The 115,343-nt window shown below is 59.9% G+C and carries 103 protein-coding genes and 1 pseudogene (2 of these 104 running past the window's edge); 44 read left to right on the top strand and 60 right to left on the bottom strand.

Going from position 1 to position 115,343, the window contains the following annotated elements; genetic code table 11:
- On the bottom strand, nucleotides 1-257 hold the 5' end (the start) of the coding sequence (gene zigA / locus CAG02_RS07460) for a zinc metallochaperone GTPase ZigA (protein WP_085708782.1). It extends 949 nt beyond the left edge of the window; 257 of the gene's 1,206 nt are visible here — the first part of the coding sequence; its start codon is at nucleotides 255-257; the stop codon falls past the left edge of the window.
- Between the two features lie 224 nt (nucleotides 258-481).
- Between zigA and CAG02_RS07465 the strand changes: the two genes are divergently transcribed.
- Nucleotides 482-856, top strand: coding sequence for a glutamine synthetase (locus CAG02_RS07465; RefSeq protein ID WP_085708781.1), 375 nt, complete (start codon nucleotides 482-484; stop codon nucleotides 854-856).
- On the opposite strand, the gene CAG02_RS07470 is transcribed toward CAG02_RS07465, so the two are convergent.
- Complete coding sequence (locus tag CAG02_RS07470) at nucleotides 853-2,052, bottom strand: N-acetylmuramoyl-L-alanine amidase (RefSeq protein WP_085708780.1); 1,200 nt, start codon at nucleotides 2,050-2,052, stop codon at nucleotides 853-855. The two genes, CAG02_RS07465 and CAG02_RS07470, sit on opposite strands and share 4 nt — an antisense overlap.
- A gap of 84 nt (nucleotides 2,053-2,136) precedes the next feature.
- Between CAG02_RS07470 and folE2 the strand changes: the two genes are divergently transcribed.
- Genes folE2 through CAG02_RS07500 form a run of 6 tightly spaced genes read left to right on the top strand, consistent with a single transcriptional unit; the run spans nucleotide 2,137 to nucleotide 7,349 of the window.
- Entirely contained in the window at nucleotides 2,137-3,033 is an 897-nt protein-coding gene (gene folE2 / locus CAG02_RS07475; RefSeq protein ID WP_085708779.1) for a GTP cyclohydrolase FolE2, read from the top strand.
- A complete protein-coding gene (locus CAG02_RS07480) occupies nucleotides 3,030-3,698 on the top strand; it encodes a metal ABC transporter ATP-binding protein (protein WP_085708778.1) in 669 nt (222 codons plus the stop codon). The genes folE2 and CAG02_RS07480 overlap by 4 nt, the downstream gene beginning before the upstream one ends.
- Nucleotides 3,698-4,564: a metal ABC transporter permease gene (locus CAG02_RS07485; RefSeq protein ID WP_085708777.1), complete on the top strand. Its 867-nt coding sequence runs from the start codon at nucleotides 3,698-3,700 to the stop codon at nucleotides 4,562-4,564. The genes CAG02_RS07480 and CAG02_RS07485 overlap by 1 nt, the downstream gene beginning before the upstream one ends.
- Nucleotides 4,565-4,575: 11 nt before the next feature.
- Complete coding sequence (locus tag CAG02_RS07490; protein ID WP_085708776.1) at nucleotides 4,576-5,451, top strand: metal ABC transporter substrate-binding protein; 876 nt, start codon at nucleotides 4,576-4,578, stop codon at nucleotides 5,449-5,451.
- Nucleotides 5,448-6,008, top strand: coding sequence for a DapH/DapD/GlmU-related protein (locus tag CAG02_RS07495; RefSeq protein WP_085708775.1), 561 nt, complete (start codon nucleotides 5,448-5,450; stop codon nucleotides 6,006-6,008). The genes CAG02_RS07490 and CAG02_RS07495 overlap by 4 nt, the downstream gene beginning before the upstream one ends.
- 3 nt (nucleotides 6,009-6,011) lie before the next feature.
- Complete coding sequence (locus tag CAG02_RS07500) at nucleotides 6,012-7,349, top strand: dihydroorotase (protein ID WP_085708774.1); 1,338 nt, start codon at nucleotides 6,012-6,014, stop codon at nucleotides 7,347-7,349.
- A gap of 40 nt (nucleotides 7,350-7,389) precedes the next feature.
- Here CAG02_RS07500 and CAG02_RS07505 read toward each other — a convergent pair whose 3' ends face one another.
- A complete protein-coding gene (locus tag CAG02_RS07505; RefSeq protein WP_085708773.1) occupies nucleotides 7,390-7,908 on the bottom strand; it encodes a DUF3617 domain-containing protein in 519 nt (172 codons plus the stop codon).
- Nucleotides 7,909-8,054: 146 nt separating this feature from the next.
- On the opposite strand from CAG02_RS07505, the gene cls reads away from it, so the two are divergent.
- The gene (gene cls, locus CAG02_RS07510; protein WP_085708772.1) at nucleotides 8,055-9,494 is read left to right on the top strand and encodes a cardiolipin synthase; all 1,440 of its coding nucleotides are present in this window, start codon (nucleotides 8,055-8,057) and stop codon (nucleotides 9,492-9,494) included.
- A 1-nt stretch (nucleotide 9,495) separates the two neighbouring features.
- On the opposite strand, the gene cfaB is transcribed toward cls, so the two are convergent.
- The 5 genes from cfaB to hflK (CAG02_RS07535) form a co-directional block, all read right to left on the bottom strand.
- Complete coding sequence (cfaB, locus tag CAG02_RS07515; protein ID WP_085708771.1) at nucleotides 9,496-10,683, bottom strand: C17 cyclopropane fatty acid synthase CfaB; 1,188 nt, start codon at nucleotides 10,681-10,683, stop codon at nucleotides 9,496-9,498.
- Nucleotides 10,684-10,860: 177 nt separating this feature from the next.
- A complete protein-coding gene (locus CAG02_RS07520) occupies nucleotides 10,861-12,768 on the bottom strand; it encodes a heavy metal translocating P-type ATPase (RefSeq protein ID WP_085708770.1) in 1,908 nt (635 codons plus the stop codon).
- Nucleotides 12,765-13,823, bottom strand: coding sequence for a protease modulator HflK (gene hflK / locus CAG02_RS07525; RefSeq protein ID WP_085708769.1), 1,059 nt, complete (start codon nucleotides 13,821-13,823; stop codon nucleotides 12,765-12,767). Before hflK (CAG02_RS07525) ends, CAG02_RS07520 begins: the two co-directional genes overlap by 4 nt.
- Complete coding sequence (hflC, locus tag CAG02_RS07530; RefSeq protein WP_085708768.1) at nucleotides 13,820-14,863, bottom strand: protease modulator HflC; 1,044 nt, start codon at nucleotides 14,861-14,863, stop codon at nucleotides 13,820-13,822. The genes hflK (CAG02_RS07525) and hflC overlap by 4 nt, the downstream gene beginning before the upstream one ends.
- A complete protein-coding gene (gene hflK, locus CAG02_RS07535; RefSeq protein WP_085708767.1) occupies nucleotides 14,860-16,818 on the bottom strand; it encodes a protease modulator HflK in 1,959 nt (652 codons plus the stop codon). Before hflK (CAG02_RS07535) ends, hflC begins: the two co-directional genes overlap by 4 nt.
- Before the next feature lie 193 nt (nucleotides 16,819-17,011).
- Here hflK (CAG02_RS07535) and lpdA point away from each other — a divergent pair, with 193 nt between their 5' ends.
- Nucleotides 17,012-18,412, top strand: coding sequence for a dihydrolipoyl dehydrogenase (gene lpdA, locus CAG02_RS07540; RefSeq protein WP_085708766.1), 1,401 nt, complete (start codon nucleotides 17,012-17,014; stop codon nucleotides 18,410-18,412).
- Between the two features lie 37 nt (nucleotides 18,413-18,449).
- Here the strand turns inward: lpdA and CAG02_RS07545 are convergent, their stop codons facing one another.
- Nucleotides 18,450-18,923, bottom strand: a complete 474-nt coding sequence (locus CAG02_RS07545) for an Lrp/AsnC family transcriptional regulator (protein ID WP_007954205.1) — start codon at nucleotides 18,921-18,923, stop codon at nucleotides 18,450-18,452.
- Between the two features lie 144 nt (nucleotides 18,924-19,067).
- Here CAG02_RS07545 and CAG02_RS07550 point away from each other — a divergent pair, with 144 nt between their 5' ends.
- A complete protein-coding gene (locus CAG02_RS07550) occupies nucleotides 19,068-19,697 on the top strand; it encodes a LysE family translocator (RefSeq protein ID WP_085708765.1) in 630 nt (209 codons plus the stop codon).
- On the opposite strand, the gene CAG02_RS07555 is transcribed toward CAG02_RS07550, so the two are convergent.
- The 6 genes from CAG02_RS07555 to CAG02_RS07580 are packed head-to-tail and all read right to left on the bottom strand — an operon-like array spanning nucleotide 19,694 to nucleotide 27,881.
- The gene (locus tag CAG02_RS07555; protein WP_085708764.1) at nucleotides 19,694-21,829 is read right to left on the bottom strand and encodes a hypothetical protein; all 2,136 of its coding nucleotides are present in this window, start codon (nucleotides 21,827-21,829) and stop codon (nucleotides 19,694-19,696) included. The two genes, CAG02_RS07550 and CAG02_RS07555, sit on opposite strands and share 4 nt — an antisense overlap.
- A complete protein-coding gene (locus CAG02_RS07560) occupies nucleotides 21,816-23,009 on the bottom strand; it encodes a DUF3142 domain-containing protein (protein WP_085708763.1) in 1,194 nt (397 codons plus the stop codon). The genes CAG02_RS07555 and CAG02_RS07560 overlap by 14 nt, the downstream gene beginning before the upstream one ends.
- 48 nt (nucleotides 23,010-23,057) lie before the next feature.
- A complete protein-coding gene (locus tag CAG02_RS07565; protein ID WP_085708762.1) occupies nucleotides 23,058-23,876 on the bottom strand; it encodes a class I SAM-dependent methyltransferase in 819 nt (272 codons plus the stop codon).
- Nucleotides 23,870-25,024 carry an acyltransferase gene (locus CAG02_RS07570; RefSeq protein WP_085708761.1) on the bottom strand — a complete coding sequence of 385 codons (1,155 nt, stop codon included), beginning with the start codon at nucleotides 25,022-25,024 and terminating at the stop codon, nucleotides 23,870-23,872. Before CAG02_RS07570 ends, CAG02_RS07565 begins: the two co-directional genes overlap by 7 nt.
- Complete coding sequence (locus CAG02_RS07575; RefSeq protein ID WP_085708760.1) at nucleotides 25,021-26,325, bottom strand: glycosyltransferase; 1,305 nt, start codon at nucleotides 26,323-26,325, stop codon at nucleotides 25,021-25,023. Before CAG02_RS07575 ends, CAG02_RS07570 begins: the two co-directional genes overlap by 4 nt.
- Complete coding sequence (locus CAG02_RS07580) at nucleotides 26,319-27,881, bottom strand: glycosyltransferase (protein WP_256576829.1); 1,563 nt, start codon at nucleotides 27,879-27,881, stop codon at nucleotides 26,319-26,321. The genes CAG02_RS07575 and CAG02_RS07580 overlap by 7 nt, the downstream gene beginning before the upstream one ends.
- 426 nt (nucleotides 27,882-28,307) lie before the next feature.
- On the opposite strand from CAG02_RS07580, the gene CAG02_RS07585 reads away from it, so the two are divergent.
- Genes CAG02_RS07585 through CAG02_RS07620 form a run of 8 tightly spaced genes read left to right on the top strand, consistent with a single transcriptional unit; the run spans nucleotide 28,308 to nucleotide 37,296 of the window.
- Nucleotides 28,308-29,222, top strand: coding sequence for a GDP-mannose 4,6-dehydratase (locus tag CAG02_RS07585; protein ID WP_085708758.1), 915 nt, complete (start codon nucleotides 28,308-28,310; stop codon nucleotides 29,220-29,222).
- Entirely contained in the window at nucleotides 29,219-30,190 is a 972-nt protein-coding gene (gene gmd / locus CAG02_RS07590; RefSeq protein WP_085708757.1) for a GDP-mannose 4,6-dehydratase, read from the top strand. Before CAG02_RS07585 ends, gmd begins: the two co-directional genes overlap by 4 nt.
- A 3-nt stretch (nucleotides 30,191-30,193) precedes the next feature.
- Nucleotides 30,194-31,636, top strand: coding sequence for a mannose-1-phosphate guanylyltransferase/mannose-6-phosphate isomerase (locus CAG02_RS07595; RefSeq protein WP_085708756.1), 1,443 nt, complete (start codon nucleotides 30,194-30,196; stop codon nucleotides 31,634-31,636).
- Nucleotides 31,637-32,434 carry an ABC transporter permease gene (locus CAG02_RS07600; RefSeq protein ID WP_085708755.1) on the top strand — a complete coding sequence of 266 codons (798 nt, stop codon included), beginning with the start codon at nucleotides 31,637-31,639 and terminating at the stop codon, nucleotides 32,432-32,434.
- A complete protein-coding gene (locus CAG02_RS07605; RefSeq protein ID WP_085708754.1) occupies nucleotides 32,434-33,687 on the top strand; it encodes an ABC transporter ATP-binding protein in 1,254 nt (417 codons plus the stop codon). The genes CAG02_RS07600 and CAG02_RS07605 overlap by 1 nt, the downstream gene beginning before the upstream one ends.
- A complete protein-coding gene (locus CAG02_RS07610; RefSeq protein ID WP_085708753.1) occupies nucleotides 33,684-35,051 on the top strand; it encodes a glycosyltransferase family 1 protein in 1,368 nt (455 codons plus the stop codon). The genes CAG02_RS07605 and CAG02_RS07610 overlap by 4 nt, the downstream gene beginning before the upstream one ends.
- Nucleotides 35,035-36,165: a glycosyltransferase family 1 protein gene (locus CAG02_RS07615; protein WP_085708752.1), complete on the top strand. Its 1,131-nt coding sequence runs from the start codon at nucleotides 35,035-35,037 to the stop codon at nucleotides 36,163-36,165. The genes CAG02_RS07610 and CAG02_RS07615 overlap by 17 nt, the downstream gene beginning before the upstream one ends.
- Nucleotides 36,166-37,296, top strand: coding sequence for a glycosyltransferase family 4 protein (locus CAG02_RS07620; protein ID WP_085708751.1), 1,131 nt, complete (start codon nucleotides 36,166-36,168; stop codon nucleotides 37,294-37,296). It begins immediately after the preceding gene.
- Nucleotides 37,297-37,382: 86 nt separating this feature from the next.
- On the opposite strand, the gene CAG02_RS29485 is transcribed toward CAG02_RS07620, so the two are convergent.
- From CAG02_RS29485 to rpmH, 29 genes are all read right to left on the bottom strand, one after another.
- Nucleotides 37,383-37,763: a hypothetical protein gene (locus tag CAG02_RS29485; RefSeq protein ID WP_139831830.1), complete on the bottom strand. Its 381-nt coding sequence runs from the start codon at nucleotides 37,761-37,763 to the stop codon at nucleotides 37,383-37,385.
- Nucleotides 37,764-37,908: 145 nt separating this feature from the next.
- Entirely contained in the window at nucleotides 37,909-40,200 is a 2,292-nt protein-coding gene (locus tag CAG02_RS07625) for an ATP-binding protein (protein ID WP_085708750.1), read from the bottom strand.
- A gap of 141 nt (nucleotides 40,201-40,341) precedes the next feature.
- A complete protein-coding gene (locus CAG02_RS07630; protein ID WP_085708749.1) occupies nucleotides 40,342-42,366 on the bottom strand; it encodes a pyridoxamine 5'-phosphate oxidase family protein in 2,025 nt (674 codons plus the stop codon).
- Nucleotides 42,367-42,411: 45 nt separating this feature from the next.
- On the bottom strand, nucleotides 42,412-43,038 hold the full coding sequence (locus CAG02_RS07635; RefSeq protein ID WP_085708748.1) for a glutathione S-transferase family protein: 627 nt from the start codon (nucleotides 43,036-43,038) through the stop codon (nucleotides 42,412-42,414).
- A 104-nt stretch (nucleotides 43,039-43,142) separates the two neighbouring features.
- On the bottom strand, nucleotides 43,143-44,069 hold the full coding sequence (locus CAG02_RS07640; protein ID WP_085709246.1) for a LysR family transcriptional regulator: 927 nt from the start codon (nucleotides 44,067-44,069) through the stop codon (nucleotides 43,143-43,145).
- A gap of 115 nt (nucleotides 44,070-44,184) precedes the next feature.
- Entirely contained in the window at nucleotides 44,185-45,591 is a 1,407-nt protein-coding gene (locus CAG02_RS07645; protein WP_085708747.1) for an amino acid permease, read from the bottom strand.
- A gap of 97 nt (nucleotides 45,592-45,688) precedes the next feature.
- Nucleotides 45,689-47,221, bottom strand: a complete 1,533-nt coding sequence (gene hutH, locus CAG02_RS07650; protein WP_085708746.1) for a histidine ammonia-lyase — start codon at nucleotides 47,219-47,221, stop codon at nucleotides 45,689-45,691.
- A gap of 2 nt (nucleotides 47,222-47,223) precedes the next feature.
- On the bottom strand, nucleotides 47,224-48,915 hold the full coding sequence (hutU, locus tag CAG02_RS07655) for a urocanate hydratase (protein WP_085741051.1): 1,692 nt from the start codon (nucleotides 48,913-48,915) through the stop codon (nucleotides 47,224-47,226).
- Nucleotides 48,916-49,318: 403 nt separating this feature from the next.
- Nucleotides 49,319-51,151 carry a glutamine--fructose-6-phosphate transaminase (isomerizing) gene (glmS, locus tag CAG02_RS07660; RefSeq protein WP_085713103.1) on the bottom strand — a complete coding sequence of 611 codons (1,833 nt, stop codon included), beginning with the start codon at nucleotides 51,149-51,151 and terminating at the stop codon, nucleotides 49,319-49,321.
- A 2-nt stretch (nucleotides 51,152-51,153) separates the two neighbouring features.
- Nucleotides 51,154-51,930 (bottom strand): DeoR/GlpR family DNA-binding transcription regulator, encoded by a 777-nt coding sequence (locus CAG02_RS07665; RefSeq protein WP_085713102.1) that lies wholly within the window; start codon nucleotides 51,928-51,930, stop codon nucleotides 51,154-51,156.
- Nucleotides 51,931-52,062: 132 nt separating this feature from the next.
- Nucleotides 52,063-53,430 (bottom strand): bifunctional UDP-N-acetylglucosamine diphosphorylase/glucosamine-1-phosphate N-acetyltransferase GlmU, encoded by a 1,368-nt coding sequence (glmU, locus tag CAG02_RS07670; protein ID WP_085713101.1) that lies wholly within the window; start codon nucleotides 53,428-53,430, stop codon nucleotides 52,063-52,065.
- Nucleotides 53,431-53,548: 118 nt separating this feature from the next.
- Complete coding sequence (locus CAG02_RS07675) at nucleotides 53,549-53,974, bottom strand: F0F1 ATP synthase subunit epsilon (protein ID WP_007954164.1); 426 nt, start codon at nucleotides 53,972-53,974, stop codon at nucleotides 53,549-53,551.
- Between the two features lie 45 nt (nucleotides 53,975-54,019).
- Entirely contained in the window at nucleotides 54,020-55,396 is a 1,377-nt protein-coding gene (gene atpD, locus CAG02_RS07680) for a F0F1 ATP synthase subunit beta (RefSeq protein WP_007954162.1), read from the bottom strand.
- 27 nt (nucleotides 55,397-55,423) lie between these two features.
- Nucleotides 55,424-56,284 carry a F0F1 ATP synthase subunit gamma gene (gene atpG / locus CAG02_RS07685; protein ID WP_008084419.1) on the bottom strand — a complete coding sequence of 287 codons (861 nt, stop codon included), beginning with the start codon at nucleotides 56,282-56,284 and terminating at the stop codon, nucleotides 55,424-55,426.
- 50 nt (nucleotides 56,285-56,334) lie between these two features.
- Entirely contained in the window at nucleotides 56,335-57,879 is a 1,545-nt protein-coding gene (gene atpA / locus CAG02_RS07690) for a F0F1 ATP synthase subunit alpha (protein ID WP_085606310.1), read from the bottom strand.
- A 21-nt stretch (nucleotides 57,880-57,900) separates the two neighbouring features.
- Nucleotides 57,901-58,437 carry a F0F1 ATP synthase subunit delta gene (locus CAG02_RS07695; protein ID WP_007911956.1) on the bottom strand — a complete coding sequence of 179 codons (537 nt, stop codon included), beginning with the start codon at nucleotides 58,435-58,437 and terminating at the stop codon, nucleotides 57,901-57,903.
- 12 nt (nucleotides 58,438-58,449) lie between these two features.
- On the bottom strand, nucleotides 58,450-58,920 hold the full coding sequence (locus CAG02_RS07700) for a F0F1 ATP synthase subunit B (protein ID WP_007954149.1): 471 nt from the start codon (nucleotides 58,918-58,920) through the stop codon (nucleotides 58,450-58,452).
- Between the two features lie 58 nt (nucleotides 58,921-58,978).
- Nucleotides 58,979-59,236 (bottom strand): F0F1 ATP synthase subunit C, encoded by a 258-nt coding sequence (atpE, locus tag CAG02_RS07705; protein WP_003097235.1) that lies wholly within the window; start codon nucleotides 59,234-59,236, stop codon nucleotides 58,979-58,981.
- A 134-nt stretch (nucleotides 59,237-59,370) separates the two neighbouring features.
- On the bottom strand, nucleotides 59,371-60,240 hold the full coding sequence (gene atpB / locus CAG02_RS07710; protein WP_085686128.1) for a F0F1 ATP synthase subunit A: 870 nt from the start codon (nucleotides 60,238-60,240) through the stop codon (nucleotides 59,371-59,373).
- 16 nt (nucleotides 60,241-60,256) lie between these two features.
- Nucleotides 60,257-60,664, bottom strand: coding sequence for a F0F1 ATP synthase subunit I (locus CAG02_RS07715; protein ID WP_003229783.1), 408 nt, complete (start codon nucleotides 60,662-60,664; stop codon nucleotides 60,257-60,259).
- A 148-nt stretch (nucleotides 60,665-60,812) separates the two neighbouring features.
- On the bottom strand, nucleotides 60,813-61,685 hold the full coding sequence (locus CAG02_RS07720; RefSeq protein ID WP_085713100.1) for a ParB/RepB/Spo0J family partition protein: 873 nt from the start codon (nucleotides 61,683-61,685) through the stop codon (nucleotides 60,813-60,815).
- Nucleotides 61,686-61,694: 9 nt separating this feature from the next.
- On the bottom strand, nucleotides 61,695-62,492 hold the full coding sequence (locus CAG02_RS07725; protein WP_085713099.1) for a ParA family protein: 798 nt from the start codon (nucleotides 62,490-62,492) through the stop codon (nucleotides 61,695-61,697).
- An 18-nt stretch (nucleotides 62,493-62,510) separates the two neighbouring features.
- Entirely contained in the window at nucleotides 62,511-63,155 is a 645-nt protein-coding gene (gene rsmG, locus CAG02_RS07730; RefSeq protein WP_007911906.1) for a 16S rRNA (guanine(527)-N(7))-methyltransferase RsmG, read from the bottom strand.
- Nucleotides 63,152-65,050: a tRNA uridine-5-carboxymethylaminomethyl(34) synthesis enzyme MnmG gene (mnmG, locus tag CAG02_RS07735; protein ID WP_085702244.1), complete on the bottom strand. Its 1,899-nt coding sequence runs from the start codon at nucleotides 65,048-65,050 to the stop codon at nucleotides 63,152-63,154. The genes rsmG and mnmG overlap by 4 nt, the downstream gene beginning before the upstream one ends.
- 553 nt (nucleotides 65,051-65,603) lie before the next feature.
- Nucleotides 65,604-66,974, bottom strand: a complete 1,371-nt coding sequence (gene mnmE, locus CAG02_RS07745) for a tRNA uridine-5-carboxymethylaminomethyl(34) synthesis GTPase MnmE (RefSeq protein WP_085713098.1) — start codon at nucleotides 66,972-66,974, stop codon at nucleotides 65,604-65,606.
- Nucleotides 66,975-67,055: 81 nt separating this feature from the next.
- Entirely contained in the window at nucleotides 67,056-68,738 is a 1,683-nt protein-coding gene (yidC, locus tag CAG02_RS07750; RefSeq protein ID WP_085713097.1) for a membrane protein insertase YidC, read from the bottom strand.
- Nucleotides 68,739-68,740: 2 nt separating this feature from the next.
- A complete protein-coding gene (gene yidD / locus CAG02_RS07755; RefSeq protein ID WP_010465488.1) occupies nucleotides 68,741-68,986 on the bottom strand; it encodes a membrane protein insertion efficiency factor YidD in 246 nt (81 codons plus the stop codon).
- Nucleotides 68,979-69,380, bottom strand: a complete 402-nt coding sequence (gene rnpA / locus CAG02_RS07760) for a ribonuclease P protein component (protein WP_011336726.1) — start codon at nucleotides 69,378-69,380, stop codon at nucleotides 68,979-68,981. The genes yidD and rnpA overlap by 8 nt, the downstream gene beginning before the upstream one ends.
- 16 nt (nucleotides 69,381-69,396) lie before the next feature.
- A complete protein-coding gene (gene rpmH, locus CAG02_RS07765) occupies nucleotides 69,397-69,531 on the bottom strand; it encodes a 50S ribosomal protein L34 (RefSeq protein WP_003213577.1) in 135 nt (44 codons plus the stop codon).
- 566 nt (nucleotides 69,532-70,097) lie between these two features.
- Here rpmH and dnaA point away from each other — a divergent pair.
- From dnaA to gyrB, 4 genes are read left to right on the top strand one after another with little or no spacing between them, the layout of a single operon-like run.
- Nucleotides 70,098-71,621 carry a chromosomal replication initiator protein DnaA gene (gene dnaA, locus CAG02_RS07770; RefSeq protein WP_085713096.1) on the top strand — a complete coding sequence of 508 codons (1,524 nt, stop codon included), beginning with the start codon at nucleotides 70,098-70,100 and terminating at the stop codon, nucleotides 71,619-71,621.
- Between the two features lie 39 nt (nucleotides 71,622-71,660).
- On the top strand, nucleotides 71,661-72,764 hold the full coding sequence (gene dnaN, locus CAG02_RS07775; RefSeq protein ID WP_085713095.1) for a DNA polymerase III subunit beta: 1,104 nt from the start codon (nucleotides 71,661-71,663) through the stop codon (nucleotides 72,762-72,764).
- Between the two features lie 14 nt (nucleotides 72,765-72,778).
- A complete protein-coding gene (gene recF / locus CAG02_RS07780; protein ID WP_007911886.1) occupies nucleotides 72,779-73,882 on the top strand; it encodes a DNA replication/repair protein RecF in 1,104 nt (367 codons plus the stop codon).
- Between the two features lie 5 nt (nucleotides 73,883-73,887).
- Nucleotides 73,888-76,305 (top strand): DNA topoisomerase (ATP-hydrolyzing) subunit B, encoded by a 2,418-nt coding sequence (gene gyrB, locus CAG02_RS07785; protein WP_085686140.1) that lies wholly within the window; start codon nucleotides 73,888-73,890, stop codon nucleotides 76,303-76,305.
- A 62-nt stretch (nucleotides 76,306-76,367) separates the two neighbouring features.
- Here the strand turns inward: gyrB and CAG02_RS07790 are convergent, their stop codons facing one another.
- Nucleotides 76,368-77,084 (bottom strand): response regulator transcription factor, encoded by a 717-nt coding sequence (locus tag CAG02_RS07790; RefSeq protein ID WP_085713094.1) that lies wholly within the window; start codon nucleotides 77,082-77,084, stop codon nucleotides 76,368-76,370.
- A gap of 166 nt (nucleotides 77,085-77,250) precedes the next feature.
- On the opposite strand from CAG02_RS07790, the gene CAG02_RS07795 reads away from it, so the two are divergent.
- Entirely contained in the window at nucleotides 77,251-78,792 is a 1,542-nt protein-coding gene (locus CAG02_RS07795; RefSeq protein WP_085713093.1) for a PAS domain-containing sensor histidine kinase, read from the top strand.
- 157 nt (nucleotides 78,793-78,949) lie between these two features.
- Here the strand turns inward: CAG02_RS07795 and CAG02_RS07800 are convergent, their stop codons facing one another.
- The 4 genes from CAG02_RS07800 to glyQ all read right to left on the bottom strand — a co-directional run bounded on the left by CAG02_RS07800 (nucleotide 78,950) and on the right by glyQ (nucleotide 83,360).
- Nucleotides 78,950-79,729: a 1-acyl-sn-glycerol-3-phosphate acyltransferase gene (locus CAG02_RS07800; RefSeq protein WP_085713092.1), complete on the bottom strand. Its 780-nt coding sequence runs from the start codon at nucleotides 79,727-79,729 to the stop codon at nucleotides 78,950-78,952.
- An 82-nt stretch (nucleotides 79,730-79,811) separates the two neighbouring features.
- Nucleotides 79,812-80,351 (bottom strand): D-glycero-beta-D-manno-heptose 1,7-bisphosphate 7-phosphatase, encoded by a 540-nt coding sequence (gmhB, locus tag CAG02_RS07805; protein ID WP_167443754.1) that lies wholly within the window; start codon nucleotides 80,349-80,351, stop codon nucleotides 79,812-79,814.
- A 4-nt stretch (nucleotides 80,352-80,355) separates the two neighbouring features.
- Nucleotides 80,356-82,410: a glycine--tRNA ligase subunit beta gene (gene glyS, locus CAG02_RS07810; protein WP_085713090.1), complete on the bottom strand. Its 2,055-nt coding sequence runs from the start codon at nucleotides 82,408-82,410 to the stop codon at nucleotides 80,356-80,358.
- Nucleotides 82,407-83,360: a glycine--tRNA ligase subunit alpha gene (glyQ, locus tag CAG02_RS07815; RefSeq protein WP_003187265.1), complete on the bottom strand. Its 954-nt coding sequence runs from the start codon at nucleotides 83,358-83,360 to the stop codon at nucleotides 82,407-82,409. The genes glyS and glyQ overlap by 4 nt, the downstream gene beginning before the upstream one ends.
- A gap of 81 nt (nucleotides 83,361-83,441) precedes the next feature.
- On the opposite strand from glyQ, the gene tag reads away from it, so the two are divergent.
- Together tag and CAG02_RS07825 are read left to right on the top strand one after the other, a co-directional pair.
- Nucleotides 83,442-83,999 carry a DNA-3-methyladenine glycosylase I gene (gene tag, locus CAG02_RS07820; RefSeq protein ID WP_085713089.1) on the top strand — a complete coding sequence of 186 codons (558 nt, stop codon included), beginning with the start codon at nucleotides 83,442-83,444 and terminating at the stop codon, nucleotides 83,997-83,999.
- A 40-nt stretch (nucleotides 84,000-84,039) separates the two neighbouring features.
- Nucleotides 84,040-84,927, top strand: a complete 888-nt coding sequence (locus tag CAG02_RS07825; protein ID WP_085713088.1) for a lysophospholipid acyltransferase — start codon at nucleotides 84,040-84,042, stop codon at nucleotides 84,925-84,927.
- 52 nt (nucleotides 84,928-84,979) lie between these two features.
- Here the strand turns inward: CAG02_RS07825 and CAG02_RS07830 are convergent, their stop codons facing one another.
- Genes CAG02_RS07830 through def form a run of 5 tightly spaced genes read right to left on the bottom strand, consistent with a single transcriptional unit; the run spans nucleotide 84,980 to nucleotide 89,544 of the window.
- Nucleotides 84,980-85,294 carry a tetratricopeptide repeat protein gene (locus CAG02_RS07830; RefSeq protein ID WP_085713087.1) on the bottom strand — a complete coding sequence of 105 codons (315 nt, stop codon included), beginning with the start codon at nucleotides 85,292-85,294 and terminating at the stop codon, nucleotides 84,980-84,982.
- A 20-nt stretch (nucleotides 85,295-85,314) separates the two neighbouring features.
- Nucleotides 85,315-86,691 carry a Trk system potassium transporter TrkA gene (gene trkA / locus CAG02_RS07835; protein WP_085713086.1) on the bottom strand — a complete coding sequence of 459 codons (1,377 nt, stop codon included), beginning with the start codon at nucleotides 86,689-86,691 and terminating at the stop codon, nucleotides 85,315-85,317.
- A 22-nt stretch (nucleotides 86,692-86,713) separates the two neighbouring features.
- Entirely contained in the window at nucleotides 86,714-88,024 is a 1,311-nt protein-coding gene (gene rsmB, locus CAG02_RS07840; protein WP_085713085.1) for a 16S rRNA (cytosine(967)-C(5))-methyltransferase RsmB, read from the bottom strand.
- A complete protein-coding gene (gene fmt / locus CAG02_RS07845) occupies nucleotides 88,021-88,980 on the bottom strand; it encodes a methionyl-tRNA formyltransferase (RefSeq protein ID WP_085713084.1) in 960 nt (319 codons plus the stop codon). The genes rsmB and fmt overlap by 4 nt, the downstream gene beginning before the upstream one ends.
- A gap of 57 nt (nucleotides 88,981-89,037) precedes the next feature.
- Nucleotides 89,038-89,544 (bottom strand): peptide deformylase, encoded by a 507-nt coding sequence (def, locus tag CAG02_RS07850; protein WP_085713083.1) that lies wholly within the window; start codon nucleotides 89,542-89,544, stop codon nucleotides 89,038-89,040.
- Between the two features lie 169 nt (nucleotides 89,545-89,713).
- Between def and CAG02_RS07855 the strand changes: the two genes are divergently transcribed.
- From CAG02_RS07855 to CAG02_RS07890, 8 genes are all read left to right on the top strand, one after another.
- The gene (locus tag CAG02_RS07855) at nucleotides 89,714-90,739 is read left to right on the top strand and encodes a LysM peptidoglycan-binding domain-containing protein (RefSeq protein ID WP_085713082.1); all 1,026 of its coding nucleotides are present in this window, start codon (nucleotides 89,714-89,716) and stop codon (nucleotides 90,737-90,739) included.
- A gap of 79 nt (nucleotides 90,740-90,818) precedes the next feature.
- Entirely contained in the window at nucleotides 90,819-91,919 is a 1,101-nt protein-coding gene (gene dprA / locus CAG02_RS07860) for a DNA-processing protein DprA (RefSeq protein ID WP_085713081.1), read from the top strand.
- 54 nt (nucleotides 91,920-91,973) lie between these two features.
- The gene (locus CAG02_RS07865; RefSeq protein ID WP_085713080.1) at nucleotides 91,974-92,531 is read left to right on the top strand and encodes an L-threonylcarbamoyladenylate synthase; all 558 of its coding nucleotides are present in this window, start codon (nucleotides 91,974-91,976) and stop codon (nucleotides 92,529-92,531) included.
- A 272-nt stretch (nucleotides 92,532-92,803) separates the two neighbouring features.
- On the top strand, nucleotides 92,804-93,466 hold the full coding sequence (locus CAG02_RS07870; protein ID WP_085713079.1) for a hypothetical protein: 663 nt from the start codon (nucleotides 92,804-92,806) through the stop codon (nucleotides 93,464-93,466).
- Nucleotides 93,444-94,178: an iron-containing redox enzyme family protein gene (locus CAG02_RS07875; protein WP_085713078.1), complete on the top strand. Its 735-nt coding sequence runs from the start codon at nucleotides 93,444-93,446 to the stop codon at nucleotides 94,176-94,178. The genes CAG02_RS07870 and CAG02_RS07875 overlap by 23 nt, the downstream gene beginning before the upstream one ends.
- Before the next feature lie 42 nt (nucleotides 94,179-94,220).
- Nucleotides 94,221-95,315 (top strand): DUF3419 family protein, encoded by a 1,095-nt coding sequence (locus CAG02_RS07880; RefSeq protein ID WP_085713077.1) that lies wholly within the window; start codon nucleotides 94,221-94,223, stop codon nucleotides 95,313-95,315.
- On the top strand, nucleotides 95,312-96,580 hold the full coding sequence (locus CAG02_RS07885) for an aminotransferase class I/II-fold pyridoxal phosphate-dependent enzyme (RefSeq protein WP_085713076.1): 1,269 nt from the start codon (nucleotides 95,312-95,314) through the stop codon (nucleotides 96,578-96,580). Before CAG02_RS07880 ends, CAG02_RS07885 begins: the two co-directional genes overlap by 4 nt.
- Nucleotides 96,570-97,868 carry a phenylacetate--CoA ligase family protein gene (locus CAG02_RS07890; RefSeq protein WP_085713075.1) on the top strand — a complete coding sequence of 433 codons (1,299 nt, stop codon included), beginning with the start codon at nucleotides 96,570-96,572 and terminating at the stop codon, nucleotides 97,866-97,868. The genes CAG02_RS07885 and CAG02_RS07890 overlap by 11 nt, the downstream gene beginning before the upstream one ends.
- Before the next feature lie 23 nt (nucleotides 97,869-97,891).
- Here the strand turns inward: CAG02_RS07890 and CAG02_RS07895 are convergent, their stop codons facing one another.
- The gene (locus CAG02_RS07895; RefSeq protein WP_085713074.1) at nucleotides 97,892-98,869 is read right to left on the bottom strand and encodes an NADPH:quinone reductase; all 978 of its coding nucleotides are present in this window, start codon (nucleotides 98,867-98,869) and stop codon (nucleotides 97,892-97,894) included.
- A gap of 152 nt (nucleotides 98,870-99,021) precedes the next feature.
- Here CAG02_RS07895 and hemF point away from each other — a divergent pair, with 152 nt between their 5' ends.
- On the top strand, nucleotides 99,022-99,936 hold the full coding sequence (gene hemF, locus CAG02_RS07900; protein ID WP_085713073.1) for an oxygen-dependent coproporphyrinogen oxidase: 915 nt from the start codon (nucleotides 99,022-99,024) through the stop codon (nucleotides 99,934-99,936).
- A 9-nt stretch (nucleotides 99,937-99,945) separates the two neighbouring features.
- Complete coding sequence (gene aroE, locus CAG02_RS07905; protein WP_085713072.1) at nucleotides 99,946-100,767, top strand: shikimate dehydrogenase; 822 nt, start codon at nucleotides 99,946-99,948, stop codon at nucleotides 100,765-100,767.
- Between the two features lie 153 nt (nucleotides 100,768-100,920).
- On the opposite strand, the gene CAG02_RS07915 is transcribed toward aroE, so the two are convergent.
- The 3 genes from CAG02_RS07915 to betC form a co-directional block, all read right to left on the bottom strand.
- Nucleotides 100,921-102,489, bottom strand: a complete 1,569-nt coding sequence (locus tag CAG02_RS07915) for a SulP family inorganic anion transporter (protein WP_085713071.1) — start codon at nucleotides 102,487-102,489, stop codon at nucleotides 100,921-100,923.
- 102 nt (nucleotides 102,490-102,591) lie between these two features.
- On the bottom strand, nucleotides 102,592-103,509 hold the full coding sequence (gene choX, locus CAG02_RS07920; protein WP_085713070.1) for a choline ABC transporter substrate-binding protein: 918 nt from the start codon (nucleotides 103,507-103,509) through the stop codon (nucleotides 102,592-102,594).
- Between the two features lie 16 nt (nucleotides 103,510-103,525).
- Nucleotides 103,526-105,040, bottom strand: coding sequence for a choline-sulfatase (gene betC, locus CAG02_RS07925; protein WP_085713069.1), 1,515 nt, complete (start codon nucleotides 105,038-105,040; stop codon nucleotides 103,526-103,528).
- A 114-nt stretch (nucleotides 105,041-105,154) separates the two neighbouring features.
- Here betC and CAG02_RS07930 point away from each other — a divergent pair, with 114 nt between their 5' ends.
- The gene (locus CAG02_RS07930) at nucleotides 105,155-106,105 is read left to right on the top strand and encodes a LysR family transcriptional regulator (protein WP_085713068.1); all 951 of its coding nucleotides are present in this window, start codon (nucleotides 105,155-105,157) and stop codon (nucleotides 106,103-106,105) included.
- Here CAG02_RS07930 and CAG02_RS07935 read toward each other — a convergent pair whose 3' ends face one another.
- Entirely contained in the window at nucleotides 106,106-106,771 is a 666-nt protein-coding gene (locus CAG02_RS07935; protein ID WP_085713067.1) for an NAD(P)-dependent oxidoreductase, read from the bottom strand.
- A gap of 84 nt (nucleotides 106,772-106,855) precedes the next feature.
- Between CAG02_RS07935 and CAG02_RS07940 the strand changes: the two genes are divergently transcribed.
- A complete protein-coding gene (locus CAG02_RS07940; protein WP_085713066.1) occupies nucleotides 106,856-107,182 on the top strand; it encodes a DOPA 4,5-dioxygenase family protein in 327 nt (108 codons plus the stop codon).
- Between the two features lie 21 nt (nucleotides 107,183-107,203).
- Here CAG02_RS07940 and CAG02_RS07945 read toward each other — a convergent pair.
- Nucleotides 107,204-107,296, bottom strand: a pseudogene (locus tag CAG02_RS07945) (GFA family protein); the annotation flags it as partial.
- Between the two features lie 324 nt (nucleotides 107,297-107,620).
- Between CAG02_RS07945 and CAG02_RS07950 the strand changes: the two are divergent.
- The 7 genes from CAG02_RS07950 to CAG02_RS07980 form a co-directional block, all read left to right on the top strand.
- Nucleotides 107,621-108,928, top strand: a complete 1,308-nt coding sequence (locus CAG02_RS07950) for a CitMHS family transporter (protein ID WP_085713065.1) — start codon at nucleotides 107,621-107,623, stop codon at nucleotides 108,926-108,928.
- A gap of 70 nt (nucleotides 108,929-108,998) precedes the next feature.
- The gene (locus tag CAG02_RS07955; RefSeq protein WP_085713064.1) at nucleotides 108,999-109,766 is read left to right on the top strand and encodes a TerC family protein; all 768 of its coding nucleotides are present in this window, start codon (nucleotides 108,999-109,001) and stop codon (nucleotides 109,764-109,766) included.
- A gap of 142 nt (nucleotides 109,767-109,908) precedes the next feature.
- Nucleotides 109,909-110,406, top strand: a complete 498-nt coding sequence (locus CAG02_RS07960; protein WP_085713063.1) for a PAAR domain-containing protein — start codon at nucleotides 109,909-109,911, stop codon at nucleotides 110,404-110,406.
- Between the two features lie 17 nt (nucleotides 110,407-110,423).
- Nucleotides 110,424-111,581, top strand: coding sequence for a DUF2515 family protein (locus tag CAG02_RS07965; protein WP_085713062.1), 1,158 nt, complete (start codon nucleotides 110,424-110,426; stop codon nucleotides 111,579-111,581).
- On the top strand, nucleotides 111,581-112,210 hold the full coding sequence (locus tag CAG02_RS07970; protein WP_085713106.1) for a hypothetical protein: 630 nt from the start codon (nucleotides 111,581-111,583) through the stop codon (nucleotides 112,208-112,210). The genes CAG02_RS07965 and CAG02_RS07970 overlap by 1 nt, the downstream gene beginning before the upstream one ends.
- A 247-nt stretch (nucleotides 112,211-112,457) precedes the next feature.
- Nucleotides 112,458-114,116 (top strand): Na/Pi cotransporter family protein, encoded by a 1,659-nt coding sequence (locus tag CAG02_RS07975; protein ID WP_085713061.1) that lies wholly within the window; start codon nucleotides 112,458-112,460, stop codon nucleotides 114,114-114,116.
- 169 nt (nucleotides 114,117-114,285) lie between these two features.
- Nucleotides 114,286-115,343: the 5' portion of a pitrilysin family protein gene (locus CAG02_RS07980; protein WP_085713060.1), read on the top strand. The gene runs 334 nt beyond the window's last position; the window shows 1,058 of its 1,392 coding nt (coding positions 1-1,058); its start codon is at nucleotides 114,286-114,288; its stop codon lies beyond the right edge, outside the window.

Below are 115,343 nucleotides of genomic sequence, written 5' to 3' on the forward strand. Positions count from 1 at the left end.
TTGGCGACTTCTTCCAGAAGGTCTTCGCGTAACGTACAGCAGATACAGCCGTTGCTCATTTCCACGAGCTTTTCTTCTGCGCGGTTCAGGTCGACATTACGCTGAACTTCGCTGCCATCAATGTTGATCTCGCTCATATCATTGACGATCACCGCCACACGCAGATCGTCTCTGTTACGTAGTACGTAATTCAAAAGTGTACTTTTTCCGGCGCCGAGAAAGCCGGATAAAACGGTCACGGGAAGCGGGGAAGACATGGGGTAAACCTCATCAAACGGTAGCTAAACGCAAGAAACGCTCTCGGCGGCAGGCGTTCTTGGGCTTCTACGAGATAGTCAGAGAAGCAGACGCTTGAAAACAGGAGCCACGGAAAGCCCGATCGAATTTATGTTATAGTATAACAATACTGAAGATCCACTTTCTTCTTGCCGGAAACGACAAAGGGCCGGAAGCTGGAAACACTTCACCGTCGAGTGATCTCATGAAAACTGCGCTGAAATGCTCACTCTTTGGCCTGGCCCTGCTGACCTTCGATGCATGGGCACAAGTCCCGGGGCTCGCCAACTGCACGCGCAGCGCCAACCTGCTGGCGTGCGTGGATGCCAATGGCAACGCCTATAGCGTCAACACTGCAGGCAAGACGATTTACCTGCGGGGTTTCGAGAAGAACGGCCAACGTTATTGGGCGCAAACCAACAGCATTTACGGGCAGCTGACGTTCTTCACAGGAATCGCCTCCGACGGCGAAGCCTGGGTCGGCTACAACCGCCGGGTGGGCTGGACGACGATCAACCGCTTTTCCAGCTCCGGCGGAAGCACCGGGAAGTTCACTTGCAGCCGGCTCACCGGCTGCTAAACACGCGCCTGTTGCTGCTCCTGCTGCCAGGCGATGTAGCTGTCGGCCGGTGGATTTTTCTGGAAATAGCGCTGCAATCCTTCAAACAATCCGTCAGCAACCGCTTGCTGATGGCGTGCCGTGACCAGCCGCTGACTGTCCCGCGCGTTGGAGATGAACCCGGTTTCCACCAGAATCGACGGCACATCGGGTGACTTCAAAACCGCAAATCCGGCTTGTTCCACACGCTTTTGATGCAGCGTGGTGATGCTCGCCAGACTCCCCAACACGGTACTGCCCAGCTGCAAACTGGCGGCGATGGTGGCGTTCATCGACATATCGAGGATGACACCGGTGAGCATCGGGTCCTTGTCCTTCAGATTCAGCAGGCTGGTTGCACCGAGCAGATCCGCGCCGTTTTCCCGTTGCGCCATGAAGCGTGCAGTGGCTGAAGTCGCGCCACCTTCAGACAGGCAATACACCGAGGCGCCTGAAGCGGTCAGACGCGGCGCGGCATCCGCGTGCACCGAAATGAACATGTCGGCCTTGTGCTGGCGGGCAATATCGACCCGTTTGCGGAGCGGCACGAAGAAATCGTCATTGCGCACAAGCTTCACATCGAAGCCCTTTTCCCGCTTCAACCGGCGGGCAAGCAGCTGTGAAATGGAGAGCACAACGTCTTTTTCACGCTCACCTTTTGCACCCACTGCCCCCGGATCTTTGCCGCCATGACCAGGGTCGACCACGACAATAATGTCTCGTTTTGGATGATTGGTTTTCCCCGTTGTTTCACGTGGAACGCTCGGCGTTGCCACTTTTGAATCGCTCAAGAGATCCAGAACCAGGCGATGTCCTTGTCCATCCTGAGGCGCCAGCAGGAAGGTATTGAGCTGAACCGGGCGATTCAAATCCAGGACGATTCGGGTATCGCCCTTCCCAAAATGCCCGGAACGGATGCTGCGAATAACCGTTTCGCTGAGCGCCAACTGACTGAAATCGCCACTCAAGCTGGCACCACTCAGATCAATGATCAGACGATCCGGCGCACTCAACGTGAACGTCTTGTAGCTCACCGGCCCGCTCAAATCGAAGACCAACCGAAGTTTGTCATCCGACCGCCAGAGGCGTGCATTGCGAATTTGTGTGGCGCTGACACTGAAAGGAAAAGCCAGGGTGGCGCTGGCCAACATCAGGTTAAGCAAATGGCGTCTGTGCATATGAAAGCCCGTTCATGAAAAAGGCATCGTGATTTGAATTGTTATAATGTAACATCAAATTCAATCAACACGATGGTACTGAACATGAATGCGCTGACGCTGCCGGATATCGCCGCGCAAGCTGCCCGCCAAGCCTTGCCGCTTGATTGGGTGGGAATGCGTGGCATCGCTCTACCTGTCTTTATCGAGGGCCAACGCCTGGCAGCAAAAGCCGATGCGGGCGTGAGCCTGGATGACGGCGAAGCCCGTGGCATTCACATGTCACGGTTGTACCTGGCGCTGGAAATGCTGGAACAGCGAAACCTCACTCCCGCACTTTTGCAGCAGGTTTTGCAGCGTTTTCTCGACAGCCATGAAGGTTTGGCTAACTCCGCTTATCTGAATATCCATACCGATTTGCTGCTCAGAAGACCCGCATTGGTCAGCCCATTGGCAGGATGGAAAACCTATCCGGTGACCATTGCGGCCACTCTGAAAAACACAGTGTTCCACGTGGAACTGAAAATCGAGGTGGCTTACTCCTCGACTTGCCCCTGCTCTGCCGCTCTGGCGAGGCAATTGATCCAACAACAATTCGTCGACGATTTCGCCAACAAGCCGTTGCAACATGCAGAAGTTTTGGCCTGGCTGGGCTCGACTCAGGGGATCATCGCAACGCCCCACAGCCAGCGCAGCACCGCACAACTTCATCTTCACCTTGATGAATTCGTCGATGGCTTACCGCTGACCTCGACCATCAACGACGCCGAAGCAGCTCTCGGCACCGCGGTACAAACCGCCGTAAAACGCGCCGATGAACAAGCCTTCGCCCTCGCCAATGGACAGAACCTGATGTTCTGCGAAGACGCTGCGCGCCGCCTGAATCTGGCGCTGCGTCGCTCACCCGGCATCCGCGAGTTCCACCTGCGCGTGATCCATGCCGAAAGCCTCCACGCCCACGATGCAGTCGCTGAAAGTCACTGGCGCCGGGAGACCGCATGATTCGCTTCCAGTCCGTCAGTTGGGGCGCCCCCGGCCAACCGCTCACGCCACCGCTGAGTCTTCAATTGGAACGCGGCAGCCTGACCGCCATCATCGGCGTGAACGGCAGTGGCAAAAGCAGCCTGCTCAAAGTCATCGCCGGACTGCAGAGACCTCTGGCCGGTGCTGTCGCATTAGGCGTCCCTCGCCAAAGCGGTTTGTCATTCCTCCCCCAGCAACAGCACCTGGATCGCCAATTCCCGATCAGCCTTCAGGAACTGGTCGCCGCCGGTTTCTGGGGCCGCCGACTATCCACTCAACTGCGCGCACAGCGCCTCACCCAGGCACTTGAAGATTGGCACTTGAGTGGCCTCGAACAGCGCCCGTTGATGGCCCTCTCCGGCGGAGAACTGCAACGTGCCCTGCTCGCTCGACTGAGTCTGGCCGACACGCCTTTGCTGCTGCTCGACGAACCCCATGCCGCCCTTGATGAACTGGGTCAGGCATTACTCTGGCAACACCTGCACACCTGGCATGCGCAAGGACGGACGCTGGTGATGGTTTGCCACGACCTCGCCGCCGTCCGCCAACACATTCCACAAACGCTGCTGATCAAAAATAGCGGCTGCGTGTTCGGCACCAGTGTCGAACTGATCCAGCAGACACCCAACGTGCAGGTGGCCTGATGCTCAGCGCTACGCATTTCTGGCAACCGTTCCTGGAGTTCGTGTTCATGCGTCGGGCACTGCTCGGCGGTTTGCTGCTGGCATGCAGCACCGCTCCATTAGGCGTGTTCCTGATCCTGCGGCGCATGAGCCTGATCGGCGACGCCGTCGCCCACGGCATCCTTCCCGGCGCCGCACTCGGTTTCTGGTTTGCCGGTCTGAGTCTTCCCGCGCTGACCCTCGGCGGCCTCGGCGCCGGCCTGAGCATGGCCGGACTCGCCGCATGGATCACCCGCCGAACCGGCCTGCGCGAGGACGCCAGTCTCGCCGCGATCTACCCGATCTCCCTGGCCAGTGGCGTGCTGATTCTGGGCATCGCCGGTAAACGCCTCGACCTGCTGCACTTGTTGTTTGGCTCGGCGCTGGCCGTCGACGGACCGACCCTCAACGGCATGCTGGGCGTGTCGCTGCTGAGCCTGATGGCCATGGCATTGATCTACCGCCCGCTCCTGCTCGACACCCTCGATCCACTATTCCTGCGCACCGTCAGCCGACTCGGCCCGATCGCCCACGGTGTGTTCCTGACGCTGGTGGTGCTGAATCTGGTCATCGGATTCCAGGCCATCGGCGCACTGATGGTGGTCGGTCTGATGATGCTGCCCGCCGCCGCTTCTCGTTTCTGGAGCCGGTGCCTGCCGATCCTGATCGCCATCGCCGCCGTGATCGGTTGCCTGTCGGTGTGGCTCGGACTGTTGCTGTCGTTCTACTACTCGCTGCCCAGCGGTCCGGCCATCGTGCTGGTCGCAGGCATCGGTTACCTGTTGTCCGTCGTGCTCGGGCCGGTTCACGGCCTGCTGCGCCGCCCGCCTTTGCTCACATCCCAATGAGGTGTTTCCCGATGCGCGCTCTACTTGTGTTGTTCAGCCTGATGCTGTCGATGTCATTGTCGGCGGCGGAGAAACTGCCGGTGGTCACCAGTTTCAGCATCCTCGCCGACATGGTGCAACAGGTCGGCGGCGAGCATATCCAGATCACCAACATGGTCGGGCCAGACGCTGACGCCCACACCTACGAACCGACGCCCGACGATGCCAAGGCACTTCTGAAAGCAAAACTGATCGTGAAAAACGGGCTGGGGTTCGAGCCATGGCTGGACCGACTGGTGACCAGCACCGGTACCAAAGCCACCGTCATCAGTGCCAGCCACGGCGTGATCCCCCGCTCTCTAGATGAAGACGGCGAGACCGTTCCCGACCCTCACGCCTGGCACAACTTGGCCAACACCGAGCTGTATATCGCCAACATCACCAAGGCACTGATCGCCGCCGACCCGGCGAACAAAGACGACTACGAACGCAACAGCAAGGCCTACCTGAAACAGATCTACGCCCTCCTCGCCGAAGCCAAGGCCAAGCTCGGCTCCCTGCCGCCGGGCAATCGCAAGATCGTTACCAGCCACGACGCCTTTGGTTACCTCGGGCAAGCCTACGGAATCGACTTCATGGCTCCGCAAGGTCTGTCCACCGAGCGCGAACCTTCCGCCGCCGAAGTCGCCGCGCTGATCACCCAGATCCGTCAGGCCAAGGTCAAAGCGGTGTTCATGGAAAACATCAAGGACGCACGCCTGCTCAAACAGATTGCCGACGAAAGCGGCGCGCACATCGGCGGCACGCTGTACTCCGATGCCCTCGCCGCGTCGGGTCCGGCCAGCACCTTCACCGGCCTGTTCGAATACAACCTCAACACCCTTTACGACGCCCTGAGCCAACCATGATCCGCAAAAATCCTTCCGGCGATCTGCCGCAAATTGCCGAGTCAGCCTACGTCGATAAAACCGCGATCATCTGCGGCAAAGTAGTGATCGGTGAAAACGTGTTCGTCGGCCCCTATGCGGTCATTCGCGCCGATGAAGTGGACGCCTCGGGCGAGATGGAGCCGATCACCATCGGCGCCAATTCGAACATCCAGGATGGCGTGGTGATTCACTCCAAGTCCGGCGCAGCGGTGACCATCGGCGAGTTCAGCTCCATCGCCCATCGCTCGATCGTGCATGGCCCGTGCAAGGTTGGTGACCGAGTGTTCATCGGTTTCAACAGCGTGCTGTTCAACTGCGAGGTCGGTAACGGTTGCGTGGTGCGGCACAATTCGGTGGTCGATGGCCGGGATCTGCCGGACGCGTTCTACGTACCCTCCACCACCCGCATCGGGCCGAACACCGACCTCTCGCAATTTCCGCCGGTGAGCGTCAGCGCCTCGGAGTTTTCCGAAGACGTGGCGCGCACCAACGTCGATCTGGTGCGCGGCTACAAAGCCCTGCAGAACGAGTTCTGAACCATGAACAGTGTGCTGATTCGCAATGCGCGCCTGGTTGATGACGGGCATGAGTTCTACGCCGATCTGCTGGTCAGCCACGGCCGCATCGTCAAGATCGGCGGCAGCATTGAAGGTGAAAACGCAACGCTGGAAATCGATGCCAACGGCCAATGTCTGCTGCCGGGGATGATCGACGATCAGGTGCATTTCCGTGAACCGGGCTCGCCGGCCAAAGGCAGCATCTACACCGAATCCCGCGCGGCGGTGGCTGGTGGCATTACCAGTTTCATGGACATGCCCAACACCAACCCGGCCACCCTCACCCTCGAAGCGCTGGCCGACAAAAAACGTCGAGCGGCGATCAACTCGGTGGCCAACTACGGCTTTCACTTCGGAGTCAGTCACGACAACCTGGACACCGTCGCGGCACTCAACCCGAGTGAGGTGGCCGGGGTCAAAGTGTTCATGGGCGCGTCGACCGGCAACATGCTGGTGGATGACCCCAAGACGCTGGAGCGATTGTTCGCCGAGGTGCCAACGATACTGCTGGCCCATTGCGAACACACACCGAGCATCGAGGCCGCCACAGCCAGGTTGCGCGAGCAATTCGGCGAACATCTGCCGCCCAATGCTCATGCATTGATCCGCAATGCCGATGCCTGTTATCGCTCCTCTTCGCTGGCGGTGGAGCTCGCCAAACGCCACGGCACTCGCCTGCACGTGCTGCACCTGACCACGGCTCGAGAGCTGGAACTGTTCGAAGACAAACCGCTGACGCACAAACGCATCACGGCGGAAGTCTGCCTGCATCACCTGCTGTTCGATGATCGCGACTATCCGGACTTCGGAAACCAGATCAAATGCAACCCGGCGATCAAAACCCAGGCTGATCGCGATGCCCTGCGCCTGGCCTTGTTGAGCAATCGACTGGATGTGATAGGCAGCGACCACGCCCCGCATACCTGGGCGGAGAAACAGCTGTCGTATGCCCAGGCCCCCTCCGGTCTGCCGCTGGTGCAACATGCGTTGCCGGCGTTGTTGGAACTGGTAGCGGATGGCGTGCTGCCGATCACCACGCTGGTGGCGAAGACCAGCCACCGGGTGGCAGACCTGTTTGCCATTCCGGATCGCGGTTATCTGAGGGAAGGTTATTGGGCGGATCTGGTATTGATTCAGCCAGAACCCGAGGGCGTCGCGGTATCACGACAACCGGTCCTGTCGCAGTGCGGATGGACGCCGTTTGCTCGCCGCAGCTTCCGCCATCGGGTGAGTACGACGCTGGTGTCGGGACAGGTCGCGTGGCACGGCAATCGGCTGCATGACGGGTGTCAGGGATTGCCGTTGCGCTTCATGCGCTAGAAAAAAACCGCCCCACAATGTTGTGGGGCGGTTTCTATTTTCAGGCTCTTGGTTTGACGGTGCCGCAATCCTGACCCAGCCACACCGCGCGGGTTTCCAGACTGCCCTTCTGGTTGATCCCGATGGCATTGAACGTACCGTTGGCGATGGTGGTGAATTCACGATCACTGACGAACGTCGCCACACCGGTGCCCGAGGCTCGCGGGCAGCTGAAGCGGAATTTCCACTGGTTGCCGTTACGCTCGGTGATCTGCTGTTTGCAGCCCGACTGCGGGTCCGCCAGCGGAATATCGTTGGTCGCCACTTGCTGCGGTGTCAGGCAGGCACGAATGCCCTTGCCGCCAATATTGATCCCCTGCTTCTCCAGTTCCGCCCGCTGTTGCGGGGTGATCTGGCCCTGAATCTGGCCGAGGATCGATTGCACGTCCATGGCCTGATCATCGACCTTCACATTGCTCGATGTCATTTCCCACAACCCCGGCTGCAGCATTTGCGCCTGAGCCACCAACGGCAAGGCCAACCCCAGACCCAGCGCCAAACCCAGCAGACGAACGTTCATTGCAAAACTCCTGATCAGTAGTGGCCGTTAGACGCCGGCCGCTTGTTTCGGTTCATGGCCTGCTTTCATGGCTAAAAAGAAAATAGCGACAACTGCAGAGGAACATGGTCTGTTAAGCATTGAATCTTCAGGAGCAAGGTTGCCCCATGGATTATTTTGGACCGCACATCTTCGGTTATCTGATCGCGCTGATACATAGCCTGGGCACAATTGCCGCCATCCATGCGGTGCTGACCGTCCGCACGGCGCAAGGCGCGATCGCCTGGGCGCTGTCGCTGATCTTCATTCCCTATCTCACCCTCATCCCCTATCTGGTGTTCGGTCGCAGCACCTTCGACGGTTATATCAAGGCCCGACGTCAGGCCAACGAACAGATGCGTCAGGCCGTTTCCGAACTGAACTGGCGGCCCTGGGTAGAAGAAGCCCTGACCGCCCGCGCCTCGAATGCCTACGACTCGCTGCGGGCGATGCCGAAGCTGGGCCGCATGCCATGCCTGGCCAACAATGAAGTGCAATTGCTGATCAACGGCACCGCTACCTTCGAAGCGATTTTCCACGCAATCAGCCAGGCACGGGAAGCCGTGCTGATTCAGTTTTTCATCATTCACGACGATCACCTCGGCCAGCGCCTGCGCGAACTGCTGCTGAAGAAAGCCGCCGAAGGTGTCGCGATTCATCTGCTGTACGACCGCATCGGCAGCCACGCCCTGCCCCACAGCTACGTACAGGCACTTCGCGATGGCGGGATTGAGGTCAAGGCGTTCGCCACCCGCAGCGGCTGGCTCAATCGCTTCCAGGTGAATTTCCGTAACCACCGCAAGATCGTCGTGGTCGACGGGTTAATCGGCTTTGTTGGCGGGCACAATGTCGGCGACGAATACATGGGCGAAAAACCACCATTGGCGCCATGGCGCGACACCCACGTACAGGTGCGCGGGCCAGTGGTCGCCTGCATGCAGGAGTCATTTGCCGAAGACTGGTTCTGGGCCGCCCGTACGCTACCCCCGCTGATCCTGCCGGAGGTTTACCCGGAAGACGGCGTGCTCTGCCAACTGCTGGCCAGCGGCCCGGCGGATGCCTACGAGACCTGCTCGCTGTTCTTCGTCGAAGCCATCCATGCCGCCACCGAACGCGTATGGATCACCAGCCCCTACTTCATTCCCGACGAGGCGGTATTCGCCGCATTGCGTCTCGCAGTCCTGCGCGGTGTCGATGTCCGACTGCTGCTGCCGTCGCGCCCCGATCACCGTATCGTTTACGCAGCATCGAGCCTTTACGCGTTCGAAGCGGTGCGCGCCGGGGTGCGGGTGTTCCGCTACGAACCGGGTTTCCTGCATCAGAAAGTGGTGTTGGTCGACAGCGAAATCAGCGCCATCGGCAGCGCCAATCTGGACAACCGTTCGTTCCGGTTGAATTTCGAAGTGATGTTGCTGACGGTCGACAGCGAATTCGCCGGCCACGTGGAACAGATGCTCAACGACGACTTTGCCCAGGCCTACGAAATCGCCAAGGAAGAAGGCCGGGAGATCCACCGCCTGCAACAACTCGGCATGCGGATCGCCCGGCTGATTTCACCGATTCTCTAGCTCAAGGGTTGTAGATGTCATCGCGGGTCCACGGCAGTTCATGGCTGCCATCGGCGTGGGCCTTCACCGCAAGAATCTGATGCAGGTTGATCCAGCCCCGGGCAAACGCGTAGGCGCAACCGGCCAGGTACAGACGCCAGATACGCAGGGCCTGATCCGGCACCAGTTTGCCGGCGGCTTCGAGATTGTCCTCCAGACGTTCGCTCCAGTGGTCCAGGGTGCGCGCATAGTGCAGACGCAGGCTCTCGACATCGACGATCTCCAGACCGGCCTCGCTGATCTCGGCGGAGATCATCGCCAGGTGCGGCAGTTCGCCGTTGGGGAACACGTATTTTTCGATGAAGTCGCCGGCACCGCGTCCCACCGGGCGGCCATCGGTGTGCTTGGCGGTGATGCCGTGGTTCATCACCAGACCGCCCTCTTTCACCGCGCCGAACAGGGTTTTGCAGTACTCGGCCAGGTTGGCATGGCCAACGTGCTCGAACATGCCAACGCTCACCACTTTGTCGAACCGACCGTCCTGCGGCAGATCACGGTAATCGAGCAGTTGCAGTTCGACCTGGTCTTCCAGGCCTTCCGCCTTGACCCGTTCACGAGCCAGCGCCAGTTGTTCCTTGCTCAAGGTGATACCGAATACCTTTGCACCGAACTCACGGGCAGCGTAACGAGCCAGACCTCCCCAGCCGCAACCGACATCCAGAAGGTAATCGCCGGGCTGCAGACGCAGCTTGCGACACAAATGCCGAAACTTCGCCTGTTGCGCCTGCTCCAGGGTTTCGCTGCCGGTTTCGAAATAGGCGCAGGAATACGCCATGTCGCTGTCCAGCCACAGCTGATAAAACGCGTTGGACAGGTCGTAGTGGTAGGAAATGGCTTTGGCGTCGGTTTCCTTGTCGTGCACGGTTCGCACCGGCTGACTGTCTTCATCTTCATCGAGCAACGCCGTGCTCAATTCATCGCAAACCCGGATGACCTCGCTGATCGAGCCTTCGAGTTCGAGTTTGCCCTCGACGAACGCCGCCCCCAGCGCGTCGAGACTCGGATGGGTCAACTGGGACACCATCAACGGGTCCTTGACCACGATGGTGACGCTGGGCGTCGGGCCCAGATTGAATTCATGGCCGTCCCAGAGTCGCAGGCGAAGCGGAAGCTGCAGATTCTGTAAGGCCGGTGGAAGTTGCGCGAGCATGGAATATCCCCCTGGTTTCAGACGTCTGATCTGAGGGTAGACCATCCTTGAAAATTAGCAGGCTATCGATTCGATAGTCGCCACCTATCAGCCATATCGGCCGTAATGGCACCGATCTCCGTGCTTCAGTGCGCCTTCTCTGAAGACTTCAAGTCCGACGCACAGTTCGAAAAATGATCAGTTCTGCTCGTTCAGCTTCAGCAGCGGCTCCTGGAATCGCAACAAGCGACCGGCATTGCCCAACACCAGCAACGTACTGAGGTTGTGCAGCAACGCAGCAATCATCGCCCCGGCCGCGCCCAACCAGCCAAATGCGGCGAACACCACGATGGCCAGCGTCCAGCCCAGACCGATGATCACGTTCACTTGCAGCGTGCGCCGGCATTGGCGACTCAGACGCACACAGGTGCCGAGACGGCGCAGGTCGCTGCCGATCAGCACAATGTCGGCGGATGCCAATGCGATGTCCGCACCGCCCGCTCCCATCGCGATGCCCACCACACCCGCCTTGAGGGCCAGAGAATCGTTGATGCCGTCGCCGACCACCATTGGCCGGAAACCGTTGTCGATTTCCTTCAACACTCGATTGAGTTTGTCTTCGGGCAACGCCTGGGCTTCGACTTCGTGCAGGCCGACATCACGGGCCAGGGTTTGCGCCACGCTTTGACGGTCGCCGGTCAGCAACAATTGCCGACCGAGGCCCAACTCGCGCAGTTCGCTCAGGGCGAATTTCGCTTCCGGTTTGACGCTGTCGGCGAGCAACAGCCAGGCGAGGAATTCGCCGTTCAACGCCAGGCCGGCAATCGGGCCGTCGTGCTCGGGAATCGTTGTGGTCGGGATCCCCAGCTGTGCAAACAGCTCCGGACGACCGAGCGCCGCTTCACCCTGCTCGGTCCTGGCGACTACACCCAGACCCTGGCGTTCGTGAATGTCGGTCAGCACCAGCACGTTGTCCGCGTGAACCAGTCCGGCCAGTGCACGACTGACCGGGTGGCTGCTGGCAGCACCAAGACTGGCGGCCAGCGCCATCACCGATTCGTGATCCGCCTGCGCGCTGTTGATCGACTGCAAACGCAACGTGCCGTAAGTGAGCGTGCCGGTCTTGTCGACCACCAACGATGTGAGGTCAGCCAACTCTTCAAGGAACGCCGAACTGCGGATCAGAATCCCGTGCCGCGCCGCGACCGCCACACCGGCAATCGCCGTGGCCGGTGCGGACAACACCAGCGCACAAGGACAAGCCGCAACCAGCACCGCCAACATCGCCTGCGCATCGTTGGTGACAAACCAGGTCACCGCCGCCAGCAGCAACACCAGCACCATGTAGCTGCCGGCATAACGCTCCAGCAGCCGAGTGATCGGTGGTTTGGAGCGCTCGGCGTTCTGCATCAGCGCGATGACCTTACCCAGCGTCGATTCATCGCCGGTACGAGTGACTTCGATACGCAGCAAACCATCGAGGTTGATCGCCCCGCCGAACACGGTCATGCCGACGCCTGCCTCGACCGGCACCGACTCACCGGTGATCGACGCTGTGTCGAGGCTCGCCTGCCCGAACAGTACACGACCGTCCGCCGGCACCCGATCGCCGGCCCGCACTTCAACGGTGTCGCCGGCCTTGAGCGTACCGTTATCGACTTCGATGACTGTGCCGTCCGCCTGGATTTTCCGCGCATGGCTGCGAGTGAGCTGGCCCAACGCGTGAATCGCCTCTTGCGAGCCGATCACGCTGCGCTCCTCCAGCACATGGCCGAAGATCATGATGATCGGCAACAGTGCGGCGGTCAGCAGATCGCCAGTGGCCCAGGCACCGAGCATCGCCAGTGCGATCAACTGGTCGGTGATGCCGTGCAGGCTCGGATAACGCAGGCTGAACCACGCCGAACGCATCACCGGCACCGCGACCAATAAGGAAGCAAAACCGAGCAGCAACTGACTGACGCCGGTTTGTTCCGGCATCAACCAGCGCCAGATCAGACCGAGCCCGAGCAGGCCGAGGGCGAGCATCGCCAGGGTCAACTGGCGCGCAGCGCGGCGTTGCTCGGCCGAGGACAACAGGCTCGGGGCGGCGGTAGTGGCAGTCATTTACTGGCTCCCTGAATGATCAGGCGGGAATCGTCTTTCGGATCGACCGTGGTGACCGAACCGGCCTGGCCGAGAATCTTCGGTATCCGTTCGCGGTAGAGGCGCAGCAGCATTTGCGGGTCGGTGCCCTGCTGTCGGGCCTGAGCCAGACTCAGAACAGTGGCGGTATCCGCGGAGGCTTTCGCCAGACGCTCACCGGCCTGGGCGTGGGCCACCTGCAAAGTGCGGTCGGCCAGTTCGTTGGCAGTCTGGGTGATTTTTTCAGCATCGGTGCGAGCATTGGCCACCGCTTTGTCAGCCTGTTGACTGGCAGTCAGCACGGCATTGAATGCACCGACCGCAGGCTCGGGCAGACTCGATTGCACATCGACCCGGGCCACTTCAATACCGATGCCCTGCCCGCTCGCCTTCAATTCAGCCAAGCGACGATTGATGCCTTGCACCAGATCGCCACGTAGCCGTTCACGTCGTTCGGCGGCTTGATTGTCGGCGCCGATCAGTTCCGGTCGCGCTACCAGAATGGTGTCCAGATCCCGCGCCGCCGTCAGAGCCACCGCGCTGCGAGTCACCAGTCGATCCAGTGCCGGCAGCACATGGTCGCCTTGCAGTACGAAGTCATAGGGATCGGTGACCTTGTAGAACACCCGCACATCCAGTTGCACCACACCGGCATCACCGGTGAGCAAATAGCCAGAGCCGGCCAATGCATCACTTATTGGCGTGGCGAATGTCGCGACGCGATCCGCCTGTATTGCAGCTGGACTGCGCAGCAGGTTTTCCACTCGGCGCTCGATAACCCGATCCGCCGCCGGCAGCAAAACAACCTGTTCGAACGGCTGCGGCCAGGCCAATAACAACCCGGCATTCTGGATGCGATCCAGTGCACCGAAATGCATGACCACTGCGCGGTTCTGCGGATCAATCTGCCGCACATTGGAAAACGCCCAGGCCAACGCCGCCAATACCGTCACGGCGTACAGGGCAAAAAACGCCAGACGTCCCGCCTGAATCCACGGACTGTTCAACGAATTTGTTCCACGTGGAACTTCACTCATGGCTGCGTTCCGCTCTTGCTTTCCAGAGTCGGCGGGCCGTCCACCAACACGCGGAATGGCGCAGCGTCGGTGCGCAGGATCAATTTGGTGTCCGGCGTAACGATGGTGCCGAGGGTGTCCAGTGAGCGCAACAGGTTGTACAGCTGCGGCGATCCGGCGTAGGCACGGCCATAAATCTGCGCCGCCTCGACCCTCGATTGCGCCTCGATTTCGGCCGCTTTCACCGTGGCGTCAGCCTGGACGATTCGCGCATCTCGCTCGGCGCCAGAACGAATCTGCGCCGCTTCGCGCTTGCCAATTGCAGTGCGTTCGGTGGCGATGGTTTCACGCTCGGCACGCATCCGGTCAACCGTTGCGGTGAGTGTCACTGACGGCAAGGTCAGCCGCTCGATGCCCACTTGCACCACGCGCACGCCGTAAGTCGCGAGCAATTGCTGATCGATCTGCTGACGCAACTGCGCTTCGAAATCGGCGATGTGCACCTGACTGGCATCGGTGTTCACCAGATTGGCCAGGTCGAAGCTGCTGGCGGTGGTCTCCAGTGCCGAGCCGACAAAGGTGCGAATCTGCCGCGCCGCTTCGTCCGGCTGGTTCTGCACCGCGCGCATGAATCGTTGGACGTTGTCCGCATCGCCCTGCACCTGCCACGCGACATACGCTTGTACGATGATGCGCAAGCCATCGCGGGTGCCGACGTCCTGCAAACCGCTCGAGGTGGTGCGCAGGCGCAGATCCACCGGGATCGCCGCTTCGAAAGGCGCCGGCCAGCGCCAGCTCAGACCCGGATCCAGCAACACCCGGGACGGGTTGCCAAAACGGGTAATCACCGTGGCTTCACCGGAACGCACCTGCACCAGACTGGCCGCTGCGATGGCAAACGCCACCAGCAACACGGCCCAGCCCATGCGTCGCCACGGGAAAGGCCCCGCCTCTTCCGGCGCGCCGTGATGATGGTGGTGATGCCCATGATGGTGGTGGCCGCCATGAGCATGGTCATGACCGCCGTGGTCATGGTGATCGTGAGTATGCGACTGGCTCAATGGGTGGCTCCTGGTTGAGCGGTGGTGCGCGCCGGCGACGGGTCAGCCGGCAGCGTAAACGTACGCAGGTCGATGGTCGGCGCGTTGTTGCTGCCGCCCAGACGATGGTCGAGCACCAACAGTTTGGCTTTGCCCAGTCCCTGACTGAGCTGGCTGAGGTATTGCTCCAGCACAAAGGCCTGGCCAGCGCTGGCGTAGGCTTTTTGCTCGGCGCTGAATTTCAGATCCGCCGCGCGGGCGGTCGAGCTGGTTTCGTGGGCATTGGCGCTGGCTTGGTCGCGCGCGAGACTGGCCTGCAACTGCGCCTGATTGCTCGCTTCAGCCGCCGCCCCACGCTCGCGAGAGATCAACGCCTGAGCGCCAATCTGCGCTGCTTGCACGCTGTGATACGCGTTGGCCGCGCCGGCCGGTGGATGAATTGCTTCGACCACGGTGGCGAGAATCTCTACACCGCTATCGAGTTTCTGCAGATCACTTTGCACGGCTCGGCCGATCTCGTCAGCCAGCCCTACCCTGTCCTGCCCCAGCAAACCGTCGAGGGTGCGCGATGCAAAATCGTGGACGAGAATCCGGCTCGCGGTGCTGCGGATCAGCGTCGGCACATCCGCACTGTTGTAAGTCGCAGCCAATGCCGCCTGATCGCTGAGGCCGATGCGGTAGACGAAACGCACGTCCATGTTGACGATCTGGAAGCTCTGTTGCTCGCCACGGCTGCTGGCAATGACCTGGGATTTGTCGTTGACGTGGCTGGCATCCCACAAGCGGTTGGCGGTAATCGGGGCCGGACCTTCCGCCGGGTCCGGCTGAACCGGCGCCGGGTTCTCGCCGACGCTGGTCGCCAGTTCGTGCACCACGCCGTTCTCCACGCTCAACACCCGGCCCAAGGGCCACGGCAGACCGGCATGCAAACCTGGGCCGAAGACCTGCACCGGTTTGCCGAAACGCTCGTAGATGCCACGGCTTTGCAGCGGGATTTCATGAATGCCGGTGAGCAACCAGCCGACTGCCGCCACCAGCACCAACACTGGCAGGAACGCGCGGCGCATGTAGCTGAAGGCCCAGATCTGCCGCAGGTCGATACCGAAGCGATTGTGCAATTCGTGCTGCAACGCGAGCAGCGGTTGTGGTGGCCAACGCAGCAGATCGGCGACAAAACTGCGGGCCAGCAGCACCGGTTCGAACTGTTCGCGATGTGGACTGAACAACGACAGCACCGCACGCAGCAGCAACTCCGCCGCGACCAGCCCCGGCAGGATGCCGATCATCACCGCCAGTCGCACGGGCCAGAACGAACTCTCGCTGGCGAACAACAAGCACAATGCGCCCAGCACCAGGCTGATGATGGTCACGCGCGTCAATTGCGCCAGCGCACCGGCCTCGGGCCATTGCGCCGGGTTTTCCTGAGCCAGTTGCCGCTCCAGCACCAGCAGACCGAACGCCAGCAGCAGCGCAATCGCCGCGCAGACAGAAGCGGACAACCCCACGGCAGTCGGTTGCAGTGTGAGATTCCACACCTGCTCGATGCCAAGCAACGCCAGCAGCGCCAGACCGCCCAGCCATAATGTCGCTGCACCGATCTGCCCCAGTACATGCAGGCTGCGGCGGCTCAGCCGATCCAGCAGTCGCTCGTACCAGCCGTCCGGCCCGGGCGTTTCTTCCTCGACGATAACCGGCACCACCGGGTTGATCACCCGCGCTCGCCAATCGGTCACCCACCACGCCGATTGCAACCCGGCGACCAACACCAGCAACGCCGCGCTCAGATTGACCAACAGCGCCGGCCATAACGATTGCGAGGCGAACAGGCCAACAAAAAACGCCAGCACCACTCCGGCCACGGCCAACCCGCCGAGACCCATGGCCAACCGGCGCAATCGGCGACCCTGGGCCGCCGCCTGCTGAAAGCGCGGCAAACCGGTCACTTGCGTGCCATCAACGTCCAGATCGACTTGCATATCCCCCCAAAACCCTTGGCTCACTGCTTAACTCGTTACGATATAACGAAAGCAGTGAAATATTTGTACTCAATTTCACATTCAAGGATGCCCAACCTGTCGCGTACCTGAAGCCTTGACCGAAATGTCCGGAAACGCACATATTACGTACGTAATTTTTAGCGATCCGCATTCTTCAGCCAGGAGTAAGCGCATGAGCAACTATGACGTAGTGATTCTGGGCGGTGGGCCCGGCGGTTATAACGCAGCGATCCGCGCCGGCCAATTGGGCCTCAAGGCCGCGTGCGTGGAAGGCCGCGCCACACTGGGCGGCACCTGCCTCAACGTCGGTTGCATGCCGTCCAAGGCGTTGTTGCATGCGTCCGAACTGTACGATGCGGCAATGGGCGCGGAATTCGCCAACCTCGGAATTGAGGTCAAACCGGCGCTCAACCTCGCGCAAATGATGAAGCAGAAGGACGAAAGCGTCGCCGGCCTGACCAAAGGCATCGAATTTCTGTTCCGCAAGAACAAGGTCGACTGGATCAAGGGCTGGGGCCATATCGACGGTCCCGGAAAAGTCAGCGTGACCGGCGATCAGGGTAGCCGCATCGAACTAACCGCCACCGACATCATCATCGCCACCGGTTCCGAGCCCACTCCCCTGCCCGGCGTGGCGATCGACAACCAACGCATTCTCGACTCCACCGGCGCGTTGTCCTTGAGCGAAGTGCCCAGACATCTGGTGGTGATCGGTGCCGGCGTGATCGGCCTCGAACTCGGCTCGGTCTGGCGCCGGCTCGGCGCGCAGGTGACGGTGGTGGAATACCTCGACCGCATCTGCCCGGGCGTGGACGGCGAAGCCGGCAAGACCCTGCAACGTTCGCTGAGCAAACAAGGCATCAGCTTTAAGCTGAGTTCAAAAGTCACCAGCGCCACGTCCTCGGCCAGCGGCGTGCAACTGAGCATCGAACCGGCCGCCGGTGGCAGCGCCGAACTGCTGGAAGCCGATTACGTGCTGGTCGCCATCGGCCGTCGCCCTTATACCCAGGGTCTGGGGTTGGAGAACGTCGGCCTCAGCACCGACAAACGCGGCATGCTCGCCAACAAACACCATCGCACCGAAGCACCGGGCGTCTGGGTGATCGGCGACGTCACCTCCGGGCCGATGCTTGCGCACAAGGCTGAAGACGAAGCCATGGCCTGCATCGAGCAGATCGTCGGCAAGGCGGGCGAGGTCAATTACGACCTGATCCCGAACGTGATCTACACCAAACCGGAGCTGGCCAGCGTCGGCAAGACCGAGGAGCAGCTCAAGGCCGAAGGCCGGGCCTACAAGGTCGGCAAATTCCCGTTCACCGCCAACAGCCGGGCGAAGATCAATCACGAAACCGAAGGCTTTGCCAAAGTCCTCGCCGACGCGCACACCGACGAAGTCCTCGGCGTGCACCTGGTCGGCCCGAGTGTCAGCGAGATGATCGGCGAGTATTGCGTGGCCATGGAATTCAGCGCGTCGGCCGAGGATATCGCCCTGACCTGCCACCCTCACCCGACCCGTTCCGAGGCGCTGCGTCAGGCGGCCATGAATGTCGAGGGCATGGCGACGCAGATGTAAGCACGTTGAAGATACTTCCCGTGCAATGCGGGAAGTATCAGGACGGCAGATGCCCCAGCGGCAGCGCTCCCGGGGTCTTCACCGTATGAATGGCAAAATTGCTGCGAATATCGCTCACGCCCGGCAACTTCAGCAGACAACCGGTTAAAAAACGGTCGTAGGCGCGCAGATCCGGCACCACCACTTGCAGCAGGAAGTCCGATTCCCCGGAGACCAGAAACGCTGAAATAACCTCCGGCAACGCCGTCACCGCTCGGTGAAACGCCTCGGCCTGTTCATCGTTGTGCCGCTCGACTTTGACTCCGACAAACACCGTCAGCCCCAGCCCCACCTCATCACGGTCCAGGTTCGCCTGATAACCGCGAATCACCCCCGCCTCCTCCAGCATGCGCACCCGACGCAGGCACGGCGACGCGGACAAACCGATTTCGTCCGCCAGTTGCACGTTGCTCAGGCGCCCGTCCCGTTGCAGCGCGGCGAGAATCTTGCGATCGAAGGCGTCGAGTTTCATGGTTGGCAGATCCTGATGGTGTAAGCGCGAAAAGAAAGCAGGTTATGCCAATCCTGACGGTTATAGAAGCCAACTACGCAAGCACCTGCCCTGCCCCTCAGTCATAGACTGATTGCACCGAATCGACAACGAAAGGGGTGCGACATGGCGAGTCTCTGGCTGTTTTTCCTGGCTTTGGCGGTGGTCTATCTGCTGCCCGGCCCGGACATGATCCTGCTGTTGCAGACCGGCGCCCGTCAGGGTCGCGGTGCAGCGCTGGCCACGGCAGTGGGGCTGGCGGTTGCCCGAGGTTGTCATGTTGCGCTCGCGGCGTTGGGGCTGGCGGCGCTGTTCAAGGCTGCACCATGGACGTTCGATGCGGTGCGGATGGCCGGGGCGGCGTACTTGCTGTGGATCGGCATTCAATGCCTGCGCACCACACTGCTGCCGGATCTGAGCGCCGGCACCGTAACGGCGAGCCATGGCCAGTGGCGCGCTGCAATCCGCCGTGGCCTGCTGACCAACCTGCTCAACCCGAAAGCCTTGCTGTTTTGCTCGGTGCTTCTGCCGCAGTTCATCGTGGCGGATGGCGCACCGGTGCTGACGCAGTTTGCGGCGCTCGGCGCGATGCTGGTGGCCGCAGGATTGCTGTTCGACAGCGCCTATGCCTTGCTCGGCACGGCGTTGGGCCGCTGGCTGAAACACAGCCCGACGGCCCAACGGGTGCAGCAGTGGTTATTCGGCAGCCTGTTGATCGGCTTTGCCGTGCGCCTGACGTTCGTGCAGCAGGCTTAGGCTTTGCGGGCCTTGCGCTGACGGCGGCTGATCAGCAACAACGCAACGGCCGTGAACGCGACAATCGCACCGATCACAGGCCACTTGTAGGGCCGCAGTGTCGAACGCACCGAATCGGTCACCTGGGTGACATAGCGCTTGTCGGCGTTTTCGAAGTCCGGATATGGGCACTGATGACCGAAGTCCACAGCCCATGGAACGTAAGGCCCTTCATCGACATAACGCTTGTACAACGCGCTCTGCTCTTCCAGGCTGCTGTTCCATCCGGCGGCCGAACACAGCACGGCGGCGAACGCCTGACTGGTGTGCGGCAGGTTATCCGCCGCACGACTGGCCAACGCCGTGGCAACAAACCGATAGTGATAGCGCTCATCCGGCTGCGCTTCACTGGCCTTCTGCCGTTGCACCTCGGCTTCGCTCACCAGCGGCCCGACTTTCAGCTCGGTGCTTTCCAGGCTGTAGTTGCCGCCGAAGGTTGCGTAATCCGGGGCCATTTCGTAGCCCAGGATATCCATGCCCCACTCGCGGGCCGTCCACGCGGCATTGAACAGCGCACTGGCACGCTTGGTCGGCCACCACGCCGAATCGGCTTTCATCCGTTGCTGGCCGTAGAGCCGGGCCTTGTGCTGCAAATCGGGATTGTCGAAATAACCGACCGCCTCTTCGTAGTGCCCCTCACGCAACAAGCGTCGCCCCAGCAGATTGCGCAGGCTCGCGGCCACCGGCAGCGGCACGTAATTGTCGCGATCCTTCTGGCTAAGCGCGGGCGGCGCCGGAACCTTGGCATCGACATACTGCTTGAGCTCATCAAGCGTCAGGACCCGCTCGGCCACGGTCGCAGCGTCGAACCAGTAAATGCTCTGGCTGCGATACAACTGATCGAACGCCTGCAGATACTCGCCACGTTGCAGCGCCAGAATCGCGCTTTCACCTTCGACCCGGCATTTGGGCTGAAGGGATTCCAGATTCCAGTCGGCGGTACGCCGTTCACCCCAGGACTCGTCCTGCGGGAAGGCTTGCGCGGCTTTGGCATAAGCCGCTGCAGCAGTGTTTTTATCGCCGTCGCGCACCGCCAGTTTCGCCCGCAGCCACCACGCCAGGCCGCTGTCGCCGGCGTGTTCGAGGAACGCCTTGGCGCTGGCGTAATCGCCCTGTTGATAATTCATGGCCGCCAGACGATCCGCGTTATCGAGGCTGCCACGGGTGCTCTCTTGCAGGGCCTTGATCAGTTTTTTCTCGTTCGGCGGCTCATCGCCGAACGACCAGCCGATCCGGCTGATCAGCGACGCGGTCACCAGTTGCTGTACGGCTTTACCGCGCAGCAACTTTTCCAGCCGATCCTCGGGCTCCTCGGCCAGATCGTTCATCAACAACTTCAACGAGGTGTAGCCGACGTTCGAGCCATGCAGGTTTTGCGTGGCATAGAGTTCGATGGCCTTGTCCCAGCTGCCCGCCGTGCGCAGCGCTCGCGCCTCTTCTCCGAGGCTGGCCACGCCCAGTTCCAGCGGATCGCTGAAACCGTCGATGCTCAATTGTCGCGTCTGGCGGAAGGCGTCGATGGCGTTTTCCAGTGCCTCGAGGGCATCACCCGCTTCGCTGCTCATGGCGAAGAACGCCCGGCCCAGCGAGTAAGCGGCCCAGGTGCTGCGCAGCGCACGTTGATCGGCCGGCAGCGCCAGCAACTGGCGGAAGTACTCGACCGCCAGCTGATGATCGCCAGCGCCGAACGCCACGGCGCCCGCCACATACAGACGCACTTCCGCCGGCAGGCTCGCGCCCTGTTCTTCGACCTGACGCGCATCGGTCAGGCTGCGCAGTTGTTTGACCAGCGCCTGCTGCTCAGCGCTCAGGCCCTGTTGCTCGGCCTTCTCGCGCAGTTCAGCGGGCTCCTTCGGTTCGCCATAGATGTCGTCCGGGTTGTAGGTGACCGCCGTGACGTTCTTCAGCCCGGGAATGGCTTTGCCGAGGCGACTGATCTCGAACCTGAAGTTGCCCTCCGGCAGTTCCGCCAGGGATTGCCCGCGATCGTCGAGCAGACGCATCGGGAAATCCGGGCCGCAGGCCAGCGCCGATCCCAGCGGCAGGCTGAGGCTCAGGCAAAGCAGATGGCGGGGCCAGTTACGGGTCAACATGCGAACCTCCTTGATCAATATTTGCGCAACGTGCCCAACCGATCGCACGCTGCCCGCCCGCCGGCAATCGGCCGTCGCGCAAGCGGGTGAAGGTAAGCAGATCCGCAGTCTGTTGCAATGCATAACCGGCGAGCGCGTCAGCGCCTTCGCAACCCCGGGCGTTGACGGTGATGCGGGCGGGCCATGCGCTGTCCAGGTTGCCGACGTTACGCAAAGCGATGTCTTGCAGGCCGTTGTGTTCGGTGAATGTCAGGCCGAGCTGGCTGTTCAACGCATCACCTCGGGCGACCGCCCGCAGCGTGCTCAGACTCCAGGCCCTGCGGTCGTTGGCCAGCGGCAGGCGAAACCAGATCAGACCGGCCAGATGCGCCGGGCGATCCTCGCGTAATTCACTGGCCAGCCGGCTCAGTTGCTGTGGATCGGCGAGCAACTCGCGTCGCTCGCCGCTGCGTTCCAGTGTGACTTCACTCTCCACCACCGGAGCGCCACTGGCGTCCGGCAACAGCGCCACGCCATAGGCCGGCAGCGCCAGGTAAAACGGGCTGTCGGTCACCCTCCCCCAGGCATTGGCCCAGCGCCGGGCCTGCTCGGGATCGAACAGACCGCGACGCGGATCACTGACGGCGTGCACCTGCAACACACTGCTGTCGACAGCCGCCAGCAGCGCCGGCAATTGCGGGCTGTCGAGCCAGGCGGGCAATGCGGTGATGCTCAAGGGCAGGTTGGCCGGCAATGCGCCGCGCAAATGAACGAGGAACCTGGTGTAGTCCGGCAATCGGGCATTGCCGGCGTCATGATCGATCTCGACGCCGCTCAGGGTCAGGCCCTGTTCTTGCCAGTCGGCGAGCACCTGCAGGATCTGCGCCGTGACGGCTTGCTGGTCGAGCGCCTTGAGCTGGCCGTCGAGGCGAATCACCGCAATCAACGGTCGGGCATCCTGCTTCAGCAGCGCGGAATCGACGCGTGCCCGATTCCATCCGGCATTCGGGAAGGCTTGCAGCGCCAGCACCCGAAGCGTCGAGAAGTCGCCATGACTGTCCTTCAGGGCGAGTTCATGGGCCGGCGTCCATTGTCGTTGCCAGACGTAGAGTTGCTGATCGAGCGGCGCGGCATCCTGGCGCTCACAACCACACAGCAGCAACACCGCCATCACGGCTGACCACCCGATAAAAAAGCGCATACCTTGCAGATCCCTGAGACATCAGGCTGCAAGGTTACACAAAAGCGTTCAGGGCTTGCGGGCGATGATCACCTGACTTTTCGCCACCACCGCATCCAGTGCCTGCTTGATCTGCGCGCCGCGCGGCGAGTCGAGCACTGCTTGCCAGGTCTCGGCCCAATGGTTGAGCAGCGGATGATCCGGGTTGCTGAATTCGACCTTGGCCTCCCAGAACAGCATCATCCACATCGACCAGTAAAACCCGTACTGGCTGTGGCTGATGATCTCCAGCCCGGCCTCGCTGACCATCGCCTTGAACTGCTCTTCACTGATGATGCGAATGTGGTTGGGCTTCTGGAAATACTCCGGTGCGGCGATGTCTTTCTGCAAATCTTCGGAGCTGGGGTGCGGCACGCTCAGCAGGTACAGCGCACCCGACTGGCCGACACGTACCAGTTCGGCAAGGAACTGTGCCGGGTCATCGACGTGTTCGATGACTTCAGTGGACACCACGCGCGTGGCGGTGCCATCGGCGATCGGCAGCGGGTTGCAGTCGGTGACGTGGCACTCGACGCCGCGGGCCGGGGTGTCGCTCAAGCGCTGGCGGGTGGATTCAACCTTGGCGCCGTCGATGTCGGCAATGATGATTTTCGCCCCGCGCATGCCACAGAAATGCACGTTGCCACCGTCGCCACAACCGACGTCCAGCAACGTGTCATCGGCGCTCACCGGAAAGTCCTTGTACAGTTCACCGGTCTCCTGGTTGAACCAACCGCTAAGCATCGCATCGTGCAGGCCGAGCATATACGGATCGACTTTGTCCGCAGCAGGCTGCGCGGCTACCGGGACGGACGTCGGCGCCGTGAGTTTCTTCAAAAGGCTCAGCATGAGGTGGCTCCAGAGGATGGGACGGCGTTGCGCGATGTACCGAGACGCCGCACCAGGGCGGCGCCGCGATTGCGCATCGGCATTTCGATGAAACGATAATTCAGCTCGCTGAGCAGCACGATCAGGCCACCGGCAATCAGCAGCGTCACGACCGGATGCCCCGCCGGGCTCGGCAGACCGGCACTCTGCAATCGGAAGATCAGTTCCCGCACCAGTTGATAGGCCGGGATGTGGATCAGATACATACCGTAGGAGCGGCTGCCGATCCATGCCATCAGCCGCTGCACTCTACCGGCCGGCAGCAGGTAATCGCGGTTGTACGAAGCGATCCATACCAGCAGTGCGCCAAGCACGGCAATCGAGCCGATCCGGTAAGAGGCGAAGGTGAAACGGTCGGTGGCCATGTAGCTCAACAGCAGCGCCAGCACAATCAGCGCAGTCACACCGGCCCACGGACGACGCAGGAAGGTCGGCTCCCATCGCCGCCAGGACGGCTGCACACTCCACATTGCCAGCAACACGCCGAGGGCCAGCGCATCGGTACGGATCACCATCAGTATCGGCGTGCGCAGGGTGAACAGTTGCACCGCGACCAGCGCCAGCAACGCCCAGACCAGATGCTTGCGGCACACCAGAATAAGCAGCGGGAACAGCAGATAGAACTGCTCTTCCAGCGACAGGCTCCAGTACACGAAACTGCTGCCGTACTCGTAATGAAAAAAGCTGTCGGCAAAGCGGAAGTTGGCGTATTGCAACACGCCCGCCAGCGTCGCTTGCAGGTTGGCGGGCAGCGTGCCGAAAGCCCCGGAGTGATTGAGAAACACGCACGCGAGCAGCATGAGCGCCAGCCATAACCAGGCCGACGGCAACAGACGGAAGGCCCGGCGCAGCCAGAAGTTGCGCGTCTGCTCCCAGTATTCCTGGCGGGTCGAACAGCCTCGCAGCGCCGGGATCAGGCTGCGGGCGATGACAAACCCGGAGATGGCGAAAAACAGGTCGACGCCCCACCACGGCTGGGCCCAGGCGTGGATTTTTTCCAGCAATGGCACCGGGTCGGTGAACAGGCTGCCCTGCATATGATGAATCAGCACACCCAGCACGGCGATCGCCCGCAGTACTTCGATGTCCAGGATTCGTTTGCCGCTCATGCCCGGGACACCGTTGTGTCTGCAGCGGCCCGGTGCTCGAACAACTGCGCGAGAAAGACCTGCAAACGCTGCTCGGCCACCGCCTGGCTGCAGAATCCCTGCAGGCTGCTGACCGCCCCGGCGGCCATTTGCGCATATCGCTGCGGATCGTGTTTCGCGACCTCATAGCTGTTGCGATAGGCGACGCAGACCGACGCCCAGTTGGTCATGTAGCGCAATGTGCGGAACGCCTTGCGCGGATCGTGAGGCCATGCGGTCAGTTCGTCCGTGGACTCGACCAGGAACGCGTTGTCTTCGCTCAGGTAATCGATCATCGCCGTGGTACGCGGCGCCACCGCCGGTTTGCCGCAGGACATGAACTCCATCAGCGGCAGGCACTGGCCTTCGCCGTAGGACGTGTTCACCACGTAGCGGGTGGCCTGCACCAGTCGCTCGTAGTCCGCGTCCGCGAGGTAGCCATAGATCAGCACGATGCGGCAGCGGTAGGACTGGTTTTTGTACAGGTGATGAAGGATGTCGCTGAGGGCTTCTTCGGCATCGTGGTGGGTGAGCTTGAGCACCAGGGTGGCGTCTTCGACCTCACGGAACGTCACGCAGAACGCACTGAGCATGTCTTCCCAGTTCTTGCGTCCGTCGCCGGGGTTGAACACCGAGGTGTACACCACGCCGTCCAGCAGCAGCTCCTGCTCACGAACCGGCGCCTGGAAGTCGATGCCCTTGCCTCGGCGCAAATGCTTTGGACCGAAGGCGTCGAGATCGAGCTGGCGACTGTCGGCCACCAGCCCCTTGATCTTCAGACGTACCGGCCCCGTCGAGGGCTGGCCTTGCAACTGGGCGCCCCGGGCGGCAAAGCGGTCCCACACCGGCGCCGGCACCGCGACAATCGGGTAGTCGGCGCCCATGGCCTCGCGCACCGCGTTGACCGTGTAGCTGGAGTGAGTGATCGCCGCCCCACAGGCGCGCAGCACCGTGCGCCAGTCATTGCGTGGCTCGCCGTCGAAAGGCTCGTTGGGGATGGTGCTGAATTCCCAGGCGAACACCGGCAATGTCGGGCACGCCAGATGGACCGGCGTGCGGTGCGGCGGCGAGAACGACAGGAACACGCACGGCTCTCCACGGGCCAGGCATTCCAGATACAGCGCATCGACTTCCCGCGCCGGATCCGCCACTTCCACTACGCGTCCGAGACGCTCGAGCACCGGGCGGTACTCCTTGAGCACGAAGTAATAGCTGTACTCGGAACGGCCGAGGTTCTGCGCGATGGTGTGCTGGTTGGTTTCCGAATGAATGATGATCAACATGGGGCGTTGTCCGTCACGGGGGCGTCATCGGCAGCTGCTGGCACCAGGCCGAAGAAGTCCGCCAGGCGCTGCTGTACCGGGGCGAAGGCGCAGTAGTCGTGCATGCGCTCGACGGCGGCGACCGACATTCGGCGATAGTCCTGCGGCTGCGCCTTGGCCATCCGGTAACTGTTCTCGTAAGCACTCTTGAGCGAGCCCCAGTCCGGCCGGTGACGCAGGGTGCGATAGATGATGCGGGTGTCTTGGGGCCAGATCGTCAGCTCTTCGCTGGACTTGACGACAAAGGCAACCGCGTCGTCGATGTAGTCTTCCATCGCCGTGTGATCCGGAGCGATCACCGGTTTGCCGCTGGACATGAACTCCATCAGCGGCAGGCACAGGCCTTCGCAACGTGACGCGTTGACGTAAAAACTGGCGGCCTGGTAGAGCCGCGCATATTGCGGATCGTCCAGATAGCCATGCATCACCAGCACCCGGCAGGCGAACGGCGTCAGTTGCGCCAGCAAGGTCATCAGTTCGCTGTAGTAGGACGCCAGATCGTTCTGGGTGATCTTCAACACCAGCGTCGCGTCAGGTGTTTCGCGAAAGGCCCAGCAGAACGCCGTGATCAGTTGATGCCAGTTCTTGCGGCCATCCCTGGGGTTGAACACGGTGACGTAGACCACGCCCTTGACGGTGGTTTCCACCACTGCCGAAGTGTCCGGCAGATCCAGCGGCGGAGCTTTTTCCACCGCCACTTCATGGGGACCGGCGATGCTCGGCAGACGTCGTTCGAGCCAGGCATGGGCCTTGTCCGAAAACAGATCGCGAAAGCCTTCCCAGTAGCCGTGGTGCAGGTATTTCACGCGGGCCATGGGCTCCGGTTGATCGCTCGGGTTCAACGCCCACAGACGCAGGTAATGGCGGGCAATGATCAGTCGGCGCTTGAGTGTCAGGGGTGGCGGGCGCCGTGCCTCGATCTCGGCCAGTTGCTCGGCGGTCAGTGGTTTGGGAAGCAGGTCATCGGCAGAGAGCCCCAGCGTACGGCTGTCGAAAATGCAGCCCTTGATCGCCAGGGTGGTTCCGGAGTTGATCGGCGTGCTGACCTGTTGCTCACGAATGGCCGCGAAGTTTTCCCACAGCGGCGTCGGCAATACCAGGACCGGAAAGTCTTCGCCCATGGCCCGGCGGATCGCCCGGGCGGTGTGGCTCGACAGCGTGATGACCCGGCCTTGCCGTGCGAGCATCTGTGTCCAGTCCTGACGCTGATCACCGTCCCACGACTCATCGGGGATGGAGTCGAACTCCCAGGCAATCACGCAGATCGTCGGGCACTCCAGATCGGTCGGGGTATTCTGCGGCGGGGTGAAGGACAGGAACACACTGCTTTCGCCGGCAGCGAGCAGCTGTCGGTACAGTGGATCGACTTCGCTGCGGGCGGACACCACATGCACCCGGCCCAGGCTTTCGAGTACCGGGCGATAGGCCTTGAGCACGAAGTAATAGCTGTATTCGGGACGCCCGAGACTCTGGCTGATGGAGCGGTCGTTGACATCCGAGTAGAGAATGAAATTCATGGCATCCCACGGTGCGGCCGCCATCCCGGCAGCCTCACGCTATGACGGCCAGGCATCGAACGGGTCGGCATGGCCGACAATCGTCCTGTCTCCCGAAGCACGTCGTCGTTCTTGTTTTAGTGGTCAGTTTCACCGTGCCGCGCTACCACTCTGGCAACGCTCGGCAAACTGCGACGAGGGGCATTCTAAACACATCCGTTCGGGATTCGTGAACCGCCCGGCGAGAAAAACCGGGCTACGCTGACGAGAACTGACCGGTCACGGTTTGGCCGGTTGAAATTGCTGCGCAATTGGCACAGATTGGCAGCCAAACAAATACAACAACGACTTCACCCGTCTTCCTGCCGAGTTTAAACACGGTCTGACAGACATTCCCCAATCAAGCCTGAGGGAAAAGGTGAGAGTTAAAGACCAAGGGGTCGCTGTTTGAAAAGAAGTCTGTTCATCACGGGTCTCAGTGGATTCGTGGGACAACATATCCAGTCGCGCCTGATGCTCGATGACTCGGCGTGGGAACTGCTGCCTGCCGCTTCACCTTATGACCTGACGGATCCGCAAAGCCTCGCCGACCTCTGGCCGCAATTGCCTGACGCCGTGATTCACCTGGCCGGTCAGACCTTCGTGCCTGAAGCGTTTCGCGACCCGGCCCGCACCTTCGACATCAATCTGCTCGGCACCCTGAATCTGTTGCAGGCGCTCAAGGCCAGAGGCTTCAAGGGCCCGTTCCTGTACGTCAGTTCCGGCGACGTATACGGTCAGGTCGAAGAATCCGCACTGCCGATCACCGAACAACAACCGCCCTGCCCGCGCAACCCCTACGCCGTGAGCAAACTGTCCGCCGAATTCCTCAGCCTGCAATGGGGCCTGAGCGAAGGCTGGTCGGTGCTGGTGGCGCGTCCGTTCAACCACATCGGTACCGGGCAGAAAGACAGCTTCGTGATCGCCAGCGCCGCACGGCAGATCAGCCGCATCAAGCAAGGGCTGCAAGCGCCGCAACTGGAAGTCGGCGACATCGATGTCACCCGGGATTTCCTCGACGTCGACGACGTGGTCTCGGCCTATTTCGCGCTGCTGGAAAAAGGCACGCCGGGGCAGGTGTACAACATTTGCTCAGGCCATGAGCAAAGCATTCGCAGCCTCATCGAGCAGATGGGCGACCTGGCCGAGGTCGAGCTGCAACTGGTTCAGGATCCGGCGCGCATGCGCCGCGCCGATCAGCGTCGCGTCTGCGGCAGCCATCAACGGCTCGCCCGGACCACAGGATGGACGCCGCAAATCTCTATACAACAATCCCTGCGGGCGATCCTGTCCGACTGGGAGAAGCGAGTACGACAAGAATGACAAAAAGTGCATTGATCACAGGGATCACCGGCCAGGATGGCGCCTATCTGGCCAGACTGTTGCTCGACAAGGGCTACAAGGTTCACGGCCTGGTGGCGCGACGCAGCAGCGACTCGCGCTGGCGCCTGCGGGAAATGGGCGTTGAAGGCGACATCGTGTACCTGGACGGCGACATGGCCGACGCTTGCTCGGTGCAGCGCGCGGTCATCAAGTCGGCGCCGGACGAGGTGTATAACCTTGCCGCACAAAGTTTTGTCGCCGCGTCCTGGGATCAACCGGTGACCACCGGCATCGTCGATGGCCTGGGCGTGACTCACCTGCTCGAAGCCATCCGCCAGTTCAGCCCGCACACGCGTTTCTATCAGGCATCGACCAGCGAAATGTTCGGTCTGATCCAGGCCGAACAACAGGACGAGAACACCCCGTTCTACCCGCGCAGCCCTTACGGCGTGGCCAAACTCTATGGCCACTGGATCACCGTCAACTACCGCGAAAGTTTCAACTTGCACGCCAGCAGCGGCATCCTGTTCAACCATGAATCGCCACTGCGCGGCATCGAATTCGTGACCCGCAAGGTCACCGACGCCGCCGCGCGGATCAAGCAGGGCAAACAGCAGGAGCTGGCCCTGGGCAACATCGACGCCAAGCGCGATTGGGGTTTTGCCGGCGATTACGTCGAAGCCATGTGGCTGATGTTGCAACAGGACAAGCCCGACGACTTCGTGGTCGCCACCGGGGTGACTACCACCGTGCGCGAGATGTGCCGCATCGCCTTCGATCACGTGGGTCTCAACTACCGCGACTACGTGAAGATCGACCCGGCATTCTTCCGCCCGGCCGAAGTCGAAGTGCTGCTCGGCAACCCGGCCAAGGCTCAGCGCGTGCTGGGCTGGAAACCGAAGACCGACCTGGACACCCTGATCCGCATGATGATGGATGCGGACATGAAACGTGTCGCCAAGGAGTAGGCCATGCTGATCCCCGTGATTCTGTCCGGCGGTGCCGGTACCCGTTTGTGGCCGGTGTCCCGCGAGGGCCATCCGAAGCCGTTCATGACCCTGCCCGACGGCCAGTCGCTGCTGGGCAAGACCTATCGGCGCGCCGCCGGTCTGCTGGACGGCTGGGGCGACATCGTCACGGTGACCAACCGCGAGTACTACTTCCAGAGCAAGGATCACTATCAGGCCGCGCGCCTGTCCCGGCATCGCGGGCACTTCCTGCTCGAGCCCACCGGGCGCAACACCGCCCCGGCCATCGCGGCAGCGGCGCTGTCGCTGCAAGCCCTGCATGGCGATGCGGCCATCATGGTGGTGATGCCCGCCGACCATTTGATCGTCGACGAAGACGCACTCAAGCGTGCGGTCGAACACGCGGTCAACCTGGCGAAGGACGGTTATCTGGTGACTTTCGGCGTGGTGCCGACCGCCCCGGAAACCGGCTTCGGCTACATCGAGACCGGCGCGCCGCTGGATGCAAAAGGCGCAGCCAAGGTGCAGCGCTTCGTGGAAAAACCCGACCTGCAAACCGCCACTCACTACCTGGAAAGCGGCAACTTCCTTTGGAATTCGGGGATGTTCTGTTTCTCCATCGCGACCCTGATCGCCGAACTGCAACTGCACGCCCCCGAGCTGCTCGAACAGACCCGCGCCTGCATGGCGGCGAGCGAGCCGCTGGAAACCACCGGTTACCTGCAACAGGAACTCTCTCCGGCGTTGTTCGCCGAAATCACCGACATTTCCATTGATTACGCACTGATGGAGCGCTCGGAAAAGGTCGCAGTCGTGCCTGCCGGTTTCGACTGGAGCGACATCGGTTCGTGGGGCGCCGTCGCCGCGCTGGTACCGGCCGACGCCGACAACAACCGCGCCAGCGGCGAAGCGATTTTCATCGACAGCCGCAACAACTTCGTCCAGAGCGAAGGCCGGCTGGTCGCCGCCGTGGGTGTGGAAGACCTGATCGTCATCGATACCGCCGACGCCGTACTGGTGGCCCACGCCGACCGCGCCCAGGATGTGCGGCGCGTGGCCAAGCAGCTCAAGGACAAATCCCACGAAGCCTATCGCCTGCACCGCACCGTCAGCCGTCCGTGGGGCACCTACACCGTGCTCGAGGAAGGCCCGCGCTTCAAGATCAAGCGCATCGTGGTCAAGCCTGGCGGCAAGCTGTCCTTGCAGATGCACCATCACCGCAATGAACACTGGGTGGTGGTCGAAGGCATGGCCAAGGTCACCAACAACGGCAGCGGCACGACCCTGGTGGCGAAGAACGAATCGACGTTCATCGCCGCCGGCCACAAGCATCGTCTGGAAAACCCCGGCGTGATCGATCTGGTGATCATCGAAGTGCAAAGCGGCGAATACCTGGGAGAGGACGATATCGTCCGCTTCGAAGACCAGTACGGCAGGACGGTTTAAATGCTGCTTTCCCTGTATCGCTCGCTGCATGACTACCGGGGTTTCATTCTCGGCAGCGTGCAGCGAGAGTTTCAATCGCGCTACCGCAACTCGCTGCTCGGCGCTTTGTGGCCCGTGTTCAACCCGCTGTCGATGATCATCGTTTACACCGTGATCTTTTCCCACATCATGCGCGCCCGCTTGCCGGGCGTGGATGACAGCATGGCCTACAGTGTCTACCTCTGCGCCGGTCTGCTGGCCTGGGGGCTGTTTTCTGAAATCACCCTGCGCAGCCAGACCATGTTTCTGGACAACGCCAATCTGCTGAAGAAAATCAGCTTCCCCAGAATCTGTCTGCCGGTGATTGTGCTCTGCAACGCGGCGATCAACTTTGCAATCATCATCGGCCTGTTCCTCGGGTTTCTGCTGATCACCGGGCGCTGGCCGGGCATGGCGCTGCTGGCGCTGATTCCCCTGATTGCGCTGCAAATGATGTTCTGCGCCGGGCTTGGCATGATTCTCGGCGTGTTGAATGTGTTCTTTCGCGACGTCGGACAGCTCTTTGCCATCTGCCTGCAGTTCTGGTTCTGGCTGACCCCGATCGTATACCCGATGAGCATCCTGCCGGAGTGGGTCCAGCGCCTGCTTCAACTCAACCCGATGACCAACCTGATCGGCAGCTATCAGAACCTGTTCCTGTATGGACACTGGCCTGTATGGAGTTCGCTGCTGCCGACGTTCATCGCCGCGCTGTTGATGTGCCTGATCGGCCTGCGGCTGTTTCGCCGGCGTGTCGGTGAAATGGTGGATGAACTCTGATGGGGCATATTCGTGTAACCGGCCTGGGCAAGGCCTACAAGCAGTACCCGACCCGCTGGAGCCGCCTGGCCGAATGGCTGATCCCGTTCTCCCCCCTGCGCCACCACCAGCACTGGGTGCTGCAGGATGTGGCCTTCGAGATTGCAGCCGGCGAGTCGGTGGGCATCGTCGGTGCCAACGGTGCGGGTAAAAGCACCTTGCTCAAGATGATCACGGGGACCACTCACCCCACCTGCGGCAAGATCGAGACTGAAGGCCGCGTCGCCGCATTGCTGGAGCTGGGCATGGGTTTTCACCCGGACTTCACCGGCCGCCAGAATGCCGTCATGGCCGGGCAACTGCTGGGGCTGCAAGTCGACGAAATCGAAGCGTTGATGCCCGACATCGAACATTTTGCAGAAATCGGCGAGGCGATCGACCACCCGGTCCGCACCTACTCCAGCGGCATGCAAATGCGCCTGGCCTTCAGCGTCGCCACCGCGCGGCGACCGGACATTTTGATCGTCGACGAAGCGCTGTCGGTCGGTGACGCCTACTTCCAGCACAAGAGCTTCGAGCGCATCCGCAGCTTCCGCAAGGCGGGCACGACGTTGCTGATCGTGTCCCACGACCGCTTCGCGATCCAGTCGATCTGCGATTCGGCCATCCTGCTCAAGGATGGCCACATGGCCATGTACGACAAACCGGAAGCCGTGCTCGATTATTACAACGCCCTGATGGCCGAGCGTGAGGGTCAGGTCGTGCGTCAGGAAAAGCTCGCCGGTGGCGAAATGCGGACCGTGTCCGGTACCGGTGAAGCCGCCATTCTCGAGGTGCGCCTGCTCGATGAACAGGATCGCTCCATCGATGCTGCCGAGGTCGGCCAGCCAGTGGTGCTGGAAGTGCAGGTCGAGGTACGCCGCGACATCGAACGGCTGGTACTCGGCTTCATTCTCAAGGACCGCCTGGGCCAGATGATGTATGGCATCAATACCCATCGCCTGGACAAGGCGCTGACGGACCTGCATGCCGGTGAGCGCGTGACCTATCGCTTTGCCTTCGTGATGGGACTGGGCAAGGGCAACTACTCGGTATCCTTGAGTCTGTCGCGCCTGGACTCCCATCTGGATCGCAACTTCGAGTGGCGCGACTATGGCCTGGTATTCCATGTAATCAACAACCGGCATGAAGACTTCGTCGGTTGCTCATGGCTCGACGCCAAGGCCTCGATCACCCGCCACCCCGCCGCTGCATTGACCGAGCGCGCACCATGACTCGCTTGCTGGTCGAATGCACCCACGTGTTCCGGCACCCGAAAGTCAATTCGGGCATTCAGCGGGTGGTGCGCAACGTCATCAAGCAATTGCCGCCGAACGCTGAAGGGGTCGAGTGTGTGCCGGTGGTCCTGCTCAAGGGCAAGCTGTACCGCGTGACGCGCCTGGCGCCACTGGACTCGCCGCTGTTCAACGCCATCGTCACGTTCGGCGAGCGCCTGGAACGGCTGGCCCATCGCTTCTGGCAATGGCATCAGCGCCTCGACAGCCGTTGCCGGAGCAAACTGACGCGACGGGCGCTGTACGTCGGCTATCGCCTGACTTCTTTCGGGCTGTTCGGCATTCCGCTGCGGCTGGTCGAGCAGGTCAACCGCTATCAGTTGCCTCAGCGCTGCGAGCCTTTGCAACACCGGCCGGGCGATCAACTGGTGTTGCTCGATTCGTCCTGGCACTCGGATTTTTTCCTGCATGCCGAACGGCTCAAATGCGAAGGCGTGGGCATCGTCGCAGTGATCTACGACCTGATTCCCCTGACCCACCCGCAGTTTTACGACACGCGGCTGGTGCAGGTTTTCAGTGAATGGTTCGACTGGATCACCCGCACTGCCGACGGCTATCTGGCGATTTCCGCCACGGTGCGCGATCAGGTTCGCGAGGAAGTGCAGCGCCGCCTCGGTTCGGCACAGGTCGAGAAACGCTGGTTTGACTACTTCCACCTCGGGTCCGAACTCGATCTGCAGAGCGTCGAGGCCGCTGTCGAGCCGAGCCTGGAACGCCTGTTCGCCACACCGGAGCCGGTGTTCCTGATGGTCAGCACCATCGAGCCACGCAAGAACCACGACTACTTGCTGGATGCCTTCGAACGCGCCTGGGCAGCCGGTTCGAACGCACGCCTGTGCATCGCCGGACGCATCGGCTGGAAGTGCGACGCCCTGCTCGCCCGGGTGCGAAACCACGCCGAACTGAACCGGCGCCTGTTCATGTTCAACGACCTGAGCGACACCAGCCTGGAACACGCCTATGCCCATTCCAGCGCCTTGGTGTTCCCGTCGTTCGTCGAAGGCTTCGGTCTGCCGCTGGTGGAAGCCATGCAGCGCGGATTGCCGGCCATGGGCAGTGACATTGCGGTGTTCCGCGAGATCGGCGGCGAGTTCATGGCCTATTTCGATTTGCACGATCCGCAACAGCTCGCCGAACTGGTCATGGCCTTCGAGCGCAGCGGCCAATTCCCTGCCGCCCGCGATGTGACCGACTGGCAATGGATCGGCTGGCGCGAAGCCAGTCAGCAACTGGCCGAGCGCACCGCACGCCATGTGCTGCAGGCGCCTGCGGCGCAAGCGAGGTCCCATGCGCGTAGCCCTTAACGCACGGATTCTCCAGGCGCCACGCACCGGGATCGGCCATTACGTTGCCGAACTGGTGAACGCCTTGCACGCCGAGACCGATATCGACGTGGCGCTGTTCCACGGCTGGGGCTGGAGTTCGCAGCTGCCGGAAGCGGCAATGCCCGGTTACTCGCGCCTGACTCCGATGCTGCGCAAGATCCCCGGTGCCTACCAGGCACGCCGCTGGCTGGAGCAGAAACGCTTCGATCAGGGTCGTACAACCGACATCGACCTGTACCACGAACCGAGCCTGTGGCCGCTGGCCTTCGACGGCCCGACCGTGATCACCCTGCACGACCTGACGCACCTGCATTTCCCGGACACGCAGCCGCAGGCGCGACTCAGGGAAATCGAGCGGCGGCTGGCCGACGGCATCCAGCAGGCGCAGGTGATACTGACCGACTCGCAAGCCATCGCCGACGAAGCCCAACGCTATTTCGGGCTGCCCGCCGAGCGCTTCGTGGTCGCGCCCCTGGGTGTCGCCGAACGTTTTCATCCGCGCGAACCGCAAGCCATCGATGCAGTGCTCAAGGCCCATGCCGTGGAGGCACGGGAGTATTTCCTGTGTGTCGGCACACTGGAGCCGCGCAAGAACCTGAGCCTGGCCCTGCGCGCCCACGCGCTATTGCCCGAAGCCGCGCGCCAGCGCTTCCCGCTGTTGATCGTCGGCATGGCCGGCTGGCAGCGCGAGCAGTTCAGTGACGAATTGCGCCAAGCCTTGGCCAGCGGTCACGTGTGCCTGCTCGGCTACTTGCCGGATGAACAGGTGGCGCAATTGCTGGCCGGCGCCCTGGCGCTGGTTTTTCCCTCGTTGTATGAGGGCTTTGGCCTGCCGGTACTGGAAGCGATGGCCAGTGGCACGCCGGTGGTGGTCACCCGCTCCTCTGCGATGCCGGAAGTGGCAGGGGCTGCTGGTAACTACATTGAAGCTGACGATGCAGACGGCCTGCGCGATGCGCTGAACCGCCTGATCGACGATCAAGCGCATTGGCAAGCATGCCGGGAAGCCGGATTGCAGCAGGCACGGCTTTTTTCCTGGAAGCGTTGCGCGCAGGCCACGGCCGGCGCCTACCGCCAGGCTTTGGGAGGTTGAATGCGAGTTCTTCATTTTTTCAAGACGTACCTGCCTGACTCGGTCGGCGGCATCGAACAAGTGATCTTCCAGCTCTGCGAAAGCGGCACCCTGCACGGTATCGAAGGCCAGGTGCTGACCCTCAGCGCCAATCCCGAGCCGGCGGTGCTGCAACTGGGCCAACACGAAGTGCATCGCGCCAGGCTCGACATCCAGTTCGCCTCCACCGGTTTTTCCTGGAGCGTGTTCAAACAGTTTCGCGAACTGGCCGCGGAAGCCGACGTGATCAACTATCACTTCCCGTGGCCGTTCATGGACCTGGTGCATTTCGCCAGCGGCATGAACAAACCGAGTGTGGTGACCTACCACTCGGACATCATTCGCCAGAAGAACCTGCTCAAGCTCTACCGTCCGCTGATGAACCGCTTCCTCGCCAGCGCCGACCGGATTGTCGCGGCCTCGCCGAACTACCTGCACACCAGCGATGTGTTGCAGCAGTTCCAGGACAAGACCCGCGTCATCCCCTACGGCCTGAACAAGGCCGGTTATCCACAGCCCGACGTCGAGCGCATGAACCGCTGGCGCCAGCAGCTTGGGGATAAGTTCTTCCTGTTCGTCGGGGTAATGCGCTACTACAAGGGCCTGCACATCCTGCTCGATGCCTTGAAAGACGTGGACTACCCGGTGGTGATCGTCGGCGCCGGCCCGCTGGAGCAGGAACTGCACGCCCAGGCTGCTGCGCTGGGGCTGCGCAACATCCATTTCCTCGGGCGCGTGAGCGATGAAGACAAGGTCGCCCTGCTGCAACTGAGCTACGCCATCGTCTTCCCGTCGCACCTGCGTTCGGAAGCGTTCGGCATTTCGCTGCTGGAAGGTGCGATGTACGGCAAGCCGATGATCTCCAGCGAGATCGGCACCGGTACCAGCTACATCAATATCCACAACGAAACCGGGCTGGTGGTGCCGCCGAGTCATCCACAGGCGTTTCGCGAAGCGATGCGCACCCTGTGGGAAAACCCGGCTCGCGCCGCCGAAATGGGCGTCAAGGCTGAAGCCCGTTACCGGCAGTTATTCACAGCCGACGAAATGGGCCGCAAGTGGACGCAGCTGTATCAGGAGCTGCTGGAGGAAAAGGCGCTTTCCTACGCCTGAACTTTTAAGTGGAAGGCAAAACTACCTTCAACCAAGGTTTCTGAAACCACTTATTAGAAACCTTGGCAATTCAAATAGTGACCTACTTAAGTAAGCATCTGCTCTATATAGCTGACAAGCTTTACATACAACTCATTAACATCAGCACGAATCACACTTTTATCCTTCAAATTACCGTGCACCCAAGTAATAAATCTATCACTTAAATCAAACTCTAACGAATCGCCTCTGACGCCAAATTTCCCTGGAAGAACCATATACCCCGCATTTGGAGACTTAGTTCTAATAATTCTTGCCCAAGGAATGGATTTTTCTATCTCTAGCTTCCGAAACTCTCCCCATACAGGAAAGAGAACTCTATTCCCAATCTCCCAAAAGACATTACCTTTTCCGGTCAAAATATCTTTAAAAGACTGAGCATCCAAGGGACAAACATCATCTTTATAAAAAGAAATTATGGGTGTCACGCTATCTTTTTGACTACTCTCCTGTAAATGCAGACCTGCTTAATTTAAAAACTTTAGTACAAGCTTTAAACTTGCCTCCTCGGCCCCACCGTACAAACATATACTTCATCGCCATAAAATCTACCAACTTCTTTATGAGATAAATTCACGATGACTTTTTTATCGTACCATTTTTTACCAACTCTAAAACATCAGACAACTTCATAGGCTGATGATTTTCAAATTTAATAAAATGCGAAAGCACGTAAGACCTGTACTTATCCCGCTCCATATCAATGGATTGATTCAATGTATAAAAAACGGCCGCGAATATTTTATCTTCAGGTGAAAATTCAAAAAAATACTTGTCTACATACTCTAAAAGACTTCCAACGAGATCCTCAGCTGCCTTTTCTTTCGCCTCTTTTAGGATTTTTTCCCTATTATAAGAAATAAAATCACTAGCTTGGTAGCCATAATAGTCAATACAACATGCAACCATTGGGATCGACGGATGCAAATCGCTAAATTCTTGACCTCTAAAAAGAGTCTTAAATCTTCCAGATGCGAAATCAAAAAACTCAACATTAGATAAAATCGTATTATATTTTTTACTAAAGTATTCTTTACTACCTTCTTTGCTCAAAATCTCATCTGAAGCAACGATTTTGATCGGACTGCCTTTGCTAAAATCATGAACTGCACGGAATAAATTTATTTCTTCATAACCACTCAGATCCGTTTCTTCATCTGTAAAATCATAGACGTTTAGCTTTCTCAACAGCTGCTCGCCCTCCGTTCCAAATGGAACACTCATTCTAGATGGAAATGGGGCAACCACTATATCAACTTTTATGATTGCACCGTAGTCTATAGAGTCGGCTGGTAGGTCTTCGATAACTACCGGATTCTCATTTGATTTAGAAAAGCAAATCCTCATAGCCTCATGGCTAAATATACTTTTTGTAGTAATTGAAAAACTATCAGAAAGCAAATATATGCTTTGCAACCCAATACCGAAATTACCTGACGGCTTAAACCATTGAGGCATGCTTTCAACTAAATTTTGTTTAGTTTTATTTTTAGTTGATCCCCCAACCTTTAATATGGTTTTCAAATCATTTTTGCTGATCCCCGCCCCTCTATCCTTAACAGTCATACTCAAGAGACGTTCATCGGTACCTTTAATAGAAAACTGAACATCTATTTTTTTTCTATCATAGACCTCACTCAAGGTATCTGAAAGCGGATTAGTCTCCTTGATAAACTCTCTATTTTCTACCCAAATAGACATCAAAGTTGAATCAACAGCATTTTGCAGGATCTCTCGGACACTTTCGAACCGTGAAGAATACAACCCTGTACTTCTCAATAATTTCAGAATTTCATCTTGATCAACATTAAATCCCGGTTTCTTTCCTTTCTCTAGCACAACGTACGGTTTTACAAGCGAAACATCTGGAGGTGAAAGTGTTGGCAGTCTACCAAGTTTTTTCGACGGTACTATTTTGTGCCATCGCTGAGATTGTTTATGATACTCCGCCTCTAGCCATTCAAACCACTCATATGCAACTACGTAGGATTCCGGCGTTGGACAAATCGCTTCAATCTCTATCCTTTCAGAGTTCAATCTAAAATGCCGTATGCTTTTATGCTTATCTAAATGCGCGTGACTCCTGGATGGCAGTTTTTCTCCACTCATTCGCATCATAACAGGGCAAAAACGATTATCATCTATATCAAGCAAGTCACCCATCCGAAGAAGTGCTGCAACATAACGAGGGTGACAATCTTCAGTAGCCATGCCTGCTTCTGCAAAAGGCAGACTCATCATTTCTTCGAAACTTTGCCCATGTGCCTTACAAATAGAAGCAAGAGTCCCAAACAACCTTTTCGGGAGTAGCTCATTGCGTGGAGAGTCAAGCCCTATTTCATAGAAAGGATCATTAACAATATTAGCTGAATTTTCAGGATGCTTCCTGCGATACCACTCGGCAATAAGTTGAATGTATTCATTAAAAAACGCATGGGCTGCTGCCCCACTTGGAACTATCGCTTGCTCAGCCATCCACTTTTCTGCAAAACCATGGAGTGGGTCGTCAGTTTGCTTTGCAATATCTTTAACAAATTCAGCGAATGCGGGGCTTTCCATATCTTGAATTTGTTTATGAGTAACAACCATACCTATATCATGATTGTAAGCAGCTTCTAAAATCAGCCACATGTCCGTAGCGCTAAGGTGCTCAATCTTATCGCCAAGTAGCCGCTCAATATTTACGATAATTTGTTTTGAATGAGAGGCGTCATGACGACTGTAGTGCGGGAAAATGCTACTGATATTCTGGAGAGCTTTTGAAATCAACTCTTTGTCGAATCGCCACTGAGACTCTAAGAGTTTGAGATGCGGGTGTCGACGACAGGATTTTCTAAAGGCCGCTTCCAAGCTAACAATACGCATTGTCCTATAAACTCCCTCAAATACTTTTGCCGTTTTTAGCACGAGGTTTATAGCACAAAACACGCTACAGCTTTCATGTATAGAAACACTTTAGTGGAAGTTACTGGGCAGGTGATTTCCTCTATAGAGCGAATTGGTATTTCACAGATCCAGCACCAGCGGCTGGGCACTTTGCGCCGGCACCGCACAGCAGATCAGCACCTGCCCTTCCTCCGGCACTTCGGCCGGGGGCTGTGGATAATTCACCGCGCCGCTGATCAGCCGCGTCTTGCAGGTGCCGCATGATCCTCCGCGACAGCTGAACTCCGGGCGTAATCCACGGCTTTCCGCCAGCTCCAGCAAACTGCCGCCCTCGGGCTGCCACCGTGCTTCCTTGGCCGAACGCTCGAATACCACCGGCACCGAGGTGGTGGCGGCCGGCAATTGCTCGATCACGATGGCGTCCGGATCGGCCTGGCGCTTGAGGGTCGAAGGGCCGAAGGTTTCGGCGTGGATCTGGTCGTCGCGCACGTCCAGTTCACGCAGAATGTCGTAAAGGCCCTGGGTAAAAGCGCCGGGGCCGCAGAGCACAAAATCGATCTGATCAAATTCGTCGATAAGGTTCCTCAACAAGGCACCGTCGATACGCCCGTGCAGGTCGTAATCCTCGCCTTCCACCAGATCGGGCTCCGGCTGGCTGAGCAGGCGCAATACCCGCACCGCATCGCCGGCGTCTTCCAGCAAGCGGTCCAGTTCCGCGCGAAACGGCTGGTCGGCAAGGCTGCGGGAACTCTGGATCAGCCAGGTCGGACGAATCCGCCGGGTGCGCAGGCCCTGATACACCACCTCGCGCAGCATCGACAGCAACGGCGTAATGCCAACCCCGGCTGCCAGCAACACCAATGGCCTGTGCTCCAGCGGCGCCACGGTGAAATGCCCTTGGGGCGAACGCGCCTCCAGCACATCGCCGACGCGCACCTGATCGTGCAGGTGGGTCGATATCCGCCCTTCACGCTTCACGCTGATCCTGAAGAAGTCGTCCGACGGCGCACCCGACAGGCTGTAAGTGCGAATGAACACTTCGCCATCGAGGGTGAAACGCAGCGGCAGATGCTGCCCGGCCTGGAACACCGGCAGACCGGCACCGTCCACGGGTTCGAGGTAGAACGAACGAATGTGCCGGCTCTGCGCTTCAATCCGCGCCACCCGCAGCGGCCGCCAGCTGTCACCCAGAGCCTGGGCCTGCAAACGTGCGTCGGCCTGGGCCCAGGTGCCGGTCAGCAGACTGGTCGGCGACATGCCGTCGAAGCGCCAGCGCAAGGCCAACGCCCCCGGACGTCGCACCGCTTTTTCCACCTCGAACGTCCACAACCGCTCGGCGCCTTGGAAGGCTGCGATTTGCGGTCCTTCAAGAATGACCTCGGTGCGGCCGCTGAGCTGCAGCACATCGCCTGTGGAAAAGTCGATGAACAGCAAGCCGGCCCGGGGATTGAGCAGCAAGTTACCGAGAGTGTTGAAATGCAGGTTACCGGCAAAATCCGGAATGGTCAGGCGATTGCCTTCCACCCGCACGAAACCGGCCTGGCCGCCGCGGTGGGAAACATCCACCGAGCGCTCGCCGTCGACATCGACGTAGCTGGCGACGAAGAAAGTGTCGGCGGTTTCGATCACTGCGACTGCCGCGTCATCGAGCCCGTCGAAGTGTTCGGCGCGCCGGGTTTGCGGATCCGTCAGCGGCACCCGCTGAAATTGGCGCAACTGAATGTACTGCGGGCAGTTGCCGAAGGACTGATCGACCGTCAAATCGAAACCGCTCGCGCCAAGATTGCCGATGTGGCCATTGAGGCGATTGCGCCGACGGGTGTGCAACTCGATGCCCAGCAGGCCAATCGCCGCGCCGTCCTGCAACTGCGCCGGGTCATCGGCAGCGGGCAAGCTGTCGAAGTGCAATTGCGTCGGCTCGGGAGAGTGAGCGAAACCCGGTTCGCCCTCCAGCACGCTGGCCCACGGACGACCATCGGCATCCACCGCGCCGAACAGCATGAACGGCAATTGCTCATAAAACTGACGGTGCTGATCCGGCATCCAGGTGCGAATCACCTTGCGACCGAATTCCTCCATGCGCTCGGCAACACCGACCTGCGCTTGCAGTTGCCGCTCGCCGGCGTGCCAGGGTGAACGTTCCATGACGACCTCTCCCCCACGCCAGCGGCGTAGTCTGGACGATGAACCTCAAGCCGTGGCTTGCAGACCGGCAACGGTGCGTGGCATCGCGACGAAACCGGGCAATGCTTCAACCCGTGCCAGCCAGGCGCGCACATTGGCGTAGTCGTCCAGCGACACATTGCCTTCCGGCGCATGGGCGATGTAGCTGTAGGCCGAAACGTCGGCGATGGTCGGCTCGCTGCCGACCAGGAACGGAGTCTTGCCCAGTTCCAGATCCATCACCTTGAGCAGGTTGTGCGCACGGGTGATCGCCTCATCGGCATTCAGTGTCGCCCCGAACACCGTGACCAGCCGCGCCGCCGCCGGACCAAAGGCAATCGGGCCGGCCGCCGCCGACAGCCAGCGCTGGACGCGCGCCGCGCCGACCGGATCGCTCGGCAGCCAGCGACCGTTGCCGTACTTCTGCGCCAGATACACCAGAATTGCATTGGAATCGGCCAGCACCACGCCGTTGTCATCGATGGCCGGCACTTGCCCGAAGCTGTTGATCGCCAGGTATTCGGGTTGTTTGTGCTCGCCCTTGGCCAGATCGACGAAGATCAGTTCGGTCGGCAATTGCAGCAGTGACAGCATCAGCTCGACCCGGTGGGCGTGGCCGGAACGCGGGAAGTTGTAGAGTTTGATCGCTTGCATGGTCGACTCCGCTGGACGTTTGCGTCGCCCGGAATGGACGACAACCGTGGCAGCCATCTTCCGCCTATCGTGAAAACAACAGAATCACCAGCAAACGCAATCCATTATTTCTCTGAGTGAAATAACGCCGCGTTTTTCAGAGCCGGATGTTCGCGCAAGGCGTTCACGGCGTAGTCGACAAAACTGCGCACCCGGGTCGGCGCCTTGCGCCCGCCCTGATACACGACATGGATTGGCAACGGCGGCAACTCGTACTCGGCGAGGACGATTTCCAGCTCCCCGGAAGCGATCTTGCCGGCGACCTGATAAGACAGCACCCGGGTTAGTCCGAGACCCAGACAAGCGGCGGTGATTGCCGCCTGATTGCCGGTGACCACCAGCCGCGGCTCGGGGCGGACGACCAGGGGTTCACCGTCCTCCAGAAACGGCCAGTTGCGCAGTTGCCCGATGGACGAGGTCGCCACCACGGGCGCGCCGGCCAGTGCCTGTGGATGGATTGGCCGACCGTGAACGGCAAAATACCCCGGCGAACCGCAAATCACCCGGCGCACCTCGCCAACCCGGATCGCATGCTGATTGCTGTCCGGCAACTCACCGATGCGGATCGCCACATCGACCCCTTCCTCGACCATGCTCACCACGCGATCCAGCAGCAAGGCGTTGATGGAAACGTCCGGGTATTGCGTCAGATAACCCGCCATCACCGGTGTGACAAACAGCTCGCCGAACAGCACCGGCGCCGTCACCGTCAATTGCCCACGGGGCTGGGTGTGGCTGCCGGCGGCGGAGTCTTCCGCTTCCTGCACCTCGGCAAGAATCCTCCGACAGTCTTCCAGGTAACGCTGACCCGCCTCGCTCAGATGCACGCTGCGGGTGGTGCGAATCAGCAACTGCGTACCGATCCGCTGCTCCAGCGCCGCCACCGCCCGGGTGACGCTGGCCGCCGACAGACCCAAGCGCCGCGCGGCAGCGGAAAAGCCCTGTTCCTGCGCAACGGCCGCGAAAACCTGCATTTCCTGGAAGCGATCCATGGTGTCCCCGAAGTGGAAAAAAAATCGCAGCAACTGCTGCGATTCATCTGTGATTCGATTCCGGGTGCCTGCATCCCGACAACGCGATGCGGACCCGGAATGTTTCCCGATCAGGTCAGGACTGAGAAACCGACTGATCGCCTGCCACCCGCGCAGCCTGCCCGGCCGCCGGTTTGACCCATGTCAGGTAGGCCAGCACCAGCAATCCGATCCAGACCACGCCGACAATCAACGCTGCCTGAGTATCCGGAAAGTAACCCAGCACACCGAAGACGAACAACATGAAAGCAATCGCCGCCATCGGTGCATACGGCCAGAACGGTACCGGGAATTTCAGTTGCGCGACCTGCTCGGCCGTCATCGAACGACGCATGGCCACCTGGGTGAACAGAATCATCAGCCAGACCCACACCGTGGCGAAGGTCGCAATGGAGGCGATCAGCAGGAACACGTTTTCCGGGATCAGGTAATTCAGCAACACGCCCAGCAACAGCGCGCAGCTCATAACGATCACCGTCAGCCACGGCACGCCATTGACCGACAGGCGAGCGAAGCCTTTCGGCGCATGCCCTTGCTGGGCGAGGCCGTACATCATCCGGCCTGCACCGAAGATGTCGCTGTTGATCGCGGACACCGCCGCCGAGATCACCACGATGTTCAGAATGGTGGCCGCCGAGCTGATGCCCAGGTGGTCAAAAATCTGCACGAACGGGCTGCCCTGGCTGCCGATCTGCTGCCACGGGAAGATCGACATCAGCACCAGCATCGTCAGCACGTAGAACAGCAGGATGCGCATCGGCACGGCGTTGATCGCCTTGGGCAGCACGCGGTGCGGGTCCTTGGCTTCACCGGCGGTCACGCCGATGATCTCGATGCCGCCGAAGGCAAACATCACCACCGCAAACGAGGCGATCAGACCGCCCACGCCGTTGGGCATGAAACCGCCTTGAGTCCACAAATTGCTGATATCGGTGACCTGACCGGGGGCGGTGCTGATGCCGAACAGCATGATGCCGAAGCCGCCGAGGATCATTGCGACGATGGCCGCGACCTTGAGCAACGACAGCCAGAACTCCATTTCACCGAAAACTTTGACGTTGCACAGGTTCAGCCCGCCGACCACCGAAACGATGCCCAGCACCCAGATCCAGCGCGAGACTTCCGGAAACCAGAACCCCATGTAGATGCCGAACGCCGTCACATCGGCCATGCCGACGATGACCATTTCGAACGCGTAGGTCCAACCGAGAATGAAGCCCGCCATGGGGCCGAGATAGGTGCTGGCGTACTGTCCGAACGAGCCGGCGACCGGGTTGTGCACCGCCATCTCGCCGAGGGCGCGCATGACCATGAACACCGCCGCGCCACCGATCAGGTAAGCGAGCAGAACCGCAGGACCGGCCATCTGGATGGCCGACGCAGAACCGTAGAACAGCCCGGTACCGATCGCCGATCCCAGGGCCATGAAGCGAATGTGTCGGGCCGAGAGCCCGCGTTTCAAACCTTTTGCTGACTGCTGCATTTTTCGTCCTTATTTATTTTTATTCGACGCAAAAATCGAAACGCCAACAGGCCGGCCTCCACGCAGAGTGGAAGACAGCCTGTTGGCGATGAGGCACTTACAGACTCGGCAGCAGGTTCGCCGGAACCAGGTCATTCAGCGTGCGCGAAGCCAGCAGCTCGGTCGCGGCATTGATGTCCGGCGCGAAGAAACGGTCCTTCTCGTAGAACGGTACTTCGCGACGCAGGATGCCCCGGGCCTTTTCCAGTTTGCTCGAGGTTTTCAGGCCGTTGCGCAGGTCCAGACCCTGCACCGCCGCCAGCCATTCCACTGCCAGAATGCCGCGGGTGTTCTCGGCCATTTCCCACAGGCGCTTGCCGGCAGCCGGGGCCATGGAGACGTGGTCTTCCTGGTTGGCGGAGGTCGGCAGGCTGTCCACCGAGTGCGGATGAGCCAAGGCCTTGTTCTCGCTGGCCAGGGCCGCCGCAGTCACTTGGGCAATCATGAAACCGGAGTTCACACCACCATTGGCCACCAGGAACGGCGGCAGTTGCGACATGTGCTTGTCCATCATCAGCGAGATGCGGCGCTCACTCAGCGAACCGATTTCAGCGATGGCCAGCGCCATGTTGTCGGCAGCCATAGCGACGGGTTCGGCGTGGAAGTTGCCGCCGGAAATCACGTCGCCTTCGGCCGCGAATACCAATGGGTTGTCGGAAACGGCGTTGGCCTCGATCACCAGCACTTCGGCGGCCTGACGGAACTGAGTCAGGCAGGCGCCCATGACTTGCGGCTGGCAGCGCAGCGAGTACGGATCCTGCACCTTTTCGCAGTTCTGGTGCGAGTCGGAGACTTCGCTGCGCTCACCCAGCAGATCGCGGTAAGCGGCAGCGGTATCGATCTGGCCTTTCTGGCCACGGGCGGCGTGGATGCGCGCGTCGAAAGGCGAGCGTGAACCGAGCACCGCTTCCACCGTCAGGCCGCCCAGCGCCAGCGCACCGGCGAACAGATCTTCACCTTCGAACAGGCCGCGCAGCGCGAATGCGGTGGAAACTTGCGTACCGTTGAGCAGCGCCAGACCTTCTTTCGCGGCCAATGTCAGCGGCGTCAGACCGGCAACTTTCAGCGCTTCAGTGGCTTCCATCCACTCACCCTTGTAGCGCGCCTTGCCCTCGCCCAGCAGCACCAGCGACATGTGCGCCAATGGCGCGAGGTCGCCGGATGCACCGACCGAACCTTTCAGCGGAATGTGCGGATAAACCTCGGCGTTGATCAGGGCGATCAGCGCATCGATCACCACGCGACGAATGCCGGAGAAACCACGGCTGAGGCTGTTGACCTTGAGCACCATAATCAGGCGCACCAGCTCATCGCTGATCGGCTGGCCGACGCCGGCGGCGTGGGACAGCACCAGCGAACGCTGCAGGTTTTCCAGGTCTTCGCTGGCGATGCGGGTCGAGGCCAGCAGGCCGAAACCGGTGTTGATGCCGTAGGCGGTGCGGTTTTCGGCGAGGATCTGCTCGACGCAGGCGACGCTGGCTTCGATCTGAGCGGCGGCGCTGTAGTCGAGGGTCAGTTTGACCGGATGCTGGTAGACAGTACGCAGTTGGGACAGGCTCAGTTGGCCAGGGATCAGGTTCAGTGCAGTCATGTTCAGGCTCCTTTAACCGAAGTAATCATTGGCAGGTTCAAGCCCTGCTCCTTGGCGCAGTCGATGGCGATCTGGTAACCGGCATCGGCGTGACGCATGACGCCAGTGCCCGGGTCGTTGTGCAGCACGCGAGCGATGCGCTCGGCCGCTTCATCCGTACCGTCGCAGACGATCACCATGCCCGAGTGTTGCGAGAAGCCCATGCCGACGCCGCCACCGTGGTGCAGCGAAACCCAGGTCGCACCGCTGGCGGTGTTGAGCAAAGCGTTGAGCAGTGGCCAGTCGGAGACTGCATCCGAGCCGTCCTGCATCGATTCGGTTTCGCGGTTCGGGCTGGACACCGAGCCGGAGTCGAGGTGGTCGCGACCGATGACGATCGGCGCCGACAGCTCGCCGCGACGGACCATTTCGTTGAACGCCAGACCGAGTTTGGCGCGCTGGCCCAGGCCGACCCAGCAGATCCGCGCCGGCAGACCCTGGAAGCTGATGCGCTCGCGGGCCATGTCCAGCCAGTTGTGCAGGTGGGCGTCGTCCGGGATCAGTTCTTTGACTTTGGCGTCGGTCTTGTAGATGTCCTGCGGATCACCCGACAGCGCCGCCCAGCGGAACGGACCGATGCCACGGCAGAACAGCGGACGGATATAAGCGGGTACGAAACCCGGGAAGTCGAAGGCGTTTCCCACGCCCTCTTCCTGGGCCATCTGACGGATGTTGTTGCCATAGTCGAAGGTCGGGATGCCTTGCTTCTGGAAGTCCAGCATGGCTTTGACGTGCACCGCCATCGACTGCTTGGCGGCTTTGATCACCGCCGCCGGTTCGGTCTTGGCGCGGGCGCGGTATTCGTCCCAGGTCCAACCGGCCGGCAGGTAACCGTTGAGCGGGTCGTGAGCGCTGGTCTGGTCGGTGACCATGTCCGGACGCACGCCACGACGGACCAGTTCCGGGAGGATTTCCGCGGCGTTACCCAGCAGCGCGATGGAGATGGCCTTGCCTTCCTTGGTGTACTTCTCGATGCGCGCCAGGGCGTCGTCGAGGTCTTTGGCCTGCTCGTCGACGTAACGGCTTTTCAGGCGGAAATCGATGCTCACCTGCTGGCATTCGATGTTCAGCGAGCAGGCACCGGCCAGGGTTGCGGCCAGCGGCTGGGCGCCGCCCATGCCGCCGAGGCCGGCGGTCAGGACCCAGCGGCCCTTGAGGTTGGAGTTGTAATGCTGGCGACCGGCTTCGACGAAGGTTTCGTAGGTGCCCTGCACGATGCCCTGGCTGCCGATGTAGATCCAGCTGCCGGCGGTCATCTGGCCGTACATCGCCAGACCTTTCGCGTCGAGTTCGTTGAAGTGTTCCCAGGTCGCCCAGTGCGGCACCAGGTTGGAGTTGGCGATCAGCACGCGCGGGGCGTTGCTGTGGGTCTTGAACACGCCGACCGGCTTGCCGGACTGCACCAGCAGGGTTTCGTCGTCATTCAGGTTGGTCAGGCTTTCGACGATTTTGTCGTAGCACTCCCAGTTGCGCGCGGCACGGCCGATACCACCGTAGACCACCAGCTCTTTCGGATTCTCGGCCACTTCCGGGTCGAGGTTGTTCATCAGCATGCGCAGCGGCGCTTCGGTCAGCCAGCTCTTGGCGGTCAGCTTGTTGCCGCGCGATGCACGAATTTCAACGTCACGGAATTTAGTAGTTTTTGCGTCAGTCACGAAAAAGACTCCTCAGCGATCAATTCAAACCAACCCTGGCGATGGGCAAGCGGCTTGTGCGCTTCAATGCGCGACAAGCGAATCAGTGGACGAGATGCTCGGTTTCTTTCAACTCGTATGCATACGTCTTTACTTGTACATACAAGCATATGCAATTGAACGGCCAACTTATGGAGAAGCTGTCCGACAAAACCGGCGGACATCGGCGAGGACACCGAAATCACGGGGCATCGAGTGATTGAATTTTTTCGAAGGGGCGCTTTTTGAAAGGAGAGTGGCTGTTACTACAGCGTGGCATTGCACCGCGCTGGGGTGTTCGGTAACAAAAAGTGGGAAACATCCCACAGCCTGGAGACTGAGTGAGTCTCCAGGCTGTGGTCGTCTATTACGGCGTGTGGATAACTTATTCCACAGTCACCGACTTCGCCAGGTTACGCGGCTGGTCCACGTCAGTGCCCTTGAGCACGGCGACGTAGTACGACAGCAGTTGCAACGGGATGGTGTAGAGGATCGGCGACAGGATGTCGTGGATGTGCGGCATCTGTACCACGTGGGTGCCTTCGCCGTTGGTCATCCCGGCCTTCTCGTCAGCGAACACGATCAACTCGCCACCACGGGCACGGACTTCCTGCAGGTTGGATTTGAGCTTCTCCAGCAGTTCGTTGTTCGGCGCCACGGTCACCACCGGCATGTCGTTATCCACAAGCGCCAGCGGGCCATGCTTCAGTTCGCCGGCAGGATAAGCTTCGGCGTGGATGTAAGAGATTTCCTTGAGTTTCAGGGCCCCTTCCATCGCTACCGGGTATTGCGCGCCACGACCGAGGAACAGGGTGTGGTTCTTGTCGGCGAACAGTTCGGCGATCTTTTCCACGGTGCTGTCCATGGCCAGCGCTTCACCCAGACGGGTTGGCAGGCGACGCAGTTCTTCGACCAGCGTGGCTTCAACGTCTTTGCCCAGCGTGCCGCGCACCTGGCCCAGAGACAGAGTCAGCAACAGCAGGCCAACCAGTTGCGTGGTGAACGCCTTGGTCGAAGCCACGCCGATTTCGCGACCGGCCTGGGTCAGCAGGGTCAGATCGGATTCGCGCACCAGCGAACTGATGCCGACGTTGCAGATCGCCAGGCTGCCCAGGAAACCCAGCTCCTTGGCGTTGCGCAGCGCGGCCAGGGTGTCGGCGGTTTCGCCGGACTGGGAAATGGTGACAAACAGTGTGTCCGGCTGCACCACCACCTTGCGGTAGCGGAACTCACTGGCGACTTCGACCTGGCACGGAATCCCGGCCAGCTCTTCGAGCCAGTAACGGGCAACCATGCCGGCGTGATAACTGGTGCCGCAGGCAACGATCTGTACGTTGCGCACTTTGGCGAACAGTTCGGCGGCTTGCGGGCCGAATGCCTGCACCAGCACCTGGTTCGGGCTGAGGCGACCTTCCAGGGTGCGTTGTACCACGGAAGGCTGCTCGTGGATTTCCTTGAGCATGTAGTGGCGGAACTCGCCTTTGTCGGCGGCTTCGGCACCGTCGGTGTACTGCACGGTCTGGCGCTCGACGGCTTTGCCGGTCACGTCCCAGATCTGCACCTTGTCGCGCTGGATTTCGGCGATATCGCCCTCTTCCAGGTACATGAAACGGTCGGTGACCTGACGCAGGGCCAACTGGTCGGAAGCGAGGAAGTTCTCGCCCAGACCCAGGCCGATCACCAGTGGGCTGCCGCTACGGGCAGCAACCAGACGATCCGGTTGCAGTGCGTGGATGACCGCCAGACCGTAGGCGCCATGCAGATCCTTGACCGTTGCCTTCAGCGCGTCGGTCAGGTCCGGCAGGTTCTTGAGTTTTTCGGTCAGCAGGTGAGCGATGACTTCGGTGTCGGTGTCGGAAGAGAACACGTAACCCTGGGCCTTGAGTTGCTCACGCAGCGCTTCATGGTTTTCGATGATGCCGTTGTGCACCACTGCGACGTTGCCGGAAAAATGCGGGTGAGCATTACGTTCGCTCGGCGCACCGTGGGTTGCCCAACGGGTGTGGGCAATGCCGAGACGGCCTACCAGCGGGTGTTCCGCCAGGGCCGCGTCCAGTTCGCTGACCTTGCCCACACGACGGGTGCGCTCCAGCGTGCCGTCATTGGTGTACACCGCGACACCGGCACTGTCATAACCCCGGTATTCGAGGCGCTTGAGGCCTTCGACCAGGATGGCGGTGATATTACGTTCAGCTACCGCGCCGACAATTCCACACATGCTTATTTCTCCTGACTGACCGTCGCGCAAATCAAATTGATACCGCGAGCCTGAATCTGATCCCGTGCCTCCTGCGGCAGGCGATCATCGGTGATTAGGGTATGGACGCTGCTCCATGGCAGCTCCAGGTTTGGAATCTTGCGGCCGATCTTGTCGGCCTCGACCATTACGATCACTTCCCGCGCCACTTCCGCCATCACCCGGCTCAGGCCGAGCAACTCATTGAAGGTGGTGGTTCCACGCACCAGATCGATGCCGTCGGCACCGATAAACAATTGATCGAAGTCGTAAGAGCGTAGTACCTGCTCGGCGACCTGGCCCTGAAAGGATTCCGAATGGGGATCCCAGGTGCCGCCGGTCATCAGCAGGACAGGTTCATGTTCGAGTTCGCTCAGGGCATTGGCGACGTGCAGGGAGTTGGTCATCACCACCAGCCCCGGCTGCTGGCCGAGCTCGGGAATCATCGCGGCGGTGGTGCTGCCGCTGTCGATGATGATGCGGGCGTGCTCGCGAATACGTGTCACCGCCGCGCGGGCAATCGCCTGTTTGTACTTGGAAACGTTCTGACTGACATCGGCCACCAGTTCCTGAGGCATGGTGATCGCTCCGCCATAACGGCGCAGCAGCAGGCCGTGGCTTTCCAGCGCGGCCAGATCCTTGCGAATCGTAACTTCCGAGGTTTCGAAACGCTTGGCGAGCTCGTCGACACTGACTTCGCCCTGCTCGTTGAGCAAGGCCAGTATGTTGTGGCGACGTTGGGGCGTATTGCGTTTCGACATGGCTTGGTAAGTTTCGATTCGAAAGATAACGGAAGCAATCAAAACCTATCGCAGCAAAACCGTCAAGCCGACGGTGAAAAAAAATCGCTGCCCGAAGGCAGCGATCTTTCAGATTGAAGCGCTGTGGATAACTCAGCTCTTCTTGATTTTCTCCGGCCGCTTCCAGCCATCAATGTTCTTCTGCCGCGCACGACCGACGGCCAGTTGGGCGTTATCCACATTCTGAGTGATGGTCGAGCCGGCTGCGGTAGTTGCACCGGCAGAGATATCCACAGGCGCCACCAGCGAGTTGTTGGAGCCGATGAACACATCTTCGCCCAACACGGTTTTCCACTTGTTCGCGCCATCGTAGTTGCAGGTGATAGTACCGGCACCGATGTTGGTGCGGGCACCGATCTCGGCATCACCCAGATAAGTCAGGTGTCCGGCTTTCGCGCCCTCGCCCATGCGGGCGTTTTTCAGTTCGACGAAGTTACCCACATGGGCACGGGCTTCGAGCACGGTGCCTGGACGCAGTCGTGCAAACGGGCCGGCATCGCTGCCTTCACCCAGCACTGCGCCTTCGATATGACTATTGGCCTTGATCACCACACCCTTGCGCAGGGTGCTGTCCTTGATCACGCAGTTCGGGCCGATCACCACGTCATCCTCGATGACCACTTTGCCTTCAAGAATCACGTTGATGTCGATCAGCACATCGCGACCGACGGTCACTTCACCACGCACATCGAAGCGGGCCGGGTCGCGCAGGGTCACGCCCTGGGCCATCAAGCGGCGGCCGGCACGCAGCTGATAATGACGCTCCAGTTCGGACAGTTGCTTGCGATCATTGGCCCCCTGTACTTCCATCGGATCATGGGGCTGCTCGGTCGCGACCACCAGGCCGTCACCGACCGCCATTTCGATCACGTCGGTCAGGTAATACTCACCTTGGGCGTTGTTGTTTGACAGGCGGCTCATCCAGTCAGCCAGGTGGCTTGCAGGCACGGCGAGAATGCCGGTGTTGCCTTCGGTGATCGCGCGTTGTGCTTCGCTGGCGTCCTTGTGCTCGACAATGGCCGCGACCTTGCCGCTTGCATCACGCACGATGCGGCCGTAGCCAGTCGGGTCATCCAGTTCGACGGTGAGCAATCCCATCTGACCGGGAACGACATGCTTGAGCAGGCGCTGCAGGGTTTCCACTTCGATCAACGGCACGTCACCGTAGAGAATCAGCACGGTGTCGGCCGTAATGAACGGCACAGCCTGGGCGGTGGCGTGGCCGGTGCCCAATTGCTTGTCCTGCAACACGAAATTGAGATCATCGGCGGCCAGACGCTCGCGTACCACATCGGCACCATGGCCGATGACGACGTGGATACGCTGAGGATCAAGTTGACGAGCGCTGTGGATAACATGGCCGAGCATGGAGTTGCCGGCTACCGGGTGCAGCACTTTCGGCAACGCCGAACGCATACGGGTGCCTTGACCGGCCGCGAGGATAACGATTTCAAGAGACATGACTGGCTACCAATCCTGGGTGGTCAGCAACTGCGACCGGGTTTGTAGAATTCTGAAAAGAAAAAAGGGTAGCCGAGGCTACCCTTTTTTATCAATCGCACAACAAGTGGCTGACGGATTAACCGCCAAACTTCTTGCGGATCTGCTGGACGGTGCGCAGCTGAGCTGCAGCCTCGGCCAGACGTGCGGACGCAGCTCCGTAGTCGAAATCTGCGCTCTTCTCATGCAGAGCAGCTTCGGCAGCCTTGAGAGCTGCCTGAGCCTGAGCTTCATCCAGGTCGGCGGCACGTTGCACGGTATCGGCAAGCACCTTGACCATGTTCGGCTGAACCTCGAGGAAACCACCGGAGATGTAGAACACCTCGGCTTCCCCGCCTTGCTTGATCAGGCGGATCGGACCCGGCTTGAGATTCGTGATCAGCGGCGCGTGGCCCAGAGCGATACCAAGATCACCCAGAGCACCGTGCGCAATCACCATCTCGACCAGGCCGGAAAAGATTTCTCCTTCCGCGCTGACGATATCGCAATGGACTGTCATAGCCATCTGATTGCCTCAACCTAAATGAGCGCCCGTTGCCGGGCGCCGGGATTACAGTTTCTTGGCTTTCTCGATCGCTTCTTCGATGCCGCCGACCATGTAGAACGCTTGTTCTGGCAGGTGGTCGTAGTCACCGTTGAGGATGCCTTTGAAGCCAGCAATGGTGTCTTTCAGGGAAACGTATTTACCCGAAGCACCGGTGAAGACTTCAGCCACGAAGAACGGCTGCGACAAGAAGCGCTGGATCTTACGAGCACGGTTTACCAACTGCTTGTCGGCTTCCGACAGCTCGTCCATACCCAGGATCGCGATGATGTCCTTCAGCTCTTTGTAACGCTGCAGCACGTACTGAACGCCGCGAGCGGTCTCGTAGTGATCGTTGCCGATCACGTTCGGGTCCAGCTGACGCGAAGTCGAGTCCAGTGGGTCTACCGCCGGGTAGATACCCAGGGAAGCGATGTCACGGGACAGAACGACGGTGGCGTCCAGGTGAGCAAACGTGGTCGCTGGCGACGGGTCAGTCAAGTCGTCCGCTGGTACGTATACGGCCTGGATCGAAGTAATCGAACCTTGCTTGGTCGAAGTGATGCGCTCTTGTAGCACGCCCATCTCTTCAGCCAGGGTCGGCTGGTAACCTACTGCCGAAGGCATACGGCCCAGCAGTGCGGATACTTCGGTACCGGCCAGGGTGTAACGATAGATGTTGTCGACGAACAGCAGAACGTCGTTACCTTCGTCACGGAACTTCTCGGCCATGGTCAGGCCGGTCAGCGCTACGCGCAGACGGTTTCCTGGTGGCTCGTTCATCTGACCGTAGACCAGCGCTACTTTGTCGAGAACGTTAGAGTCCTTCATCTCGTGGTAGAAGTCGTTACCCTCACGAGTACGCTCACCCACACCGGCGAACACGGAATAACCGCTGTGCTCGATGGCGATGTTACGGATCAGTTCCATCATGTTTACGGTCTTGCCTACACCGGCACCACCGAACAGACCGACTTTACCGCCCTTGGCGAACGGGCAAACCAGGTCGATAACCTTGATGCCGGTTTCCAGCAGCTCGTTACCACCGGCTTGTTCCGCGAAGGAAGGAGCGGCGCGGTGGATACCCCAGCGCTCTTCTTCGCCGATCGGGCCAGCTTCGTCGATCGGGTTGCCCAGTACGTCCATGATCCGGCCCAGAGTCGCTTTACCGACCGGTACGGAGATGGCTGCGCCAGTGTTGTTGACGTCCAGACCGCGCTTCAAGCCTTCGGTGGAGCCCATCGCAATGGTACGAACCACGCCGTCGCCCAGCTGCTGCTGAACTTCCAGAGTGGTTTCGGCGCCTTGAACCTTCAAGGCGTCGTAGATGCTCGGTACGCTGTCGCGTGGAAATTCCACGTCGATAACGGCGCCGATGATTTGAACGATACGTCCGCTACTCATAGCTGGATCCTCTGAATATTTGAACCGTTAAACCGCGGCAGCGCCGCCGACGATTTCCGAGATCTCTTGGGTGATCGCAGCCTGACGCGCCTTGTTGTAGATCAGCTGCAAATCGCTGATCAAATCACCGGCGTTGTCGGTAGCGTTCTTCATCGCGATCATCCGCGCAGCTTGTTCGGCCGCGTTGTTCTCGACCACCGCCTGGTACACCTGCGACTCCACGTAACGCACCATCAAGCCGTCAAGCAGCTCTTTGGCGTCTGGTTCGTAGAGGTAGTCCCAGTGGTGCTTGAGATCCTGATCCGGGGTCGCTACCAGCGGAATCAACTGCTCCACGGTAGGCTGTTGCGTCATGGTGTTGATGAACTTGTTGGATACCACGGACAGGCGGTCAATACGGCCGTCCAGATAGGCATCCAGCATCACCTTGACGCTGCCGATCAGATCATTGATCGACGGCTCTTCACCCAGGTGGCTGATAGCTGCAACGACGTTACCGCCGAAGTTGCGGAAAAAGGCCGCACCCTTGCTACCAACGACACACAGATCAATCTCGACGCCGTTTTCGCGGTTTACCGCCATGTCCTTGACCAGGGCCTTGAACAGGTTGGTGTTCAAGCCGCCGCACAGACCACGGTCACTGCTCACCACGACATAACCAACGCGCTTGATGGCGCGGTCGATCATGAACGGATGGCGGTATTCCGGGTTGGCGTTGGCCAGATGCCCAATTACCTGGCGGATACGCTCCGCATAAGGACGGCTAGCAGCCATGCGCATTTGTGCCTTGCGCATTTTGCTGACCGCCACTTTTTCCATGGCGCTGGTAATTTTTTGCGTGCTTTTGATGCTCGCAATCTTACTGCGAATCTCTTTTGCGCCTGCCATGTAACACCTATCAGGTTAGCAAGCGGGAGCCTTGCGGCTCCCGCTGCGGCTTACCAGGTTTGGGTGGCCTTGAACTTCTCGATACCGGCTTTCAGGCCAGCGTCGATTTCGTCATTGAAGTCACCTTTAACGTTGATCTTCGCCATCAAGTCGGCGTGATCGCGGTTGAAGAAAGCAATCAGCGCTTGTTCGAAGCTGCCGATCTTGGCGATTTCAATGTCAGTCAGGAACCCACGCTCAGCGGCATACAGCGACAGCGCCATGTCGGCGATCGACATAGGTGCGTATTGCTTCTGCTTCATCAGCTCGGTAACGCGCTGACCATGCTCAAGTTGCTTGCGGGTCGCTTCGTCCAGGTCAGAAGCGAACTGGGCGAATGCCGCCAGTTCACGGTACTGAGCCAGAGCGGTACGGATACCACCGGACAGCTTCTTGATGATCTTGGTCTGAGCGGCACCACCCACACGGGATACCGAAACACCGGCGTTCACTGCAGGGCGGATGCCCGAGTTGAACATCGCCGATTCCAGGAAGATCTGACCGTCGGTGATGGAAATCACGTTGGTCGGAACGAACGCGGAAACGTCGCCAGCCTGGGTTTCGATGATCGGCAGTGCGGTCAGGGAACCGGTTTTGCCGGTCACTGCGCCGTTGGTGAACTTCTCTACGTACTCTTCCGAAACGCGGGATGCGCGCTCCAGCAGACGGGAGTGGAGATAGAACACGTCGCCTGGGTAAGCTTCACGGCCTGGTGGACGGCGCAGCAGCAGGGAAATCTGGCGGTAAGCCACTGCTTGCTTGGACAGATCGTCATAAACGATCAGCGCGTCTTCACCGCGGTCACGGAAGAATTCGCCCATGGTGCAACCGGAGTACGGAGCCAGGAACTGCAGTGCTGCAGATTCCGAAGCGCTCGCTGCAACGATGATGGTGTTAGCCAGTGCACCGTTTTCTTCCAGCTTGCGAACCACGTTGGCGATGGTCGATTGCTTCTGACCGATTGCCACGTAGACGCAGAAAATGCCGCTGTCTTTCTGATTGATGATCGCGTCGATCGCCAGAGCGGTCTTGCCGATCTGACGGTCACCGATGATCAGCTCACGCTGGCCACGGCCGACAGGGATCATGGCATCGACAGCCTTGTAGCCAGTCTGTACAGGCTGGTCTACCGACTTACGCCAGATCACGCCCGGAGCAACTTTCTCGACCGCGTCGGTCTCGGTGTTGCCCAGTGGACCTTTGCCGTCAACAGGGTTACCCAGTGCGTCGACAACGCGACCCAGCAGTTCCTTACCAACCGGAACTTCGAGGATGCGGCCGGTGCACTTGGCGCTCATGCCTTCAGCCAGAGTCGTGTATGCGCCCAGTACAACGGCACCTACGGAGTCTTGCTCCAGGTTGAGGGCCATACCGTAGACGCCGCCCGGAAACTCGATCATCTCGCCGTACATGACGTCGGCCAGACCGTGAATCCGCACGATACCGTCAGATACGCTGACGACAGTGCCTTCGTTACGGGCTTGGGAGGTCACATCGAGCTTTTCGATGCGGCCCTTGATAATTTCACTTATTTCGGAAGGATTGAGTTGCTGCATTGCTCTGCTGCCCCTTCAAACTCAAGATTTCAATGCTTCGGCAAGTTTCGCGATTTTGCCGCGAATCGAGCCATCGATAACCAGGTCGCCGGCGCGGATAACGACACCACCTATAAGGGCAGCATCCTCCGCAACTTGCAGGCGCACTTCCCGGTTGAGTCGTGCACTGAGAACCTTGGCGAGTTTGTCTTGCTGTTCTTGGTTCAATGCAAAAGCACTGGTCACTTCAACGTCTACCGATTTCTCTTGTTCGGCCTTGTACAGGTCGAAAAGAGCAGCGATCTCCGGCAGAAGCGGGAGACGGTCGTTTTCGGCAACGACATTGATGAAGTTCTGTGCCTTGGCATCAAACTTGTCGCCGCACACGTCAATGAACGTGGCGGCCTTTTCTGCGCTCGTCAGTCGCGGGGCCTTGAGCACGCGCTGCATGGTGTCGTCTTGCGACACCGCTGCAGCCAGGCCGAGCATGGCTGACCAATTGGCCAGTTGCTGGTGGGCCTGAGCGTGCTCGAAGGCCGCCTTAGCGTAAGGTCGGGCCAACGTGGTCAGTTCTGCCATGATCGCCCTCGCTTAGATTTCAGCAGCCAGTTGGTTAACCAGCTCTGCGTGCGCGTTTTGATCGATTGTGGCACCCAGGATCTTCTCGGCGCCGCCGACAGCCAGCAAGCCCACTTGGGCGCGCAGCTTGTCTTTGACACTGTTCAGTTCCTGTTCGATCTCGGCTTGAGCCTGAACCTTCACACGGTCAGCGTCGACACGGGCCTTTTCAACGGCCTCTTCGACAATCTGGTTACCGCGTTTCTTGGCTTGCTCGATGATTTCAGCTGCCTGAGCTTTCGCTTCGCGCAGTTGCTGACCCGCTTTCTCTTGGGCCAACTCCAGGTCGCGAGCTGCACGGCTGGCAGCGTCCAGACCATCAGCGATCTTCTTTTGACGTTCGTGCAGAGCTGCGATGACCGGAGGCCATACGAACTTCATGCAGAACAGTACAAAAATCAGGAACGCAACGGACTGGCCAATCAGGGTCGCATTAATGTTCACGCCAACACCTCGCAGTTACGTTGTCCATCACACCAAATCACTCGGAAAATCCGAATGATTAGCCAGCGATTTGACCAACGAACGGGTTCGCAAAGGTGAAGAACAGAGCGATACCAACACCGATCATGGTTACGGCGTCGAGCAGACCGGCAACGATGAACATTTTAACTTGCAGCATTGGAACCATTTCTGGCTGACGCGCTGCGCCTTCCAGGAACTTGCCGCCCAGCAGGCCGAAACCAATTGCGGTACCCAGTGCGCCCAGGCCGATCAACAGTGCAACAGCGATAGCGGTTAGACCAACTACAGTTTCCATCTTTCCTCCCGACTTTTACGTCGTATGGTTTAGGTTTTTTAGATTAAAGCGGTAAAACAAATCGTTTCATGGTGCCCCGTGAGGAGCCCCTCCCCGTGTTACCGGGAAGGACATCAGACTGGTCGAGACCGGTCTTAATGGTTTTCTTCGTGCGCCATCGACAGGTAGACGATGGTCAGCATCATGAAGATGAACGCCTGCAGGGTGATGATCAGGATGTGGAACACAGCCCACGCCCACTGCAGGACAACGCCCAGGCCGCTGAGCCAGAGCAGGCCGCTGCCGAACATCACAGCGATCAGGATGAACACCAGCTCGCCGGCATACATGTTGCCGAACAGACGCAGAGCCAGAGAGATCGGTTTGGCGATCAGGGTCACGAATTCCAGCAGGAAGTTCACCGGGATCAGCAGCGCCTGAACGAAGATGTTCTTGCTGCCGAACGGGTGCAGGGTCAGCTCGCCGATGAAGCCGCCGAGGCCCTTGACTTTGATGCTATAGAAAATGATCAGTGCGAAAACCGAGAACGCCATGCCCAGGGTCGCGTTCGGGTCGGTGGTCGACACGGCACGGAACGGGATGTGGTGGTCGCCGGAGATCAGGATGGCCAGCTGAGGAATCCAGTCGACCGGTACCAGGTCGACGGCGTTCATCAGGAACACCCAGACGAAGATGGTCAGTGCCAGCGGTGCGATCACCGGGCTACGGCCATGGAAGCTGTCTTTCACGCTGCCATCGACGAATTCGACCAGGACTTCAACGAAGTTCTGCAGTGCACCTGGCTGACCGGAAGTCGCCTTCTTGGCCGCCATGCGGAAAAGAATGACGAAGATCAGACCCAGTGCGACCGACCAGCCGAGGGTATCGACGTGGAAAGCCCAGAAGCCCATTTCCTTGGCTTCTGCTGCGGTGTGGGCAAAGCCCCAGCCGCCGTTGGGTAGCTGACCGAAGGTCAGGTTCTGCAAGTGGTGCTGGATATAGCCCGAAGCGGTTGTTTCTGCCATGGTTGCCTCAAACGCCCTAAGGTCTCGAAAGTCTTGTTCTCATCAGCAGGGGAGCGAACCAGCTGACCGACTGAGTCAGCACGAAGGCGCCGAATACAGCGATCGGCGCCAGTGGCTTCACACCTGCAAACACCAGTGCAAAAAGCACTGCCGTCAAAATCAGTTTGCCTGCCTCGCCGGCATAGAAAGACCGGACGATGGACTGGGCTGCTCGGGCGCCGGAAAACCGAAATGCCTTGTGAGCGAAATAAACATTGGGCAGCAAGGCTATCAGGCCTCCGCAAAGTCCCGAGTATCCGGCAACGACTCCGTGCCATTGCCAGAGCGCCAAAGCGGCAATGAGCAAAATGACAAATTGAGCCATCAACACCGGAAAAACCGCCAGGCGATGGAACGGCAGGCGGTTTGGCTTGCGGGTTTCCATCACTATTGCTCTCCAATGGTCGGCTGCCAAAATTCAATAACTTGGCATAATTTGTGCCGACAAAATGCGCGCAGAGTATAGGGGCGGTTCTGCCCCTATTCAACTGTCAGGTAGTGATTTCCGACTGCGCGCTACAAGAGGAATTGTTTCAGCGGATGTGTGCAAGCACACCCTGAAGCTCATCGAGGGAGTTGTAACCGATCACCAACTGACCCTTTCCCTTCTTCCCGTGGCGGATCTGCACCGCAGAGCCTAGGCGCTCGGCCAGACGCTGCTCTAGGCGGGCAATATCCGGGTCCGGTTTGGCAGGTTCGACAGGCTCGGGTTTGCCACTCAACCACTGGCGAACCAGTGCCTCAGTCTGGCGCACGGTAAGACCGCGTGCGACAACATGTCGCGCCCCTTCCACCTGCTGATTGTCCGGCAGACCGAGCAATGCACGGGCATGGCCCATTTCCAGGTCACCGTGAGACAGCATGGTCTTGATGACTTCCGGCAGCGCAATCAGGCGCAACAGGTTGGCCACCGTGACGCGGGACTTACCCACAGCCTCGGCCACCTGTTGCTGAGTGAGCTGGAATTCCTGCTGCAAACGCTGCAGGGCCACCGCTTCCTCGATCGGGTTCAGGTCTTCGCGCTGGATGTTCTCGATCAGCGCAATGGCGATCGCGGTTTCATCCGGCACATCACGGACCATGGCCGGAATGGTTTCCTGCCCGGCCTGCTGGCTGGCACGCCAGCGCCGCTCACCGGCGATGATTTCAAAGCGACCGCCACCAATCGGGCGAACCACGATCGGCTGCATCACGCCTTGAGTCTTGATCGACTGCGCCAGCTCTTCCAGCGCCTGGGGATCCATGTCCCGGCGTGGCTGGTACTTGCCGCGCTGCAGCAGGTCCAGCGGCAGGTGCTGCAACTCACGGCTGTCAGCCTGCGCTGCCTGTTCTTCCAGCGAGCTGACAGTCGGACCGCTCAGCAGTGCATCCAGTCCTCGTCCGAGACCTCGTTTCTTGACGGCCATGGGGATTCCTTAAGTTGGCTGGGCAGCGGCGATGCGTGAATTTTTGCGCTGACGGCGAACCATCTCGCCCGCCAGGGCCAGATAGGCCAGCGCGCCACGCGATTGCTTGTCGTAGGCCAGCGCCGGCATGCCGTAGCTCGGGGCTTCGGCCAGACGGATGTTGCGCGGGATGACGGTGTCGTACAGCTGATCGCCGAAGTGTTCCTTGAGCTGGGCCGATACGTCGTTCATCAGGCTCAGGCGCGGGTCGTACATGGTCCGCAGCAAGCCTTCGACTTTCAGGTTCGGGTTCAGCAGTTCGGCGATGCGCTTGATGTTATCCACAAGGTCGCTCAAACCTTCGAGCGCAAAGTACTCGCACTGCATGGGGATAATCACCCCGTCAGCCGCGACCAGTGCGTTCAGTGTGAGCATCGACAGCGACGGCGGGCAGTCGATCAGGATGTAATCGTAGTTTTCACGGATCGGCGCCAGCGCGCTGCGCAGACGGCTTTCCTTCATCTGCATTTCCAGCAGCACTACTTCGGCCGCCGTCAGGTCGCGGTTGGCCGGCAGCAGTTGATAACCGCCGTGTTCCGAGAAGTGCATGGCCTGGGCCAGATCGCATTCACCGATCAGCAGGTCGTAGACCGAGTTTTCCAGGCCATGTTTATCCACACCGCTACCCATGGTGGCGTTGCCCTGTGGATCGAGATCGATCAACAGCACCCGGCGCTTGGTCGCGACCAGGGATGCTGCGAGGTTGATGCAGGTGGTGGTCTTGCCCACACCACCCTTCTGGTTCGCTATCGCGAATACCTTAGCCATTCTTGCTTGTGTTCCCAATCATGCCGTGCGGCGCAGTATCAGCAGATGGCGTTGGCCTTGGCAACCGGGTACGGCCAGGGCGTGTTCGCTATCGAGTTTGAAGTCTGCCGGCAATGCTACCAGCTCATCGGCCGGATGGACGCCCTTCATTGCCAGCCAGCGCGTATCGGCATCGCCGAGGTGGCGAGTCCAGTTGGTGAAGTTCTCCATGCTGCTGAATGCCCGGGAAATGATCCCGTTGAATGGCTGTGCAGGCTGGAACGCTTCGACGCGACTGTGGATAACTTGCAGGTTGTCCAGTTTGAGTTCGAGTTTGACCTGGGTCAGGAAGCGGGTTTTCTTGCCGTTGCTGTCCAGGCAAGTCACTTGCGAGTCCGGATACAGGATCGCCAGAGGGATCCCCGGCATGCCGCCACCGCTGCCGACATCCAGCCAGCGGCCGTTTTCGATGAACGACATCACGCTGAGACTATCGAGCAAGTGACGGGAAACCATTTCGTCCGGATCACGAACGGCGGTCAGGTTGTAGGCCTGGTTCCATTTGATCAACAGGGCCAGATAACCCAGCAGCAATTCGTGCTGGGTTTCAGTGAGATTGACACCGAGCTCGCGGGCTCCTGTGGATAACTCTTCGGCGTGTTGCGAAGTGACCTTAGAACTCAAGCGCTTTGCTCCAACTGACGGCCCGCGCCGCGTTTTTTCAAATGAATCATCAACAGCGAAATCGCTGCCGGGGTCACACCCGGGATCCGCGAAGCCTGGCCCAGCGTCTCGGGACGCGTGGCACCCAGCTTGCTCTGGATCTCCTTGGAGAGACCGGAAATGTTGGTGTAATCGATATCCACAGGCAGTTTCGTGTCTTCGCTTGCGCGCAGACGGGCGATTTCGTCCTGTTGACGGTCAATGTAACCAGCGTATTTGGTCTTGATCTCGACCTGCTCGGCGACCTGTGGATCTTCCGCGCCCTGCCCGGTCACTTCGACCAGACCAGCGTAGTCGATTTCCGGACGGCTCAAGAGATTGAGCAGGTTGTATTCGTGAGTCAGCGGCGTGCCGAATTTTTCTGCAATTGCATCGCCCTGCTGGGTGCCCGGGCGAACCCAGGTGCTTTTCAGGCGCTGCTCTTCGAGTTCGATGTTTTCGCGCTTCTTGCAGAACGCCGCCCAGCGCGCGTCATCGACCAGACCCAGTTCGCGACCTTTTTCGGTCAGACGCAGGTCGGCGTTGTCCTCACGCAGGATCAGGCGGTACTCGGCACGGGAAGTGAACATGCGGTACGGCTCTTGGGTTCCGAGGGTGATCAGGTCGTCGACCAATACCCCGATGTACGCTTCATCGCGACGCGGGCACCAGGCTTCTTTGCCTTTGGCACGCAATGCGGCATTCGCGCCAGCCAGCAAACCCTGGGCGCCGGCCTCTTCGTAACCGGTGGTGCCGTTGATCTGGCCAGCGAAGAACAGACCGCCGATGACTTTGGTTTCCAGGCTGTACTTCAGGTCGCGCGGGTCGAAGTAGTCGTACTCGATCGCATAACCCGGACGCACGATGTGCGCGTTTTCCATGCCGCGAATCGATTGCACGATCTGCAATTGCACGTCGAACGGCAGGCTTGTGGATATCCCGTTCGGATACAGCTCATGGGTGGTCAGGCCTTCCGGCTCGATGAACACCTGATGGCTTTCCTTGTCGGCAAAGCGATGAATCTTGTCTTCGATGGACGGGCAATAGCGCGGACCAATGCCTTCGATCTCGCCGGCAGCGGAATACATCGGCGAACGGTCGAGGTTCGCCGCGATGATTTCGTGGGTACGGGCGTTGGTGTGAGTAATCCAGCAGCTGACCTGACGTGGATGCTGTTCCTTGTTGCCCATGAACGACATCACCGGGATCGGCGTATCACCTGGTTGCTCGGTCATCACCGAGAAATCCACAGACTTGCCGTCGATACGCGGTGGCGTACCGGTTTTCAGGCGACCGACACGAAGGGGCAGTTCACGCAGACGATGCGCCAGGGCAATCGACGGCGGATCACCGGCGCGTCCGCCGGAAAAATTCTGCAAACCGATGTGGATAAGTCCGCCCAGGAAGGTACCGGTGGTCAACACCACGGAATCAGCGAAGAAACGCAGACCCATTTGCGTGACAACACCGCGTACTTGTTCCTGCTCGACGATCAGATCGTCGGCGGCCTGTTGAAATATCCACAGGTTCGGCTGGTTTTCCAGGATTTCGCGGACAGCCGCCTTGTAAAGAATCCGGTCGGCTTGTGCACGGGTTGCACGTACGGCCGGGCCTTTACGGCTGTTCAACACGCGAAACTGGATGCCGCCCAGATCGGTGGCCATGGCCATCGCGCCGCCGAGGGCGTCGATTTCCTTGACCAGATGGCTTTTGCCGATGCCACCGATGGCCGGGTTGCAACTCATGGCACCGAGGGTTTCCACGTTATGCGTCAGCAGAAGGGTTTTTGCACCCATGCGTGCTGAGGCCAGTGCTGCCTCGGTACCGGCATGACCGCCGCCGATGACGATCACTTCAAAACGGGAAGGGAAATCCACCACGCACCTCGTGCCTGCTTAAGTAGGTAATTCAGGAATAGTTTGAGATCAGGTTTCTGGACCTGGTCGACAAGTATAGGGACTTCGCCCTTCCTAAAGAACCCTTTGCACAAAATTTAACCAGCTGTGGAGAACTCGGGGTTAAAAGAATAAAAAAGAGAGAAATTTATAAAACCTTTGTTTTAAAGCTTATTCTTACTGCCCACGCTTTCTGTGGATAGATTGCTACAGACCTTAGTTTTCAATATGTACAGAGATTCAAAACCCTGTGCCCATGTGGCCATGAGGCCCTTGGATAACCGGTGTAAGCCTGTGGATGAATGGGCCTGTTATCCACAGAGGCAGTTATGTTCAGTTTTCGGGCCCTGTTATCAACTGCCCTCAGCGGCAGTTATTCACAGGGCTTAATCCACAGAAATCGGATGAATGAGCATGCAGCGGACAGGGGAAATCCGCTCAGGGAGAAGGAATCTGCCCGGCACTGGAAGGGAAGGAATGCGAAAAGGAGAAACAGACAGGTCGCGAATGGACCTGCCTGTGGACAACGGAAGGGTTATTTACCGATGCAGAAGCTTGAAAAGATGCGCCCCAGCAGATCATCGGAGCTGAACGCCCCGGTAATTTCCCCGAGAGACTGCTGAGCCTGACGCAGATCTTCTGCCAACAGTTCACCGGCACCCGCCAGAGTCAGCTGTGCACGACCGTGTTCCAGGGCCGCGCTGGCATGACGCAGTGCTTCCAGGTGGCGGCGGCGTGCGCTGAAGCTGCTTTCCGAGGTCTGCTCGTAACCCATGCAGGCCTTGAGGTGATCGCGCAGCAGATCCAGGCCTTCGCCGGCAGCCTTGGCGCTCAGGCTGATGGTTACATGGCCATCGTCGCTGACTTCCAGGGCAATCGCTTCACCGGTGAGATCCGCTTTATTGCGTATCAGGGTGACCTTTGCCGGATCAGGTCGGGTCTCAAGGAATTCAGGCCATAACGCGAAAGGATCTTCAGCTTCCGGCGCCGTGGCATCGACCACCAACAGCACACGATCGGCTTCGCCAATGGCTTTCAACGCACGTTCGACACCGATTTTTTCCACATGGTCGTCGGTATCGCGCAATCCGGCGGTGTCTACGACATGCAGCGGCATGCCGTCGATGTGGATATGTTCGCGCAAGATATCCCGGGTCGTGCCGGCGATTTCCGTCACGATGGCGGCTTCTCGACCGGCCAATGCGTTGAGCAGACTCGACTTGCCGGCATTCGGACGACCGGCAATCACCACTGTCATGCCATCACGCAGCAGCGCACCCTGCCCGGCTTCACGTAGTACGGTGGATAACTCGTCGCGTACCTTGTCGAGCATGCTCAATACATGGCCATCGGCGAGGAAGTCGATCTCTTCTTCCGGGAAATCGATGGCTGCCTCGACGTAAATCCTCAGACCGATCAATTGTTCGGTGAGGTTATGCACACGCTGGGAAAACGCGCCCTGCAAGGAACGCAAAGCATTGCGTGCAGCCTGTGCAGAACTGGCTTCGATCAGGTCGGCAATGGCTTCGGCCTGGGCCAGGTCGAGTTTGTCATTGAGGAAGGCGCGCTCGCTGAATTCCCCCGGACGGGCCAGACGGCAACCCAGTTCCAGACAACGTTTGAGCAACATGTCCAGAACGATCGGGCCACCATGGCCCTGCAGTTCCAGCACATCTTCGCCAGTGAACGAGTTCGGCCCTGGGAAATACAGTGCCAGACCTTCATCCAGCACCTGTTGATCGTCACTGAAGAACGGGCCGTAGTGGGCAAATCGGGGTTTCAGCTCGCGGCCGCTGATGGCCTTGGCCGCCACGCTGGCCAGCGGCCCGGAAATTCGAACGATGCCCACGCCGCCACGGCCCTGGGCGGTAGCGACGGCTGCGATGGTTTCACGAGGTGCGCTCATAAACCGGTATCCAGACAAAAATGGCAGATAGCAAAACGCCCCACTAGGGGGCGTTTTGAGTGGTGTTATCCACAGAGTAAGTTACGCCTCGGCTTTTTTCGTCGCCGCTTCGATCTTACGCGTGATGTACCACTGTTGGGCAATCGACAGGCAGTTGTTCACAACCCAGTACAGCACCAGACCAGCCGGGAACCACAGGAAGAAGAAGGTGAAGATGATCGGCATCATTTTCATGACCTTCGCCTGCATCGGATCCGGAGGAGTCGGGTTCAGACGCTGCTGGATGAACATGGTCGCGCCCATGATGATCGGCAGGATGAAGAACGGATCCTTGATCGACAGGTCAGTAATCCACAGCATGAACGGCGCTTGGCGCATTTCAACGCTTTCCAGCAGAACCCAGTACAGCGAAAGGAAAACCGGCATCTGCACGAGGATCGGCAAGCAGCCACCCAGCGGATTGATCTTCTCTTTCTTGTACAGCTCCATCATGGCTTGCGACATTTTCTGCCGGTCATCGCCATGTTGTTCTTTCAGTGCAGCCAGTTTCGGAGCCACGGCGCGCATGCGGGCCATCGACTTGTAACTGGCGGCCGACAGCGGGAAGAAGATCCCTTTGATCAGCATGGTCAGGAAGATGATCGACCAGCCCCAGTTGCCGACAATGGCGTGGATATGTTGCAGCAGCCAGAAGATCGGCTGGGCAATGAACCACAGAATGCCGTAGTCGACAGTCAGTTCCAGACCTGGGGACAACTCTTTCAGTACAGCCTGGCTTTTCGGGCCAGCGTACAGAACAGCACTGGTCTCGACTTTCGCACCCGGTGCAGCGGTCAGCGAAGGACCGGTGTAACCGATGATGTAGTTGCCTTTGCTGTCTTTGCGGGTCTGGACGATGTTGTTTTCGCCCTTCGGAGCAACCCATGCAGTCACAAAATAGTGTTGCAGCCAGGCTACCCAGCCACCGGTAACGGTTTCCTTGAGCTGACCTTTGTCCATGTCTTTCATGGACACTTTCTTGTACGGCTCGGAACTTGTCCACAGGGCGGCGCCCAGGTAAGTCGCGGTGCCAGTCGCAGTGGTCGACGAAGGATCGGCGCTTGCATCGCGTTTCAGCTGGGCAAACATCGAACCGGACCAAGGCTGAGCGCTCTGGTTGTCGATCAGATAAGTGACGGTCACGTCATACAGGCCACGTTTCAGGGTGAAACGCTTGATGTAGTTGACGCCGTCCTTGCTGAACTTGAGGTCGACGACCAATTGGTCCTGACCGTCAGCCAGTTGATAAGTCTTCTTCTCCGAGGAGTAGATCGGGCGACCGGCCGGGCTGGCGTCCGGACCGTTGGTGCCGATCAGACCGCTTTGCGCCAGATAAATACGCTCGCCGCCGTTGTCGAACAGCTGGAACGGAACGTCCGGACGATCCTGACGACGTGGATACAGCGGCAAGGTCAGTTGAGCAACATCGCCACCCTGTGGATCGATCGCCAGATCGAGCACGTCGGTTTTGATCTGGATCAGATCCTTGCTGGCGGCGACCGGCGTTTCGGCAGGTGCGCTGGTATCGCTTGCGGCGCGCGGAATATCGTCACTGGCTGCAGCGTTATTGCCAGTGGCGGTGTCCGGCAAACCGGATGTAGTCGTACTGGAAGCAACATTCTGAGTCGGCAGGGCAGCCTGACCATAGTCCTGGTTCCATTTAAGAACCATGACGTAGGACACGATTGCCAGGGCGACGATCAGGATCGTGCGTTTGATATCCATGATTACTCGGCCATCGAAGAAGAACGGGAGGTAGGGATAGGTGGAACCGGGTCATAACCACCGGGATTCCACGGATGACAGCGACCTAAACGACGAAAGGTCAGCCAGCCACCGCGCAGAAGGCCATGATTTTCGATGGCTTCATACGCGTAGCAAGAACAACTGGGGTAGAAACGACAGTGACTGGCCATCAAGGGACTAATGGCGTAGCGGTAAAACTGGATCGGAACGAGTGCCAGTTTACGCATCTGGACTGTCTACCCCTACAGTTTCGGTTTTGACTGCTGGTACCGGCTTGTTGCGTGCCAGACGCTTCCAGAGCTTGCCGAAATGCTGAATCAATTCGGGGTTTTCTACGTCCCCCAAACCTTTGCGCGCGACGATAACGATGTCCCAGCCGACCAGTGAATCCTGGTGCAGGCGAAACGATTCGCGCATCAGACGTTTGAGGCGATTGCGCTCAACGGAGAGCTTTACGCTCTTTTTCCCGATAACCAGTCCGAGACGGGGGTGATCGAGATCGTTGTTGCGTGCAAGGAGCAGGAGATTTTTCCCCGGAACCTTGCCGGTAGGGGAGTCAAAGACTGCCTTGAAATGCCGGGGAGTAAGCAGACGCTTTTCCCGACTGAAGTCCTGACTCACCTCCAGTGCCGGATTATCAAACTGCCAGACGTGCGCGGCCTTTGGCGCGACGACGCGACAGTACGGCACGACCGTTCTTGGTAGCCATGCGAGCACGGAAACCGTGGGTACGAGCGCGTTTGATAGTGCTTGGTTGGAAAGTACGTTTCATGTCGTGTTACCTGGTTCGTCCACAACGGGCCGGAATGGCCCCCGTTTTAAGAGACCGGGGATTCTAGAGAAAGCAAGGCAATAGGTCAATTTCCAACCAACGTTTCCTTATAAATAGATCTCTGATGCCTCCAGGATCGAAACCTTGTCTGCCAGACATAAAAATAAAGAAGGGAATTATTTAAAGCTTTTCTGTAAAGCTTGTAAAAGCTAGGCTCGCCAATTTCTGTGGATAACTGCTCTTAGGCCTTGTTCGACGTGATGTACAGAGAATGACAACTACGGTGGAAAACCGTGTTCAGCCTGTGCTGCGCTATCGGATAACCTGTGTGTGGAAAGCGCTGTTATCCACAGGCGACTTGTCCACCGGGTTTCGCCCCCAGTTGTCCAGTGCCCTCAGCTACGGTTATCCACAGAGCTTATTCACACACCGTCGGTCGCTTTTTCACCGGTTAAGGCATTGATAAATCATGTCCACCGGGCAACCTGCATGTGGATAAGTGAACGTCCCGCCGCTACAATGGCCGCTTGTTTTTGCCTCACCGGCTTTCAACTTAGGGGATTTCCGTGTCAGTGGAACTTTGGCAGCAGTGCGTGGAGCTTTTGCGCGAAGAGCTGCCAGCCCAACAATTCAACACCTGGATCCGTCCATTACAGGTCGAAGCCGAAGGCGACGAGTTGCGTGTCTACGCACCGAACCGTTTTGTTCTGGACTGGGTCAACGAAAAGTACCTGGGGCGCGTCCTTGAACTGCTGGATGAGCATGGCAATGGCCTCGCGCCGTCGCTCTCCTTATTAATAGGCAGCAAGCGCAGCTCTGCGCCGCGCGCTGCGCCGAATGCACCGTTGGCCGCCGCTGCCGCATCTTTGGCCCAGGCGAATGCGGCACCTGTCAGCGCTCCGGCACCAGCGCCAGCTCCAACCCCGGCCAAGCGTGCGACGCAGAAAACCGAGGAAGTCAGCGAAGAGCCGTCCCGCGACAGCTTCGATCCGATGGCCGGTGCGGCTTCGCAGCAAGCGCCAGTGCGTGCCGAACAACGCACCGTGCAGGTCGAAGGCGCGCTCAAGCACACCAGCTACCTGAACCGCACCTTTACCTTCGAAAACTTCGTCGAAGGTAAATCCAACCAGCTCGCCCGCGCTGCGGCCTGGCAAGTGGCAGACAACCCCAAGCACGGCTACAACCCGCTCTTCCTTTATGGCGGTGTCGGTCTGGGTAAAACGCACTTGATGCACGCGGTGGGTAACCATCTATTAAAGAAGAATCCGAATGCCAAGGTCGTGTACCTGCATTCCGAGCGTTTCGTGGCCGACATGGTCAAGGCGCTGCAACTGAACGCGATCAACGAGTTCAAGCGGTTCTACCGTTCGGTGGACGCCCTGCTGATCGACGACATTCAGTTCTTCGCTCGCAAGGAACGTTCCCAGGAAGAGTTTTTCCACACCTTCAACGCCCTGCTTGAAGGTGGCCAGCAGGTCATTCTCACCAGTGACCGCTATCCGAAGGAAATCGAGGGCCTTGAAGAACGCCTGAAATCCCGCTTCGGCTGGGGCCTGACGGTCGCCGTCGAGCCGCCGGAGCTGGAAACCCGCGTAGCCATCTTGATGAAGAAGGCTGACCAGGCCAAAGTCGAGTTGCCACACGATGCGGCGTTCTTCATTGCCCAGCGTATTCGCTCCAACGTCCGTGAGCTGGAAGGCGCGCTGAAACGCGTGATCGCCCACTCGCACTTCATGGGCCGCGATATCACCATCGAGCTGATTCGCGAATCCCTGAAGGACCTGTTGGCGTTGCAGGACAAACTGGTCTCTGTGGATAACATTCAGCGCACCGTCGCCGAGTACTACAAGATCAAGATCTCCGACTTGCTGTCCAAGCGCCGTTCGCGCTCGGTCGCTCGCCCGCGTCAGGTCGCCATGGCTCTGTCCAAGGAACTGACCAACCACAGCCTGCCGGAAATCGGCGATGTGTTTGGCGGTCGCGACCATACGACGGTGTTGCACGCCTGCCGCAAGATCAACGAACTTAAGGAATCCGACGCGGACATCCGCGAGGACTACAAGAACCTGCTGCGTACTCTGACCACTTGATGAACACCAGCGCAGCTTATTAAGGCAAGGGACTAGACCATGCATTTCACCATTCAACGCGAAGCCCTGTTGAAACCCCTGCAACTGGTCGCAGGCGTCGTCGAGCGCCGACAGACCTTGCCGGTACTGTCCAACGTGCTGTTGGTCGTCGATGGCCAGCAGCTGTCGCTGACCGGTACCGATCTGGAAGTCGAGCTGGTCGGTCGCGTGCAGCTCGAGGAGCCGGCTGAAACAGGTTCCATCACCGTGCCTGCGCGCAAGCTGATGGATATCTGCAAGAGCTTGCCGAACGATGCGTTGATCGACATCAAGGTCGACGAGCAGAAGCTGGTAGTGAAGGCCGGCCGTAGCCGCTTCACTCTGTCGACTCTGCCGGCCAATGACTTCCCGACGGTGGAAGAAGGCCCGGGCTCGCTGACTACCAGCCTGGATCAGAGCAAGCTGCGTCGCCTGATCGAGCGCACCAGTTTCGCCATGGCCCAGCAGGACGTGCGTTACTACCTCAACGGCATGTTGCTGGAAGTGTCCACAGGTGTGATTCGTGCAGTGGCCACCGACGGCCACCGTCTGGCGATGTGCTCGATGCAGGCCGACATCGGTCAGCAGGAGCGTCACCAGGTGATCGTGCCGCGCAAAGGTATTCTCGAACTGGCACGCCTGCTCACCGAGCCGGACGGCAACGTCAGCATCGTCCTGGGTCAGCACCACATCCGCGCGACCACCGGCGAATTCACCTTTACCTCGAAACTGGTCGACGGCAAGTTCCCTGACTACGAGCGCGTTCTGCCGAAGGGCGGCGACAAGCTGGTTCTCGGCGATCGCCAGGCGCTGCGCGAAGCGTTCAGCCGTACCGCGATTCTGTCCAACGAGAAGTACCGCGGTATCCGTCTGCAACTGGCCAGCGGTCAGCTGAAAATCCAGGCCAATAACCCGGAGCAGGAAGAAGCGGAAGAAGAAGTAGGCGTGGAATACAACGGCGGCTCTCTGGAAATCGGCTTCAACGTGAGCTATCTGCTCGACGTGCTGGGCGTGATGACCACCGAGCAGGTTCGCCTGATCCTGTCCGACTCCAACAGCAGTGCGCTGGTGCAGGAGTCCGATAACGACGATTCGGCTTACGTTGTCATGCCGATGCGTCTGTAATCAGCTGACTCTGGATGTCGCTAAGTCGCGTCTCGGTCACCGCGGTGCGCAATCTGCACCCGGTGACCTTCTCCCCCTCCCCCCGAATCAACATTCTTTACGGCGCTAACGGCAGCGGCAAAACCAGTGTTCTGGAAGCCATTCATCTGCTGGGGCTTGCCCGTTCGTTTCGCAGCACGCGGCTGTTGCCTGTCATCCAGTACGAGCAACTCGCCTGTACCGTTTTCGGGCAGGTCGAGCTCGCCGAAGGTGGCCATAGCGCATTGGGGATATCTCGCGACCGTCAGGGCGAATTCCAGATTCGCATCGACGGTCAGAACGCCCGCAGCGCCGCGCAACTGGCGGAAATTCTGCCGCTGCAGTTGATCAACCCCGACAGCTTCCGTCTGCTGGAAGGTGCGCCGAAGATCCGCCGACAGTTCCTGGACTGGGGCGTGTTCCACGTCGAACCGCGGTTCATGGCCACCTGGCAGCGTTTGCAGAAGGCCTTGCGCCAGAGAAACTCCTGGCTGCGGCATGGTACACTTGACGCCGTTTCGCAAGCGGTTTGGGACAGGGAACTGTGCCAGGCCAGCGCTGAAATCGATGAATACCGCCGCGCTTACATCAAAGCCTTGAAACCAGTCTTTGAGCAAACCTTGAGCGAACTGGTTGAGCTCGAAGGTTTGACGCTCAGCTATTACCGAGGCTGGGACAAGGATCGGGAATTGAGTGCTGTGCTTGCCGGATCCCTGCAGCGGGACCAGCAGATGGGGCATACCCAGGCCGGACCGCAGCGCGCTGACTTGCGTCTTAGATTGGGCGCTCATAATGCCGCGGACATCTTGTCCCGGGGTCAGCAAAAACTGGTGGTCTGTGCGTTGCGTATTGCCCAGGGGCATTTGGTGAGCCAGGCCCGACGCGGCCAGTGTATTTATCTGGTGGATGACTTGCCGTCCGAGCTGGACGAGAGCCACCGTCGCGCGCTATGCCGCTTGCTGGAAGACTTACGCTGCCAGGTCTTTATCACCTGTGTAGATCACGAATTATTGAGGGAAGGCTGGCAGACGGAAACGCCAGTCGCTCTGTTCCACGTGGAACAGGGCCGTATCACCCAGACCCACGACCATCGGGAGTGAAGGCATTGAGCGAAGAAAATACGTACGACTCATCGAGCATTAAAGTGCTGAAAGGCCTGGATGCCGTGCGCAAACGTCCCGGTATGTACATTGGTGACACCGACGATGGCAGCGGTCTGCACCACATGGTGTTCGAGGTGGTCGACAACTCGATCGACGAAGCCCTCGCCGGCCATTGCGACGACATCAGCATCATCATCCACCCGGATGAGTCCATCACCGTCAAAGATAACGGCCGTGGCATCCCGGTAGATGTGCACAAAGAGGAAGGTGTTTCCGCCGCCGAGGTCATCATGACCGTCCTCCACGCCGGCGGTAAGTTCGATGACAACTCCTACAAGGTATCCGGCGGTCTGCACGGTGTAGGTGTTTCGGTTGTGAACGCGCTGTCCGAAGAACTGGTCCTGACCGTTCGCCGCAGCGGCAAGATCTGGGAACAGACCTACGTCCACGGCGTACCTCAGGCACCGATGGCAATCGTTGGCGACAGCGAAACCACCGGCACCCAGATTCACTTCAAGGCTTCCAAGGAAACCTTCAAGAACATTCACTTCAGCTGGGACATCCTGGCCAAGCGTATTCGTGAGCTGTCCTTCCTCAACTCCGGTGTCGGCATCGTCCTCAAGGACGAGCGCAGCGGCAAGGAAGAACTGTTCAAATACGAAGGCGGCCTGCGTGCGTTCGTTGAATACCTGAACACCAACAAGACTGCGGTCAACCAGGTGTTCCACTTCAACATCCAGCGTGAAGACGGCATCGGCGTGGAAATCGCCCTGCAGTGGAACGACAGCTTCAACGAGAACCTGTTGTGCTTCACCAACAACATTCCGCAGCGCGATGGCGGTACCCACCTGGTGGGCTTCCGTTCCGCACTGACGCGTAACCTGAACAACTACATCGAGCAGGAAGGTCTGGCGAAGAAGCACAAAGTCGCCACCACCGGTGACGACGCCCGTGAAGGCCTGACCGCAATCATTTCGGTGAAGGTTCCGGATCCGAAGTTCAGCTCCCAGACAAAAGACAAGCTGGTGTCTTCCGAAGTGAAGACCGCGGTCGAACAGGAAATGGGTAAGTACTTCTCGGACTTCCTGCTGGAAAACCCGAACGAAGCCAAGCTGGTCGTCGGCAAGATGATCGACGCCGCCCGTGCTCGTGAAGCAGCGCGCAAGGCCCGTGAGATGACCCGCCGCAAAGGCGCGCTGGACATCGCCGGCCTGCCGGGCAAGCTCGCTGACTGCCAGGAAAAAGATCCGGCGCTGTCCGAACTGTACCTCGTGGAAGGTGACTCCGCGGGCGGCTCTGCCAAGCAGGGACGTAACCGCAAGACCCAGGCCATCCTGCCGCTGAAGGGCAAGATCCTCAACGTCGAGAAAGCCCGTTTCGACAAGATGATCTCGTCCCAGGAAGTGGGCACCCTGATCACCGCGCTGGGCTGCGGTATCGGTCGCGAAGAGTACAACATCGACAAACTGCGCTATCACAACATCATCATCATGACCGATGCTGACGTCGACGGTTCGCACATCCGTACCCTGCTGCTGACCTTCTTCTTCCGTCAGTTGCCTGAGCTGATCGAGCGCGGCTACATCTACATCGCCCAGCCGCCGCTGTACAAGGTCAAGAAAGGCAAGCAAGAGCAATACATCAAAGACGACGACGCCATGGAAGAGTACATGACGCAGTCGGCCCTGGAAGATGCGAGCCTGCACCTGAACGAAGACGCCCCGGGCATTTCCGGTGAAGCGCTGGAACGTCTGGTGAATGACTTCCGCATGGTGATGAAGACCCTCAAGCGTCTGTCGCGCCTGTACCCGCAGGAGCTGACCGAGCACTTCATCTACCTGCCGGCCGTCAGCCTGGAAATGCTCGGCGACCACGCGAAGATGCAAGACTGGCTGGCCCAGTACGAAGTCCGTCTGCGCACTGTCGAGAAGTCGGGTCTGGTCTACAAGGCCAGCCTGCGTGAAGACCGCGAACGTGGCGTGTGGCTGCCAGAGGTCGAACTGATCTCCCACGGCCTGTCGAACTACGTCACCTTCAACCGCGACTTCTTCGGCAGCAACGACTACAAGACCGTCGTCACCCTCGGCGCTCAACTGAGCACCCTGCTCGACGAAGGCGCGTACATCCAGCGTGGCGAGCGCAAGAAAGCGGTCACCGAGTTCAAGGAAGCCCTGGACTGGCTGATGGCCGAAAGCACCAAGCGCCACACCATCCAGCGATACAAAGGTCTGGGCGAGATGAACCCGGATCAGCTGTGGGAAACCACCATGGACCCAAGCGTGCGCCGCATGCTGAAAGTCACCATCGAAGACGCCATTGGTGCAGACCAGATCTTCAACACCCTGATGGGTGATGCGGTCGAACCTCGCCGTGACTTCATCGAGAGCAACGCTCTGGCGGTTTCGAACCTGGATTTCTGATCCCGGTCGGCGCCAACGAAAAGGCCAACGCAAAAGCGTTGGCCTTTTTTATTGCCTGCGATTCATTCCCCTGCCGCCACACTCTCCAACCGATACCCATACCCATAAATCGTCAGCAACTGCCAACCTCGATCCGCCGTCAGCCCCAGCTTGTTACGCAGGCGATAGATGTGGGTATCCAGCGGACGAGACGACGCCATTTCTTCATGGGGCCAGAACCTCTCGTATAAATAGTCCCGTGACAACGGCCGGCCCAGGTTGCTGAATAAGCAGTGAGCAAGCCGATACTCGCGCTCGGTCATCATGATCGGCTTTCCCTCACGGGTAACGGTCAGTTCGGCGTCGTCGAACACCAGATCATTGAAACGCAGGACATTGGCCACCGTCGGGCGCTGATGGCTGTGCCGGCGCAATACGGCGGTGACACGAGCCTTCAACTCGTTGGGACGAAACGGTTTGCTGACATAGTCGTCGGCCCCTGCATTCAGCGCCTGGACGATATCGCTCTCGCCGTCGCGACTGGTCAGCATGATGGCCGCTGGCGGCGCTTCCATGTGCTCGCGGGTCCAGCGCAGCAGCGCCAGCCCGGTGAGGTCGGGAAGCTGCCAGTCGAGGATCAGCAGGTCGAAGGTTTCCCGGCGCAGTTGCCGCAGCAGGTCTTCTCCGCGTTCGAAGCTGTGCAGCGACCAGGGCTGTTCGCCGGCCTCGGCCATTTGTTGCAGGGTCTGCTCGACCCGGCGCAGTTCGGCGGGTTCATCGTCCAGTATCGCAACGCGCATACGCGGTATTCCTTGTCGCTTGGGTAATGGGTGGTCGACACCGGCGGTTCGACCAAAGCAGTGAAAGTAAGCGGCACGCCGTGGGGTGAGCCGCTATGATTCTTCGGGTCCACGTCCTCAGACCTGTCGCCTATGAAACCATTCAACCCGCCCTGCCCTGTTTTCCATGATTAACCGACGCCGTCACGAAAGCCGTGTGCAAAGTCAGGTTCAACGCCTGTTTCGGCAACTGGTGCGCGAGTGGGTGTGGATAAGTCTAGTGCTGTTGCCGCTGACTGCATTGTTGTCCTGGCGTGCACAGATCAATCTGCATGACCCGGCGCCTGTCAGCGGTGCAGTGCTGTCTACTGTGCTGGTGGCCATCGTGCTGGGATTATTGCTGTGGCGACCGCGTCTGGCGCTCTGGCTTACGCTGATCGGCATGGTTGGCGTGCTGCTGACCAGCGCCGGCCTGGCAGAAGTTCAGCGTTGGTGGTCCCCGACGCCGGCAGTGCTGGGCATGCTGTTCGGTTATCTGATCTGGAACTGGCGACGTCTGAGTGTCGTGCTGACCTACTTCGGCTGGGAGTTGTCACGGCTGGACGATGAACCGAAGGTGTTCCCCGAACGTCGCCGTACACAATTTGCCAGTGGCGACCGGCTGCAAGGCCAGATCATGGCCCTCGAACAGGCCATGAGCCGCACGCGTGACACCCGTCGCTTCATCGCCGATGGCCTGGAGTATCTGCCGGTCGCGACCCTGATCAGTGATCCCAAAGGCCAGATCCTGTTGGGCAACCGCAAGGCGCGTGACTTGTTTGGCTGTGATCTGGTCGGTGATGAAGTCCTCGATCGTTTGGCGAGCCTTGGCTATCCGGATTTATCCACAGCGTCGCATCCACTGTTGTCCGAACTGCCTCTGGTGGAGTTCCGTGACCACAAGGAGCGCAGCCTGCGCCTGGAACGCGCAGCCTTGTTGCCGGTGGACGGCGATACGCCGATTGGCTGGCTGCTGAGCCTTACCGATCTCAGCGCCGAACGTGCCGCCGAAGAGCAGCGCGGCGTGCTGCTGCGTTTTCTGTCCCATGACTTGCGTGCCCCGCATTCGGCAATCCTTGCCCTGCTCGATGTCCACCGGCATCAGGCCGGCACGGATTCACCGCTGTTCGAGCAGATTGAACGCCAGGTGCGTCGAGCACTGGAGCTGACTGATGGTTTCGTATTGCTGGCCCGGGCCGAATCCAAGGCCTATCAGTTCCAGCCGAGTCTGTTTGCGATGCTGGTAATGGACGTCCTGGATCAGGCGCTGCCCATCGCCCAGCAGAAGCGTATCGAGCTGCTGAACGATATGGATGAGCAATCCCAGGAACGTCTGGTGCTGGCAGACCAGGGCTTGCTGACCCGGGCGCTGTTCAATCTGCTGGAAAACGCGATCAAGTACAGTCCTGTCGGCTCCACGGTCCGGTTGCGCATTCGTTGCCACGATGACTGGCTGCACTGCGAACTGACCGATCAGGGCAAAGGTATTGCGGCTGAAGAACTGCCTGATCTGTTCACTCAATACCGGCGTTTTTCTTCGGCCAAAGGCATCGATGGCGTGGGGCTGGGGCTGTCGATGGTCAAGGCCGTGGTGGATCACCATGGTGGTCGGATCGAATGCGTCAGCGTCATCGATCAGGGCACCACATTCCGTCTTGAGCTACCGCTGATCGCCGAAGAGCAGGCATAAAAAAACCGGCTATATCAGCCGGTTTTCTTACTTCCGAAAAAAACTTATGCACCTTTTACGGTGTTTTATCAGATTCAGAAATATATATAAAAATCAGTCACTTAATTGCTGTTTTCGGAATATTGCCAACAAACCGTACACAGGTTATCCACAAAAATCAGACAGTCACTTGATCGCTGGCTGCCGGGGCTTGTGGTGCCGGTGGCAACGAACCCATTTCCCGTTGAGCCTGCTCGTTCCATGCCTGTACCCGGTCGTTCAGATCGGCGATGGCGCGAGGGCCTGATCCTTCGGCATACATCGGTTCACCGATGACCACGGTGATCACACCCTGTTTTTTGCCCCAGCCGATTTTCGGCCAGAACTTGCCGGCATTGTGTGCAATCGGCAGCACTGGAAGTGCCGCATTCACCGCCAGGGCGCTGCCGCTGCGGGAGAACTTGCCGATGGTGCCGTGTGGAACGCGAGTGCCTTCAGGGAAGATCAGCACCCAGACATTGTCCTTGAGCAGCTCGTCTCCTTTCGCCGCGACCTGCTTAAGGGCGGCTTTCGGGTTGTCACGATCAATGGCGATCGGCCGCAGCATGGCCATGGCCCAGCCGAAGAACGGCACGTACAGCAATTCACGCTTGAGCACCTGGCTCAAGGGCGAGAAATAAGCGGAGAGAAAGAACGTCTCCCAGGTGCTCTGGTGGTTCGATTGAATCACGCAGGGCCGGTCAGGCACGTTTTCCGCGCCTTTGACTTCGTAACGGATACCGAGGAACACCTTGGTCAACCACAAGGCGCAGCGGCACCAGTACACGTTGATGAAGCGATAGCGCGCCTTGAACGGCAGAAAGGGCGCGATAAAAAAGCTCAGGCTGCACCACAGCAGAGCGGTGGTGCCCAGCAGCAGGTAAAAGAGGAAGATTCTGATGGCCTGCAGTATCGACATGGCGACGTTTACCGTTACGGGCGATGCCCGACTGTTCAAGCGCACTCCCGATCAATCCCTGGTCAGGAACTTCAGAAGTACTCTAGTTGTGGATAAGTTCTGCGGCAATCGCCGCCAGATCGTCAAAAATCAGGGTGCCGACCGGAAGGGTCTTGCCCAGAGTCTTTTCGCCTTTCCCGGTCTTTACCAAAACGGGCTGTGAATCGACGGCTTTGGCGGCCTCCAGGTCACCAAGGCTGTCGCCGACGAACCAGACATTCGTCAGCGCCACGTTGTAATGCTGCGCGATGGTTTTCAGCATGCCGGGTTTCGGCTTGCGGCAGTCGCAACCCTCGTCAGGCCCATGCGGGCAATACACGATCAGCCCGACTTCACCGCCCTGCTCCGCCACTAGCGTGCGCAGGCGCGCATGCATGGCATCGAGGGTGGCGAGGTCGTAGTAGCCGCGAGCAATGCCCGACTGGTTGGTGGCGACCGCCACCGTCCAGCCGGCCTTGCTCAACTGCGCAATCGCTTCGATCGAGCCGGGCAGCGGAATCCACTCCTCTACCGACTTGATGTAAGCGTCGGAGTCGTAATTGATCACTCCGTCCCGATCGAGAATCAGCAGTTTCAACAGCAATCCCTCAACCCAGCAGCGAAATGTCGGCAACGCCCAGGAACAGGCCACGCAGACGCGCCAGCAGCGCGTAACGGTTGGCCCGCACATTGGCGTCTTCGGCATTGACCATCACCGCGTCGAAGAACGCGTCGACCGGCTCGCGCAGGGCGGCCAGGCGTGCCAGCGATTCGTTGTACTGACGCGCCGCGGCCATTGGCTGTACAGCCTGGTCCGCCTGCTGGATCGCCGAGTACAGCGAGAACTCGTTGGCGTTGTCGAAGTACTTGGCCTGAACATCGGTCGGCACCGAGCCTTCGACTTTGCTCAGCAGGTTCGACACACGCTTGTTCACCGCCGCCAGCGCTGCCGCTTCCGGCAGTTTGCGGAAGGCTTGAACCGCCTGCACACGCTGGTCGAAGTCCAGCGCCGAACCCGGCTTCAGGGCACGAACCGACAGGTAGGTGGCAACATCCACGCCTTCGTCTTCGTAACGCGCACGCAGACGGTCGAAGATGAATTCCAGCACCGCGTCGTTCAGGCCGGCAGCCTTGACCTTGGCACCGAAGGCGTTCACGGCGAAAGCCACGGCGTCGTTGAGGTCCAGATCCAGTTGTTTCTCGATCAGGATCCGCAGCACGCCCAGTGCCGCACGGCGCAGGGCATACGGGTCTTTGCTGCCGGTCGGCAGCATGCCGATGCCGAAGATGCCGACCAGGGTGTCGAGCTTGTCGGCGATGGCCACGGCCGCACCGGTCAGGGTGGCCGGCAGTTCAGCGCCGGCACCGCGCGGCATGTACTGCTCGTTCAGGGCCAGAGCGACGTCTTCCGGCTCGCCGTCATTGAGGGCGTAGTAGTAACCGGCGACACCTTGCATCTCCGGGAACTCGCCGACCATTTCGGTGGCCAGGTCGCACTTGGACAGCAGGCCTGCGCGGGCAGCCCACGAAGCGTTGCCGCCGATGCGTGCGGCGATGTAAGCCGCCAGTTTCGACACGCGCTCGGCCTTGTCATAGACGCTGCCGAGTTTTTCCTGGAACACCACGTTCTGCAGGCGATCGTTGAACGCTTCGAGCTTCTGCTTCTTGTCCTGCTTGAAGAAGAACTCGGCGTCGGTCAGACGTGGGCGAACCACCTTTTCGTTACCGGCGATGATCTGCTGCGGGTCTTTGGATTCGATGTTGGCCACGGTGATGAAACGTGGCAGCAACTTGCCGTCGGCATCCAGCAGGCAGAAATACTTCTGGTTGTCCTGCATGGTGGTGATCAGCGCTTCCTGCGGCACGTCGAGGAAACGTTCCTCGAACGAGCACACCAGCGGCACCGGCCATTCGACCAGCGCGGTCACTTCGTCGAGCAGCGCCGGTGGCACGATCGCGGTGCCTTCCTGACGGGTCGCCAGCTCTTCGGTGCGCTTGCTGATGATCTCGCGACGCTCGTTGGCGTCGGCCAGCACGTAAGCGGCACGCAGGTCGGCCAGGTAGCTCGACGGCGAACCGATGCGCACGCTTTCCGGGTGGTGGAAGCGGTGGCCACGGGATTCACGGCCAGCCTTCTGCGCGAGGATCGTGCAGTCGATGACCTGGTCGCCGAGCAGCATCACCAGCCACTGGGTCGGACGCACGAACTCTTCCTTTCGCGCACCCCAACGCATGCGTTTCGGGATCGGCAGGTCGTTCAGCGAGTCTTCGACGATGGTCGGCAGCAGGCTGGCGGTCGGCTTGCCGGCGATGTTCTGGCTGTAGCGCAGTTTCGGACCGCTCTGGTCGATTTCGCTCAGCTCGACGCCGCACTTCTTGGCAAAGCCCAGTGCCGCTTGAGTCGGGTTGCCTTCGGCATCGAACGCAGCCTGACGTGGCGGGCCGTCGAGGTTGATGCTGCGATCCGGCTGCTGGGTGGCCAGCGCGGTGATCAGTACGGCCAGACGACGCGGTGCGGCGTAGACGGTTTTGGTCTCGTAGTTCAGACCGGCAGCCTGCAGGCCCTTGTCGATACCGGCGAGGAACGCTTCGGCCAAGGTGTTCAGGGCTTTGGGTGGCAGTTCTTCGGTGCCCAGTTCAACCAGAAAATCTTGAGCACTCATTGTGCAGCCTCCAGCTTGGCCAGTACTTCGTCACGCAGGTCCGGGGTTGCCATCGGGAAGCCCAGCTTGGCGCGGGCCAGCAGGTAGGCTTGGGCGACGGAACGCGCCAGGGTGCGAACGCGCAGAATGTATTGCTGACGCGCAGTCACCGAGATCGCCCGGCGCGCATCCAGCAGGTTGAAGGTGTGCGACGCCTTCAGGACCATTTCATAGCTCGGCAACGGCAGCGGCTGGTCTAGTTCGATCAGGCGCTTGGCTTCGCTTTCGTAGAAGTCGAACAGTTCGAACAGCTTGTCGACGTTGGCATGTTCGAAGTTGTAGGTGGACTGCTCCACTTCGTTCTGGTGGAACACGTCGCCGTAGGTCACCTTGCCGAACGGACCGTCAGCCCAGACCAGGTCGTAGACCGAGTCCACGCCCTGCAGGTACATGGCCAGACGCTCGAGACCGTAGGTGATCTCCCCGGTCACCGGGTAGCACTCGATGCCGCCCGCCTGCTGGAAGTAAGTGAACTGAGTCACTTCCATGCCGTTCAGCCAGACTTCCCAGCCCAGACCCCAGGCACCGAGGGTCGGCGATTCCCAGTTGTCTTCGACGAAGCGGATGTCGTGGACCAGCGGGTCCAGGCCGACATGCTTGAGGGAGCCCAGGTACAGTTCCTGGAAGTTGTCCGGGTTCGGCTTCAGGACTACCTGGAACTGGTAGTAGTGCTGCAGACGGTTCGGGTTTTCGCCGTAACGGCCGTCAGTCGGACGGCGGCTTGGCTGTACGTAAGCGGCGTTCCAGGTTTCCGGGCCGATGGCACGCAGGAATGTCGCGGTGTGGAAAGTGCCGGCGCCTACTTCCATATCGTAGGGCTGAAGTACCACACAACCTTGCTCGGCCCAGTATTGCTGGAGCGCGAGGATCAAGTCTTGGAAGGTACGCACGGCTGGCGTAGGCTGGCTCACGAAATTCACCTGTTTCTTGGGCTGCGATTTAAAGAGCGGGAGTATACCCGATTCAGTCGCACCTCCACCCCCTGGAGCCTTATGCCACGCTGCTTTTGGTGCAACGAAGATCCGCTGTACATGGCTTACCACGATCAGGAGTGGGGCACGCCGCTACGCGATGCGCAGGGATTGTTCGAGTTGCTTTTGCTCGAAGGGTTCCAGGCCGGGCTTTCGTGGATCACCGTGCTGCGCAAGCGCGAGCGATATCGCGAGGTGTTGTACGGCTTCGACGTACAACGCGTGGCGCAGATGAGCGACGCGGAAATCGATGACTTGATGCTCGATCCGGGGATCATCCGCAATCGCCTCAAGCTCAATGCCGCCCGGCGCAATGCGCAGGCGTGGCTGGCGCTGGAAGACCCCGTGGCCTTCCTCTGGTCGTTTGTGGATAACCGGCCGGTGATCAATCATTTCAAGGATCGCAGCGAAGTCCCGGCCATCACCCCGCAAGCCGTGGCCATGAGCAAAGGCCTGAAAAAGGCCGGTTTCACCTTTGTCGGCCCAACCATCTGCTACGCGCTGATGCAGGCCTCGGGCATGGTCATGGATCACACTCAGGACTGTGACCGCTACGCGCAGCTCGTCAACGCCGGTTAGAATGGCCGCCTCGCGCACAGCACAAGATCAGGAGTGACCTGTGGAAAAGTTTAAAGGCGCCATGCTGGTTGGCGCTCTGCGGCTGTTTGCCCTGCTTCCGTGGCGGGCCGTGCAGGCCGTGGGTTCGGCGATCGGCTGGATCATGTGGAAAACCCCCAACCGCTCCCGGGATGTGGTGCGGATCAACCTCGCCAAATGTTTTCCACAGATGGACCCGGCCGAACGTGAGCGTCTGGTGGGCCAGAGCCTGAAAGACATCGGCAAGTCCCTGACCGAAAGCGCCTGCGCCTGGATCTGGCCGGCCCAGCGTTCCATCGATCTGGTGCGCGAAGTCGAAGGCCTCGACATCCTCAAGGATGCGCTGGCGTCGGGCAAAGGCGTGGTCGGCATCACCAGCCACCTGGGCAACTGGGAAGTGCTCAACCACTTCTATTGCAGCCAGTGTAAACCGATCATTTTCTATCGTCCGCCGAAGCTCAAGGCTGTGGATGAATTGCTGCGCAAACAGCGGGTGCAACTGGGCAACCGCGTGGCGGCGTCGACCAAGGAAGGCATCCTCAGTGTCATCAAGGAAGTGCGCAAGGGCGGTCAGGTGGGGATTCCCGCAGACCCGGAGCCTGCCGAATCCGCCGGGATCTTCGTGCCTTTCTTCGCGACCCAGGCCCTGACCAGCAAGTTCGTGCCGAATATGCTCGCTGGCGGCAAGGCTGTCGGCGTGTTCCTGCATGCCCTGCGTCTGCCGGACGGATCCGGTTACAAGGTGATTCTGGAGGCCGCGCCGGAAGCGATGTACAGCACCGACACCGAGACGTCCTGCGCGGCGATGAGCCAGGTGGTCGAGCGGTATGTGGCGGCCTATCCGAGCCAGTACATGTGGAGCATGAAACGCTTCAAGAAGCGTCCGCCGGGTGAGGCGCGCTGGTACTGATCGGCGATGTGCAATTGTGGATAACCTGACAAAAACGGGTTATCCACAGCCGTTACGGCTTCTGCCGGTCCAGCTTCTTCAGAAACACCGTCATTTCCTTCTCGGCCTGCTTGTCGCCATGGGCCCGGGCCGCTTCCAGCCCCTGCTCCCACGCCTGCCGTGCAGCCGCCAGATCACCCAGCGCCAATTGCGCCTTGCCCAACAGTTTCCACGCCGCTGAATACTTCGGATCGAAGCCGACGCAATGCTGTAAATGCTCGGCCGCCTTCGCGTTTTCCCCCAGATCCAGATAACCCTTGCCCAGGCCGAAGCGCAGCAACGAGTTATCCACACCCTTGGCGAGCATTTTTTCCAGGGATTCGATCATTGGTCTCGCCTCTTGGTCGGTCAGAAGAAACTCAGGCCCACGTGGAACAGCTTCTCTACGTCGCGAATATGCTTTTTATCCACAAGGAACAGGATTACGTGGTCGCCGGCAGCGATCACCGTGTCGTCGTGGGCGATGATCACTTCTTCATCGCGGATGATCGCGCCGATGGTGGTGCCCGGCGGCAGGGCGATGTTTTCGATGGCCTTGCCGATGACCTTGCTCGACTTCGAATCACCATGGGCCACCGCTTCGATGGCTTCCGCCGCGCCCCGGCGCAACGAGTGCACGCTGACGATATCGCCACGGCGCACGTGGGCCAGCAAGGTGCCGATGGTCGCCAGTTGCGGGCTGATGGCGATGTCGATGTCGCCGCCCTGGATCAGGTCGACGTAGGCCGGGTTGTTGATGATCGTCATTACCTTCTTCGCACCCAGACGCTTGGCCAGCAGCGACGACATGATGTTGGCTTCGTCATCGTTGGTCAGGGCGAGGAAGATGTCCGCGTCGGCAATGTTCTCTTCCAGCAGCAAGTCGCGATCCGACGCACTGCCCTGCAGCACCACGGTGCTGTCGAGGGTGTCGGAGAGATAGCGGCAACGCGCCGGGTTCATCTCGATGATCTTCACCTGGTAACGGCTTTCGATGGCCTCGGCCAGGCGTTCGCCGATCTGCCCGCCGCCGGCGATGACGATGCGTTTGTAGGTTTCGTCGAGACGGCGCATTTCGCTCATCACCGCGCGAATGTTCTCACGGGCAGCGATGAAGAAGACTTCGTCGTCCGCTTCGATCACCGTGTCGCCCTGAGGAAGAATCGGACGGTCACGACGGAAAATGGCGGCGACGCGGGTTTCCACATTCGGCATGTGTTCGCGCAACTGGCGCAGTTGCTGCCCCACCAGCGGCCCACCGTAATAGGCGCGCACCGCCACCAGTTGCGCCTGGCCTTCGGCGAAGTCGATTACCTGCAAGGCGCCGGGATGCTGGATAAGGCGCTTGATGTAGTTGGTGACCACTTGCTCGGGGCTGATCAGCACGTCGACCGGAATCGCTTCGTTCTGGAACAGTTGCTCCTCGCGGGTCAGGTACGAGGCTTCGCGTACCCGGGCGATCTTGGTCGGGGTGTGGAACAGGGTGTGGGCAACCTGGCAGGCGACCATGTTGGTTTCGTCACTGTTGGTCACCGCCACCAGCATGTCGGCGTCGTCGGCGCCGGCCTGACGCAGCACGGTCGGCAGCGAGCCACGGCCCTGCACGGTGCGGATATCGAGACGGTCGCCAAGGTCGCGCAGACGGTCGCCATCGGTGTCGACCACGGTGATGTCGTTGGCTTCGCTGGCCAGATGTTCAGCCAGCGAACCGCCGACCTGCCCTGCACCGAGGATGATGATTTTCAACCCGTCACTCCATTGAATCCGTTTAGCCGCGCGCGGCAGCGATCTTGATCAGCTTGGCGTAGTAGAACCCGTCATGCCCGCCCTGCTGGGCCAGCAACTGGCGACCATGAGGCTGTTTGATCCCGGCGGCGGTGGCCAGATCCAGTTCCCGGGCGCCCGGCGTGCGTTCAAGGAACGCGGCGATGACTTCGGTGTTCTCGGTCGGCAAGGTCGAGCAGGTGGCGTAGAGCAGGATGCCGCCCACTTCGAGGGTTTTCCACATCGCGTCGAGCAACTCGCCTTGCAGTTGCGCGAGGGCGGCGATGTCGTCGGCCTGACGGGTCAGCTTGATGTCCGGATGACGGCGGATCACCCCGGTGGCCGAGCACGGCGCGTCGAGCAGGATGCGCTGGAACGGTTTGCCGTCCCACCACGCGGCCGTGTCGCGACCGTCGGCGGCGATCAGCTCAGCACTCAGACCGAGGCGTTCGAGGTTTTCCTTCACCCGCACCAGACGCTTGGCTTCCAGATCCACCGCCACCACACCGGCCAGCGCCGGTTCGGCTTCGAGGATGTGGCAGGTCTTGCCGCCCGGTGCGCAGCAGGCGTCCAGCACTCGCTGGCCCGGCGCGAGATCGAGCAGGTCGGCGGCCAGTTGTGCGGCTTCGTCCTGCACGCTGATCCAGCCTTCGGTGAAGCCCGGCAGGCTGCGCACGTCGGCGGCTGCGTCGAGGACGATGCCGTCGCGGCTGAAGGTGCACGGCTGCGCGGCGATGCCCGCTTCAGTCAGCAGACCGAGGTAGGCGTCGCGGCTGTGATGACGGCGGTTGACTCGCAGAATCATCGGCGGATGCGCGTTGTTCGCCTCGCAAATCGCTTCCCATTGCTCAGGCCAGAAGGCCTTGAGGGATTTCTGCAGCCAGCGCGGGTGGGCGGTGCGCACTACCGGGTCACGTTCCAGTTCGGCGAAGATCGCCTCATGTTCGCGTTGGGCGTTGCGCAGTACGGCATTCAGCAGGCCCTTGGCCCACGGCTTCTTGAGTTTGTCGGCGCAACCGACGGTTTCGCCGATGGCGGCGTGAGCCGGGACGCGGGTGTAGAGCAATTGATAGAGACCGACCAGCAGCAACGCCTCGACATCGGCGTCGGCAGCCTTGAACGGCTTCTGCAGCAGCTTTTCCGCCAGCGCCGACAAACGGGGCTGCCAACGGGCGGTGCCGAACGCCAGATCCTGGGTGAAACCGCGATCGCGATCCTCGACCTTGTCCAGTTGCGTCGGCAGGGAGCTGTTGAGCGAAGCCTTGCCGCTCAGGACGGCGGCGAGTGCCTTGGCGGCGGCCAGACGCGGGTTCATTGCGCGTCCACCGCTGCGCCAAGCACCGTGCCGGTGGCGAATTTCTCACGACGGCTGTTGAACAGATCGCTGAAGTTCAGCGCCTTGCCGCCGGGCAATTGCAGGCGGGTCAGGCACAGCGCCTTATCGCCACAGGCGACGAGCAGGCCGTCCTTGCTGGCGCCGAGGATGGTGCCTGGTGCGCCTTTGCCTTCGGCCAGTGTCGCCGCCAGCACTTTCAGGGCTTCGCCGTTGAGCGTGCTGTGGGTGATCGGCCATGGATTGAAGGCGCGGACCAGACGTTCCAGCTCGACGGCCGGGCGACTCCAGTCGATGCGCGCTTCGTCCTTGTTCAGTTTGTGGGCGTAGGTGGCGAGGTCGTCGTTCTGCACTTCGCCTTGCAGGGTGCCGGCGGCCAGACCGGCAATCGCTTGCACGACGGCTGGCGGGCCCAGTTCGGCGAGGCGGTCATGCAGGCTGCCGCCAGTGTCGTCGGCGCTGATCGGGGTCACGACTTTAAGCAGCATCGGTCCGGTATCGAGGCCGGCTTCCATGCGCATCACGGTCACGCCGCTCTCGGCGTCGCCTGCTTCTACGGCGCGCTGGATCGGCGCCGCCCCGCGCCAGCGTGGCAGCAGCGAGGCGTGGCTGTTGATGCAGCCCAGGCGCGGAATATCCAGCACCGCTTGCGGCAGGATCAGGCCGTAGGCGACCACCACCATCAAGTCCGGCTTCAACGCTGCGAGCTCGGCCTGAGCGTCAGCGTTGCGCAGGGTCGGCGGCTGCAACACCTGGATATCATTTTCCAGAGCGAGCTGTTTGACCGGGCTCGGCATCAGTTTTTGCCCACGACCGGCCGGACGATCCGGTTGGGTGTAGACCGCGACGATCTCGTAAGGGCTGTCCAGCAGGGCCTTGAGGTGTTCGGCGGCGAATTCCGGGGTACCGGCAAAAACGATGCGCAGTGGCTCAGTCATGGGGGGAATCTCATAAAAAGAAAAAGGCTTGCCGCAGCAAGCCTTTGGAGAGGGGCATCAAGCGTTCTGGCGGTGCTGCTTTTCCAGTTTCTTCTTGATCCGGTCGCGTTTGAGCGTGGACAGGTAATCGACGAACAACTTGCCGTTGAGGTGGTCGCATTCGTGCTGGATGCACACCGCGAGCAGGCCTTCGGCGATCAGTTCGTAAGGCTGGCCGTCACGGTCCAGAGCCTTGATCTTGACCTTCTGCGGGCGGTCGACGTTTTCGTAGAAGCCCGGCACCGAGAGGCAGCCTTCCTGGTATTGCTCCATTTCGTCGGTCAGCGGTTCGAACTCGGGGTTGATGAACACCCGGGGTTCGGTGCGGTCTTCGGAAAGGTCCATCACGACGATACGTTTGTGCACGTTGACCTGGGTCGCGGCGAGGCCGATGCCCGGCGCTTCATACATTGTTTCAAACATGTCATCGACCAGCTGACGCACTTCGTCGTCCACTACAGCCACAGGTTTGGCGATAGTGCGCAGACGCGGGTCCGGAAATTCGAGGATGTTCAAAATGGCCATAAGCTTGATTGCTGCACGTGTGAGGTAAAGTCGGGCGATGGCCTGGCGGGTCCGAAGATGCAGGCTACCGTTGTGAAACGTAGCTCCTTGCTTTTCAGCATAGAGCAGGGAGCGAGCCACGGGGGCTCTGGCGTTTCACGCGAACGCACATGATAAAGGGATTCACCGCATGAGGAAATCACTACTCGCCCTGCTGTTTCTGGCCTCGGCCGGCACCGCGCACGGGCAAGTGCAACTCAAGGAAGGTTTTCCACAGCAATACACGGTGGTTTCGGGGGACACACTCTGGGATATCTCCGGAAAGTACCTGCGCGAACCCTGGCAGTGGCCACAGTTGTGGCGGGCCAATCCGCAGATCGAAAACCCCAACCTGATCTATCCGGGCGACACCCTGACGCTCAGTTACGTCAACGGCCAGCCACGCCTGACCCTCAATCGCGGGGAATCGCGCGGCACGATCAAGCTGTCGCCACGGATCCGCAGCAGCCCGGTGGCCGAGGCGATTCCGAGCATTCCGCTGAAATCCATCAACAGCTTTCTGCTGAGCAACCGCATCGTCGACAAGGTCGAGGACTTCGACAAGGCGCCGTACATCGTCGCCGGTGATGCCGAACGCGTGCTCAGCGGCACCGGCGACCGGATCTTCGCCCGCGGCCATTTCGATCCGAACCAGCCGGTCTACGGCATCTTCCGTCAGGGCAAGGTCTACACCGATCCGCAGAGCAAGGAGTTTCTGGGGATCAACGCCGATGATATCGGCGGCGGTGAAATCGTCGCCACCGAGGGCGACGTCGCCACCCTCGCCCTGCAACGCACCACCCAGGAAGTGCGCCTCGGCGACCGTCTGTTCAGTGGCGAAGAACGCTCGATCAACTCGACCTTCATGCCCAGCGCGCCCACCAGCGACATCAACGGCCTGATCATCGATGTGCCACGGGGCGTCACGCAGATCGGCGCAATGGACGTGGTGACCCTGAACAAGGGCAAACGCGACGGTCTGGCCGAGGGCAACGTGCTGGTGGTGATGAAAACCGGGGAAACCGTGCGCGACCGGATCACCGGAAAACCACTGAAGATCCCTGATGAACGAGCCGGATTGCTGATGGTGTTCCGCACCTACGACAAGCTCAGCTACGGCCTGGTATTGAACGCATCGCGCTCGCTGGCGGTGCTGGACAAGGTGCGAAATCCTTAGCTGGCTTCACAAGTTACCAACAGAGTTATCCACAGCTTGTTCCGAAAGGTTCGGGGCTTATAACGATCAAGGATGATCCATGATGATGTCTGTCTGTACGCCGGTTTCCCCTGCGGAACTGGAAGCGCGCTTGCGCCTGCACCGCCTGCCGGAAATCGGCCCCAAGCGTTTTGCCCGATTGCTCGAAGCGTTCGGCTCCGCCTCCAAAGCCATCAGTGCGCCGGCCAGTGCCTGGCGTTCGTTGGGGTTGCCGGTGGCAAGTGCCGAAGCGCGCCGTTGTCCTGAAGTACGCGACGGCGCGAGCCGCGCATTGGCCTGGCTAGAGCGCCCGGGCCAGCATTTGCTGATGTGGGATCAGCCGGATTACCCGGCTTTGCTGGCGCAGATTGCCGACCCGCCACCGCTGCTGTTCGTTGCCGGTGCCCCGCTGATCCTGGAAAAACCGCAACTGGCGATGGTCGGCAGTCGCCGCGCCTCACGGCCGGGAATGGACACCGCCACGGCGTTTGCCCGCAGCCTGGCCGGGGCCGGTTTCGTCATTACCAGTGGCCTGGCGCTGGGCATTGATGCGGCTGTGCATCAGGCCGCGCTCGACGTCGGCGGGCAAACCGTCGGCGTGCTGGGCACCGGTCTGGAAAAATTTTATCCACAGCGCAACCGACGGCTGGCGGACACGATGATTGCCTCGGGCAGTGCGGTAATTTCGGAGTTTCCACTGGATGCCGGACCGACCGCGAGCAACTTCCCCAGGCGCAACCGGATCATCAGCGGTTTGTCCCTCGGCGTACTGGTGGTCGAGGCCAGCGTGGCCAGCGGCTCGTTGATCACCGCTCGACTGGCGGCGGAGCAGGGGCGCGAGGTGTACGCGATTCCGGGTTCGATCCACCACCCCGGCGCGCGCGGTTGTCATCAATTGATCCGCGATGGCGCGGTGCTGGTGGAAACCATCGAACATATTCTCGAAGCCTTGCGCGGCTGGCAGCACCTGTCGGTGTCCGCAACCGCACCAAGTACCGATAACCCGTTGTTGCGGCTATTGCACGCCGCACCTCATACCAGCGAGGGGTTGGCCGACAGCAGTGGCTGGGCGTTGCCCAAAGTACTGGCAGCATTGACCGAACTGGAGATGGAGGGCCGCGCCGTATGCGAAAACGGTCGCTGGTTTGCGCGGGTAAGCTAGGTTTTACATTGAAGATCGGTAAACTGCGCGAAACCTGTTTGCGGAGAGTTTTTCATGGTCAACAGTTGGCGTGTGCAACAAGCCGCACGAGAGATTCGCGCCGGGGCGGTGATTGCCTATCCAACCGAAGCCGTCTGGGGGCTGGGGTGCGATCCATGGAATGAAGAAGCGGTGGATCGCCTGTTGGCGATCAAGAACCGTTCGGTGGACAAAGGGTTGATCCTGGTCGCCGACAACATTCGTCAGTTCGACTTCCTGTTCGAGGATTTTCCTCAGGACTGGATCGACCGCATGGCCAGTACCTGGCCGGGGCCGAACACCTGGCTGGTGCCGCATCAGAACCTGTTGCCGGAGTGGGTGACCGGGGTGCATGACACCGTGGCGCTGCGGGTCAGCGATCATCCGCAGGTGCGGGACTTGTGCTCGCTGGTCGGACCGTTGATCTCGACATCGGCCAACCCGCAAGGCCGGCCAGCGGCGAAGACTCGCTTGCGGGTCGAGCAGTATTTCCGTGGTCAGGTCGATCTGGTGTTGGGCGGAATGCTCGGCGGGCGCAAGAATCCGAGCCTGATCCGCGATCTGGCGACTGGCAAGGTTGTGCGTCCGGCCTGATAATACCCTTGGTTAATTCTGTGAGTACTCCTTGGCTTTCATGGCCAGGAGTACTACGCGTGCCTGCGATTTTTCCTTCATGTAACTGAACATACTGACCGGTTTTTCGGTTTGATTTTTTCCTTTCTATGTCAGATGAATCGGTAAGTATTCATTTGTTGTAATTTTTCCGACGTTATTCTCAGAAGCTGCACAGTGGCGGTTTTTCTAAAAACATTCATTATTTCAATGCGCTCAGAAAACTTCGAAAAGTTAACGGCTGCGGAGAAGAAATGGATATCAGGTATTTGCAATTAACGGACTGTCTGCAGGCATTACAGGCGACCTTGAAAAGTCGTTATGAAAGTTATCGTATCGTTATTCTTGAGGCAGGCTCGGATACGCGAGAGTTTGAACAGTTTGTTGTTCGTCATTTTCGACTGCGATTGCAGCACTACATGTTGACGCCCAAAGCCAGACTGTTTGAAACACGCCTGGCAATTGCCTCGCGCAGTACCCACTTTTTGCTGTATCTGCACGACAGACCCATGGCTGTATTGAGAGTCACGCCTGCGCCGTTCGAATGGGCATCACTGACGCAGCAGCATGTTTCTCCCACGGTGGCGCTATCGCGCCATGTCGAGTTCAGCCGCTTGATCAGCCACTCGCAAAATCAGTTCCCGATGTTGGTCAACGGCCTGCTGGCGGCTGCCACGGAATGGGCGATCAGGCACGGTCATGAAGGCGTCACCGCCCTCTGCCGATCACCGCAACGGCGATTCTTCCAGCGCTTCGGCCTGACGCCGATCACTACCGACGCTCTGCACATCGAACACCGCAAGCGTGGTGATTACTGGCTGCTTTCAGCTCAATGGCAGCAGATTTTCGCCGCACTTCAACAACCCACTCACCTGCCATCGGAGAAACACGTTGATGAATGCGCCCCTCAGTTTTAACCAACAGTTGAGCCTGCTCGATGAGCGAATCGAAAAGTCATGGGCCGATATTCTGGAGAATTCGCGTCTGGTTAAAGCCATTCGCGAAGGTGAAGTTTCCAGAGTGTTATATGCGATCTACATGATCGAAACCTTTCACTACACGGCACACAATGCGCGAAATCAAGGATTGGTGGGTGTGCGACATGCAGATAATCCGGTGTATGCAAAGTTCTGTTTTGAACATGCGGCACAGGAAGTCGGTCATGAAAAGATGGCATTGCACGATGTCATGAGCCTTGGTCTGAAGCATGACGTGTTCGATATTCCATCTGCACTTCCAGAGACTGAAGTACTGATTGCCTATTTGTACTGGATTTCCTTTACCGGTAATCCGCTACAGCGACTGGGTTATAGCTACTGGGCAGAAAATGCCTACCAGTTCATTACGCCACTTATCAACCGTCTGAGTGAATCGCTGGAGCTGAAACCGGCTCAGCTGACGTTCTTCGTTGCACATTCCGACATCGATATCGAGCACTTCAACGAAATCAAACTCATGCTGCAGCGTACCTGCAAGCGTCAGGACGATTGGGATGCCATTGCCATCGTCATGGAAACCAGCCTGCGCCTGACCGGCAACATGCTTGAGGCCGTTTATGAGCAATACGAGGCCTGGCAAAACGGGCTGGCGCCCCGCTATGACTTTCTCCACGCCCTGGACAGCCAATGAAGATCTCGTGCCCATGTTCCTATCAGGTGGCTGGAGGCAGGCATGGCTGACTATTTCGACCAGCTCAACTACACGCTGGGGGATGAAGACACCGTGCTTGAGTACGCGATCCTGCCCAGGCATGCCCGACACGTGCTGGGTATTGCCGGATGCGGCGGGCGCCTGTTGCCGCTGCTGGCCGCAAATCCGTTACGCATGACCTGTAGCGACATCAGTGCGCCGCAACTGGCGTTCACCCGGTTGCGTCTGGCGTTGCTGGAACAGACCGATCACGAGTCGTTCATGGAGTTCATGGGCTATCGGATGGAAAGTCTCAGAGCACGGCGCCGATCCATTTTTCAGCAATTGATTTTGCCGCCCGCGGATCGTCGCTGGTTGTTCGGGTTATTCCAGTCCAGGCAATGGGACGCGCCGATTTACATGGGCGCATTCGAGCAGACTCTGAAGCGGCTGGCGAAGATCACCGGACTGTTCACCGGCAAGGCGGGCCGGGGCATTTTTCAGTACGGCTGCCTTGAAGAACAAACGGAATATTACCGAAAGCGCTTTCCACTCAAACGCTGGAAGGTCGTGATCGCTTTGCTGGGCAACGCAGCAGTGCTCAATTCGCTGTTGTACAAAGGTTCGTTTCCCCCCAACAACCTTGGTATCAGTTCCCGTGCGGCCTATCTGGAAATTTTCCACAGGCTGTTCACCTCTCAGGTGGTACGGGAGAGCTTTTTCCTGCAAATGCTGTTTTTCGGTGAGCTGCGTTATCCGCAAGGCTTTCCGCTGGAGTGTGATCCGCAGATTTTCCAGCGTGCCCGTGAGGGGCTTCAGCAGTGCGAGTTACGCGTTGTGCAGGCTGACATCCTCGACTGTGTTGCCGGGGAAACAGGCATCGATTTCGTATCTCTGTCGGACGTGCCTTCCTTCATGCCCGAAACGGCTGGTGCCCATGTTCTCCAGAACCTGGCCCCGGCGCTGGCAGAAAACGCGCGGGTGGTCATGCGTGGCCATTTGCATGTGGTTCAACCCGATTGTGCAGGTTTCTGCGATATCACCCATCAGTACCAGGCAGAGATCGCACAAGAAAAAACCCAGCTCTGGCGTGTGCAGGTCTATCGCCGGACAGCTGCTATGCAGGTATCCCGATGAACACCATTCAACCGAGCGTCAATTGGGTCAAAAACCGTGTCCGGCAATCTCGTGACGATCAGCAGCAATTATTCGATGCCGGGCTGAACGGTCTGAAACTGGTCAAGCGTGAAGGCAAGGAGATCGAACTCGACAGCGGCGAACGGCTGACGGAGTTTCTCTCATGTTCTTACCTGGGGCTGGAGTGTGATCCACGCTTGATTCACGGAGCCGTGAGCGCCGCCGAAGCCTTCGGTGTGCAGTTTGCTGCGGCGCGAACCCGAGTCCTGTTGCCTCCCATGCGTGAGCTGGATGAACAACTGAGCCGGATATTTCAGGGGCATACGGTTACCTTCAACTCGGTAGGCAGCGCGCATCTTGGCTGCCTGCCGCTGCTCGGCTCCGGTGAGATGCCCTCCTACCCCTTGAGGCGTGGTCCCTGCTGGATTGTTGACCGCGCGGCGCATGCCTCGATGCAGGTGCTGCAGGGCATTCTCTGGCAGTTCGGTCCGGTACAGCGCTGCGATTGCAATGATGTGGAGCAAGTGGAGGATGCGTGTCTGGCGGCGGTCGCAGCGGGTAACACGCCCATCATCCTGACCGACAGCATTGGCTCGATGCGCGGTGTGTATCCGGTCAACCGCCTGTTGCAGCTGGCGGAGCGTTTTGACGGTTATCTTTATGCGGATGATGCCCACGGCACTTCGATCCACGGAGTGACAGGGGGTGGGTATGCATTGGCCGCTGCTGAAGAACGGCTGCGCGGTCGGCTGATCCTTCTGTCGTCGCTGTCCAAGGCATTCGGTGCAACCGGTGGCGCGATCACCGTGCGTACGGCGGCGGATGCCGAGCTGATACGCAGCCACGCCTCGACTTATACCTTTGGCGGACCGCTTTCCATGGCTGGAGTGGGCGCGGCAGTTGCCTCCGGGAAAATCCACCTGTCGCCGGAGCTGGGTCAATTGCAGGCCGCTCTGTGGCGAAATATCGCCGTGATCGACGGCCTGCTTGGGCCGGTGCTGGGCAATCATCAGGTCGAGTCCCCCATTCGTTTTGTCCGCGTCGGAGCCGAGAGAGATGCAATCTGTCTGGCGCAGCATTTGCGTCGGCAGGGCATGGCGGTCACTACCGCACTGTTTCCGGTAGTGGCCAAGGGCGAGGCGATTTTGCGTCTGGCCATCAGCGCGAGCCACAGTCAGCGCCAGTTGGAATCTCTGGCGAGTTCCGTCCGTAGCGGATTCGAGGAGTTGGGCATTCGTCAGGGAGGATGGGCTAATGAGCAATGATCCACTGATGGATTTATCAGCCGAGGCGCTTGCACAAAAATTGGCTCACGCGCGTTCTCTGCCGTGGTTCCGCGCGCTGTATCCCCGGATCCTGGAGGTGCAGACATTGGCTGATCTGCATCGACTGCCGGTTCTGGCAGTGGAAGACGAGTTCGGCGGTGAGCTGTTTTCCGCGCTCGGTGATGCGTCGCACCGAGCACCCGGTGGCGGACTGACCCTGACCTCGGGAGGGAGCACCGGCAATCGCAAACAGATCACCCATTCCTGGGCGTTCAACGCCGCGATCGTGCCTCTGGGGGCACGGATGTTTGATGTGGCGGACGAGCATCCGGAGGTGGTCATCAACTGCCTGACGGCCGGTGAAATGCAGGGTGCGTTTCATTACGCGACAGCCATTGTCCAGCACATTGGCGCACGCTTGTTGCCCGCCGGCTCACAGATGGGTGTTCAGCGCATTGCCGAGCTGATTCAGTCGCACGCGGCCGATGCGCTGATGTGCACCCCTTCTTTCGCCGCTGCGTTGTTCAATCATGAAAACGTTGGTTCAGAACAGTTGGGCAGTCTGAGGTGGCTTTACTACATTGGAGAACCCTGCAGTAAAACGCTGCGCAACCAATTGGCTCGGGATTGGCCGAAGCTGAAAATTCGCTCGTTGGGCTACAGCTCGACGGAAACGGGTCCCATCGGCTTTCAGTGTGCACACCTTGAACATGGTTTTTATCATTTGCATGCCGACGCGATGCTGGTCGAAGTGATTGATCCCCTGACCCTGCAGGCCGTGGCAGAAGAAGAGACCGGTGAGTTTCTGCTGACGCCCCTGCTGCCCGATCATGCGCCGCTGTTTCGCTACAGGATCGGGGATCGTGGGCGAATCCTGCGCACGGTGACGAATTGTGCCTGTGGCAGCTCCATGCCGGTTCTGGCCCTTGAGGGACGGGTCGAAACATCGATCAAACTGGGCGGGGCGATCATCACTCAGTCACAGGTATTGCACGTACTTCGGCAGCTCTTGCCTGAATTGGACACTGCAGATGTCCAGGTGCAGATCGATCGACAGCCTGGTGGAGCGCACATGCGTCTGGCTATCGCCGAGGACAGGCTGACTGCCGTCGCGCATACCTTCATCGAAGGTGCGTTGCAGGTCGAAGGGCAAGCGAGCGCATTGCTCAGTCTGCCCGGTGTATTGGGGCTGGAGGTGAAGCGTCTTGCCCGTCAGGGATTTGAAACGACATTGACCGGCAAGACACCGTTTTTTGCAGAGTTGCCACAGACTCCGACCAAGTCATGACGATTGGCCGGAGAGATCTGCCGTCAGGGCAGCAGAACGGTGGAACCGGTGGTGCGTCGCGCCGACAACTCGGTCTGCGCCTTCGCCGCATCAGCCAGTGCGTAACGCTGGCTGATATCCACTTTCAACTTGCCACTGGTGATCATCCCGAACAGCTCATCCGCCATGCGTTGCAGGTTTTCGGCATTGTTGGCGTAGGTCGCCAGGGTTGGCCGAGTCACGTACAGCGAACCTTTCGCCGCCAGAATCCCCAGGTTCACTCCGTCCACCGCACCCGAGGCGTTGCCGAAGCTCACCAGCAGACCGCGAGGCGCCACGCTGTCCAGCGAGGCCGGCCAGGTGTCTCTGCCGACGCCGTCGTACACAACCGGGACCTTTTTCCCGTCAGTCAATTCAAGCACCCGTTGGGCGACGTTTTCGTGGCTGTAATCGATGGTTTCCCAGGCGCCGTGGGCCTTGGCCAGTTCGGCTTTCGCTGGCGAGCTGACGGTGCCGATCAGCTTCACTCCCAGCGCTTTCGCCCATTGGCAGGCCAGCAAACCGACGCCGCCGGCCGCCGCGTGGAACAGAATGGTTTCGCCGCCCTTGAGTTCATAGGTCTGACGCAGCAGGTACTGCACGGTCAGGCCCTTGAGCATCACACCGGCGGCGGTTTCGAAGCTGATGGTGTCCGGCAGGTGCACCAGATTTGCCTCCGGCAGGACGTGCACGTCGCTGTACGCGCCCAGCGGGCCGCTGCCATAGGCCACGCGGTCGCCGACCTTGAACCGGGTGACGGCGCTGCCCACCGCCTCGACGATGCCCGCGCCTTCCGCCCCCACACCCGACGGCAATGCCGGTGGCGCGTACAACCCGCTGCGGTAGTAGGTGTCGATGAAGTTCAGGCCGATGGCCTTGTTGCTCACGCGAACCTGCTGCGGGCCGGGCTCGGCAGGCTGGTAGTCAACGTATTCGAGCACTTCGGGGCCGCCATGGGTGCGGAACTGGATTCGCTTGGCCATCTGCCTACTCCTTGGGACGATTTGGAAGGCCCCTATCGAACTCCCCTGCTTGATCTTCGTCAACTGCGGCGTGCCTACCTGCGATGGTATGCTACGCGCCCATTTGCGCCGCCCCTTTGCCCACGGGGCGATGCCCGATCCAAGGTGATGCCATGACGACCCGCACCGACGCCGTAAAGGCCTATCTGCTCGACCTGCAAGACCGCATCTGCGCGGCGCTGGAATCCGAAGACGGCGGCACGCGCTTCGTCGAAGACGCCTGGACCCGTGCGGCCGGCGGTGGCGGTCGCACCCGGGTGATCGAGAACGGCGCGGTGATCGAAAAGGGCGGCGTCAACTTTTCCCACGTCTTCGGCAGTGGTCTGCCACCGTCCGCCAGTGCCCATCGGCCGGAACTGGCCGGGCGTGGTTTCGAAGCTCTCGGCGTGTCGCTGGTGATCCACCCGCACAACCCGCATGTGCCGACGTCCCACGCCAACGTGCGCTTTTTCATCGCTGAAAAGGAAGGTGAAGAGCCGGTCTGGTGGTTCGGCGGCGGTTTTGACCTGACGCCGTACTACGGCAATGAAGAAGATTGCATCCACTGGCACCGCGTTGCCGAACAAGCCTGCGCGCCGTTCGGCCCGGACATCTATCCGCGCTACAAGGCCTGGTGCGACACCTATTTCCACATCAAGCATCGCCACGAACCACGCGGCATCGGTGGCCTGTTCTTCGATGACCTGAACGAGTGGGACTTCGACACCAGCTTCGCCTTCATGCGCGCCATCGGCGATGCGTACATCGACGCTTACCTGCCGATCGTGCAACGCCGCAAGAACGACGCGTTCACCGCCAAGCAGCGCGAGTTCCAGGAGTTCCGTCGCGGCCGCTATGTCGAGTTCAACCTGGTCTACGACCGTGGCACCCTGTTCGGTCTGCAGTCGGGCGGTCGCACCGAGTCGATCCTGATGTCGCTGCCGCCACAAGTGCGCTGGGCCTACGACTGGAAAGCCGAGCCGGGCAGCGAAGAGGCACGTCTGACCGAGTACTTCCTGCAAGACCGCGACTGGCTGGCCCAGGCCTGAGGATTTCTGATGGATCGTTACGTCGTTTTCGGTAACCCGATTGGCCACAGCAAGTCGCCGATGATTCACAAACTGTTCGCCGAACAGACCGGTCAGAGCCTCGACTACAGCACCCTGCTGGCACCGCTCGATGAATTTTCCGCCTGCGCCACGGCGTTTTTCCAGGAAGGTCGCGGCGCCAACGTGACCGTTCCTTTCAAGGAAGACGCCTACCGCCTGGCCAACAGCCTGACAGACCGTGCCCAACGCGCGGGCGCGGTGAACACCTTGAGCAAACTCGCCGACGGCAGCCTGCTCGGGGATAACACCGATGGCGCCGGGCTGGTGCGCGATCTTACGGTCAACGCCGGATTCAGCCTGACCGGCAAACGCATTCTGCTGCTCGGCGCCGGTGGCGCGGTACGGGGTGCGCTGGAGCCGTTGCTGGCGGAGAAACCGGCGTCGGTGATCATCGCCAACCGCACGGTGGACAAGGCCGAGCTGCTGGCCGAACTGTTCTGCGATCTCGGGCCAGTGTCGGCCAGCGGTTACGACTGGCTGCGCGAGCCGGTGGACGTGATCATCAACGCCACCTCCGCCAGCCTGACCGGCGACGTGCCGCCGATTGCAGAAAGCCTGATCGAACCGGGCCAGACCCTGTGCTACGACATGATGTACGGCAAGGAGCCGACCGCGTTCTGCCGCTGGGCCAGCGAGCATGGCGCGGGTGTGGTGATGGATGGCTTGGGCATGCTGGCGGAACAGGCGGCGGAAGCGTTTTTCCTGTGGCGGGGTGTGCGTCCCGACACGGCGGCGGTTCTGGCGGAGTTGCGTCGGCAGTTGGCGGAATAATACCTGTGGGAGCGAGCTTGCTCGCGATGACTTCGCCAGATCCAGCATCAATCTGACAGACAGACAGACAGACAGACAGACAGACAGACAGACAGACAGACAGACAGACAGACCGCTATCGCGAGCAAGCTCGCTCCCACAATGGGTTCTTCTTCAGTCCTCGAAGCGGATCGGGCATTTCTCCGGCCCTTCGAGTTTGCGCAACTCCTCCACCACTTGTGGTCGTGCCTGACGCAAGGTCAGGCTGCGATCCTGGCGCAGCAGGCGCCGGGCTTCCTGATGGAGCATTTCCACGCCGGAATAGTCGATGAAGTTGATCTGCTGCGCCTCGATCACCACCCGCGCGCCGTGCATCCGTTGCAGGCGCACTTGCAGGTAGTGGCTGGCGCCGAAGAAGATCGACCCGCCGACCCGCAGCACATCGTCCTCGCCGTCGCGCCAATGCTGCACTCGCGGCTGCGAAGTGCGCTTGAGATAGAAAAACAGCGAAGCCAGCACCCCGGCGTAAATGGCCGTCTGCAATTCCAGCAGCAGTGTGGCCACGCAGGTCAGGCCCATCACCACAAACTCGGCCCGGCTGACCCGCAGCAGTGCACGAATGCCGCGATGATCCACCAACCCCCAGGCGATCAACAGAATGCTGCCGGCCATGGCCGGGATCGGAATGTGCGCAATCAGCCCGGCGCCGAAAATCGCGAACAGCGCCACCCACAACGCCGAAAACACCCCGGCCAGCGGTGAACAGGCCCCGGCCTCATAGCTCAGCCCGGAGCGGGTGAACGAACCGGCGGACAACGATCCCGAAAAGAACGCCCCGATGATGTTGGAAAGTCCCTGCGCGCGGACTTCCTGATTGGCATCGAGCAATTGCTGGGAACGCGCGGCAATCGAACGGGCAATCGACAGACTGGTGACCAGCCCGAGCATGCCCACCGCCACGGCGCTCGGCAGCAGACGCAGGACCAGATCCATGTCCAGCGGCAACCTGCTGAACGGCGGCAACCGCCCGACAAAAGCACTGACCAGGTGAACATGGCCAAACATCGTCGGCCACAGCCACACCACCAGGCTGCCGAGCACCAGAGTCATCAGCAGCGTCGGCCAGCGTGGCAGCAGTTGTTTGAGCAATACGCCAACCAGCACCGTAGCGACGCCGAGGACGAAGGATGGTTTATCCACAGCCCCGAGATGGCGCAGCAAGTCCATCAGGCTGGCCAATGCCGTGGCCTTGGCCGGCAGATCCAGCCCCAGCAGGTTCGGCAATTGCCCGATGGCAATGACCACCGCCGCGCCGAGGGTGAACCCCAGCACCACCGAGTGCGAGACGAAATTCACCAGTGCGCCAAACCGCAACAGGCCGAGCAGCCACTGGAAAATCCCCGCCAGGAACGTCAGCAGCAGAATCAGGGTGATGTAGTCCTGTGATGCCGGCACGGCCAGTGGGCTGACACTGGCGAACAGTACAATCGAAATGGCAGCGGTCGGGCCGCAGATCAGATGCCAGGATGAGCCCCAAAGGCAGGCGATCAGCACCGGGATGATCGCCGCATAGAGGCCGTACTCGGGTGGGAGCCCGGCGATCAGGGCGTAGGCAATCGACTGGGGCAACGCGAGAATCGCACCGCTGAGGCCGACGACCAGGTCCCGCCCGACGCTGGTGCGGGTCTGCCGGGGCAGCCAGGTCAGGAAGGGAAACAGTGAGCGGCGGCTGGGGAAGGCCATGGGTCCTCTCGGGTGAAATTTTGCGCATTGTACGCAGCTCGGGACGCGGAGCGTCCATGGCGGCATTCCCACGCAGAGCGTGGGAACGATCGGCCCGCGCAGTTACAGTTTGGCTTTAACCGCCGGCAACGCATCTTTGCCGTCCACGGTTTTCACCCCATCAAGCCACTTGTCCAGCACCCCCGGATTCGCCTTGATCCAGGCCTTCACCGCATCCGCATTGCTGACCTTCTTGTTCACCACCTCGGCCATGATGCTGTTCTCCATCTCCTGAGTGAACGAAAGATTGGTCAGCAATTTACCCACATTCGGACAGGCCTCGGCGTAGCCCTTGCGCGTCAGGGTGTAGACGCTACCCGTGTCGCCGAAGTATTTCTCGCCACCCTTGAGGTAATGCATTTTCAGCTGCACGTTCATCGGGTGCGGGGTCCAGCCGAGGAAGGTGACGAATTTCTGTTTCTTCACCGCCCGCGAGACTTCGGCAAGCATTGCCTGTTCGCTGGACTCGATCAGCTTCCACTGACCCATGTCGAAGTCGTTCTTCTTGATGATCTCTTGCAGCGAGATGTTCGCCGGCGCGCCGGAGCCGATGCCGTAGATCTTGCGGTCGAACTTGTCGGCAAATTTGTTCAGGTCGGAAAAGTTATGCACACCCGCATCCCACACGTAGTCCGGCACGGCCAGGGTGAACTCGGTGCCGTCGAGGTTCTTCGCCAGTTGCGTGACGTCACCGGTGGCCACGAACTTGTCGTAGAAACCCTGCTGCGCCGGCATCCAGTTGCCGAGGAACACGTCGACCTGGCCATCCTTCAAGCCGCCGAAGGTGATCGGCACCGCGAGGGTGTCGACCTTGGCCTTGTAGCCCATGCCGTCCAGCAGAAACCCGGTGATGGCGTTGGTCGCGGCGATGTCGCTCCAGCCGGGGTCGGCCATTTTCACCGTGTCGCAGCTCTCGGCGAACGCGGACGCGCTGCCCAGTGCCAGCAGGCTGACCGTCACGACTGTGGATAACTTGACCATGGACTTCCCCTTAACGTTATTGGTTTTGGCAGGGTTGTGGGTAACGGGCCTTGCGCTCCAGGTCATCGAGGTCGATGTGGTTGCGCATGTACTGCTGACTGGCGTCCACCAGCGGCTGGTGATCCCAGCTCTTCAGCTTGCCGATGGTCAGCGCTTCGGCTACGAAGCGCCGGCGCCGCTGGCTTTCGAGCACCTCGCGGTGAATCGCCGGAATGTCCCACTTGGCCCGTGCTTCGGCGAGAAAATCGTCGAACAGTTGGCGATGTTGCGGTGACTGGCTGAGTTCTTCCTGCTCCCGTGGATCGTTATCCACATCGAAGAGTAGGCAAGGGTCGGTTTCGCTGTAGATAAATTTGTAGGCGCCACGACGAATCATCATCAGCGGGCTGATGGTGCCTTCGGCCATGTATTCGCCGAATACTTCGTCGTGACCGCCCTGCCCTTGCAGGTGCGATACCAGCGAGCGGCCGTCCAGCGGCAGGTTCGGTTCCAGGCTGCCGCCGGCCAGCTCCACGAAGGTCGGCAGCAAATCGGCGGTGGACACAGCAGCGCTGATGCGGCCGGATTTGAACTGACCGGGCGCACTTATCAACAGGGGCACCCGCGAGGCCATCTCGAACCAGTGCATTTTGTACCAGAGGCCTTTTTCCCCAAGCATGTCGCCGTGGTCGCCCGAGAACACGATGATGGTGTCATCGATCAGCCCGGTATCTTCGAGGGTTTGCAGGAGTTTGCCGACGTTGGCGTCGATATAGCTGCACGCGCCGAAATACGCCCGGCGCGCATCGCGGATCTTATCCACAGGCAGCGGCTTGTCCCACAGGTCGTAGACCTTGAGCAACCGTTGGGAATGCGGATCGAGTGAATGCTGATCCGGTGTTGTGGGAAGCGGGATATCCGCATCGTCGTACAAGTCCCAGAACGCCCTGGGAATCGTGTACGGATCGTGTGGGTGAGTCATCGACACCGTCAGGCAGAACGGCTGGTCGCCGTCCTCGCGGATGTGATCGAAGAGGTATTGCTGCGCCTTGAACACCACCTCTTCGTCGAAGTCGAGCTGGTTGGTGCGCACGCACGGCCCGGCCTGCAGTACCGAAGACATGTTGTGGTACCAGCTCGGCCGCACGTCGGGCTCATCCCAGTTCACCGCCCAGCCGTAGTCGGCCGGGTAGATGTCGCTGGTCAAGCGTTCTTCGTACCCGTGCAATTGATCGGGGCCGCAGAAATGCATCTTGCCCGACAGCGCAGTGCGGTAACCGAGGCGCCGCAGGTAATGGGCGTAGGTGGGAATGTCGGCGGGGAAATCCGCGGCGTTGTCGTATGCGCCGATCTTGCTCGGCAACTGGCCGCTGACCAGGGTGAAACGCGACGGTGCGCACAGCGGGCTGTTGCAGTACGCGGCATCGAACACCACGCCCTGTTCGGCGAGGCGGCTGAGATTCGGCAGTTTGATCGGCGACGGGCCGTAGAACGGCAACATTGGCGCGGCCATTTGATCGGCCATGATGAAGAGAATGTTCTTGCGCTTCATGTGATCGCGGCATTCCATAGTGAATATTTATGCGACATTGCTGCGATCGAGCATGGATTCCACGCAATCTCCGGTAAAGCCCGTGCCGGACAATGACTAGGATAAGCACAGCTTATGTATGAAGCCCTCGGTGATTTGTCGCTGGACCTGCTGCGCGCCTTCGAGGCGGCAGCCCGTCATCGCAGTTTTACTGCCGCTGCGGTGGAACTCGGCACCACTCAACCGGCCATCAGTCAGCAAATCAAAAGGCTGGAGGAGCAGCTCGGAACACGGCTGTTCGACCGGATCTACCGAGGTATCGAGCTGACCGAGGTCGGTTCGATCCTTTTCGAGCAAGTCACCCTCGGTTTGCAGAATATCGACGCAGGATTGAGCGCGATCAGCGCACAACAGCAACATGAGGTGCTGCAGGTCGCCACCGATTTCGCCTTCGCTGCGTACTGGCTGATGCCACGTCTGCATCGTTTTCACGAAGCCAATCCACAGGTGGATGTCAGCCTGGTCACCAGCGAGCGCAATCACAACATGCTCCGGCCGGATATCGACGTTGCCGTGCTGTTCGGCGACGGTCGCTTCAAACAGGGCGAAAGTCATTGGCTGTTCAGCGAAGAAGTGTTCCCGGTGTGCAGCCCGCAATTGCTCAAGGATCGCGCCCGGCCCTTGCCGCCTCAGGCGCTGCTGGAGTTTCCGCTGCTGCATTTGCGCGGTGAGAACAGCAGCAACTGGTTCGACTGGAGCGGGCTGTTCCGCGAACTCGGTATCAACACGCCGCCTGCGCCGGGCCAACTGCGTTTCGATAACTACACCTTGCTGATTCAAGCGGCTATTGGCGGTCAGGGTGTGGCCATCGGCTGGCGGCACCTTGTGGATAACTTGCTCGCCCAAGGTTTGTTATGTCGGCCGATTGCCGAGACCACCCTCTCCCGCCTCGGCTATTACGTGGTGCTGCCGCAGCGCAAGCGTCGTGGGGCGTTGATCCAGCTGTTTGTCGATTGGTTGATGGCCGAACAGGCCAGCAGCGCGCAGTCGCTGAAGGGAATGGATTTGCCTTCGATCGCGGTGTAATCAGACGTCCGACACCGCGACAAAACTCACGTGTTCGCCCACATGCAGATTCAACCGCAGCTCATCGGCCATCCCGATGGCCACCCGGTTCAGGCGTTCCAGCGGTTCGGCCAAGCCCGGCTCAAGGCTGCTGCTGACCTGGCTGAAATGCTCGATGGTCAAGCCCGCCACTCCGCGTGGCGCATCGACCAGCGTCCAGTGCAACGGGCTGCCTTGCAGGGCTTCGCGGATTTCCTCGGCGGCGTGGCGTTGCAGGCGATCATCCAGGTCCGGCTCGTCCAGCAGCGCGAAATCCCCCACGACAAACAGCCGCGACACTTGCGCCGCTTGCAGGCCTTCGATCAGCGCATCGACCGCCAGCACCTGTTCCACCGGCCCGAGCACCACGGACTTTTCCACATGATCGCTGCTGAACGGCAGGCCCGGCGCATCGAGCAGGCAAATCACCGCCGAGCTGCCGGCCACACTCTGGTTGACCCGTTCGGCATCGAACAGATCGCCGCTTTTGGTGCGCAGGCCAGGACGTGGCGCCAGGGCGGTCAGGTCGTCGAGGATGGCGATGACTTCGTGCTGGCGGCGCAGCAGTTCAGCCATCAACGCACTGCCCAGGCTACTCATGGCACCATAGAGCACCACTTTCACCACCGGGGTTTCGGCATTTTTCATGGCTGAGGTCCCTTTTGTTTTCCCTTGTATGGCGTGTGACATACGGCCAGCGCCGAGGGTTCGAACCGATTCAGAGGGTTTGCGATGCAGACGATCAAGGGTTACCACGCCCACGTTTATTACGACGCCAGCACCATCGAACAGGCGCGTGCGCTGTGTGAGCAGGCCGCGCAATTGTTCCCGTTGAAGATGGGTCGCGTGCACGAACGCCCGGTGGGCCCGCACCCGGACTGGAGCTGCCAACTGGCCTTCGGGCCCGAGCTGATCGGCGAAGTGCTGCCGTGGCTGGCGCTCAATCGCAGCGGCCTGGTGGTGTTCCTGCACCCGGACACCGGCGATGACTTGCTCGACCACACCGAGCACGCGATCTGGATGGGCGCGATGCGGCCGCTGGACCTGTCTATTTTTTGATCAGATCGTTTCTTCACTGGTCGAGAAGTGGCAATGGGCAATGTCGCGCAACGCTCCGCTGAACTGATAGCGGATATGTCCGCAGTGACAGCTGCCGCTGTGCAATTCATTCATCACCCTGCCCTCCCGTTCCCGTGTTTATTGACTCCAGTCGCATCCGACGGTCGGTTGGCCGTTCGCATCGAAGCTTTCACCCGCGAAAGCTGGCTGAAAGGTTGCCCCATTAGGATCGCCGCCACTACCGGCAACAGACCGGTTGGCCAACGCGTGTGATTGCTCCCGCGTCAGGCCCAATTAACAACAACAATGGTGATTCTGATGTCCTCTGTAGCCCGCCTCCTCGCTCCAACTCCGCCCGTACGTCTCGTGCTTCCCGTTCTGCGCTGATCCCGCCCGATCCGCTCACTTACCTAGCCGCGCTACGCCTGGAGTATTCCCATGCTGACTTTCCTTGGCTTCGCCATGGTCATCACGTTCATGTTCCTGATCATGACCAAGCGCCTGTCCGCGCTGATCGCTCTGATCATCATCCCGATCCTGTTCGCCCTGTTCGGTGGTTTCGCCCCGAAGATCGGCCCGATGATGCTCGAAGGTATTACCAAGCTTGCGCCGACCGGCGTGATGCTGATGTTCGCCATTCTGTATTTCGCCCTGATGATCGACTCCGGCCTGTTCGACCCGGCCGTGCGCAAGATCCTCAAACTGGTCAAGGGTGACCCGCTGAAAGTTTCGGTCGGCACCGCCGTACTGGCGCTCGTCGTTTCCCTCGATGGTGACGGCGCGACCACTTACATGATCTGCGTGGCCGCCATGCTGCCGCTGTACAGCCGCATCGGCATGAGCCCGCGGATCATGGCCGGCCTGATCATCCTCGCCGGCGGCGTGATGAACATGACCCCGTGGGGCGGCCCGACCGCCCGTGCCGCCAGTGCGCTGCACGTGGACCCGTCGGACATCTTCGTGCCGATGATCCCGGCCATGGGCGCCGGTGTGATCGCGATCCTGATCATTGCCTACTTCTACGGCAAACGTGAACGTGCGCGTCTGGGCGAGCTGCACCTGATCGGCGACGAAATCGATCACAGCGAAATCAGCGTGTCGCAGTTCCCGGATGCCCGTCGTCCGAAGCTGATCTGGTTCAACGGCCTGCTGACCCTGGCGCTGATGTGCACCCTGATCGCCGGCCTGCTGCCGCTGCCGGTGCTGTTCATGGTGGCGTTCAGTATTGCCATGATCGTCAACTACCCTTGCCTGCAAATGCAGAAGGATCGCGTCGCGGCGCACGCCGGCAGCGTGCTGTCGGTGGTCAGTCTGATCTTCGCGGCGGGCATCTTCACCGGTATCCTGTCGGGCACCGGCATGGTCGATGCCATGTCGAAAAGCCTGCTGGCGGTGATCCCTGATTTCCTCGGCCCGTACCTGGCGGTGATTACCGCGCTGGTGAGCATGCCGTTCACGTTCTTCATGTCGAACGACGCGTTCTACTACGGTGTGCTGCCGGTGCTGTCCGAAGCAGCCAGCCATTACGGCATCACCGCCGTGGAAATGGCCCGCGCCTCGATCGTCGGTCAGCCGGTCCACCTGCTGAGCCCGCTGGTGCCGTCGACCTATCTGCTGGTGGCACTGGCCGGGATCGAGTTCGGCGATCACCAGCGTTTCACCCTGAAGTGGGCAGTGCTGGTCTGCCTGTGCATACTGGCCGCCGCACTGTTGTTGGGGACTTTCCCGCTGTTCAGCACTTTGTAACGGCATCAACTCACCAGAACGCCAGCTGCTTGCTGGCGTCCTGGTTTAACACACGCTCAAAGGAATACACATGGAATGGCTGACCAACCCTGAGATCTGGGTTGCCTTCTTCACCCTGACCGCCCTGGAAATCGTCCTGGGCATCGATAACATCATCATGATTTCGATCCTGGTCAGCCGCATGCCCAAACACATGCAGCAGCGCACCCGGATCTTCGGTCTTGGCCTGGCCATGATCACGCGGATCCTGTTGCTGCTGTCGATCACCTGGGTCATGCGCCTCACCGCCGACCTGTTCGTGGTGTTCGGCCAGGGTATTTCCGGGCGTGACCTGATCCTGTTCTTCGGTGGCCTGTTCCTGCTGTGGAAAAGCTCCCAGGAGATGTACCACGCGCTGGAAGGTGAAGACGAAAGCGACGACGCGCCCGGCGGCAAGGGCGGCAACTTCCTCTACACCATCATCCAGATCGCGATCATCGACATCGTGTTCTCGCTGGACTCGGTCATCACCGCCGTCGGCATGGTGTCCCATGTGCCGGTGATGGTGGCGGCGATCATCGTCGCGGTACTGGTGATGATGGCGGCCTCGGGCAAGATCAGCGAGTTCATCGACAAGCACCCGTCGCTGAAAATGCTCGCGCTGTCGTTCCTGCTGGTGGTCGGCACCGTGCTGATCGCCGAAGCGTTCGACGTGCACGTACCGAAAGGCTACGTCTACTTCGCCATGGGCTTCTCGCTGGCGGTCGAGGCCATCAACATCAAGCTGCGCACCGCGATGGCAAAAAAGAAGAAACAGCAGGATCCGGTGAAACTGCGCAAGGATGTTCCGGGTCAGTAACCCGAGCGCGGTAGATATGACAAAGGGGCCTTCGGGCCCCTTTTTCCTGTCCGGCCGAACCGCGCCGGAGCCCTTGAAGGTTGACGCACCGGGCTGCGCTGGTTAGCGTCCCCCCTCGCTTCGACAATGACAAGGAACGTACATGTCTGGAAAGCCAGCCGCACGCGTCACGGATCCGACCACCTGCCCGCTTCCTGGCCACGGCACCAACCCGATTGCCAGCGGCTCGCCCGATGTCTTCTTCAATGGCCTCGCCGCCGCTCGCCTGGGTGACGCATGCACCTGTGGGCAAGCCCTCAGTGGTGCCTTCTCCGCCACCGTGTTCATCAACGGCAAGAACGCCATGACCCTCGACAGCACTGCCAGCCATGGCGGCGTGGTGGTCGGAGGTTCCGGTGACGTCATCATCGGCAGCAGCCATACGTCCGCGCCGTTCATCCCGCCGTTGCCGATCATTGGCAAGCCACTGGTGGAATTCAAAGCGGTCAGCGCCGGCAACGGCGAACCCATCGCCGAACAAGGCTACGAAATCGAAACCGCCGAAGGCCGTATCGTCAAAGGCCAGACCAACGCACAAGGCATGACCCAAAGCGTCGCGACCCTCCAGCCGGATCTGGCGGTCGTGCGCTGGACTGAATGAGCCTCAAGGAAGAACCGATGACCGGACAATGCATCGCCCCCGACGACCTGGACATGAAAAAGCTCTGGAGCAGCACCTGCGAGCTGCCGTCCTGCAAGCGCGAAACCACCACCACCGGGCCCAATCCGAAAACCCGTGTCGAAGTCCCGCTGCTGACCTGCAACTGCCTGTGGCGCCGCTTCCAGAAAGAGGCCGAAGAATGGGTCGCCCCAGGCGGCGTATTGATCGCCGACCCGCAGGCACGCAACCGCAAGATCAACGCGGCATATGCGCAGTTGTGGCTGGCGGACAACCGGTTTCAATGGGCGGGGCTGGCGGCGTTTGCTTCGAAGCAGGTGGGGTGTGGGCTGATCCACGCAACCAAACTGCAAACCGCGATAGCGGCGCAGAAAGCCGCGCAGGAGAAGCTTCGTACCGCCAAATCGGAAACGATTTTTGAAGGCTTCGGTTTCAAGCTCAGCAAGACCAATCCTGAGGCGGAGCGCGAACTGGAGAAAGCCCGGGCTGCCAACCCGTTGCCGACTGAAGACATCACCTTCGGCGACAACCCGCGCTCGGTGGTGCAGCAGCAATTGGACTATGTGTATGAGATGTTGGCGCTGGGTAATACATCGTTGTTTCTGGACGTTTATCCGCTGCACCGGTTTTTTATGGTGCGGGGGTACAAGGAAATGGAGAAGTGCCTGAAGAGCCGGCGCGAGATCGTGAAGGATGTGATGTGGCCAATTGCCGATAAGGTGGATTTTGGCGCCGATACTCAAGAAATCTATTCGACATTCAGAGCCATTGATCAAGGAAACATCTCAGGTAGTGTTGAGCAAATGGCGCTCCACGAACAGGTCAATATTCTGCAGCCGGCGATGTACGACGAAACCCATTTCGCCCTCCTGATGCGAGGCACACACGGCGGCGACGTGATTTCTGTTGTAACTGGTTTACTGCCGGGCGCTGCCGAAGAAATACAGCTCACTCTCGCTAGCCAATGCAAAGCACCAGACAATCGAAAGGTCGCTTTTGGCAACAATCCGCTAGCCAACCTTGCAGATAAAGATCAACGAATGAAGTTTGTGCTGCGCGCCGCTACTCAATTTGATGAATTACTTAAACAACCTGCCTCTCGCGCAAAACTGGAGCAGTCCATCCGTGAAATTGCAGCGGGTGGGGGCGTCAAATGATGCAAAAGCGCAATGTATACGTTGCGGTCGCAGTCGCCGTGGGAGCTATTGCGCTGATGCTCTATCTCAGCCGTGCTCCGGATCAAATCACCTTTCGCATTGGAAAAACGTATGACGATGTGGTGCAGGATTCGTCTTTTCCGGTGAAGGATAAAACTGCCATTTATCCCAGTACGCCACCGCATCCAAGTTCTACATGGATCACTAGTCCGGTAATCATTACCTTCGATGACAGCGTGCACGGATTCACATTGCCAGTGACGAAATTCGGTGCGATCGGCTGGTCTGATTTCAAGGCGACCACTTTTACTACTTCACCAATGCTGGAAACCTTGCCCTTTGAGAAAGCGGTGAAACTTCTTGGTGATCTTCAACTGATGTTCAAAAAGGCTGGTTGGTCGCCAGACGCTGTTGAAGGGAATGATTGGCTCAAGACTGAAACTCAGGAAGACAGATCTCGCCTCCAAGCCAAGCTTTTCGATCAACTGGATGGCGTCATTTTGTTGGTTCCACACAAGTACAGTCTGATTCTCCATATCAAATGCTATGCGCGATGCGACGAAAGAAATCCCGACACGGCCAGGTATCTGATTGATGTCGGGCTGGGCGAAGATCATTTCAGCGATTGATCCTGTGAAATTACAAACGCTGTGGGAGCTGAAACCATGGCTGGCAAGACCATTCCCATAAGATTTGGTGTGATGTTCGATGGCGCACATGAACCTGTTTTCATGACGCTTTTGTTTCAATCCCCACTTTAGCTGTGCAATGCTGGCGCCCGGACCGTTAGCCAACTACAGCTTAAGAACAACACGTAGAAACCGCGCGGTATCGTCAACTTGCCCCTTTAGGGCGCTGCAAATACAGGGGGTCTGCATGCTAACCCTGCTCAATCTGCTTTCTGCCGTGGCCTTGCTGATCTGGGGCACGCACATTGTTCGAACCGGCATCCTGCGGGTGTACGGCACCAACCTGCGGCATGTGATCGGCCAGAACATGTCCAGGCGCTGGCTCGCGTTCATCGCCGGCATCCTCGTGACCGCCATGGTGCAGAGCAGCAACGCCACCGCCATGCTCGTCACCTCCTTTGTCGGCCAGGGCCTGATGGCGCTGACCCCGGCCCTGACCACCATGCTCGGCGCCGACGTCGGTACGGCGTTGATGGCGCGGGTGCTGACGTTCGATCTGTCGTGGCTGTCGCCGCTGCTGATTTTTCTCGGGGTGATTTTCTTTCTCTCGCGCAAACAGACGCGGCTCGGGCAAATGGGCCGTGTGGCCATCGGGCTGGGGCTGATCATTCTGGCGCTGCAACTGATCGTCGAGGCCGCCGGGCCGATCACCCACGCAAAAGGCGTGAAGGTGATCTTCGCCTCGTTGACCGGCGACATCCTGCTCGACGCCCTGGTCGGTGCGTTGTTCGCGATGATTTCCTACTCCAGCCTGGCCGCCGTGCTGCTGACCGCGACCCTGGCCGGTGCCAATGTGATCAGCCTGCCGGTGGCGATCGGTCTGGTGATCGGCGCCAACATCGGCAGCGGCGTGCTGGCCTTCATGAGTACCAGCATGCAGAACGCCGCCGGCCGGCAAGTGGCGCTGGGCAGCCTGTTGTACAAACTGATCGGGCTGCTGCTGATCATTCCGGTGCTTGATCCGCTGGCGCACTGGATCGACAACCTCGATTACAGCCCGCAGGAAATGGTCATCGGCTTCCACCTGCTCTACAACACGGCGCGCTGCCTGATCCTGTTGCCGACGGTCGCGCCGATGGCACGGCTGTGCGCCTGGCTGTTGCCGGAGCGTCCGGAGGTCAACGGCGCTGCCAAGCCGCGTCATCTCGACGCGACGGCACTGGTCACGCCAAGCCTGGCGCTGGCCAACGCCGCCCGGGAAACCCTGCGCATGGGCGACCTGATCGACAACATGCTCGACGCCGCCCTCGATGTGCTGCGCGGCAAGCAGACCGCCGTCACCCAGGAAATGCGCAAACTGACCGATGACGTCGAGGCGCTGTACAGCGCGATCAAGCTGTATCTGGCGCAGATGCCCCGGGAGGATCTCGGCGAGCAGGACAGTCGGCGTTGGGCGGAAATCATCGAACTGGCGATCAACCTCAAGCTCGCCAGCGACCTGATCGAACGCATGCTGCGCAAAATCCAGCAGCAGAAGACCTCGCAACGCCGCTCGTTTTCCGAAGACGGGCTGGAAGAGCTGGCCGGGTTGCACCAGCAATTGATCGCCAACCTGCGGCTCGGGCTGTCGGTGTTTCTCAGTGGCGACAAGGAAAGCGCCCGTCAGTTGTTGCGCGAGAAACGTCGCTTCCGCGCCCAGGAACGCCGGCTGGCCCACGCCCATGTCAGCCGTTTGCAACGCAAGATCGTGCAAAGTATCGAGACCAGTTCGCTGCACCTGGAGTTGATTGCCGACATGAAACGTTTGAATTCGCTGTTCTGCAGCAGCGCGTACGTGGTGCTGGAAACCTCCGACACCGGAGCATTGGCAGCGGATGAAATGGCTGACATCACGCATTCGCCTTGAACGTCTGGGGTTGCGGTCAGTCAGTAACTCAGAGTTGAGTCTCAAGGACGCCTTCGCGAGCAAGCTCGCTCCCACATTTGAAATGCATTCCTTTGTGGGAGCGAGCTTGCTCGCGAAAGCGATCTGACTGACGACACGGATCTCCAATTCAGCTGTATGGAAGCTCGTTATGCGTTGCCTGTTGTTCGCTTGTCTGCTGCTCGGTTCCCTGCCCGCCTTCGCCCTGGATCGTTTCCAGGTCGAAGGCTATGCGCTGCCTAACGGCCTGCAATTGCTGCTCAAGCCCGGCACCGAACGCGGGCACGTGGCGATCCGGCTGGTGGTGGGCGTCGGTCTCGACGACTTCGACTGCAATGAAAAGGAGCTGCCGCACCTGCTCGAACACTTGCTGTTCAGCGGTATCGACGCTACCGGTGAAGGCGGCCTTGAAGAGCGCATGCAGGCCCTGGGCGGTGACTGGAACGCCTTTACCAGCAACGCCGACACCACCTTCGTCATCGAAGCCCCGGCGAAAAACCAGCGCAAGGTGCTCGACCTGCTGCTGGACCTGCTGACCCAGACCCGTTTCGACGACAATGCGATCAACGCCGCCAAACGGGTGGTCGAGCGCGAGGATGGCGGCCATTACACCCGTCTGCGGCGCTTTCTCGACCGTCAGGATCTGGGCCACAGTGCGAGCAATCAACTGGCGGTCGAGCTGGGCCTGAAATGCCCGCAACGGGCCGAAGTCGAAGGCCTGACCCGCGAGCAGCTGGATAAGGTGCGCAAGGCCTGGTACGCGCCGAACAACATGACCCTGATCGTCGTCGGTGACCTCGACAAGCTGCTTCCGGCCTATCTGGAACGGGCGTGGGGCGCGCTCGAGGCGGTCGATCCGAGCGAGCACCGGCCGTTGCCGGACATCCGCACCAGCGCTGCTCACGAACGCACGATCACTCGCGGTTTCATCGGTAACAGCGCCAAGTTGCACTGGCTGGTGCCGGAGCCGATGCTCGACGATCAGTACGACGAGACTTTCGACCTGCTCAAGGAATATCTGGAGTGGGCGCTGTACCGCGAGCTGCGCTTGAACCATGGTCTGTCCTACGGGCCCTGGGCCGAGCGTGAGGTGTTCGGCGGTGTCGGCTTCATGAGCCTCAACGCCGATCTGGATCGTGGCGATATCACCGAAGCCGAACAGGTGCTGGAAGACCTCAAGGCCAGCCTGCTGAAAAACGGCCTCGATGC

Source organism: Pseudomonas sp. R43(2017) (assembly GCF_002112345.1).
GTDB lineage: Bacteria > Pseudomonadota > Gammaproteobacteria > Pseudomonadales > Pseudomonadaceae > Aquipseudomonas > Aquipseudomonas kribbensis.

Coding starts and splice junctions, on each gene's coding strand:
- rpmH (WP_003213577.1), bottom strand. CDS start 69,531: ATGAAACGTACTTTCCAACCAAGCACTATCAAACGCGCTCGTACCCAC.
- betC (WP_085713069.1), bottom strand. CDS start 105,040: ATGAAGCGCAAGAACATTCTCTTCATCATGGCCGATCAAATGGCCGCG.
- CAG02_RS07565 (WP_085708762.1), bottom strand. CDS start 23,876: ATGCTGAGCCTTTTGAAGAAACTCACGGCGCCGACGTCCGTCCCGGTA.
- CAG02_RS07955 (WP_085713064.1), top strand. CDS start 108,999: ATGGAATGGCTGACCAACCCTGAGATCTGGGTTGCCTTCTTCACCCTG.
- CAG02_RS07915 (WP_085713071.1), bottom strand. CDS start 102,489: ATGGCCTTCCCCAGCCGCCGCTCACTGTTTCCCTTCCTGACCTGGCTG.
- dnaN (WP_085713095.1), top strand. CDS start 71,661: ATGCATTTCACCATTCAACGCGAAGCCCTGTTGAAACCCCTGCAACTG.
- gmd (WP_085708757.1), top strand. CDS start 29,219: ATGACAAAAAGTGCATTGATCACAGGGATCACCGGCCAGGATGGCGCC.
- CAG02_RS07550 (WP_085708765.1), top strand. CDS start 19,068: ATGGCGAGTCTCTGGCTGTTTTTCCTGGCTTTGGCGGTGGTCTATCTG.
- CAG02_RS07830 (WP_085713087.1), bottom strand. CDS start 85,294: ATGATCGAATCCCTGGAAAAAATGCTCGCCAAGGGTGTGGATAACTCG.
- CAG02_RS07895 (WP_085713074.1), bottom strand. CDS start 98,869: ATGGCCAAGCGAATCCAGTTCCGCACCCATGGCGGCCCCGAAGTGCTC.
- CAG02_RS07520 (WP_085708770.1), bottom strand. CDS start 12,768: ATGACTGCCACTACCGCCGCCCCGAGCCTGTTGTCCTCGGCCGAGCAA.
- CAG02_RS07500 (WP_085708774.1), top strand. CDS start 6,012: ATGAACAGTGTGCTGATTCGCAATGCGCGCCTGGTTGATGACGGGCAT.
- cls (WP_085708772.1), top strand. CDS start 8,055: ATGGATTATTTTGGACCGCACATCTTCGGTTATCTGATCGCGCTGATA.
- CAG02_RS07725 (WP_085713099.1), bottom strand. CDS start 62,492: ATGGCTAAGGTATTCGCGATAGCGAACCAGAAGGGTGGTGTGGGCAAG.
- yidC (WP_085713097.1), bottom strand. CDS start 68,738: ATGGATATCAAACGCACGATCCTGATCGTCGCCCTGGCAATCGTGTCC.
- glmU (WP_085713101.1), bottom strand. CDS start 53,430: ATGTCTCTTGAAATCGTTATCCTCGCGGCCGGTCAAGGCACCCGTATG.
- CAG02_RS07790 (WP_085713094.1), bottom strand. CDS start 77,084: ATGCGCGTTGCGATACTGGACGATGAACCCGCCGAACTGCGCCGGGTC.
- CAG02_RS07580 (WP_256576829.1), bottom strand. CDS start 27,881: ATGAATTTCATTCTCTACTCGGATGTCAACGACCGCTCCATCAGCCAG.
- aroE (WP_085713072.1), top strand. CDS start 99,946: ATGGATCGTTACGTCGTTTTCGGTAACCCGATTGGCCACAGCAAGTCG.
- CAG02_RS07800 (WP_085713092.1), bottom strand. CDS start 79,729: ATGTCGATACTGCAGGCCATCAGAATCTTCCTCTTTTACCTGCTGCTG.
- folE2 (WP_085708779.1), top strand. CDS start 2,137: ATGAATGCGCTGACGCTGCCGGATATCGCCGCGCAAGCTGCCCGCCAA.
- CAG02_RS07625 (WP_085708750.1), bottom strand. CDS start 40,200: ATGCGTATTGTTAGCTTGGAAGCGGCCTTTAGAAAATCCTGTCGTCGA.
- rsmB (WP_085713085.1), bottom strand. CDS start 88,024: ATGAACCCGCGTCTGGCCGCCGCCAAGGCACTCGCCGCCGTCCTGAGC.
- CAG02_RS07645 (WP_085708747.1), bottom strand. CDS start 45,591: ATGCAGCAGTCAGCAAAAGGTTTGAAACGCGGGCTCTCGGCCCGACAC.
- CAG02_RS07715 (WP_003229783.1), bottom strand. CDS start 60,664: ATGGAAACCCGCAAGCCAAACCGCCTGCCGTTCCATCGCCTGGCGGTT.
- mnmE (WP_085713098.1), bottom strand. CDS start 66,974: ATGAGCGCACCTCGTGAAACCATCGCAGCCGTCGCTACCGCCCAGGGC.
- CAG02_RS07620 (WP_085708751.1), top strand. CDS start 36,166: ATGCGAGTTCTTCATTTTTTCAAGACGTACCTGCCTGACTCGGTCGGC.
- CAG02_RS07695 (WP_007911956.1), bottom strand. CDS start 58,437: ATGGCAGAACTGACCACGTTGGCCCGACCTTACGCTAAGGCGGCCTTC.
- cfaB (WP_085708771.1), bottom strand. CDS start 10,683: ATGCTCGCGCAACTTCCACCGGCCTTACAGAATCTGCAGCTTCCGCTT.
- CAG02_RS07495 (WP_085708775.1), top strand. CDS start 5,448: ATGATCCGCAAAAATCCTTCCGGCGATCTGCCGCAAATTGCCGAGTCA.
- CAG02_RS07855 (WP_085713082.1), top strand. CDS start 89,714: ATGAGGAAATCACTACTCGCCCTGCTGTTTCTGGCCTCGGCCGGCACC.
- CAG02_RS07870 (WP_085713079.1), top strand. CDS start 92,804: ATGGATATCAGGTATTTGCAATTAACGGACTGTCTGCAGGCATTACAG.
- CAG02_RS07720 (WP_085713100.1), bottom strand. CDS start 61,685: ATGGCCGTCAAGAAACGAGGTCTCGGACGAGGACTGGATGCACTGCTG.
- CAG02_RS07880 (WP_085713077.1), top strand. CDS start 94,221: ATGGCTGACTATTTCGACCAGCTCAACTACACGCTGGGGGATGAAGAC.
- CAG02_RS07865 (WP_085713080.1), top strand. CDS start 91,974: ATGGTCAACAGTTGGCGTGTGCAACAAGCCGCACGAGAGATTCGCGCC.
- CAG02_RS07630 (WP_085708749.1), bottom strand. CDS start 42,366: ATGGAACGTTCACCCTGGCACGCCGGCGAGCGGCAACTGCAAGCGCAG.
- CAG02_RS07485 (WP_085708777.1), top strand. CDS start 3,698: ATGCTCAGCGCTACGCATTTCTGGCAACCGTTCCTGGAGTTCGTGTTC.
- CAG02_RS07675 (WP_007954164.1), bottom strand. CDS start 53,974: ATGGCTATGACAGTCCATTGCGATATCGTCAGCGCGGAAGGAGAAATC.
- hflK (WP_085708769.1), bottom strand. CDS start 13,823: ATGAGTGAAGTTCCACGTGGAACAAATTCGTTGAACAGTCCGTGGATT.
- CAG02_RS07470 (WP_085708780.1), bottom strand. CDS start 2,052: ATGCACAGACGCCATTTGCTTAACCTGATGTTGGCCAGCGCCACCCTG.
- CAG02_RS07875 (WP_085713078.1), top strand. CDS start 93,444: ATGAATGCGCCCCTCAGTTTTAACCAACAGTTGAGCCTGCTCGATGAG.
- CAG02_RS07505 (WP_085708773.1), bottom strand. CDS start 7,908: ATGAACGTTCGTCTGCTGGGTTTGGCGCTGGGTCTGGGGTTGGCCTTG.
- tag (WP_085713089.1), top strand. CDS start 83,442: ATGCCACGCTGCTTTTGGTGCAACGAAGATCCGCTGTACATGGCTTAC.
- CAG02_RS07960 (WP_085713063.1), top strand. CDS start 109,909: ATGTCTGGAAAGCCAGCCGCACGCGTCACGGATCCGACCACCTGCCCG.
- hflK (WP_085708767.1), bottom strand. CDS start 16,818: ATGCAAGTCGATCTGGACGTTGATGGCACGCAAGTGACCGGTTTGCCG.
- def (WP_085713083.1), bottom strand. CDS start 89,544: ATGGCCATTTTGAACATCCTCGAATTTCCGGACCCGCGTCTGCGCACT.
- CAG02_RS07635 (WP_085708748.1), bottom strand. CDS start 43,038: ATGCAAGCGATCAAACTCTACAACTTCCCGCGTTCCGGCCACGCCCAC.
- choX (WP_085713070.1), bottom strand. CDS start 103,509: ATGGTCAAGTTATCCACAGTCGTGACGGTCAGCCTGCTGGCACTGGGC.
- fmt (WP_085713084.1), bottom strand. CDS start 88,980: ATGACTGAGCCACTGCGCATCGTTTTTGCCGGTACCCCGGAATTCGCC.
- CAG02_RS07605 (WP_085708754.1), top strand. CDS start 32,434: ATGGGGCATATTCGTGTAACCGGCCTGGGCAAGGCCTACAAGCAGTAC.
- CAG02_RS07465 (WP_085708781.1), top strand. CDS start 482: ATGAAAACTGCGCTGAAATGCTCACTCTTTGGCCTGGCCCTGCTGACC.
- CAG02_RS07575 (WP_085708760.1), bottom strand. CDS start 26,325: ATGTTGATCATCATTCATTCGGAAACCAACCAGCACACCATCGCGCAG.
- atpD (WP_007954162.1), bottom strand. CDS start 55,396: ATGAGTAGCGGACGTATCGTTCAAATCATCGGCGCCGTTATCGACGTG.
- glyS (WP_085713090.1), bottom strand. CDS start 82,410: ATGAGTGCTCAAGATTTTCTGGTTGAACTGGGCACCGAAGAACTGCCA.
- CAG02_RS07545 (WP_007954205.1), bottom strand. CDS start 18,923: ATGAAACTCGACGCCTTCGATCGCAAGATTCTCGCCGCGCTGCAACGG.
- CAG02_RS07610 (WP_085708753.1), top strand. CDS start 33,684: ATGACTCGCTTGCTGGTCGAATGCACCCACGTGTTCCGGCACCCGAAA.
- CAG02_RS07480 (WP_085708778.1), top strand. CDS start 3,030: ATGATTCGCTTCCAGTCCGTCAGTTGGGGCGCCCCCGGCCAACCGCTC.
- CAG02_RS07935 (WP_085713067.1), bottom strand. CDS start 106,771: ATGAAAAATGCCGAAACCCCGGTGGTGAAAGTGGTGCTCTATGGTGCC.
- CAG02_RS07600 (WP_085708755.1), top strand. CDS start 31,637: ATGCTGCTTTCCCTGTATCGCTCGCTGCATGACTACCGGGGTTTCATT.
- yidD (WP_010465488.1), bottom strand. CDS start 68,986: ATGCGTAAACTGGCACTCGTTCCGATCCAGTTTTACCGCTACGCCATT.
- CAG02_RS07555 (WP_085708764.1), bottom strand. CDS start 21,829: ATGTTGACCCGTAACTGGCCCCGCCATCTGCTTTGCCTGAGCCTCAGC.
- atpG (WP_008084419.1), bottom strand. CDS start 56,284: ATGGCAGGCGCAAAAGAGATTCGCAGTAAGATTGCGAGCATCAAAAGC.
- CAG02_RS07890 (WP_085713075.1), top strand. CDS start 96,570: ATGAGCAATGATCCACTGATGGATTTATCAGCCGAGGCGCTTGCACAA.
- CAG02_RS07965 (WP_085713062.1), top strand. CDS start 110,424: ATGACCGGACAATGCATCGCCCCCGACGACCTGGACATGAAAAAGCTC.
- CAG02_RS07560 (WP_085708763.1), bottom strand. CDS start 23,009: ATGCGCTTTTTTATCGGGTGGTCAGCCGTGATGGCGGTGTTGCTGCTG.
- glmS (WP_085713103.1), bottom strand. CDS start 51,151: ATGTGTGGAATTGTCGGCGCGGTAGCTGAACGTAATATCACCGCCATC.
- CAG02_RS07570 (WP_085708761.1), bottom strand. CDS start 25,024: ATGAGCGGCAAACGAATCCTGGACATCGAAGTACTGCGGGCGATCGCC.
- lpdA (WP_085708766.1), top strand. CDS start 17,012: ATGAGCAACTATGACGTAGTGATTCTGGGCGGTGGGCCCGGCGGTTAT.
- recF (WP_007911886.1), top strand. CDS start 72,779: ATGTCGCTAAGTCGCGTCTCGGTCACCGCGGTGCGCAATCTGCACCCG.
- CAG02_RS07595 (WP_085708756.1), top strand. CDS start 30,194: ATGCTGATCCCCGTGATTCTGTCCGGCGGTGCCGGTACCCGTTTGTGG.
- CAG02_RS07615 (WP_085708752.1), top strand. CDS start 35,035: ATGCGCGTAGCCCTTAACGCACGGATTCTCCAGGCGCCACGCACCGGG.
- dprA (WP_085713081.1), top strand. CDS start 90,819: ATGATGATGTCTGTCTGTACGCCGGTTTCCCCTGCGGAACTGGAAGCG.
- CAG02_RS07975 (WP_085713061.1), top strand. CDS start 112,458: ATGCTAACCCTGCTCAATCTGCTTTCTGCCGTGGCCTTGCTGATCTGG.
- atpA (WP_085606310.1), bottom strand. CDS start 57,879: ATGCAGCAACTCAATCCTTCCGAAATAAGTGAAATTATCAAGGGCCGC.
- CAG02_RS07940 (WP_085713066.1), top strand. CDS start 106,856: ATGCAGACGATCAAGGGTTACCACGCCCACGTTTATTACGACGCCAGC.
- hemF (WP_085713073.1), top strand. CDS start 99,022: ATGACGACCCGCACCGACGCCGTAAAGGCCTATCTGCTCGACCTGCAA.
- CAG02_RS07665 (WP_085713102.1), bottom strand. CDS start 51,930: ATGTCGAAACGCAATACGCCCCAACGTCGCCACAACATACTGGCCTTG.
- atpB (WP_085686128.1), bottom strand. CDS start 60,240: ATGGCAGAAACAACCGCTTCGGGCTATATCCAGCACCACTTGCAGAAC.
- CAG02_RS07795 (WP_085713093.1), top strand. CDS start 77,251: ATGATTAACCGACGCCGTCACGAAAGCCGTGTGCAAAGTCAGGTTCAA.
- CAG02_RS07490 (WP_085708776.1), top strand. CDS start 4,576: ATGCGCGCTCTACTTGTGTTGTTCAGCCTGATGCTGTCGATGTCATTG.
- hutH (WP_085708746.1), bottom strand. CDS start 47,221: ATGACTGCACTGAACCTGATCCCTGGCCAACTGAGCCTGTCCCAACTG.
- CAG02_RS07950 (WP_085713065.1), top strand. CDS start 107,621: ATGCTGACTTTCCTTGGCTTCGCCATGGTCATCACGTTCATGTTCCTG.
- CAG02_RS07885 (WP_085713076.1), top strand. CDS start 95,312: ATGAACACCATTCAACCGAGCGTCAATTGGGTCAAAAACCGTGTCCGG.
- CAG02_RS07970 (WP_085713106.1), top strand. CDS start 111,581: ATGCAAAAGCGCAATGTATACGTTGCGGTCGCAGTCGCCGTGGGAGCT.
- atpE (WP_003097235.1), bottom strand. CDS start 59,236: ATGGAAACTGTAGTTGGTCTAACCGCTATCGCTGTTGCACTGTTGATC.
- CAG02_RS07640 (WP_085709246.1), bottom strand. CDS start 44,069: ATGGATCGCTTCCAGGAAATGCAGGTTTTCGCGGCCGTTGCGCAGGAA.
- CAG02_RS07930 (WP_085713068.1), top strand. CDS start 105,155: ATGTATGAAGCCCTCGGTGATTTGTCGCTGGACCTGCTGCGCGCCTTC.